Below are 110,445 nucleotides of genomic sequence, written 5' to 3' on the forward strand. Positions count from 1 at the left end.
CGACGACCGGGGCGCTGCCCCAGCCCCACTGCCCGCCCTGCGAGACACCGAGCAGCAGGCTGATCAGGCCGGCGGCGAGACCGAGGGTGCCGAGCGCGTCGAAGCGGCCCGGTGATCTGACGGGCGACTCCCGCACCGCCCACCAGGCGAGCGCGAGGCCGAGCGCGCCGAGGGCGCTGGTCGCCCAGAACATGACATGCCAGTTCGCGTACTGCACGATCAGCGCGGCCAGGGGCAGCCCGAGCGCGGCGCCGATGCCCACGGTGGAGCTCATGAGGGCGACGGCGGAGCCCGTGCGGTGCGGCGGGAGTTCGTCGCGCAGGATGCTGATGGAGAGCGGGACGACGGCCGCCGCGGCGCCCTGGAGAGCGCGGGCCGCGATCAGCACGCGGATGTCGGAGGTCAGCGCGCACAGCACGGAGCCGCAGGTCATCAGGGAGAGCGCGATCAGCAGGACCCGCCGTTTGCCGTACATGTCGCCGGCCCGGCCGAGGACGGGGGTGAGGACGGCGCCGGCCAGGAGGGTCGCGGTGACCGTCCAGGAGACGGCCGCGGGCGACGCGCCGGTGAGCCGGGGCAGGTCGGGCAGGAGCGGGACGACGACGGTCTGCATGACCGCCATGAGGATGCCGCCGAAGGCGAGCACGGGCACGGTGAGGCGCTCGCGCAGGCGCGGTGGCGCGGGTGTCGGGTCGGTGGCGGGACGCATGACGCTCCTGCTCGGGACGCGGGCGGCGGCCCGGCGCGGCGGGGGCCGGGCGCGTCGGCCCCCGGCCGGAGGACGCATCAGTATTCACCGCGTCGGGCGCCGCTGTCTGCGCCCCGGGCGCCCTTGCGGCGATACTGGCGATCATGACCTCGACTGACGCGCTCCGCTTCGGACTTGTCGGCACGGGCCCCTGGGCCCGGCGGACCCACGCCCCCACGATCGCCGCCCACCCGCACACCGTGTTCACCGGTGTCTGGGGGCGCCGCCCGCAGGCCGCCGCCGACCTCGCCGCCGAGCACGGCACGACGGCGTACGACGACGTGGACGCGCTGTTCGCGGCGTGCGACGCGGTGGCCTTCGCCGTACCGCCGGACGTGCAGGCGCCCCTCGCGGCCCGGGCCGCGGCCGCCGGCTGCCATCTGCTGCTCGACAAGCCGGTAGCCACGGAGCCGGGTGCGGCCCGCGCCGTGGTGGAGGCGGTCGACGCGGCGGGCGTCGCCTCGGCCGTCTTCTGCACGCTCCGGTACGCGCCCGCCCCCGCGGCCTGGATCGGTGAACAGGCCGCCAGGGACGACTGGTTCACCGGCCGCGCGGACTGGTACGGCTCCTTGTACACCCCCGGTGACGACGCCGCGGTGCGGGCCTCGACGCCGTGGCGTGCCGAGCGGGGCGCCCTGTGGGACGTGGGTCCGCACGCCCTGTCGGTGCTGCTGCCGATCCTCGGGGACGTGGTGGCGGTGACGGCCCGGCGCGGCGCGGGTGACACCGTGCATCTCGTGCTGCGGCACGCGTCGGGCGCCTCCAGCACGTCGGCCCTGAGCCTGACCGCCCCTCGGGCGGCGGGCGGGACGACGGTCGAACTGCGTGGCCCGGACGGGGTGGCGACCATGCCGGCGGGCGGCGCGGCGCGGGAATCGCTCGCCGTCGCCGTCGACACCCTGCTGGAGTCGGCACGTACGGGCGTGGCGGTGCCGTGCGACGCGCGGTTCGGTCTGCGGCTCACCGAGATCCTCGCGGCGGCGGAACGGTCGATGGCGTCGGGCGGCCCCGGAACCGCGCTGGGCGACTGAGCCCGCCGGGTCGCTCACGCGGGCCCTCTACGCTGGTGACCATGCCACTCGAGATCAGCGCCACCAACCCCGAGCACCCGGTGCTCCTGCTCGCCCTGCCGTGGCACATTCCGCTGGAGGAGTGGCCGGAGGAGTACCTGGTGCCGCTGCCGCGCGGTATCTCGCGGCACGTGGTGCGCTACGCGCGCGCGGGTGACGAGGTCGTCGCCGTGAAGGAGCTCGCCGAGCGTCCGGCGCTGCGCGAGTACGAACTGCTGCGCACCCTGGACCGGTTGGGGATACCCTCTGTCGACCCGCTGGCCGTCGTCACGGGCCGCGAGCAGCCGGACGGCACCCCGCTGGAGCCGGTGCTGATCACCCGGCACCTGGGCGGGTCGCAGCCCTACCGCTCCATGTTCGAGACGACGATGCGCCCGTCCACCGTGCACCGCCTGATGGACGCGCTCGCCGTGCTGCTGGTCCGGCTGCATCTCGCCGGTTTCGCCTGGGGCGACTGCTCGCTCTCCAACACGCTGTTCCGGCGCGACGCGGGCGCGTACGCCGCGTACCTCGTGGACGCGGAGACGGGCGAGCTGCATCCGACGCTGAGTGACGGGCAGCGCGCGTACGACATCGATCTGGCCCGGGTGAACATCAGCGGCGAGATGCTCGACCTGGAGGCGTCCGGGGCGCTGCACCCGTCCATCGACCCGATCGAGTTCGGCACGGAGATCGGGCAGCGCTACGCGAACCTGTGGAGCGAGCTGACCCGCACCTCGGTCTACCCGGCGGGCAAGCACCACTACATGGAGCGCCGCATCCGGCGCCTGAACGACCTGGGCTTCGACGTGGCCGAGATGCAGATCTCCCGCTCGCCGCACGGCGACACCGTCACGTTCGTGCCGAAGGTCGTCGACGCGGGCCACCATCAGCGCCAACTCCTGCGGCTGACCGGTCTGGACGCGGAGGAGAACCAGGCGCGGCGGCTGCTCGGCGACCTGGAGAGCTGGATGGCGACGCAGGAGGACGCGCCGGGCGCCCGGCCCGAGGTGCTGGCCCACCGGTGGGTGCGCGATGTTTTCCGGCCGACGGTCCGCGCGGTGCGCGACCTGATCCCGACCCCGGTGGACGCGGCCGAGCTGTACCACGAACTCCTGGAACACCGCTGGTACTTGTCCGAGCGCGCCCAGCACGACATCGGCCTCGACGCCGCGGCGGAGGACTACGTACGCAATCTCCGCAAAGAGGACTGACGCCCCGCGCCGTACCGGGCGCGGCCGATGCCGTGGCCGCTACGTAATGGCGAGTGACGGCACCGACCGCAGCCAGTGACCCTCGGACACCGCTCGCGGACGAGTACGGGACGTGCGTCGTGCAACGCATTTTCCGGCCACATCGAACGAATTGGTGGCCCGGTCCCGCCCTCTCTTCCTCGAACAGCCCGAAGGCTCGTGAGTTACCCGACGCCGGGTCGTTTCGGCCATTTTCGAGCGGCCTGGCACAGGTGCCCCATGACTGTGTCTACATGCCCACAGATGGTGAAACCGGCAGGTGGGTAACCCCGCACCAGACATCATGACGGACCGTCTGATCGTTTTCTTCGGGCAATGTTTATTACCAAAGGCGATGGGAGTATTTAGACTGCTCACGCTCAACTCGGCGTGTAAGAAGAGGGATTACCCACCATGAACAAGAAGGCGCTCCGCGCCCTGCTCCGTGAACGGCGCGCCCTCATAGCCCCCGAGTCCCACGGCTTCACCCGCCCCACGGGTCAGGGCCGGCGCGCGCCCGGTCTGTCACAGCACCAGGTCGACCAGTTGCTGCACCGGACGCTCGGGACGTACCACCGGCTGGAGTCGGGGAGTTACCCGAGCCCGCCCGCGGACCTGCTGCGCGACGTGGCCCGGCTGTTCGGCCTGAACGAGCAGGAGTGGCTGCTGCTGTGCCGCTACGCCCTGCTCCAGGATCCGCCGGGACCGCTGTACCTCTCCTCGGGCAAGGAGATCCCGGGAGTGTGGCAGGAGGCGGTGGACGGCATCAACCACATCGCCTACGTGTCCGACGCGTCCTGGGACCTGCTCGCCTGCAACCAGGCCTTCATGGAGCTGTTCCCCGGCCATCAGCCGCCGTCGAACACGATGCGGTGGATGCTGCTCGACCGGCACGCGCACCGCATGCTGACGAACTGGGCCACCGCCTGGGCCCCGCTGCTGCTCCCCCAGTTGCGGGCCGCACTGGCCGCGCGACCCGAGGACGACACGCTGCGCCAGATCGAGAAGGAGGTCCTGGCGGACCCGGAAGCGGCCCCGATCTACGAGGCGGGCGGCTCGGCCATCCACCCGGACGGCGACGAACGCCCGCTCCTGCACTCCCGGTTGGGGCCCGGCTGGGCCACGATGTGCGCGGCGCAGCCGCTGACCACCCCGGGCGCGCGCCTGATGATCCTCGTGTTCCACCCGGGCGTCCGCCGCGCGCACCCGCGTGTCCCCGCACTTCAGGCAGGCTGAGGAGCTGCTCGCGCAGTCCCGCCGACGCTTCAACTGCCGGACCCGGTGACGTACGTTGATGTGGCCCCCCACCCCCTTCTCTCCCCGTGGGAGCCACCACATGCCGCCTGTCCACGTCTCCAGACCCCGTACCGTCCTCGGTGCCCACAAGGTGGGTACCGACGAGATAGCGGACGACATACGCGCCCACCATCCGGGGCACCCCCGGCTGGCCGCGGCCGTCCGCGCGGTGCTCGGTTGCGGCGTGCGGACCCGCTACTTCACCCGTCCGCTCGCCTCGGCGGCCTCGGCGGGCGAGGGGCACGCGATCGGCGAGCGGGCCCGAGGCGCCTTCGCCGACGCGCTGGAACTCGCCCACGAGGCGGCCGAGGCCGCCCTCAGGGACGCCGGCCTGGCGGCCACGGACCTCGGCGGGATCGTCACCACGCACTCCACGGGGTGGTCGGTGCCCAACCTGGACGTGCACCTCATGACCCGCCTCGGCATGCGCCCCACCGCCCGCGCCCTCGCGCACACGACGCTCGCCTGCACCGGGGGCGTCAAGTCGCTGATCCGCGCGGCGGACATGGTCACCGCCCGGCCCGGCAGGCCGGTCCTGGTCGTCGCGGCCGAGGTGATCTCCGCCGTGTACCACCACAGTGACACCGGCATCGACGCGATGATCTACAAGGCGCTGTTCGGGGACTCGGCGGGGGCCGCCGTCGTCAGCGCCGAACCCCTCGGCCCCGGCTTCTCGTTCGACGACACCTACGAGCACGTGCTGCCGGACACCGCGGGCCATCTGAGCGGCCGGATCACCTCGGACGGGCTCCACTTCGACGCCACGAAGGAGGGGCGCGCCGCCTCTCGCCACGCGCTTCCCGCCTTCATGGAGTGGCTCGGCGACCGCAGCGCCGATTTCGCGGTCATCCACCCGGGCAGCCCGCGCATCATCGCCGACACGGTCGGGGCGCTGGGCCTCGGCGACCAGGCCGCCCGTCACTCCACCGACACCCTCACCGACGAGGGCAATCTCGGCGGGGTCAGCGTGCTCCGCGTCCTGGAGCGTACGCACGACGAGCCTCCGGCGCCGGGTTCTCGCGGTGCCATGGTCGCCTACGGCCCCGGTTTCGCCACCGCCGCCCTCTACGGCCACTGGCACGCCTGAGTGCTCACCCCGGGCGCGAAATGTCCCACCGGGACTCATGTCCCCTTGAGACATTCAGGTGTACGCTCGCCTCATGAAGGCGAACGAGACCGGCCCCGGCCGGCCCCCCGAGGACCGTCGACAGGTCAAAGCCCGCCGGACGCGTGAAGCGCTGGCGGAGGCCGCCGTCGAGCTGGTGCTCGAACGGGGGCTCGGGAACGTGACCGTCGAGGCGATCGCCGAGCGCGCGGACGTCACGCGCCGCACCTTCAGCCGGTACTTCACCGGCAAGGAGGACGCGGCGCTCGACTTCACCCGCGCGGACGGCGCCCGCATCAACGCGGCGCTGCGCGCCCGCCCCGAGGGCGAACCCCCGCTGCTCGCGTACCGCGGCGCCGTCGCGGACTGGCTGGCCGACCGGGAAGGCCCGGGCGGGCAGCACCGCCCCGCGACGCGCGAGCTGTACGCCGTCCTGGACAAGGAACCGGCGCTGTTCGCCGCGTACGAACGCATCCGGGTCGACGCCCAGGACGAGTCCGTCCGCATCATCGCCGACCGGCTCGGCACCGACCCCTCCCGGGACCTGCGTCCCGGGGTCGTCGTCGGCGCCGCGGCCGGTGTGCTGACCGCCGCGCTGCGCACCTGGGCGCGCGGCAAGGACAAGGACGCCGAAGACCTCGCCGCACTGGTGGCGCGGGCCTACGACGCTCTCATCAAGGAGGCAGGGGCCGCCCGAGCGGCGATGGCCTCCGACATCACGACCAGAGAGTGACACGCACCATGAGCACCACCCCCCTCACCGGTCAGGTCCCCGCGGACACCACCGAGTTCGCCGGGAGGACCGCGCTGGTCACCGGCGCCGCCTCCGGCATCGGTCTGGCCACTGCCCGTCGTCTGGGTCTCGGCGGCGCGCACGTCGTCCTCGCCGACCACAACGAGCAGGGCGCGAAGGAAGCCGCCGAGACATTGAAGGGCGAGGGCGTCACGGCCGCCGCCGTCGCGCTCGACGTGACGCGGCCCGCCTCCGTCGAGGCCGCCGTCCGGTTCGCCGTCGACACCTTCGGCGGGCTCGACCTGGCCGTCAACAACGCGGGCATCGGCGGCGCCTCCGCACCGACCGGCGCGTACGACATCGACGTGTACGACCGCGTCGTCCGCACCAACCTCGACGGCGTCTTCTACTCGATGCGCTACGAGCTCCCCGTCATGGAGGCCGCGGGCCGGGGCGGCGCCATCGTCAACGTCGCCTCGATCCTCGGCTCGGTCGGCTTCGCGGGCTCCCCCGCCTACGTCGCCGCGAAGCACGGTGTCGTCGGCCTGACGAAGACCGCCGGCGCCGAGTACGCGGCCAAGGGCATCCGCGTCAACGCCGTGGGACCCGGCTTCATCGAGACCCCGCTGCTGAAGGAGATGGACAAGGCGGCGCACGACGCTCTCCTCGCCCTGCACCCGGCGGGCCGGCTCGGCCACTCCGAGGAGGTCGCGGAGCTGATCGCGTTCCTGCTCTCGGACCGCGCCTCGTTCATCGCGGGCAGCTACCACCTGGTGGACGGCGCCTACACCGCCGTCTGACCCACCGGCGGCGGTCACTCCCGTCCCGTCACCGCGCTTGTGTCACGTCTTGAGTCATGGAACCGTCTGCACGGGGCAGGCGAGGGATTTGATCCGGCTCGAGGAGGGGCGCAGGCGCGCGATGGAACGGCAGGCAGCGGCGCGGGGCATATCAGGCGGGACCCGCACGACGGGCGCGCCGGGCAAGGCGCGCGAGTCCTACTTCGACAACGTGAAGTTCCTGACGATCGTGCTGGTCGCCTGCGGGCACGCGTGGGAGCCGCTGACGTACGGCAGCCGCGCGGTGACGGCGCTCTATCTCACCGTGTACGCCTTCCACATGCCGGCGTTCGCGCTGGTCTCGGGGTACTTCTCGCGCAGCTTCGACATGGCGCCCGGGCGCCTGAAGCGGCTCGTGACCGGGGTCGTCGTGCCGTACGTCGTCTTCGAGGTGGCGTACACGCTGTTCTACCGGTGGGCGCAGGACGACCCCGGGTACCCGATCAGCCTGCTGGACCCCTGGTATCTGATGTGGTTCCTGGCGGCCCTGTTCGTCTGGCGGCTCTCGACCCCGCTGTGGCTCCAGATGCGCCATCCCGTGCCCGTCTCCCTCGCGCTGGCGACGGCGGTGTCGATGATGCCGGACGCGGGCGGCGATCTGGCGCTGCAACGGGTGATCCAGTTCCTGCCCTTCTTCGTGGTGGGCCTGGTGCTGCGGCCCGAGCACTTCGCGCGGCTGCGGACCTGGCGGGTGCGCGGGGCGGCGGTGCCGGTGGCGCTCGGCGCGGTGGTGGCGGCGTACTGGGCGGCGCCGTGGTTCGACGCCGGCTGGTTCTACCACCGCGGGAGCGTGGAGGGGCGCGGGGTGTCCGCGTGGGTGGGCGTGGCGGCGACGCCCGCTCTGTTCGCCCTGGCGCTCTTGCTCACGGCCTGCTTCCTGGCGTGGGTCCCGGGCCGCGGGCTCCGGTTCACGGCGCTCGGCACCGGGACCATCTACGCGTATCTGCTGCACGGATTCGTCATCAAGTCGGCCCGCTTCTGGGACTGGTACGACCATCCCTGGCTGCACTCCCCCGCGGGCGAGCTCGCGGTGACGGCGACAGCGGTCACGGGCATCACGCTGCTGTGCGCGAACCCGGTGCGACGCGTCTTCCGGTACGTCGTCGAGCCCCGTATGGACTGGGCGTTCCGGCGGGCCGAGCCGCAGCGGGAGGCGGAGCGGACGGCCGAGCGCGCGAAGGTCACCGCCGGCGGCGGCTGAGCGTCTGCGCCGAGGCGAGCAGGCAGTGCATCCGCTCGGTGAGCGCCGTCAGGTCGTCGGCCGGGCTGTGGAAGGGGATGCGTACGTCGGCCTGACCGCGGGCCCGCTCCAGGCGCAGCGTGAGGCCGTGCCGGTCGACGGCGAGCGGCTGGACCCGGACGACGCCGTGCAGGCTGTCGGGGCTGACGAGCCGGGTGAGCTGTTCGACGGCCTCGGGATGCGCGTCGGCGAGGTGCGTCAGCAGGCGGGGCTCGGCGAGGGCCAGCGGATCGGGCGTGGCGGCGGCGAGTTCGCCGAGGTCGACGCCGAGGCGCTCGGTCCGGGTCTGGAGCACGGCGCGGCGGGGGTGCAGCAGCAGCTCGCCGTCGCCGGAGCCGTCGGGCACGAGGTCGCCCGAGAGCCAGAGCCGGGCACGGACCCGGTCGCGTACGGGGACGGGGGCCGCGTCGGCGAACTCCAGGAGTGCGGTGGGGCGGCCGTGTGGTGAGCAGAGCACGGCGGCGGCGAGCACGCTGTCCGGCGGGGGTGTGATCCGCACGGTGCCGTCGTCGGCGACGTGATGGGCGCCGACGAGGTCGTCCTGCCCCACATCGGTGGTGACGCCGCAGGTCCACGCGGCGGCGAGCACGGAGCGTGCGCGGGCCGCCGTGGCGGGCACGGCGGTAGCGATCTGACGGACACCCATCCCGAACCTCCATTAGGTAAGCCTTGCCTAACTTAGCTGAGATCATCGCCGGGGGTCCACCCCGCCCCGCCCACGAACGGGGGGTGAATATGCCGTCCGCCCCCGCGCCGCGTCCGGGGACGGCATCATGCCGCCATGGACGGACTTGCGCTCCTGCGGGAGCTCTTCACGCCCGATGAGTACGAGGCGGTGCGCGGGCACGCGGATCATCTGGGCGTGACGGTCATCGAGTACGTGCGCCGCACCGCCGCCGAACGGGCGCTGGGGCGGCGGGACCTCGCGGAGGCCATCGAGGCACGGGCCCCGGGTCTCGGGAAGACGTCGATACCGCAGGTGGACCGGGTGCGCTGCGAGGGCGGCGCGTCCTCCCCCGCCCTCGACCGGTTCCTGGACACGCTCACCCATCCCACACAAGGAAGTTGACGTACCGTCACCCCGCGTGTTCCGGCTCCGTCGGGGCATCCGGAGCCCATGACCTCGGTGACGGCACAGACCGACAAGGCGGACCGGGCCCCTTCACGGCAGCGGTGGTGGCGGCTGCTGACGCGGGCGGTGATCGCGCTCGTCGCGTTCCTCGCCCTCGTCGCGTTCTCCGCCGTACTGGCCCGGCTCACGCTCACCCCCTCCCCGGCGTCCGATCGGATCGCCGGGTCCAACCTGCGGCCGGGCGCCTCGCTGCGGCAGTACGCGCAGTCGTACACCTTCCTGGCCGCCTGCAAGCAGATCGGCGGCAACCTGCTGCTCGGGGCACCGTTCGGCCTGCTGCTGCCGGTGCTCGTGGCGCGGCGGATGCGGATGGTGCGGGTGCTGCTGGTGACCGCGATCGTCATGGTGCTCGTGGAGCTGGCGCAGGGCGCGCTCGTACGGGGCCGCGCGTTCGACGTGGACGACGTCATCCTCAACACGGCGGGCGCGCTGATCGCCTACCTCCTGGTCGGCCGGCGCATCGGCCACGGCTACCACGCGCTGGCGGGTCCCTCGCAGCGGGAGCGCTTGCCGATCACGCCGGAGGGGAAGGACTCCGGTCACCGGGACGCGACACACACAGGAGACCACGAGAGGAAGTGATCGTCATGCGTGCGCTCAGGAACGCCGAACGGCGCGCCGCACGCGTGGAGTACCTGATGCCGCGAGGCTCGGGCGCCGCCCGGCTGGCCCGGCGGCTGACCCGGTCGTTCCTCGCGGGACGGACCGACGAGGCGGCCACCGACGCCGAGTTGGTGGTGTCGGAGCTGGTCACGAACGCCAACCGGGTGTCCGACCACCGCTGCCGGATGAGTCTGCGCCTGGACGCGGGGGAACTGATCGTGGAGGTGCGCGACGACGGGCCGGGCCTGCCCCGGCTCGAACCACCGTCCCAGACGGCCGAGTCCGGCCGCGGCATCGCCCTGGTCCACGCACTCGCCCAGCACTGGAGCGTCCTGCCGGACCGGCGCGGCGGGAAGACGGTACGAGCGGTCTTCGCCGCGGCCTGACGAGCACCGCGGGCGCCCGGGGCGGGCGGCGACGCGCGGTCACCGCCCGGCCGGACGCGCGGAACGTCAGTGGCCGCGCTTGATCCACTCGTCGAGCTGCGGCGCCTCCGCCCCGATCGACGTACTGTCCCCGTGCCCGGTGCGCACGACGGTCTCGGGCGGCAGGGTCAGCAGCCGGTCGCGGATCGAGGCGACGATGGTCGGGAAGTCGCTGAAGGTCCGCCCGGTCGCGCCGGGACCGCCCTGGAACAGGGTGTCGCCGGTGAAGACGGTGCCGAGCGCGGGCGCGTACAGGCTGACCGCCCCGTGACAGTGCCCCGGCGTGTGCAGAACGGTCAACTCCACGCCCGCGACGGTGAGTTCCTGCCCGTCCGCGAGTTCCGCGTCGGGCGCCCGGTCGGGATGCGTGCGCTTCCACAGCTCCGCGTCGGCGGGGTGCAGCAGGATCGGCGCGCCCGTGCGCGCGGCGAGGGCGGGCGCGGCGTCGATGTGGTCGTCGTGCGCGTGGGTGCAGACGATCGCGACGAGGCGCCGGTCGCCGACGGCCGCGGCGATGGCGTCGGCGTCGTGCGCCGCGTCGATGACGAGGACCTCCTCGTCGTCCCCCACCAGCCATACGTTGTTGTCGACGTCCCAGGTGCCGCCGTCGAGGGAGAACGTGCCGGAGGTCACCAGGTGCTCGATGCGCGCGGAGGGCGTGGCGGCCATCAGAACATCACCACCGAGCGCAGCACGTCACCGTGGTGCATCCGCTCGAACGCCTTCTCCACGTCGTCGAGCCCGATGGTCTCGGTGACGAACGCGTCGAGGTCCAGGCGCCCCTGCAGATAGAGGTCGATGAGCATCGGGAAGTCGCGGGAGGGCAGGCAGTCGCCGTACCAGGACGACTTGAGCGCGCCACCGCGCCCGAACACGTCGAGCAGCGGCAGATCGAGCCGCATCTCCGGCGTCGGCACCCCGACGAGCACCACCGTGCCCGCCAGGTCCCGCGCATAGAAGGCCTGTTCGTACGTCTCCGGACGGCCGACCGCCTCGATGACCACGTCCGCGCCGAAGCCGCCGGTGAGCTGGCGCACGGCCTCGACGGCGTCGGTGGAGCGGGAGTTGACGGTGTGGGTGGCGCCGAGCGAGCGGGCCGTCTCCAGCTTCTTGTCGTCGATGTCGACAGCGATGATCTTCGCGGCGCCGGCCAGACGGGCGCCGACCACCGAGGCGTTCCCGACGCCGCCGCACCCGATGACGGCCACGGAGTCGCCCCGGCCGACCCCGCCTGTGTTGATGGCGGCGCCGAGCCCGGCCATCACGCCGCAGCCGAGCAGCCCGGCCGCGGCGGGCGACGCGGACGGATCGACCTTGGTGCACTGTCCGGCGGCGACCAGCGTCTTCTCGGCGAACGCGCCGATGCCGAGCGCCGCGCTCAGCTCCGTGCCGTCGGCGAGCGTCATCTTCTGCTTCGCGTTGTGGGTGCTGAAGCAGTACTCGGGCCGGCCCCGACGGCAGGCGCGGCACTGGCCGCACACCGCACGCCAGTTGAGGATCACGAAGTCGCCGGGCGCGACCTCGCTCACCCCCGCGCCCACGGACTCCACGATGCCCGCCGCCTCGTGCCCGAGCAGGAACGGGAACTCGTCGTTGATCCCGCCCTCCCGGTAGTGCAGATCGGTATGACAGACCCCGCACGCCTGGATCTTCACGACGGCCTCGCCCGGCCCCGGGTCCGGCACCGTGATCGTCGCGATCTCCACCGGCGCGCCCTTGGCCCGCGCGATCACGCCCTGCACCTGCTGTGCCATGACGGTCAGCCCTCTTTCTCTCGGCGTCGTCTGTCCACGCTCGTCTACCCATCGTTGCCCGCCCATCGTCGCGTATGCCCCGGGCGGGCGACAGCACTGGCCCCGGGCCGCGGCTCCCCGGTCGCCCAACCCCTACGCTTCGCGGATGTCCGGTCGAACGGTGGCGACGTCCGCCCTCCTGCCCGTCGACGGCGCCCTCGCGGTCGCGCTCGTCGCACTGCTGCTGGCGGCCATGGCCGTGGCGGCGGTGTTCCGGCTCGCGCCGGACGCCTCACGGCGACGCGCCGGGGACATCGCGCTGGCCGGGGTCCGGGCGACGGTGCAGCTCGCCGCGGTCTCCCTGGTGATCGGTCGGATCGTCGGGCACGGGGCCGCGGTCCTCGGGTTCGTGCTGCTCATGTTCTGTGTGGCGGCGCGTACGGCCGGCCGTCGCCTCACCCCGGGCCGCGACTGGATCTGGGCGGCGGTGCCGATCGCCGCTCCGGTGGTCCCGGTCGTCGGCGCCCTTCTCGCCACGGGGCTGCTGCCGCCGACCGGTATCACGCTGATCCCCGTCACCGGCATCCTCATCGGCGGCGCGCTCACGGCGACGGTGCTGGCGGGCCGGCGCGCCCTGGACGAACTCTCCGCACGCCACGGCGAGGTCGAGGCATGCCTGTCCCTCGGTCTCCTCCCCCACGAGGCCCGCCTGGAGATCGCCCGCCCCGCCGCGTCCGACGCCCTGCTCCCCGGCCTCGACCAGACCCGCACGGTGGGCCTGGTCACGCTGCCGGGCGCGTTCGTCGGCATGCTTCTGGGCGGGGCGTCGCCGGTGCTGGCCGGCGCGGTCCAGCTCTTCGTCCTCGTGGCACTCATGGCCGTCCAGTCGATCGCGGTGGCGACGACGGTCGAACTGGTCGCGCGGGGCCGCCTGCGCCGCCCGGCCCCCGGCCGTCAGCCGTAGCGGTCGGGACTTCGCGTCAACCTTCCTCGTAGGCGTGGGCGGGCGCGCCGCGCCACTCGATGCGCGGCGAGTCCCCGAGCACGAGATCCTCCGCGTTCTCCAGCCCGGCCCGGCGCAGGAACTCGATGACGTCCGCGTCCGAGTGCGCGAGCCCGAGCGGCACGGCCGCGACCGTGACGCTGCGTCCGCCGCCCGGGGAGGGGCGGTGGACGACTACCGCGGGGCACATGCGCCCGGGATTCGCTGCTGTGGTGTCCGTACGAGGTCGTCGGTGATGGTGTGCCGCATGACGCCAATTAGATCGCATGTTCGAATTTCGGTGCAAGCGGAGCCGCGGAGACCGGGTCGGCTACCTGCGCCCGCCTGGTTCCCAGAGGTGGACCTCGATGTCGGCGTACCGGTCGGCCGTCAGGACGGCGCGGGCCGCCTCGGGGCCTGGGGCCCGCAGGAGCGCCGCCGTGCCGAGCCACCGGGTGTCGTCGTCACTGACCAGAGGGCCGTACGCGACGAGGTCGTCCTGGCGAGGCGGTGCGAGGTCGGCGGCGGGGCCGGAGCCGAGGCCGAGCACCAGATAGCCCTCGCCCTCGTCCGCTCGTCCGGGGAACTCCCACATGGTGCGCCCCAGCAGGTCGTGCCAGCGGCGCAGCAGGACGTCCCGGTAGACGCCCGCCTGGTAGCCGGGCTCGTCGAAGGCGAACGCGCGGGCGGCGGCCGGGTCCGGCAGGTCGGCGATGTGCACGCTGCCCGTGGGTGTCTCGCCGTCGTCGGCGAACGTCGGGCCGCGAGCGATCAGCTCCCGCTCGTAGCCGTCCATGTAGGCCCAGTGGTCCTCCGTGAGGGCGAGGCGCAGCGCGAGGGATTCCGGCCGGTCGCGGTGGTGGCAGAAGAACTTCACGGCGGCCTCTCAGAGCCTGTCGTCACGCGTGCGGCGCAGCACCAGCGTGACGAAGCCGAAGGCGTCCCGGTAGCCGCGCAGCCATTCCGTGCGACGGGTGTCGGCCGTCTCCAGGGCGTACGCGCTGTCGGGGTCCGCGGGGTGGTCGAGGGCCCAGGCGGCGAGCGAGCCCCAGCAGGACCACTCGTAGGCGTCCAGTTCGCCACGGGTGCTGACGTGCCCGTCGACGGGGGTCCAGCCGTCGGCGACGACGCGGTCCACGGTGGTGGCGAGATCGTCGAAGTCGCCGAGCATGTCGACGGCCTCCGGGGTCGGCGGGCGCTCCCAGAACCCGTCGCCGACCAGGACCCGGCCGCCCGGGGCGAGGTGGGCGCGGGCTGCGGCCAGCGTCGGGAGCAGTCCGCCGAAGACGTGCGTGGCCCCGACGCTCAGTACGAGGTCGAAGGGCTTCTCCGCGACGAAGTCCTCGGCCCGCCGGTGGTGGAGGACGAGGCGTTCGTGGACGCCGAGCTCGGTGGCCGTGCGCCGGGCGTCGGCGAGGTCGCTCCCGGAGATGTCCACGCCCTCGGCATGGAGGCCCGGCCGCTCGGCCAGCGCGCGCAGGAGCCATTCCCCGCCGCCGCAGCCGAGGTCGAGGGTGCGCTCGTCGCCGCGTGGCAGAGCGCGTCGCAGGAGACGGCGCACGGAGGTGTCGTCCAGCGGTGCCTTGATGGGATGTTCGGCGTGGGCGATCCTGGAGATCTGTTCGCGGTTCACCGGCGCAGCATGGCAACGGCGAGGGCCCCGCGCATCCGGTTTTCGGCCGGGCCGCCGACCGGGCCTGCCGAGCCGCCCGGCGTGCGTGTGAGCATGTCGCCATGGACACGGGTCGCATCATCTTCCTCAACGGGACGTCCAGTTCGGGCAAGTCGAGCATTGCGCGGGAGTTGCTGGACGTCCTGGACGACGGTGTCTTCTTCCATTTGGCGGTGGACGCGTTCAACGCGATGCGTACCAAGCGGGAGCTGGGCCCGGCGGAGCTCGAGTCCGCGCTGCGCCGGACCCGGACGGGTTTCCACCGCGCGATCGCGGCCATGGCGGAGGCGGGCAACGACGTCGTCGTCGATCATGTGCTCAGCGAACCGTGGCGGCTGCGGGACTGCCTCGCGGTGCTGCCCGCGGAGAACGTGCTGTTCGTCGGTGTCCACTGCCCGCTGGACGAACTGGTCCGCCGGGAGGCCGCCCGGGGCGACCGACCGCCCGGGCTCGCCGCGCTCCAGTACGAGCTGGTGCACCGGCACGGGGTCTACGACCTGGAGTGCGACACAAGTACGGCGAGCCCGCGCGCCTGCGCCGAGCAGATCAGGGACTTCCTTCCGCACCGTCCGAGCCCGACCGCTTTCATGCGGCTGCGGGGGCTGCCCGCTCCCGCCGCGCCCCGCGAACCTGCCGGAGGGGCGCCGGCCGAACCGGGTGTCAGCTCGCCTCCCACGCGCGGTGCACGACGAACACCTTCTTGTCCGCCTCCCATCGGCGGTTGACGATCACTACCTTCTTGTCGGCTTCCCAGGCCCGGTCCACGAAGTACACCTTCTCGTCCGCCTCCCAGGCGCGGTCGACGAGATACACCTTCTCGTCCGCTTCGTAGGCGCGGTTGACGATGAACACCTTGGGCATGCTCTCCCCCTGTCGGAGCGTCCGGCGGATCTCAGTATCTCCAGCGGCGCAGAGGGCGTCACTTGGTTAATGGCGCCCCGCGCTGAGCGCCCGTACTGGTGCGCCCCGCGATCTCTCGTTGCACCATGGCTGCATGCTCTTTGCCCGACTGGCCCAGGTGTCCCAGGAGGTCGCCGCCGCCTCGGCGCGGTCCCGGAAGATCGAGCTGCTCGCGGAGCTGTTCCGGGACGCGGAACCGGACGACGTGCCGATCGTCATTCCGTATCTGGCGGGCCGTCTCCCGCAGGGGCGGCTCGGGATCGGGTGGCGGGTGCTGGGCGAGCGGGTGGCGCCGGCGGCCGAGCCCCGGCTCAGCGTGCAGGACGTCGACGCCGCGCTGACCACGCTCGGCGACGTGTCCGGCGCCGGTTCGCAGGCCGAACGGCGCCGCCTGGTCGGTGAGCTGATGGGGGCCGCGACCGAGGACGAGCAGCGGTTCCTGTTCGGCCTCGTGACCGGTGAGGTACGGCAGGGCGCCCTGGACGCGGTCGCGCTCGAAGGGCTCGCGCGGGCGACCGACGCCCCGCCGGGGGACGTACGGCGTGCGGTGATGCTGGCGGGCGGGCTCCAGCCGGTGGCGCGGGCGTTGCTGGCCCAGGGCCCGGAGGCGCTCGCGGAGTTCCGGCTGACCGTGCGCAACCCGGTGCTGCCGATGCTGGCGCACTCGGCGGGCTCGGTCGCCGAGGCGCTGGACAAGCTGGGGGCGTGTGCCGTGGAGGAGAAGCTGGACGGCATCCGCATCCAGGTGCACCGGGACGGCGAGGAGGTGCGGATCTTCACGCGCACGCTCGACGACATCACGGACCGGCTCCCTGAAGTGACGGCGGCGGCACGGGAGTTGGCGGGCGAGCGGTTCATTCTGGACGGGGAGGTCATCGCGCTGGACGACGCCGGGCGACCGCGCGCGTTCCAGGAGGTGGCCGGGCGGGTCGGGTCGCGGGTGGACGTGGCGCGGGCCGCGGAGGCGGTGCCGGTCTCGCCGGTCTTCTTCGACGTGCTGTACGTCGACGGGACGGATCTGCTGGACCTTCCGTTCGCCCAGCGGCACCAGCGGCTGGCGCGCCTCGTGCCGGAGCCGATGCGGGTGCGGCGCACGGTCGTCGAGGACAGCGCGGAGGAGGAGCAGCGCGCGGCGGCGCAGGCCTTCTTCGACGCGACGCTGGAGCGCGGCCACGAGGGGGTCGTCCTCAAGGGCCTCGAAGCTCCGTACAGCGCGGGGCGCCGGGGCGCGTCCTGGCTGAAGGTGAAGCCGGTGCACACGCTCGACCTGGTGGTGCTCGGCGCGGAGTGGGGGCACGGGCGGCGCAGCGGGAAGCTGTCCAACCTGCATCTGGGGGCGCGGCGCGAGGACGGTTCGTTCGCGATGCTCGGCAAGACGTTCAAGGGGCTCACCGACGCACTCCTCGCCTGGCAGACGGAGCGGTTGCGGGAGCTGGCGGTCGAGGACGACGGGCAGGTGGTGACGGTGCGGCCCGAGCTGGTCGTGGAGATCGCCTACGACGGGCTCCAGCGGTCGACGCGCTATCCGGCGGGCGTGACGCTGCGGTTCGCTCGGGTGGTGCGGTACCGGGACGACAAGACGGCGGAGGAGGCGGACACCGTGGAGACGGTGCTTGCCGCACATCCACACCTCCAGAGCTGACCGTTTCTTTGCCAAAACATGGGCCGTATAGGGTGACAGTCATCTTGAAAGATGCATTCGCCATGTAACAGCCGGCCCGGGACCGCACCCCGGACACGCACGGACAAGGGGAGAGACGTGCCCGCTTCACGCCTGAGCAGGACACCATTGCCGGGGATCGGATTCCGCTACGACCTCACCACGCGAGAACAGCGCCACCTGTCGGTCGTCGCCCACCGGGACGGAGGCCGCACGCTCAGCGCCTACCAGGCCGACGATCCCGACGCCTGCGCCCTGTCGCTCAAACTGACCTCGGGCGAGGCGGCGTACCTCATCGACGCGCTGATGCCCTCGCACCACAGTCCGAACCTGCTCCACACCACCGATCTCGGACTGGTCGCCGAACGCGTCGAGATCCCCGGGGTCTCCCACTGGAACGGCCGGCTGCTCGGGGAGACGCACCTGCGCACCGAGACGGGCGCGTCGATCGTCGCCGTGCTGCGCCGGGCGGAGGCGATCCCGTCTCCGACGCCGGACTTCCGGCTCGCGGGCGGTGACACGGTCATCGTCATCGGCACCCGCGAGGGCGTCGAGGCCGCCGCCGCCATCCTCGGGCGGGAGTGACCGGATGCATTCCGCTGTCTTCCTCATCGAGTTCGGGGCGATCATCCTGGCCCTCGGCCTGCTCGGCCGGCTGGCCGGGCGGCTGCGGTTCTCGCCGATCCCGCTCTACCTCCTCGCCGGGCTCGCGTTCGGCGAGGGCGGGCTGCTGCCGCTCGGCGCGAGCGAGGAGTTCGTCGCCATCGGCGCCGAGATAGGGGTGATCCTGCTGCTCCTCATGCTCGGCCTGGAGTACACCGCGAGCGACCTCGTCAGCAACCTCAAGACGCAGTACCCGGCGGGCCTCGTCGACATGACGTGCAACGCGCTGCCGGGCGCGGTGGCCGCGCTGCTGATGGGCTGGGGCCCGGTCGCGGCCGTCGTCCTCGCCGGCGTCACCTGGATCTCGTCGTCGGGCGTGATCGCCAAGGTGCTCGGGGACCTCGGGCGGCTCGGCAACCGCGAGACACCGGTCATCCTGAGCATCCTGGTCCTGGAGGACCTGGCGATGGCGGTGTACCTGCCGATCATCACCGCGCTGCTCGCCGGGGTCGGCTGGGCCGCGGGCGGTCTCACCCTGGCGATCGCGCTCGGCGCCGCCGGCCTGGTGCTGTTCGTGGCGGTGCGCTACGGACGGCACATCTCCCGGTTCGTGTCGAGCGACGACCCGGAGAAGCTGCTCCTCGTCGTCCTCGGTCTCACCATCCTGGTCGCCGGGCTCGCCCAGCAGCTTCAGGTGTCCGCCGCCGTCGGCGCGTTCCTCGTCGGCATCGCGCTGTCCGGCGAGGTCGCCGAGGGCGCGCACACGCTGCTCTCCCCGCTGCGCGACCTGTTCGCCGCGGTCTTCTTCGTCTTCTTCGGCCTGCACACCGATCCGGCCAGCATCCCTCCGGTGCTGCTTCCCGCACTGCTGCTCGCCGTGGTCACCGCCTGCACGAAGATCTTCACCGGTCACTGGGCGGCGCGCCGGGCCGGTATCTCGGCGAAGGGGCGCTGGCGGGCCGGTGGCGCCCTTGTCGCGCGCGGCGAGTTCTCCATCGTCATCGCGGGGCTCGCGGTGACCTCCGGCATCGAGCCGCGGCTCGGTCCGCTGGCGACCGCGTACGTGCTGATCCTGGTCATCGTCGGACCGCTCACCGCCCGCTACACGCAGCCGCTGGCCCAGCGGTTGTTCCCCGGGCGGACCGCCGGGTCCGCCTGTGCGACGGCCTCGGTGCCGGGGCCACGAACGGCGGATCAGGCCCAGGTGGACGAGCAGATCGGCTGAACCGCGGGGGCCCGTGGGCCGGCGGGACGGGGCGGGGAACGGCGTCGTTCCCTCCCCGGTCGCCGACCGCGGGCAGGGCGCTTAGCGTGGTGGACGAGGTTGATCAGAGGGTGCACCCCGGGGTGTCTGGAGGCCACCATGGACCGCTCGTCCGACTCCGCCGCGGCATCGTCCGGACCCGGCGCGCCGACCGATACGCCCGACGGCGGCTCGGTCGCGTACGCGGGCGGTGGGAAGCACGAGCACCGATGGCTGATCCTCGCCGTCATCGGTATCGCTCAGCTCATGGTCGTCCTCGACGCGACGATCGTGAACATCGCGCTCCCTTCCGCGCAGCAGGATCTCGGCTTCGACGACAACAACCGCCAGTGGATCGTCACCGCGTACGCGCTCGCCTTCGGCAGCCTGCTGCTGCTCGGCGGTCGCATCGCCGACCTGGTGGGCCGCAAGGCCGTCTTCATCGCCGGACTGATCGGTTTCGCGGCGGCCTCCGCGCTGGGCGGCGCCGCGACGAGTTTCGGCATGCTGGTGTTCGCGCGGGCCCTGCAAGGTGTGTTCGGCGCGCTGCTCGCACCGGCCGCGCTGTCCCTGCTCACGACGACGTTCACCGATCCGCGCGAACGGGCCAAGGCGTTCGGCATCTACGGTGCCATCGCGGGCGCCGGCGGTGCGGTCGGGCTGCTGCTCGGCGGTGTGCTGACCGAGTACCTGGACTGGCGCTGGTGCCTGTACGTGAACCTGCTGTTCGCGGTGGTCGCGATCCTCGGCGGCATGCGGCTGCTGCACGGCGGCAGGCCCACGGACCGGCCCCAACTGGACGTACCCGGCACCGCGCTGGTCTCGGTCGGCCTGTTCTGCATCGTCTACGGGTTCTCCAACGCGGAGACGCACTCCTGGGGGTCCTGGCAGACCTGGGGCTTCCTCGTCATCGGCGCGCTGCTGCTGGTCGCGTTCGCCTGGTGGGAGATGCGGGCGCCGCATCCGCTGCTGCCGCTGCGCGTCGTCCTGGACCGGGACCGCGGGGCGTCGTACCTCGCGATGTTCATCTCCGGCGCGGGCATGTTCGGTGTGTTCCTGTTCCTGACGTACTACCTGCAACAGATCCTCGGGTACTCCCCGGTGATCACGGGTGTGGCGTTCCTGCCGATGGTCGCCTGCATGGTGTTCTCCTCCGTCGTGACGACGAACTACCTGGTCCCGAGGCTGGGGCCGAAACCGATCGTGCCCCTGGGCATGGCCCTCGCGGCCGGCGGCATGGCCTGGCTGACCGCGCTCGACCTGCACAGCAGCTACGGCGCGCACGTGCTGCCGCCACTGCTCGTCGCCGGACTCGGACTCGGCCTCGTCTTCGCCACGGCGATGAACCTGGCGACGGCGGGCGTCGCCGCGCACGACGCGGGTGTCGCCTCCGCGATGGTCAACACCAGCCAGCAGGTGGGCGGTTCGATCGGTACGGCGCTGCTCAACTCGCTGGCGACCGCCGCCGCCACCGACTATCTCGTGGGCAAGAAGCCCTCACCGCTGGTCCGGGCGCAGGCGTCGATGGACAGCTACTCGACCGCGTTCTGGTGGTCGGCGCTGTTCTTCGCGATCGGCTTCGCGGTGACGCTGGTGCTGTACCGGCCCGGGGTACCCGAGTCGGCGCTGACGTCCGAGGACTCCGCGCACGCGTGACCCGGTTCGGGGCGACCGTTCACGGGGCATACCCCTTCTGCAAAGTCCGCCCGTCCGGCCGCGTGCCGGGCGGGCGACTGTGCCTGTGCGGGGCGGATGGGTGAAGGGCAAGGGGGAACAGCCATGCGTGGCGTGCCGTACGAGGCGTACCAGGTGGACAGCGAACTGCTCGCGACGGCGTTCGTGGAAGTGGCGGACGCCGCCGTGAGCGGCTCGGCCGAGGCACTGGCCGCCCTCGTCCGTAGCTGTACCTCGCTGCTCGGCGTGGGTTCGGCGGCGGCCGTGCTGAAGCCGCCGACCGGGCGGGTGGAGATGGCGGCGTCGGACAACCGGGGCCTGCGCCTGGAGCGGGCCGCGCTGTCCTGGGGCGAGGGTCCGGGCGCGGACTGCCGGGCCTCGGCGCAGCCCATCCGCGGTGTGCCGCTGGCCCATCCCTACGCCCGCGCCAACTGGCCCTCGTACACGGCGATGGCGCGTTCGCTCGGCTTCGCCTGCGTGGTGGCGGTGCCGTTGCGCGCGCGGGAGCGGACGGTCGGCTCGCTCAGTCTGCTGACCGAGCGGACCGGGCCGCCCGGCGCGCTCCCCCTGCGGCTCGGCCAGCATCTGGCGGACGCGGCGGCGCTGTGCATCCTGCCCCGGGACCGCTGCTGAACCCCGTCCGGCGGGAAATCCCCGCGGGCCGCCGCCGCGTACGCGCGCTGGGCCGGGGCCCGCACCGAGACTGGTCTCATGACCGACGAGACGAAGCGAACGAAACGCAGCGCGGGTCTGCTCCTCTTCCGCCGGGCCCCCGGCGGGCCCGAGGTGCTGCTCGGGCACATGGGCGGCCCGTTCTGGGCGCGCAAGGACGCGGGGGCGTGGAGCGTCCCGAAGGGTGAGTACGAGCCGGACGAGGCGCCCTGGGACGCGGCGCGGCGCGAGTTCCGCGAGGAGCTGGGCCTGCCCGCGCCCGAGGGGACGCCGCTGCCGCTCGGCGAGACGGTGCAGTCCGGGGGCAAGCGCGTCACGGTGTGGGCGCTGGAGGCCGACCTCGACCCGGCGGACATGGTGCCGGGCACCTTCACGATGGAGTGGCCGCGCGGCTCGGGGCGGATCGCCGAGTTCCCCGAGCTGGACCGCGTGGCGTGGTTCGGGCTCGACGCGGCGCGGGTGGCGGTCGTCAAGGCGCAGACCGTCTTCCTGGACCGGCTCGCGGAGCAGGTCTGACGGCGGCCCGGCCGGGTACGCGGAGGGACCCCCCGCGTTGCGCGGCCCCGCGCCGCGCGGGAAGGTCGAAGGAACCGCGCACAGGAGGTCGCCCCCATGCCCATCGCGACGGTCAACCCCGCGAACGGCGAGACACTGAAGACGTACGACGCCCTCTCCCCCGAGGACGTCGAGCAGAAGCTGGCCCTGGCGGCCCGGACGTTCGACACGTATCGCACGACGTCGTTCTTCGAACGGGCCCGGATGCTCCAGCAGGCCGCCGATCTGCTGGACGCGGACACCCCGGACATCGCCCGGGTCATGACGACGGAGATGGGCAAGCCGATCGGGGCGGCCCGTGCCGAGGCGGCGAAGTGCGCGAAGGCGATGCGCTGGTACGCCCAGAACGCGCAGCACCTGCTCGCCGACGAGCACCCCGACGAGGCCGACGTGCGGGACTCCGGGGCGGCCCGCGCCCACGTGAGCTACCGGCCGATGGGCGTGGTCCTCGCGGTGATGCCCTGGAACTTCCCGCTGTGGCAGGTCGTCCGGTTCGCGGCGCCCGCCCTGATGGCCGGGAACGTGGGCCTGCTCAAGCACGCGTCGAACGTCCCCCAGACGGCGCTCTACCTGGAGGACCTGTTCCGCCGGGCCGGGTTCCCCGAGGGCTGCTTCCAGACGCTCCTCGTCGGCTCCGGCGCCATCGAGGACATCCTGCGCGACGAGCGGGTGGCCGCGGCGACCCTGACCGGCAGCGAGCCCGCCGGCCGTTCCGTCGCCTCGATCGCCGGTGACGAGGTGAAGAAGACGGTCCTGGAGCTGGGCGGCAGCGACCCGTACGTGGTGATGCCGTCGGCGGACGTCGCCGCGGCGGCGAGGACGGCGGTGACGGCACGGGTGCAGAACAACGGCCAGTCGTGCATCGCGGCGAAGCGGTTCATCGTGCACGAGGACGTCTTCACTGAATTCAGGGACGCCTTCGTCGAGGGCATGCGGGCGCTGCGCGTGGGCGATCCGCTGGAGGAGTCGACGGACGTGGGGCCGCTCGCCAGCGAGCAGGGCAGGAAGGACCTGGAGGAGCTGGTGGACGAGGCCGTCGAGTCCGGCGCCACCGTGCTCTGCGGCGGCCAGCGGCCGAAGGACCTCGCGGACCGCGGCTGGTTCTACGAGCCGACGGTCCTCGCGGACGTCACACCCGAGATGCGGATTCACCGCGAGGAGACGTTCGGGCCGGTCGCGACGGTGTACCGGGTCGCGGACCTGGACGAGGCGATCGAGGTGGCCAACGACACGCCGTTCGGTCTGAGTTCCAATCTGTGGACCGGTGACGAGGAGGAGATCGAGCGGTTCGCCCGTGACAGCCAGGCGGGCGGTGTCTTCGTGAACGGCATGACGGCCTCGCACCCGGCGCTGCCCTTCGGCGGCGCGAAGCGGTCCGGATACGGGCGGGAACTCGCGGGCCACGGGATCAAGGAGTTCTGCAACATCACCACCGTGTGGGTCGCGGCCTGAGCCGCGCCGAGGGAAACGCTCAATACGATCAACTTGGTCGTTTCTCTTGAGCGTTTGAAACTCCGGGTGCTAGAAACCGCTTACTCCCAGCGGTCACTCCAGCATCCCGGAGCTTCACATGACGTCGCAGACGCCCCCTTCACCGCTCCCGTCGCTCCCCTCGTGGTCCCGGCGCGGCTTCCTCGCCTCGACCGCGGCCACCGGTGCCGCCCTGGCCGTCGGCCTCCCCCAGCAGGCGGTGGCCGCCGACGGGGGCGGTGTCGCGGCGGCGGACGACGACGCGTTCGCCGCACTGCGGGCGAAGTGGCGGTCCCTGTGTCTCGGTGAGGGCTTCAGCCCCACCGCCGAACCTTTCAAGTCGAAGCTCGCCACCCTCGGGACGCAGGCGAGGGCCTGGCGCGACGCGATGGCCCCGGCGGACGGCTCCCTGTGGCCGGACGCGGTGTTCGGCGATCCCGACCCCGACACGGACACGGAGTCGTACGGCTACTCGGAGAAGATCCAGACGAGCTACGAGCGCGTACGGACCATGGCGGAGGCGTTCTGCCAGCCCGGCACCGGAGTCACCGCCGACGCCTCCCTCAAGAGCGCCGTCCTCACCGCCCTGGACCACCTGAGCACGCAGGTCTACAACAAGTCCCGGTCGCAGTACGGCAATTGGTACAACTTCCAGATAGGCGCCCCGCAGCGGCTGCTCGACATCGCGATCCTGATGTACGAGCACCTGAGCGCCGAGCAGCTCACGGCGGCGGTCGAGGCCATCGACCACTTCGTTCCCGACACGCTGGTCGCGAAGTACACGGGCACAAGCACCGGGGCCAACCGTATCGACCTGTGCCGGGTCCTCGCGCTGCGCGGCATCCTCGACGGCACCGCCGCCAAGGTCGCGCTCGCCCGCGACGCCGTCTCGCCGGTCTTCCCCTACGTCACCTCGGGCGACGGCCTCTACGCGGACGGCTCGCTGATCCAGCACACGTACGTGCCGTACACGGGCTCGTACGGCGCCGTCCTCATCGACGGGCTGAGCAAGCTGTTCGCGCTGCTCGGCGGGTCCGCGTGGGCCATCACCGACAACAGGCGGCAGATCTTCCTCGACGCGGTGGAAGGGGCGTACGCGCCGTTCCTGCACGACGGACTGATCATGGACAACGTGTCCGGGCGGGCCATCAGCCGGGGCCTCGTCGCCACCGACCCGCTGAAGATCCAGCAGGACGACCACACGCGCGGGCACGCGATCATCGCCTCGATCCTGCTGCTCGGGCAGGGCGCGAGCGCCGAGGAGAACGCGCGCTGGCAGGCGCTCGCCAAGGGCTGGTACACGCGGGACCGCTACAGCGACGTGACGACGGGCCGCACGCTCGGGGTCGCCGCGCTGTCCCGGGTGACGGCCCTGCTCGGCGACTCCGCCGTGAAACCGGCCGCCGAATCGACCGGACACCATGTGTTCCCGTCGATGGCGCGGGCCACGCACCGCACCAAGCGGTTCACGGCGTCGGTCTCGATGTCCTCGAAGGCGATCACCTTCTACGAGAACGGCAACGGCGAGAACGTCCGTGGCTGGCACACCGGTTCGGGCCTGCTCTCCTGGTGGGCCGAGGGCGACAGCGCCGGCGGCGGCCAGTACAGCGACGGCTACTGGCCGACCGTGGACCCGTACCGGCTGCCCGGCACGACGGTCTCGCGCAAGCCGCTCGCGGACGGCGAGGGCGGTACGTGGGGTGCGGCCCGGCCCGACACGACGTGGGTGGGCGGCGCGACGGACGGCACCTGGGCGGCGCTCGCCCAGGACGTGCGGGGCCTGTCGTCGACGCTGCGGGCGAAGAAGTCGTGGTTCTTCCTCGACGACGCGGTGGTGTGCCTGGGCGCGGGCATCACCGGAGCCGACGGCGCCGGGGTGGAGAGCGTCTTCGACACCCGCAACCTCGGGGCGGCGGGCACGTCCCGGCTGACGGTCGACGGCCGCCCGCAGCCGACGCGTCACCCCTGGAACTCGGCTTTCCCCCGCGCCCGTTGGGCTCATCTGGCGGGCCACGGCGGTTACGTCTTCCCCGGCGGCGCCTCCCTGACGGCGCTGCGCGAGGAGCGTACGGGCACCTGGCGGAGCATCAACGGCGGCGGCTCGACCGACCCGGTGACCCGCCGCTACGTGAGCCTGCTCGCCGACCACGGCACCGATCCCACGGACGCCTCCTACGCGTACGTCCTGCTGCCGGGGGCGAGCGAACCGCGCACCGCGGCGCGGGCGGCGGACCGGAACTGGCTGGAGATCGACGCCAACTCCGGTACGCGGCAGGGGGTGCGCGTGCCGTCGCTCGGCTTCACCGGGGTGACGTTCTGGGAGCCGGGGACGGTCGGCCGGGTGACGGTGGACGCGCCGCTGATCGTGCAGATCCAGGAGCGGCGGGACGGTACGGCGACCGTGTCGGTGAGCGATCCCAACCGCGCGGTGAAGGCGGCCACGCTGATCTGGCGGCGCCCGGTGCGGTCGGTGATGTCGAGGCCGGGTTCGCTCACCGGGGCCGAGCCCGGCCGGGAGCTGCGGCTCACCTTCGGTGACCTGAGCGCGACCGGCGGGGTCACGCAGAAGGTGACCGTCCGGCTCGGCTGACCGGGGCGCCGCAGGAGGCGCGTACGCGCAACTCCGGTAGTACGTCGATGTGTTGGCCCGGCTCCCGGGAGCCGGGCGGCGCGGCGAGCCGGGACAGCAGCAGTTCGGCGGCGCGCCGGCCCACGGTCCGCTTGGCCGGGGCGACCGCCGTCAGCGGCAGATCGGCGAGGGCGGCGATCTCGTCGTCGTACGTGATCACGGACAGGTCCTCGGGCACGCGTACGCCGTGGGCCCGCAGCCGGGGCACCAGGACGATCGCGTCGGCGTCGCTGTGCAGGATCGCGGCGCTCACCCCGTGCTCCTCGACCGCTTCGCGCAGGAAGGCGAAGGTCCGCTCGAACCGTTCGGCCTCGTCGGCGGCGGGTCCTCGCACCGGGGCCGGTTCGGGGGCGCGCCGCAGTCCGAGCGCCTCGACGGCCGCCTCGAACCCGCGCCTCAACTGGGCGCTGGTGGGCGATTCCTGGGCCGCGAGGGCGAGGGCGCGGTGGCCGAGCGAAGCCAGGTGGCGGACGGCTTCGGCGGCGCCGTGGGCGTGGTCGGAGCGGACCCGGTCGAGAGCGGCGGCCGGGTGTCCGTGCGGGGCCGAGCGTTCGACGAGCACCGTCGGCACGGGCCGCTCGGCGATCCGCAGCCCCTCCCCTGACCCCGGCACGCCGCGCTCCCAACTGGGCGTCAGGAGCAGCCCGTCGGCCCCCGCCGCGAGCAAGCGGTCGACCTGTGCGGAGTCCTCGCCGGGCAGATAGCGCGACAGGGCGACGACGAGGCGGGCGCCGCGCTCCTCGACGGCCGCCCGGGCGCCGCGCACCACCTCGGCGTAGTAGTACTCGGTGGTCGGCACCACCATGCCGACGACGGCACCCTCGACGGATTCTGTTGCGCTGTGCGGGAGTTCGGCCGTCTCGCCGGGCCAGACCACGGCGCCGTGCAGCCGCCGGAGCCGGCCCTGCGCGGCGAGGGTCTCGACGTCGCGGCGCAGGGTGACCGGGGAGACGTCCAGCTCGCGGGCGAGGTCGGCGACGCGCACCGTGCCACGCTCCCGCAACAGTTCCAGGACGCGCGCGTGACGCCGGTCCACGTGCAGCCGCATGAGTCCGGCCCTCCCCGTTGTGCCCGTCCCCCGGTCGGTCCGCCGTCGGCGGTGACCGCGTCATCGTATCGATCACCTGCGATCCATACGATCGACCGGGGGCAGCGGGACGAAGCGGGCCGACCCTCACGAGGGGGGCTCGGGGCCTTCGGGGGGCTGTGCGCGTTGTCCCAGGTCGGCGAGGAGGCCGTCGAGGGCCTTGCCGAGGGCGTCGGAGTTGGCCTGGTCGAACCAGGTGGTGCGGATGCGTTCGTTGTTCCCCTTCGGGGTCTCGTGGTCGGCCGCCAGTCGGTGCAGGGTGCGGCTCTCGTCGCCCAGGGAGCGGCCGACGCCCTGGAAGAGGCCGCGGACGTAACGCTCCGCGTCCTCGGCGGGGATGCCGTGGTCGGCGGCCCACGCGGTGAGCGTGGCGAGGTACCGGTAATGGGTGGTCAGCGTCCCCGTCAGGGCGGAGAAGACGTCGAAGGCGGCCTCGTCCGAGGCGGGCAGCACTCCGCCCAGGTACGCGAAGAGGTCGTCCACCATCGGGTGCGCCGGGTACGTCACCGTGACGGAGCGGCGTTCGCGTGCGGAGGGCAGAGGGATGGCCCGCACGAGCGGCGCGTCGGTGGCGAGCAGTCGGCGCAGGTCGTCGTTGGCGACCCCGGCCATCACGTTGACCACCACTTTGTCGGCGGGCACCGTCAGGCCCGCCAGCGCCGTGGTGCGGTCCGCGCGGCGCACGGCGACGATCACCACGTCGGAGCGGTCCACCACCGTCTGGTTGTCGGCGCACACCTGGACACTCGGGTGGCGGCCGGACAGTTCGGCGGCCGTGCGCGCGCCCCGGGGGGACAGGAACACCTCGGGTGGTTCGTCGGCTCCGTCGCACAGGCCCGTCACCAGGGCCCGGCCGATCTCGCCCACGCCGATGACGCCGACGCGCTTCACCCGGCCTCCCCCGCGTCGAGGTGGGTCCGCAGGAACTCCATGATCTCCGCGCGGGCGGCCTCGGCCTGTGGTTCCAGGCCCGGCGTGCTGAGGAACGCGTGCGCCGCTCCCGGGTATTCGGTCAGCCGGGTCGCCGTTCCGGCCGCGCGCAGCCGTTCGGCGTAACGGCGGCCGTGGTCGGCCACGGCGTCATGGGTCGGCACCACCACGAGGGCCGGGGCCAGGCCGCCGAGGTCGTCGGCGTGCAGCGGGGAGAGCGCGCGGGCGTCTGCCCCCTCCGGCACGGCGAGCCGCCGGACAAGCTCCAGTTTCGGTATGGCCAGAGCCTGATCGTCTCCGAACCGCTCGACGGAATCGTGGTCGAACATCTTCGCGGTCACATCGACAGCGGGATTGACCAGCACCTGTGCCCGCAGCCGCAGGCCGGTGTCCCTGGCCCGGATCGCCGCCAGGGCCATGATCAGCGCACCGCAGCTCTCACCGAACACGACCGTCCGCGCCGGGTCGACGCCCCACTGCGCGGCGTCGGACACGACGTGCCGAAGCACGTCCCAGCCGTCGTCGACGGCGTCGGCCAAGGGGCTGTCGGGCGCGAGGAGCCGATGCTCGACCGAGACCACGACGGCGGGCAGCCGGGCGGCGACATGGCTGGTCACCCAGTCGCACTGCGTCGCCGTGCCGACGAAGCCGCCGCCGTGCACGTGGATCACGAGGGGGAGGTCCGTGCGGACGGCGCCTTCGCCCCGGCCCTCACGCGCCGGGCGGTGCACCCGTACCGGGAGTTCACGGCCGGGCAGCGTCACCGTCTCCCAGCGGATCGTGGCGCCGGGGTCCGGCTGCCCGGTGATGGCCCGCATCGGCTCGGACGCGCGGAACCGGTTCTCCGCCTCGCTGTAGACGGCCAGTTCCTCAGCCGTGACGGAGGTCCAGTCGGGCTCCGGCGGCCTCTGCACGGCACTCAGTTCACTCATGTCTTCTCCTCGTCCGGCTCATTACGCGACCTGAGGTATCGAAACCTAAGGTAGCGTAAAGCGGTATCGTCCGGGTATGCCTTCGACCACACCCGCCAAACCGCCCGGCCGCCCCCGCGCCGGGCTCAACGACACGGTGTTCGCCGCCACCCTGAGCACGGTCCAGAGGCTCGGTTACGCGCGCGCCACCGTCGAGCGCATCGCGGCCGAGGCCGGGGTCGCGAAATCGACGGTCTACCGGCGCTGGCCGTCCAAGGGCGAGCTGATCGTGGACTGCCTCCTCGACGCGTTCGGCCCGGCGCCGCTCACGGGCTCCGGCCGGGCCGAACTCCTGATCTCGACGATCCACTGGATCGCGGACAAGATCAGCGAGCCCGGGGTGGGCGACGCGTTCGCCGGGGTCTTCAGTGACGCCGTCAGCGACCCGGGCCTGCGCGAGATCCTGTCCACCCGGCTCCAGGACCCGTACCGGCTCGCGCTCCAGGAAGCGCTCGGCGAACCGGAGCACCGGGTCCTGTTCTTCATCGACGTCGTGGTCGGTGTCCTGCTCCACCGGATGGGCATGACGGGCGAGCCGATGGTCGACGCCGATGTCGAGGCACTGGTGGAGATGGTGTTGCCGCACTTCCTCAAGGGCCGCGAAGGCGACGCCGTGTAGGCGCGAAGGCGAAGCCGTACAGGGGCGACGCCGTACAGGCGCGAAGGCGAAGCCGCACAGGGGCGACGCCGTACAGGCGCGAAGGCGAAGCCGCACACGAAGGACGGGGCCCAGGGGCAGGGCCGGGCCGGAGGGGTGCCGTTCACCCGTTTCCTCTGCTTCACCTTGCCGTCACCGGGCGTTCGGCGCCGGGGCCGAGCGTGTGCACCGTCACCGTTCCGCGCCCCAGGAGGCTCGATGTCCCCGCACGTCCCCGGCAAGCACCGCGTCCGTCGTACCGTCGCCGTGGGGGTGCCGCTGGCCGCGATCGCCGCGATCGCCTTGGCCGGAACCGCGACGGGCGCCCCGGTCGCGTCCGGCGAGCGGGGCGCGGCGGTGGTGACGGACACGGCGACGCTCGGCGAGATCCCGCTGGGCACGTTCAGCAATGGGCTGCTGCCGGGCTCGGTGGCCGACGACCGCGGCGTCGACCTGGGCGGCATCGGGTCCGACATCTACCCGGCGGGCCGCGCCGGGGAGTTCTGGACGGTGACCGACCGCGGGCCGAACGGCCAGATCAAGGTCGACGGCGTCAAGCGCCGCACGTTTCCCGTCCCCGGCTTCGACCCGGCGATCGTGAGGATCCGCGCCATCGGCGACCGGGTGCGCGTCCTGCGGTCGATCCCGCTGACCACGACAGCGGGCGCGCCCGTCACCGGCCTGCCGAACCAGGAGAACAGGGACGAGAAGCCGTACACGTACGACGCGAAGAGCCCGCTCCCCAACGAACCGAACGGCCTGGACACCGAAGGCATCGTGCGGGCGGCGGACGGCACGTTCTGGCTCGTCGACGAGTACGGCCCCTCCCTGGTGCATGTCTCGGCGCACGGGACGGTCCTCGCGCGGCACGTGCCGAAGGGGCTGCGCCTGAAGGGCGCGGACTACCCCGTCGTCGAGTCGCTGCCCTCGGTTCTGTTGCACCGCAAGGTCAACCGGGGATTCGAAGGGCTCGCCCAACTCCCGGGTGGTGACCTTGTGTTGGCCGTACAAAGTCCCCTGTCGCTGCCCGACAAGGAGGCCGGTGACGCCTCGCGCACGACGCGACTCCTCCGGTTCTCACCGAAGAAGCAGGCGGTCACGGCCGAGTACGCGTACCGCTTCGACCCGGTCGGTGTCGTCGACCCGGGCGAGGACGACACCTCCGAGCTGAAGATCTCGTCCGTGGTCGCCATCGGCGGTGACCGGCTGCTGGTCGAGGAGCGGACGGACAAGGCGGCCCGCCTCCAGGAGGTGCGGCTCACGCGCCGCGCGAACATTCTGGGCGGCCCTTTCGACCAGGCGTCCACGTCGCCGTCGCTGGAACAGTTGGAGGACCCGGCGGTCACGGGGGTGCCGGTGCTTCCCAAGCGGCTCGTGGCGGACCTGAACACGGTCGACGGGGTTCAGGACAAGATCGAGGGCGTGGCGCTCGCCGGACGCGGAACCCTCGCGCTGATCAACGACAACGACTTCGGGATGAGCGACGGCGCGGGGGCGTTCGACGCGGCCGGGCGGCTCGTGGACAGCGGCATCGAGACGAAGGTGGCCTACGTGAAGCTGCCGGAGGGTGCTCTTCGACGCTGACGCCGACGCCGCCGGGTGGCTGGGGCGGGGGTGCCAGGTGCTCAGGGCACCAGGGATTCGACGTCGCTCGGCAGCAGGCCGCTGGGGAGTGCGCTGGGGATCTTGCTGGGCAATGTGGTCGGGATGCGCGTCGGGACCCTGGTCGGCAGCTCGGTCGGCAGCTTGGTGGGCAGGTCGCTCGGAAGATCCAGGGACGGTGACGGCCTGCCCGAGCGGCTGCTCTCACCCGGCGAGGGCTTGTCGTCGTCGTCCGAGGAGCGCGTCACCGCGAACACGACCGCGCCGACGATCACCACGACGGCGACCAGTACGGCGAGCAGGAGAAGGGGACGCCGTCCGGGAGGCCGCGCCCCCTCGGGTGGCGGATCACCGAAGGCCCCACCGTCCGGCGGCCCGAACCCCCCACCCGGAGGCGGCAGATCGCTGGGCGGCGGGGGCGGCTGCGACGGAGGCGGTGGCACAGACATGCCCCCAGACTCCCCGCCGGGAGGCCCTACGCGCGACCCCCTGGGAGGAGTTGCTTCGGGATACGTCGGAGGTGCCGGGTCCGGGGCGGAGGTGTTGAGGGGCGCGGGTGTGCTCGGGGGCGGGGGGCTCACCGAGGTGAGTGACCTGGTGGGCCCGCGCTTGGCGTCACCGAGGCGGGCGCCCGTCCCCTGTGAACCGAGAGGGATCGCCCCGGCGCGGATACGGTCGCGGTGAGTCTGACGGGCCGCCCGGCAGGGGCACCCCCGGGAGAGACCACCCTGACGCGGACGCCCCCAACGGGCTGCCTCTGCGGAAGCACCGAAATAGGCCTCGCGGAGAAGCACGTTCCGGCGAGGGCCCGACAGGCTTGTCGGCGATTCCCTCGACGCGGCGCATCCGGGGCGCTTGCTCCCCCGAGGGGCCTCACGAGCGTCCCGGCACGAGACCCAATCGACGCTCCGTGCAGCAAGCACCCCCATGCGGCTGTCCCAGCGGGCACCGCCACGGCGCCCCGGAACGGCCACCCCGGCGGAAGCCCCGGCGCAGCCGCCCCCAACAGGCGCCCGACCGGAACCTGGCGGGGGTCCGAAGCTTGGCGCGTCCGTCAGGCCCCCCAAGCCCCCCACAAGACCCCGGCTCCGCCCCGCACCGACCAGAAGCCCCGGCGCAGCCGCCCGACCGGGACCTGACGGGGGCCCAAGCTCGGGGCGTCCGTCAGGCCCCCCAGCTCCCCCCAAGACCCCAGCTCGGCCCCGCTCCGACCAAAACCCCCGGCGCAGCCGCCCGACCGGGACCTGACGGAGGCCAAGCTTGGGGCGTCCGTCAGGCCCCGCAAGCTCCCCCAAGACCCCAGCTCCGCCCCGCACCGACCAGAAGCCCCGGCGCAGCCGCCCTCAACAGGCGCCCGACCGGGACCTGACGGGGGCCCAAGCTCGGGGCATCCGTCAGGCCCCCCAAGCTCCCCCAAGACCCCAGCTCGGCCCCGCTCTGACCACCGGAAGAGACCCCCGCCCCGACCCCGGCCCGGGGCCCCGTTCAGACCCCCGACCGGCCCCCGGCAACCGCCCCCGCAGCCGAACCCCAAGGCTCAGCCGCGACCTCAGCCGCGAGCCGCCAGCAGGTGGTCCATCGCCAACTGGTCAAGACGCTCGAAGGCCATCCCGCGCTCCGCCGCGGCGTCGACGTCGAACTCCTCGAACGCGCTCTTGTCCGCGAGGAGCCCGGCCACCCCGTCGGCCGCCGTCGGCTGCGCCAGTTCGTCGAGGCGGGACGCGCGCAGCGCCTCCTGGACCTCCGGGTCGGCACGGAAGGCCGCCGCGCGGTCCTTGAGGATCAGGTAGTTGCGCATGCAGCCCGCGGCCGACGCCCAGACGCCGTCGAAGTCCTCGGTCCGCGGCGGCTTGAAGTCGAAGTGGCGCGGGCCTTCGTACCCGGCGGTCTCCAGCAGGTCGACGAGCCAGAACGCGGCGCGCAGGTCACCGGCGCCGAAGCGCAGGTCCTGGTCGTACTTGATGCCGGACTGACCGTTGAGGTCGATGTGGAACAGCTTGCCGGACCAGATCGCCTGGGCGATGCCGTGCGGGAAGTTCAGGCCCGCCATCTGCTCGTGGCCGACCTCCGGGTTGACGCCGTACATCTCCGGGCGCTCCAGGCGCTCGATGAAGGCGAGGGCGTGTCCGACGGTGGGCAGAAGGATGTCGCCGCGCGGCTCGTTCGGCTTGGGCTCGATGGCGAACTTGAGGTCGTAGCCCTGCTCGACCACGTACTCGCCGAGGAGGTCGAACGCCTCCTTCATCCGGTCGAGGGCGGCGCGCACGTCCTTGGCGCCCCCGGACTCGGCGCCTTCGCGTCCGCCCCAGGCCACGTACGTCTTGGCGCCCAGTTCGGCGGCGAGGTCGATGTTGCGGATCGTCTTGCGCAGCGCGTATCGGCGCACGTCGCGGTCGTTGGCGGTGAAGCCGCCGTCCTTGAAGACCGGGTGCGTGAAGAGGTTCGTGGTGGCCATCGGGACGACCAGGCCGGCGGTGTCGAGCGCGGCGCGGAACCGCTTGACGATCGCCTCGCGCTCGGCGTTGGAGGCGCCGAAGGGGATCAGGTCGTCGTCGTGGAACGTGACACCGTACGCGCCGAGCTCGGCCAGTCGCTGCACGGACTCGACCGGGTCGAGCGCGGGCCGGGTGGCGTCGCCGAACGGGTCGCGTCCCTGCCAGCCGACGGTCCACAGGCCGAAGCTGAACTTGTCGTCGGGGGTGGGCTGGTACGTCATCTTGCGGCTCCCTCGCCGTCGGCGGACATGGCAACGTCGTGCCACCCGCCTATTTCGTCATGGCACTTTACAAATTAGTATGCGGGCACGCCGCTGGGAAGAGCCGACCCCCATCGGACCCTTCTCGATCACGTCCCGGTCACGGGACCGCCGAAACCAGGAGAGCCGCATGTCAGTCGCCGATGGGCCCTTTGTCGTAGGGGTGGACAGCTCCACGCAGTCCACGAAAGCCCTGGTCGTCGATGTCGCCACGGGCGCGGTCGTGGCCAGTGGGCAGGCGCCGCACACCGTGACCTCGGGCGCGGGCCGCGAGAGCGACCCCGCCGAGTGGTACACCGCGCTGCGCTCGGCACTCGCCCAGTGCGGTGACGCGGCGCGCCGCGCCTCGGCCGTGTCGGTCGGTGGGCAGCAGCACGGTCTGGTGACGCTCGACACACAGGGGCGGCCGGTGCGTCCGGCGCTGCTCTGGAACGACGTGCGCTCCGCGCCGCAGGCCCGGCGCCTGGTCGAGGAGCTGGGCGGCGAGAAGGTGTGGGCGGACCGGTTCGGCAGCGTGCCCGGGGCCTCGTTCACCGTGTCGAAGTGGGCGTGGCTCGCCGAGCACGAGCCGGAGTCCGTACGGGCGACAGCGGCGGTACGCCTGCCCCACGACTATCTGACGGGGCGGCTGACGGGTGCGGGCACGACCGACCGGGGCGACGCGTCCGGCACCGGCTGGTGGGCCTCGGCGACCGAGGCGTACGACGAGGACGTCCTCGGCCGGGTCGGGCTCGATCCGGCGCTGCTGCCGAGGGTGGTGGGTCCCGGCGAGGTCGCGGGCACGGTGCGCGACGCCGACAACGAACTCCCTTTCTCCAAGGGCACGTTGGTGGCCGCCGGCACCGGGGACAACGCCGCCGCCGCGCTCGGTCTCGGCCTCCTCCCCGGCACACCCGTGCTGAGCCTCGGCACCTCCGGCACGGTGTACGCGGTGTCGCGGCGCCGGCCGACGGACGCGAGCGGCATCGTCGCCGGGTTCGCGGACGCCCGCGGCGACTGGCTGCCGCTGGCCTGCACGCTGAACTGCACGCTCGCGGTGGACCGGATCGCCGCGCTGCTCGGCCTGGACCGGGAGGCCGTCGAGGCGGGCGGCGCGGCGACGATCCTGCCCTACCTCGACGGTGAGCGGACCCCTGACCTCCCCCATGCCAGCGGCCTGTTGACGGGTCTGCGGCACGACACGACCGGCGGGCAGGTGCTCCAGGCCGCGTACGACGGGGCGGTGCACGCGCTGCTCGGCGCCCTCGACCGCGTCCTGGACGACGCGTCCGACCGGTCCGCCCCCCTGCTGCTGATCGGCGGCGGCGCGCGCGGCACAGCGTGGCAGCAGACCGTACGCCGCCTCTCGGGGCGGGCCGTGCAGGTCCCCGAGGCCCGCGAGCTCGTGGCCCTCGGCGCCGCAGCGCAGGCCGCGGGCCTCCTGACCGGCGAGGACCCGGCCGCTGTGGCCCGCCGCTGGAACACCGCACGCGGCCCGGTCCTCGACCCGGTCGAACGGGACGAGGCGACCCTGGAGCGGATCTCGGGGGTCCTGGCGGGGGCGGGTCCGCTGCTGGAGCGGCCGTGACGGGGGCGGTCCGGGCGGCGACCGCGACGTGTCCCGGGAACCCGGCCGGACACGGCTCCCCCACCGGGGTCCGGCATGTGCGACGTCTCCGCCGGCAAAGCGGCGTCCCGGTCCCGCGCGGGCGACCGGCCCCCGGTCGGATCGGTCGGCCCGACCTGCGCGCGGCGTGCGCGGCGCGCCCTGGGAGCATGACCGCATGACCGCACCAGTGCACCGGTCCCGACCGGGGACGCCCGACACCCAGCAGGGCATGCGCCGCCGCAACCTGTCCCGCGTGATGCACGCTGTCGCCGCCGAGGGGCCGTTGTCGCGGGCCTCGGTGGCGGGGCACATCGGGCTGACCCGGGCCGCCGTCTCCACGCTGGTCGACGAGTTGATCCGGGCCGGTCTCCTGGAGGAGCTGGGCCCGCAGCGCCCCGGCGGCGTGGGCCGTCCCGGCTCCGCACTCGCGGTCAGCGGCCGGGGCCCCGCCGGGCTCGGCGCCGAGGTCGGCGTCGACCATCTCGCGGTGTGCGCGGTGGATCTGCGCGGCGAGGTACGGGTCCGCGCAGAACTCCGGGTCGGCAACCGTGGCCGCGCTCCGGGCCCCGTGCTCGGTGACCTGGCGGCGCTGGTGCGGCAGGTCACCGAGGAGGCCGCGGCCGAGGGGCTGCGGCCCGCGGGGCTCGCTGTCGCCGTGCCCGGCCTGGTGGCCCGCGGCACCCCCACGGTGGTCCGCGCCCCGAACCTGGACTGGCACGACACGGACGTCGCCGCGCTGCTGCCTTGCGACATGCCGCTGCGCGTCGACAACGAGGCGAACTTCGGGGCGCTCGCCGAACTCTGGCTCGCCCCCGAGTCGCCCGCCGACTTCCTGCACGTGTCGGCGGAGATCGGCATCGGCGCCGCCCTCGTCGTCGACGGTCATCTCCTGCGCGGGACGAGGGGGTTCGCGGGCGAGCTGGGACATGTGCCGGTACGCCCCGAGGGCCCGGCCTGCCCGTGCGGCGGGCGCGGCTGCCTCGAACAGTACGCGGGTGAGGAGGCGGTGCTGCGTGCCGCGGGCGTCGCACCGGGCGCGGACCGGGTGACGCTGCTCGCCGAGCGGGCCGCGGCGGGCGACGCGGACACCCGCCGTGCGCTGCGCGGCGCCGGTACCGCGCTGGGCATCGCGCTGACCGGCGCGGTCAATCTCCTCGACCCGCGCGCGGTGGTGCTCGGCGGCGCGCTCTCCCGGTTGGCGCCGTGGCTGCTGCCCGCTCTGGAACGCGAGCTGACGCGCCGCACGGCGACTCCCGCGGACGGGGTCGCCGTCTCCCGGTTCGGCTCCGACGGCCCCTTGCTGGGGGCGGCGCACTCGGTGGTGCGGGCGGTGCTGGACGACCCCATGGGAGTGGCGCAGGCGGCGTGACGGGCACCGGCCATCGCCCGCCCGGCGCCAGTGGTTCGAACCTCTGACGTGCGGTTATCCACAAACAGTGGCGTGTCCACAGGTACGCCGCGCCTCTTTCGCCCCCACCGGCGGGGGCCGTACCGTGATGCTCGCGAGGCACCCGAACCCCTTCGGCGCCACCGACTCCCCCCGCCCACCATGCATCACCGAGGGCCGCCCCACGCCGCCGCCCGACCCATCGACTCCGCCGTCCCCGTCGCCCCCACCGTCCGATGCCATTCGTTCGAGAGGCAGGATCGTCATGGACCGAGCAAGACACCTCCCCCTTCGCCCCAGCCGCCGCCGCGTCCTCCAGGCCGGGGCCGCCCTGGCCGCCGTACCGGGCGCGCTCCTGACCACGGGCCGGGCGGGGGCGCAGGAACGGGCCGTCGACTACCCGCCGGCCGAGTCCGCCCCCGCGAGCACCTCCAACTACACGGTGTCCAGCCGCCCTTCCTCGTATCGGATCGACCGCGTGGTCATCCACGTCACGCAGGAGACGTACGCCGACACCGTCAAGATCTTCCAGAACCCCGCCAAACAGGTCTCCGCCCACTACGTCGTGCGATCGGCCGACGGCCACATCGCCCAGTGCGTACGGGAGAAGAACATTGCCTGGCACGCGGGCAACTGGGACTACAACACCCGCAGCATCGGCATCGAGCACGAGGGCTGGGTCGACAAGCCCGCGTACTTCACCGACGCGTTGTACGAGCAGTCGGCGGCCCTGACCGCCTCGATCTGTGCGCGCTACGGCATCCCCATGGACCGCGCGCACATCATCGGCCATGCCGAGGTACCGGGGGCGGACCACACCGACCCGGGCCCCTACTGGGACTGGTCGCGCTACATCAGGTTGGTCAACTTCGCCTGACGCAGCACGACTCCACACGACCGCCTGATGACGGCCCGACGCGGCCCGCTCGTGTCCGACGGCGTTCCGACGGCAATCGAACGGCCCTCCGACGGCGACCCGACGGCGGCCCGACCGCCATGCTCCGAGCCCGGCTCCTTGTCGGCGCGCGCCACCGGGGTGACGATGTCCTCACCGCGTCGCCGTCCCTGGAGGCCGAGTTGACCGATCCCTGGGTCGCCCTGGAGCCGGGTGCCGATCCCGACGAACGGGTGCGGGCGCTGCGCCGCGCCCATGACCGGTTCACCTCGGCGGGCACCGTCACCGTCCCGGTGCGTCCGGTGGTCGCCGATTCGTGGCGCCGCTCGGCGGGCGCGCAGGTCAGCCCCGACGCGTCGGCGTCGGTGGAGCTGACCGACGGCGACCTCGGTGCGTACCGCGCGGAGCATCCCCTCTCCCGGGTCATGCCGCTGTTCCGGGAACTGGTGGGCACGGTCGCGACGGACGGCGAGCATCTTCTCGCCGTGTGCGACGCGCACGGCCGACTGCTCTGGGTGGAGGGGCATCCGACCACGCGGCGGCGGGCGAGCGGCATGAACTTCGTGCCGGGCGCCCGCTGGTCGGAGTCGGCGATGGGGACGAACGCGCCGGGCACGGCGGTCGCCGTCGACCGGCCCGTGCAGGTCTTCGCCGCCGAACACTTCATCCGGCGGGTGCAGCCGTGGACGTGCGCGGCGGCCCCGGTGCACGATCCGCGCTCGGGGCGGCTGCTCGGCGCGGTCGACATCACCGGCGGGCCCGGCCTCGCCCACCCGCACAGCCTCGCGTTCGTCCAGGCGGTGGCCCGCGCCGCCGAGTCCCAGCTCGCGCTGCTCGCCCCCGCTCCGGCGACCACACCGGAGCTGCGGCTGTGCGCGCTCGGCCGCGACGAGGCGCTGCTGCGCACGGGGCACGGCCGCGAGATCCGGCTCAGCCGCCGCCACAGCGAGCTGCTCGTGCTCCTCTCCCACCACCCGGAGGGCCTGACCGGGGACGAGCTGTTGTGCTGCCTGTACGAGGACGAGTCGGTCACCCCGGTCACCCTCCGGGCCGAACTGGCCCGCCTGCGCCGGGTGTTGGGCCCCGGCGTGCTGACCTCGCGCCCCTACCGCCTCGCGGTGCCGGTCGACTCCGACCTGGCGACGGTCGAGCGGCGGCTTCGCTCGGGCGCGGTGACGGCGGCGGTGTCCGCGTACACGGGCCCGCTGCTTCCGGCCTCGCAGGCCCCGACGGTGGCGCGGGTCCGGCGCAGGCTCGCCGACGGGCTCCGGGCGGCGCTCGTCGCGCGCCGCGACCCGGACCTGCTCGCCGACTGGGCGCACGCCCCCTGGGGCGAGGACGACCTCGACGTGTGGCAGGCACTGGCGGCGGTACGGCCCTCACCGCCGGTCCTGGCCCGGCTCGCCGCGCTCGACGCTGAACAGCGGGTGCCGCGCGGCCCGCACGCAACGTAGCCGCAACGTCCGGATCCCTAGCCTCCGAAGCGAGCGCTGCCCGACGGCGGGCAGCCCGCACAGGAGGCCAGCCACGATGACCCGTTACGCAGCGCCCGGCTCCCAGGGCTCCGTCGTCTCCTACCAGGCCCGCTACGACCACTTCATCGGCGGCGCGTACGTGCCACCGGCCCGCGGCCAGTACTTCGAGAACCCGAGCCCCGTCAACGGGCAGCCGTTCACCGAGATCGCGCGCGGCACCGCCGAGGACGTCGAACGCGCCCTGGACGCCGCGCACGCCGCCGCGCCCGCCTGGGGCCGCACCTCGGCCGGTGCCCGCGCCGAGATCCTCCTGAAGATCGCCGACCGTATGGAGCAGAACCTCGAACGGCTCGCCGTCGCCGAGAGCTGGGAGAACGGCAAACCGATCCGCGAGACCCTCGCCGCCGACATCCCCCTCGCCATCGACCACTTCCGCTACTTCGCGGGTGCCGCCCGGGCCCAGGAGGGCACCCTCTCGGAGATCGACGAGGACACGGTCGCGTACCACTTCCACGAGCCGCTCGGCGTGGTCGCGCAGATCATTCCGTGGAACTTCCCGATTCTCATGGCCACCTGGAAACTGGCCCCTGCCCTCGCCGCCGGGAACGCGGTCGTCATCAAGCCTGCCGAACAGACCCCCGCCTCCCTCCACCTGTGGATGAGCCTGATCGCGGACCTGATCCCCCCGGGCGTCGTCAACATCGTCAACGGCTTCGGCGTCGAGGCGGGCAAACCGCTGGCCTCCAGCTCGCGCGTGGCGAAGGTCGCGTTCACGGGCGAGACGACGACGGGCCGGCTGATCATGCAGTACGCGTCCGAGAACATCAGGCCGGTCACCCTCGAACTCGGCGGCAAGTCACCGAACATCTTCTTCGACGACGTATGGGCCGAGGACGACGACTTCCGCGACAAGGCACTCGAGGGCTTCACGATGTTCGCCCTCAACCAGGGCGAGGTCTGCACCTGCCCGTCCCGGGCGCTCATCCAGCAGGGCCACTACAGCGAGTTCCTCGAAGCGGCGATCGCCCGCACCGAGGCCATCAAGCCCGGCCATCCGCTCGACACGGACACGATGATCGGCGCCCAGGCCTCCAACGACCAGCTCCAGAAGACCCTCTCGTACCTGGACATCGGCCAACAGGAGGGCGCGAAGGTCCTCACGGGCGGCCAACGCATCCAGTACGACGGCGAGTTGGCGGGCGGCTACTACGTCCAGCCCACCATCTTCGAGGGCTCCAACCGCATGCGGATCTTCCAGGAGGAGATCTTCGGCCCGGTCGTCTCGGTCACCTCCTTCACCGACTTCGACGACGCCGTCAAGACCGCCGACGACACCCTGTACGGCCTCGGCGCCGGAGTATGGACCCGCGACATCAACAAGGCCTACCGCGCGGGCCGCGCCATCCAGGCGGGCCGCGTCTGGACGAACTGCTACCACGCGTACCCGGCCCACGCGGCCTTCGGCGGCTACAAGCAGTCGGGGATCGGCCGGGAGAACCACAAGATGATGCTGGAGCACTACCAGCAGACGAAGAACCTTCTTGTTTCCTACAGCCCCAAGAAGCTCGGGTTCTTCTAGCGCCTCAAGGGGCAGATCGCCATGGCAGCTTCCCAGGGCGGTCGAATCCGGTCGTCGTCACGGCGGTACGGTATGCGGCAGTCGATTGCGTGTTCAGTAATCGCCGACCTACAAGGGGGTTTCATGAAGCACCGCCGCCCGCGCCACCGTCACAGAGTGATCGCCAAAGCGGTTGGTCCGGCGGGTGCGCTGGCCATCGCGCTGGCCATGGGGACGACGCCGGCGATGGCCGCCGGGAAGACGTCCGACAAGCCTACGCCCACCGGTCCCCCGGCCGACCAGCCCGACCCGGCCACGCCCTGGGCACCCGAGAACGACGAGGCGCCGCAGCACCACAAGCCCGTCCAGCCCGAAGCGCTCCGGTCCGCCCGGACGGCCGCGTCCCCGCAGCGGCTCACCATTCCCGCTCCGCGGGGACAGCACAGCGTGGGCATGGTCGGCTTGCACCTCGTCGACAAATCCCGTACGGACCCGTACATACCCGGCAACAAGGCTCGCGAGCTGATGGTCACGCTCTGGTATCCGGCCACCGCCACGTCCGGGCACTACAAGGCGCCGTGGCAGTCGTCGCTGGCCGCCGCCCACTTCCTCGCCTCGCGCGGTCTGACGACGCAGCAGGTGACTGTGCCGACGACCGCGGGTCACGTCCTCGCGCCGGTGAAGACCAGCCTCGGCAAGCTGCCCGTCCTGCTGTACTCGACCGGGCTGCACTCGGACCGTGCGATGGGCACCACCCTCGCCCAGGATCTCGCCAGCCGCGGCTACCTCGTCGTCACCGTCGACCACACCCACGACGCCAACGAGGTGCAGTTCCCCGGCAGCCGGCTGGAACTCAACAAGATGCCGGCGGGCGCCCACTCCTCGGACACGCTCAAGGTACGTGCGGCGGACATCAAGTTCGTGATCAACTCCCTCGGCACGATCAGCAGCGGGGGCAATCCGGACGCCGGTCGCGCGAAGCTCCCCTCGGGACTGTCGAAGTCGGTGGACACCACCCGTATCGGAATGTTCGGCTGGTCGCTGGGCGGCGCCGCGGTCACCGACTCCATGCAGCTCGACAAGCGGATCGACGCCGGTGCCAACCTGGACGGCCAGTACTTTGGGACCGCGCCGAGCAAGGACCTGAACCGCCCCTACATGCTGTTCAGCTCCGCCAACCACAACCGGAACAACGACAGCTCGTGGCGCACGATGTGGGCGCACCTGAAGGGTTACCGGGTCGACATCAAGCTCGCCGGCGCGGCCCACCTGTCGTTCAGCGACAACGAGTACCTGGTGCCGCAGTGGGCGCACCTGCTCGGACTCTCCAAGGCACAGGTCCAGCAGCAGTACGGCACGATCGACCCGAACCGGGCGGCGAAGGTCCAGGGTGACTACCTCGCCGCCTTCTTCGACCAGGAGCTGCGCAAGAAGCACAGCACCCTGCTCGACAAGCCCAACGCCGCGTACCCGGAGATCTCCTTCGTCCGCTGAACGGGCGCCCGAAGGGCCGGACCGAACACGGGTCCACCCTTCGGCGCGTGCGGCGGCGGTGCCGACAGGCCGCCGCCGCACAGCGATTTACGTCGCGTACGTCACTCGGGGCGCAAATGTGATGATCGCGTGATCACGAGAAGCTACGATGATGGCTTTGTCGAACAATTGAGCGCTCGGCGCCGATTCGAGGAAGGACCGCTGCCCTGTCCTCCGCACCCCGGGCGCCGCGCCGGCACCGCACCCGCCGCCGCGCCGACATGCCGATGCTCGGCGGGATACGCCCGCCGGTGGCCTCGGTCGTCGTACTCCTGCTGATGGTCGCCGCCCTGACCGTGATGGGCCTGGAAGGCATTCACACCGCGGGCGTCCCGCAGGCCGTTCTGAACGGGGAGCAGCGGATCGCCGCGGACACCGCGCTGTCCCTGCGCACCGCGATCGATGCCGAGGCGGGCGCGCTGCGCCGCAAGGCCGAGGCGTACCCGGCCACGAGCGCCTCGACGCCCACGACCGCACTCAAAGCCCTGACCTCTGCCACACAGGGCCCCTTCGGCCGCGCGCTGCTCGACGCGCGCACCGGGAGGCTGCTGGCGACCGGCGGCAAGACGGTGCCGCTGGCCGGGGTGGACATCGCCAAGACGGCGTCCGGGCACGGGAAGATCCCACCCCGGCTGGTGACGTCGGCCGGCACACGGCAACTGCTGTACTTCGCCGAGGTCACCCTGCCCGCGCAGCAGGACGAACCCGACCAGGACCCGGACGGGCCCGATCGGCAGTGGCTGCTCGTGGTCTGCGAGCCGCTCCCCGCCCTCAAGGCGTACGGCGATGGGCGCACCGTCGAGGTGCTGGACGCGAGCGGCACGTCGCTCGCCACCGCGGTCCGTGGCACGGCCTCGCCGGCCGCCGCACGCAGCGCTCTGCCCGCACAGGCGGCGCGCGCGGCGCACAGTTCGGGGCGCGGCACCGACGCCTCGGGAAGCCTGCTGGGCGCCCCCACCGGCAACCGGCGCACCGTGGCCGGCTGGGCCCAGGTCGCCTCGGCGACCGGCCCGGGCGAGACCGACGGCCTCGGTCTGGTGGTGCTCAGCTCCCACGCGGCGCCCACCACGACCACCGCCGCCGATTACTCGGACTTCGCGCTCCGGGCGGCCGGGGCGCTGGCCCTGGTCGCGCTGCTGCTCGGTCTGGCGTTGCACTTCTCCTTCCAACGGCCCCTGCTGCGGGTGTATCTGTCCGCCGGCCGGCTGGCCCGGGGCGCGACCGGTGCCGCATCGGACGCTCGGGCGGAGCTGTCCCGGCCGGTGCCGGTGCACGGTTTCGGGGAACTGGCCCGGATCGGGCGGGCACTGGAATCGCTGCGCGGGCAACTGCTCGGCGAGAGTGGCCCGCAGGAGTTCCCGGCCGGGCGCAAACCGGGCTACCGGGCGCTGGCCGCGGCCGGCGTGGTGGTGGTGGCCTGCTGGTCCGTGCCGATGATCTTCATGCTGAACAGGGCGGACACCGCGACCGCGGTTCCGGCTACGGTCCTCGCCGACCAGCAGGCGCGCACCGAGATCGCGACGAACCGCGTCCGGCAGTCCCTCGACCGGTCGTACACCGACCTGAGAGAGGCCGCAGCGAGTCTGCCGGGACGCAGCAGGGACGCCCAGGCGGAGATCCTGCGCGCCTCCCTCGCCGACCACAAGCAGTACCGCTCGCTGTATCTCCTGGACCGCTCGGGGGGCATCACACTGAGGGTGGGCGACACACCGCTGCGCACCCTCGTCCATGTGCCCGACGGTGGTGGGATCACCACGGTCAACGCCTCCGGCCCGATCCCGGCGATCGCCGCCTACGCGCAGGTCCGGGCCGGCCAGGGCCAAGCCCCGGCGGCCGGGGTGGTGCTGTTCGGCGAGATCGACGTGAAGGCGCTCAACTCCCTGCTGCCCAGGCCCAAATTGGGCAGCGTCTGGGTGACGGACCGCGACGACAGGGTCCTCGCGGCGAGCGTGGGCTACCGCGCCTTCCAGTCCCTGCCCGAGTCCGGCCTGACCCGTCTCGCGCGCGCCACCAAGGGCGCCCCGGGGACCACGGGCACCGCCACCTCCGCGGTGCACAGCACGTCCTCCGGCCCATCGGTCGACGCCGCCGCGCCGCTGGCGCAGAACGGCCCGACGGCCGGCCTCGGCTGGCACGTGGTGACCGCGGAGCCCGCGGCAGCACTGCAGATCCCCGCGGTCCAGGCCGAGCAGCGCACCATGCTCGCGGGCATACTCGGCCTCGCCGTGAGCGCGGCGGGCCTGGGCTGGCTGCACGTCGTGGTGGTCCGGCCGCTGCGCGCGGTCGCCGTGCTCGCCGAGCGGCTCGCCGGCGGAGACCGCCGCACGGTGCTGCACCCGGTCAACCACGACGAGATCGGCTCGGTCACCCGCAACCTGGAGCTGGTGCGCCAGGTCCTGGCGGAGCAAGACCGGGCGGCCAGAGCCGGCCGGCCCGCCGGGCCCGCCCGGCCCCTGCGCGAGAACACCCTCCAGCGGTAGAAGGACGGAAATCGGCGTGCTTTTCCTCTATGTCATCGTCCTGCTCTGCTGCGCCGCTCTGTGGACAGCCGGGATCCTGGAGCAGCGGCGGCACTTCGCCTCGCTGGAGCAGATACCTACGCGGGTGCTGGTCAACGGCATCCGCGGCAAGAGTTCGATCACTCGGCTGTGCGCGGGAGCGCTGCGCGGCGGCGACCTGGTCACGGTGGCCAAGACCACCGGCACCGCGGCGCGGTTCATCCATCCGGACGCCACCGAGGAGCCGGTGTACCGCAAGTTCGGCATCGCCAACGTCGTCGAGCAGATCGGCATCGTACGGCGGGCGGCGACCTACCGGCCGGACGCGCTGGTGATCGAGTGCATGGCGGTGATGCCCGCCTTGCAGGAGATCAACCAGGAGAAACTGATCCGCTCCACGATCGGCGTGCTGTGCAACGTCCGCGAGGACCATCTGGAGGAGATGGGGCCGACGCTGGACGATGTCGCGCGCTCGCTCTCCCGCTCGATGCCGGTGGGCGGGGTGTGTGTGACGGCGGAGAAGGACCGGCTGCACATCCTCCAGGAAGAGGCCGACAAGCGGAACTGCCGGCTGATCGCGGTCGATCCGGAGTCGGTGACCGACGCCGAACTGCGCGGCTTCAGTTGGTACACCTTCAAGGAGAACGTGGCGATCGCGCTCGCCATCGCCGAACTGCTGGGCGTGGACCGGCAGACGGCGATGCAGGGAATGTGGGACGCGCCGCCCGATCCGGGCGTGCTGTCCGTGGAGCGCTACATCACCCACGAGGGCAAGCGGCTGCGGTTCGCCAACGTCTTCGCGGCCAACGACCCCGAGTCGACGCTCATGAACGTCAAGCAACTGGAGGACCTGGGCGCGATCAGGCAGCCGATCGGCGTCGTCATCAACTGCCGCCCGGACCGGGTGGAGCGCAACGGCCAGATGGGCGCGATCGTCCCGGACCTCGGCGCGCGGACGGTGTTCCTGATCGGTCACCCGACCAAGAGCGCCCGCGACGCGATCCCGGCCGACTTCACCGGGCGAGTGGTGGATCTCGGTGGCGACCGCCGGGACCCCGGGGAGGTGACCGAGGCGATCCTCGCGGAACTCGGCCCGGACTCCTCACTGGTGGCGATCGGCAACATCCACGGCCAGGGCGAGCTGTTCCTGGAGCGCCTCGCCGAACTGCCCGTGGACGAATCCGAGGACCTGTTCGACGTCGTTCCCGACGGCGACGGTCTGGACCAGGAGACGATGCAGATCGCCATACCCCGGCAGCGGCTCTCGGTGGCCCGACCGCCCGAGCCGGAGCCGTACAGCTGGGTGGCGCCGCTGGAGACACCGACGTTCACCTTCCGCATCCCGGAGCAGCGCGACCTCGCCAACCGGGCCGCCGGCCGCCAGAACCGTCCCGACGACCGAAGCACCGCGGACACGGCAGACACCGCGAACAACGCAGACACCGCGTACCAGTCCTACGATCCTTCCCAGTTCACGAGGAACCCGTGATCCCCGCCAATCTCAACGCACAGACCGCCGCACTGGGGATCGCCCTCGGGCTGGTCTTCTCGCTCGTCTGCTACCTGACCACCAACCTCAGCCCGGGGGGGATGATCACTCCGGGCTGGATCGCCCTCACCCTCGTCACCGATGTGCGGATGGCGGGGCTGATGGTCGTCGTGGCGGTAGGAACGTACTTCCTGATGAAGCTGGTGCAGCGCACGGTGATCCTCTACGGCAAACGGCTGTTCGCCGCCGTCGTACTGTGCGCGGTGTTGATGCAGACCACCGTGATGCTCGCCCTCAACCACCAGTTCCCGCTGCTGTACACGTCACAGACCCTTGGTTTCATCGTCCCGGGCCTGGTCTCCTACCAGATGGCCCGCCAGCCGCTGGCGGCCACTGTCATCTCGACCACCGCGGTGACCCTGGCCACCTACGTGGTGCTCGTCGCCGGTCTGTTGATCGGCGCCCTGCCCACCGGCTGACCTGTTCACCCCTCTCACCTCACAGTCCAGGAGGATCGGCCATGCATTCCGCATCAGGCGGCAGGCGAACCGGCCCCACTCGCCGTACCGTCATCCGGACGATCGCGGGCGTGGCGGCCGCCGGAGCGGCGGGCGGTTATGCCTGGGAACGCCTCGGGTCCGACAGCGACGGTTCGGCAGACGCGAAGTCCGGCCCGAACGCCGGGCCCGCCGGAACCCACACCTTCGAGCGGCTGTCCGACCCCGGCCGCACCGTGGTCCGCGCCGGCGACGGCGGCACGCTCGCCACGTTCACCGACGGCGCCCGTACGGCCGTACTCACCGGCCCCAGCCGCACCTTCAGCGAGCCGCGCACCACCGAGGCCACGGTGACCACCGACGCCTGGGTCCGGGTGCTGCCGCACGCGTGGCAGCGGGGCATGGAGAAGTCCGCCTGGTTCAAGAGCTGGTTCCGCAAGACACTCGGCGACAGCAGCCCGGACGTCTTCGCCGTGGCGTTCCAGTACAGCAGCGCCGGAGCACCCGACAAGCGCAACGCCGACGGCCTGCGTATCGCCGGCACCGCGCACTTCGGCCCACGCAATTCCGAGGTCGACAACCCGCTGGACTTCGCCTACCACGACGAGAAATCCGACTTCTACGACTATCTGGGGACGGAGTGGACCTTCCCGGACGGCACGCGTGTGCAGCCCGAGAAGGCACGCTACGGGGATGTCGACTGCTCCGGCTTCCAGCGTCTGGTGTGGGGTTACCGCATGGGCATCCCCCTGCACAACACCAACACCCGGGGCGCCGGCCTGCCGCGCCGCGCCTTCGCCATCGCCGCCTACGGTCCCGGCCGTATGGTGATTCCCCACACCGGACGGGACCAAGCCACCGATTTCGGTGTCCTGCAACCCGGCGACCTGGTCTTCTTCGCCATCATCAAGGACCGGCCGGACTTCATCGACCACTGCGGCATGTACATGGGCCTGGACGACCAGGGCCGGCACCGCTTCTACTCCAGTCGCTCCGCTGCCAACGGTCCGACGCTGGGTGACCTGTCGGGCCGCTCACTGCTGGACGGCACCGACTTCTACGCCCGCGGGTTCCGGGCGGCGCGCCGCCTGTGACCCCGGCGCGTCCGTTCGACGCCGCCGCGCTGCCCTGACCGCGCGTGTGACCCGACCGCGCGTGTGCTGCCGCCGCCTCACCTGACCCGACCTGCTGACCGAGGACCACTGCCATGACCGCCATACCCGCCGTCCAGCCCACCGGAGCCCGGCGCGGCCGTCGGGCGGCGGCCCACCGCTCCGCACGCCCGGTGGACGCCCCGCGCTGGGAGCGCCCGGCGCTCGCCGCGGTACTGGCCGTCGCCACGGCGCTGTACTCCTGGGGCCTGGGCCATGCCGCGCTCCACCCCTTCTACGGCGCGGCGATACGCTCGATGGCCGGCAGCCCGCGAGCGTTCTTCTTCGGTGGGCTCGACTCCTCCGGTTCGATCAGCCTCGACAAGCTGCCCGGCGCCTTCTGGCCCGACGCCGTCTCCGTCTGGGTGTTCGGCCCGCACACCTGGGCGGCCGCGCTTCCGCAGGTCGTCGAGGGCGTGCTCACCGTATGGCTGCTGCACCGGATCGTACGGGCCTGGGCCGGCCCGTTCGCCGCCCTGACCGCCGCGCTGGCGCTCACCCTCACCCCGGTCACCGTTGCCCTCAACCGCGCCACCATTCCGGACACCGCGCTCACTCTGCTCCTGGTGGCGGCCGCCGGAGCCCTGCAGAAGGCGGTGCGCACCGAGCGGCTGCTGCCGCTGATCACCTGCGGAGTCTGGGTGGGTCTCGCCTTCCAGGCGAAGATGCTGCAGGCGTGGGTGGTGCTGCCGGTCTTCGCCGTCGTGTACCAATTCGTCGCGCCCGGCACGGCGTCGAGGCGGGCGGTGCGCGTCCTGCTGGCCGGCGCGGTCGCGCTCGCGGTCTCCTGCTCCTGGATGCTGATCGCCTGGGTGACCCCGGCGGCCGACCACCCATACTTCGACGGAACGTCCGGCAACGATCCGTTCGCCCTGGTCTTCGGCTACAACGGCTTGAGCCGATTCGGCAGCGACCCCACCGCGTTCGGCGCCGTCCCGGGCACCGCCGCAAGCCGCACCAGCGGCAACACCGGCTGGGACATGATCATCAACCACACGATCGGACCGCAGATCGCCTGGTTGCTGCCGCTCGCCGTGACCGCCGCGGTCCTGGGCATCAGGCGGTGCGCCCGACAACCGCGAACCGACCTGTCGCGCGCGGGATTCCTGCTGTGGGGCGGCTGGCTGGCCGTGCACATCGTGGTGTTCAGCGTCTCCAACGGCAACCACGCCTACTACACAGCCGTCATCGCCCCGGCGATCGCCGCGCTGACCGGTGGCGGACTCGCGCTCTTCCGGTCGGAGTACGAGGCGAGGTACGACACGGAGCAGAAGGCGCAGCACCCCGCGGCCGACCGGCGGCACCTGGTGCTGCCGGCGGTGATCGCGCTGACGGCGGCGTGGGCGCTGGTCCTGGACTGGCCGACCCGGTTCCTCCCCTGGTTGCTGCCGGTCGCCGTGATGCTCGCACTGTGCGGCGTGGTGGGCCTGTGCAGCCGCGGACCGCGCACCTCCCCGCGGATGATCCATGCCGCCCTCGCCGCCGGGGTCGCGGCCATCCTGGTCGTACCGGCGGGCTGGGCCGTCTCCAGCCTCGACCCGCTCTACGCGGGCGCCGCCACCTCGCCGATGGCCGGTCCGGTCGGCAAGTCGTACGAGCAGCATCCCCGTCGCGCTCCGCGCAGGAAAGGGCTCGACCGGCCCAGCCCCCGCGACACCGCCCTGCTCGACTACCTCACCGCGCACCGTCACGGCGAGAAGTACCTGCTCGCCACGCAGGCCGCCTACACCGCCGAGCCCTTGCTGCGCGCCCAGTCCGAACCCGTCCTCGTCATGGGCGGCTTCACCGGCCTCACCCCTTTCCCGAGCGCGCAGCAGCTCGGCGACCTCGTCACCACCCACCAACTGCGTTATGCGCTGCTCACCACCCGGCGCGCCACCACATCCGCCACCACCTGGGTCAAGTCTCACTGCTCCCGCGTCCGGCCCACCGCCTATGGGCTCCGCACCGACGGCAGCTTCACCCTCTACGATTGCGCGTCGCAGAGGTGAGGCGACGCCCGCCCGGTCTCGTCTCCCTGATCCCATAACCGGGCGGCGGGGTCTACAGCCGCGTTCGGACGGCAGCCCCTGCTGGTCGGCAGCCGGTACCGGATGCGGCACCGGCTGGGGTCGGGCGGTACGGCTGGCGTGCTCGCCGCTGCCGATACGGTTCTACGCCCTGGGTCCGGTCCTGCTTGAGGCGCTCACCGGCAAACATCTCGCGCCGCACCACACCGCTCGACGTCGGCATCGGCCACCTTCCGCAGGCGCCCATCGCGGCCAGGCCCCCGACAGCCTGACTCGCCTGCTCGAAGCATCGCCGCCGACCCGACCCTCAGCCGTCCCGGACCTCAGGGTCCTGACTCGTCGAGCTGAGGCCACCGGCCCGCTGTGTAGCCTGGCGCTCTGTTCGAGCGGGATGAGGGTGGGACGTGGAGACGTTGGTGGAGGAGGCCGTCGCGAAGGCGCTTCGTGACGGGGACGACGCGGCGATTCGCCTCTATGTCTGCGCCTGCACCGAACGCATGGCGCCACTGTTCGTGGGCCTGCGGGCGGGCGCGCCGGGGCGGGAAGGCGACCTGGACTTCTTTGCGGAGTCCGTGCGCGATCTCTGGTATGTCGACCGGCCGCTCGCCGACGCCGCCGAGCGCGTACGCCTGCTGGAGCGGTTCCCGGAGCTTCAGCCGAACGAGGAGGGGATCACTGATGTCGCCGACACCTACGCCTTCTTCGCTGTCCTCTGCCTGCGGTACGCCCTGCTGTCCCACGGGCCCGGGAGCGCTGATCACGCGGTGTCCTGCGGTCATGCGGCGCTCACCGCGATGGGGATGCTGGACCGGAACCTGACGGGTGCCGGCCTTCTCGCCGAGGAACAACGGCTCCAGTCCCATTCGGTGAGCGGTGACGCCTCAGGCGTGTGGGACGCGAGCGTCACGGCGGGGCGGGAGAGGTTCCGTGCAGCGGTGAGCCGCCTGCCCCGCCGGGCATTCCGCTGATCACAGCCGGTGAGAGCGTCGCCGCCACTGCGCAAGGTGACGTCACGCAGTGCCAGGAGCACTCCCTCGGCCTCGTCGGCCGCAGGTCCACGCCGGGTTCAGAGGGCGACGGTGTTGAATAGGTCCATGGGCCAGACGCACGAGGCAAAAGACATCCGTGACTGAACTGCCCCACGCCGTCACCCAGCACGCGTTCATCGCCCTCGCGCCGCCCGACGATGCGAAGAACGAGCTGGCGCACGCGCTGGGACCGGCCTACGCCGCCTATCCCGACCTGCGCTGGAACCGCATCGAGGACTGGCACATCACCCTGGCCTTCCTGGGCGAGTTGCCGGTGCGGACCGTCCAGCGGCTTCGTTCGCCCCTCGCCGGTCTGGCGGCTGCCCGGCCTTCTCTCGAACTGGCCCTCGCCGGTGGCGGACACTTCGACGACCGGGTGCTGTGGAGCGGCATCGAGGGCGATCTCGATGGTCTGCACAAGCTCGCCGAAGCAGTACGGGCACGGGTCAGGGCCTGCGACGTCGCCTTCACCGAACGTCCGCTGCGTCCCCATCTCACGCTGGCTCGCGGTCGCCGCCACGACAGCGCGTCCATAACTGCCGCGGCTTCCTGCCTCGAAGGCTTCTCCGGGCGTCCCTGGCGGGCCGAACGCCTCCACCTGGTCGGCAGCACGGTCAGGGGCCACCCCGGCCCGCGGCGCTATCAGGACGTCGCTTCATGGGCCCTGGTCCCTGGGCGAGGACATCCCGATCCGTCCGCCCGGGGCACCACCGGTCAGGCGCTCTGACCTTTTGGGCAGAGGTGAGCAGGGAAGGAGCCGGGTTCGGGCCTGTTCTTGGGCACCGGTGAGTACGCCGTCCGGTCCGTCACCGAGAGCCCCGCCGTACGCGCGGCCCACCCCCGACCGACGGCCGGCGCCGATCATCCGACCTCACCACCCACCGCACGCGTCACCGGGACCCGCGTCGCGCGAACACCGGGGCCGAGTGCGGCGAGCACGCCGATGACGCCCGCGCCCGTGAACACCGCCAGCAGGAACATCCACGGCACACTGACCACGGCGCCGGTTCCGGCCGCCGCCGCCATGCCCGCCGCGGTGCCCGCGAGGACGCCCAACCCGGCGCCCAGCACCGACACCACCACCGACTCCACCCGCAGCATCGACCGTACGTCGGCGCGTTGCAGGCCGACCGCGCGCAGCAGGCCGATCTCCCGTCCGCGTTCGAAGACGGCCATGCTCATGGTGTTGGCCACGCCAAGGGCCGCCACGACCACGGTGACGCTGAGCAGCGCGTACAGCACGGACAACAGGGAGCCGACGCCGTGCCGGGCCGCCCGCCCGGCGTCCGCGCGGTCCTCGACGAGCAGCATCGGGTTGCGCAGCGCTCGCTGGATCTCCGTCTTGGCGGCGCCGGTCCGGCCCGGCTCCGCCCGTACCAGTACCGCGCTCACCTCGCCCACCGGGCTCCCGCCCTCGGTCACCGCCTGTTCCGGCAGCAGAGCGGGGCCCAGGGCGTCGGGGCCGTCGTACACCGCGACGATCTCCCGGTCCAGCGGCGGGCCGTCGGGGGCGCCGGGGTCCGACAGTCGCCGGCCGGTGACACGGTCGCCCACCCGCCAGCCCTCTTCGGTGGCCAGTGCCTGCGTCACCGCGATTCCGCGGGGCAAGTCGGCGAGATCGCCGGAGCGCACGCGGAGGCCGACCAGGCGGCCCTCGTTCACGGCGTGCGGATCGACGACGGTCGTCCACAGGCGGGATCCGCCGGGCAGGGCGAAGCCCGCCTCGCGCACCGAGCTGGCCGCCGCCACGTGGGGCAGCCGCGCCACCTGCGCCGCCGTCGTGGCACCGATCTCGGCGAAGTCGACCGCGGTGACGCGCAGATCGCTGGGTACCGCCGTCACGGCCTCCCGTTCCGCCGTGGCGCTGAGCGAGGACACCGCGACGGTGACCGCGCCGACGAGTGCCACGCACACGGTGAGGGCGCCGGAGGTGGCTGCCGTACGCCGCGGATCGCGGCGCGCGTTGGCGAGGGCCAGGGTGCCGCGTACGCCGGTCAGTCGGCGTACCGGGGCTCGCAGCACGCGGGTGGCGCCCCGGGCGAACAGGGGGGTCAGCAGGATGAGTCCGGCCAGCAGCACGACGGTTGCCAGAGACAGGGCACTGAGGTCCTCACCGGTCGTGGCCAGCGCGAAGGCGCCCAACGCCGTGCAGGCGGCGCCCGCCCGGGAGCGGCGCCGCGAGACGCCCGCCGCGACCGGCAGGCCGCTGCGGAGCGCCGCCACGGGGGCGGTGGCGGCGGCCCGCCGCGCCGGGAGGTAGGCGGAGACGGCGGTGCAGCCCACACCGAGGCAGAGGGCGGCCACCAGGGGCAGCGGGGCGAGGACGGCGGGCCGGACCGCGCCCGCGGACCCGGCCGATGGACCGAACAGGGTCCCCAACAGGTATGCCACACCGATGCCGAGGGCGTATCCGATCACGGCCGCGACGATGCCGACCAGAGCCGCTTCCGCGAGCACCTGTGCCAGTACCCGGCCCCGGCCCGCGCCGACCGCGCGCAGCAGGGCGTGTTCGCGGGACCGTAGCGCGCTGAGCATCGAGAAGGTGTTGCCCACCAGGAACACGGAGATGAACAGGACGATGGCGGCGAACAGCAGCAGGATCGTGCCGAGTTTCTTGCGGTCGGGGGACTGTGCCGCTTCCGCGTCGAGTTCCGCGCGGGTGACCACGTCCAGGCCGCGCGGCAGGACCTCGGCCACGCGCTTGGCCAGGGCCGTCTCGGAGGTGCCGGTGGCGGCGGTCAGGGTCACGGACTCGTAGCGGCCGGGACCCGGCGCGAACAGGGTGCGCGCGGTGGCCGCGTCGAACGCGGTGATCGTGCCGCCCGCCACGGTGGCGGGGTCGTGGACGGTGAAGACACCGGTCAGCCGGGCGGTGCGGACCTCTCCCGCGACGACCACCCGTACCCGGTCGCCGACCCGGTACCCGGCCCGGCCCGCCGCCCACCGGTCCACGGCGACCTCGTCGGGGCCGTGCGGGCCACGGCCGTCGGTCATCGGGTAGCGGGGGTCGGTGCCGCGTACGCCCGGTACGTGGTCCACACCCACGTCCGAGGCAGGCTCCCCGACCAGGGTGCCGTCCGGTGCCACCAGGAAGGCCCGGCCGCGCAGAGTGCCACGGGCCGCCGCCACCCCGGGCAGCCCGGAGAGCCGGCGTCGCAGAGCCTCGTCCGTCGTCACCCGCTCCCCGGTGGCGCGCACCTCGACCGACACGTCGGGGCGGGAGGCCCGCTGGAGGCGGTCCGCGTCCCGGGCCAGCGACCCGGTGTACAGCAGGGAGCCACTGACGCAGGCGACACCGATCAGTACGGCGAGAGCCGGCAGGGCGAAGCGGTGCCGGTCGCGGAGCACGGAGCGTAGGACAAGACGGAACATGGGGCCTTCCGGAGCCGGGCAGGGGACGTCGGCGCCGGAGAGCCGGCGGACGGTCCGATCCTGGACCGGGCGGGTGGGCGCGCGGATCGGCCGCAGGACCGAACATCGGACGCTCACGCCGTCCCACCTCGGCCGTTCGGCCGAGGTGGGACGGCGGCGGGCCCCGTAGGCTCCATCGGCATGAACCAGTTCTTCGACCTCCCGGACGGGGGCCGGCGGATCACGGCGCTCTGTGCGGCGCTGGTGCTGCCGGTCGTGGTGGCGGCCGAGGGCGCGCAGACCGGGTCCGTGCCACTGGCCGCGGCGTGGACGGTGTCCGGCTGTCTCGTCCTCGTGTCCCTCGTCGCGCGCCCCGGACGTTTCGTGGCGGTGGCAGGCTCGGGTGTCCTCGTCTCCTGCCTGGTGACCCTGATCAGCAGTCAGGCCGATGCCCGGGCCGAGACCACCTTCGGCATCATCGAGTCGGCGGCTCTGCTGCTGGTCGTGGCCCGCGCCGTACGGCTGCTGCGGCCTCGGAGCGCGGTGCTGCTGGCGGGCGGCGCGTTCACCGCGCTCAGCGCGCAGTTCCTGCGCTGCCCCGCGTCCGAGTACCCGATGCTGGTGTCGCTCGTGGTGCCCGCCCTCTGGTCCGGCGCCGTGCTCGTCACCGTACTGGGTCTCTATCTGCGGCTCCTCGATCGTTACCGGACGCGGGAGCGCGCGGCCGAACTCCAGGAGCAGCGGCTCGAGTACGCCCGTGACCTGCATGACTTCGTCGGTCACCACGTCACCGCGATCATCGCCCAGACCAAGGCGGTGCGGTACACGACGGCGGCGGGCCGACCGCCTTCGCCCGAGGAGCTGGACGGCATGCTGGCCGCGATCGAGGACGCCGGGTCCCAGGCGATGCGCTCGATGCGGTCCATGGTCACCGTTCTGCGGGCCCCCGCGGATCACGGGCCGCAGCCGGACCCGGGCGGCGCGCTCGACGAACTGCGCGCGCTGACCGCCCGGTTCTCCGAAACCGGTCCGCCGACCACGCTAGCGCTGGAGCCGCGGCTCGCCACGGGCGCCCTGCCTCCCGGCATCGCCACCACCGTGCGCGACATCGTGCGTGAGGCCCTGACGAACGTACGCAAGCACGCGAGCCGGGCCACGAAGGTCACCGTCGATGTACGGCTGGAGGAGGGTGGCGCGGAAGGTCCCACCGTCCTCGTGGCGGTGACCGACGACGGGCCGGACACCGGCCACAACTCCCCGCCGTCCGGGGCGTCCCGGACCGGCTTCGGCCTGACGGGGCTGTCGGAACGGGCCGCCATGGTCGGCGGCACGGTCACCGCGGGCCCGCGCGCGGGAGCCGGCTGGGTCGTCGAGGCACGTATGCCCTTCCCTGGTCCGCTGCTCGATCGCGACCGCGCGAGCGACGACCGTACGTCCATGACATCGTTCATGTCCGTCACGACTGGGACGTCTGGGACGTCCGGCACGGAGGCGGAGGCCGGGACGCGCCGCACGCCTGCCACCCTGGACACATGACGACCAGCATCCTGATCGCTGACGACCAGCCGATGATCCGCTCCGCCTACGGCATGATCCTCGGCGCTCAGCCCGACATGAAGGTCGTCGCCTCCGTGGCCGACGGTGCGTCCGCGGTGCGCGAGGCCCGGCGGCTCCGCCCGGACGTGTGTCTGCTGGACATCCGGATGCCGGGACTGGACGGCCTGGAGGCGACGCGTCTGCTGGCCGGCCCGGAGGCGTCCGATCCGCTACGTGTGCTCATCGCCACCACGTTCGATCTGGACGAGTACGTGTATCGGGCGCTGCGCCACGGCGCCTGCGGGTTCCTCCTGAAGGACGGGTCGCCCGCGCTGCTGGTGGAGGCCGTGCGCGCGGTGGCCGCTGACACCGCGTTGATCTCCCCAGCCGTCACGGTCCGGCTCCTCAAGCACATGACCGACGCCGCCGACCGCGCCGATGACGGGCGGTGGGGTCCGGCTGACACCGGCCCCGGCACGCCGGGACACCCCCTCACCGCGCGCGAGTTGGACGTCGTACGCCTGGTCGCCCGCGGCCGTACCAACGAGGAGGTCGCGGCCGAACTGTACGTCTCCCTGTCCACCGTCAAGACCCACCTCGCCAGCGTCCAGCGCAAGCTAGCCGCCCGGAACCGGGTGGAGATCGCCGCCTGGGCGTGGGAGAACGGCGTGTGCGCGGGCCGGGACGAGACGAACGGAAACCGTCCGGGGCAGGCGAGTTGAGGCCGGCTCCCGGCCATCGGGGGGAGGGGTGGTGTCAGAAGCACGACAAGAGGGAGATCCGTGAGCAGCACCGGAACGCCGCACTGACCGTCGTCACCATCTGAGAGGGGGCCTCATGGTCACCGCCGTCGTCATGCCCGAGCCCGTCGCGAAGCTGGAGCTGCGGGACATCGATCCGCCTCCGCTCGAACCGGGCGGCATCCTCCTGCACACCCTGGGAAGCGAGGTCTGCGGGACCGACACACATCTGTGGAAGGGACAACTCGCGGGTGTCCCCTACCCCATCATCCCGGGCCACGTCAGCGTCGGCCGTGTCGCCGCCGTCGACGCGCGCGCGGGCACACCACGGGACGTGTCCGGAGCGCCCGTCACCGTCGGCCAGGTGGTCACCTTCCTCGACGTGTGGGGGACGTGCGGTCGCTGCTGGTACTGCACCGTGGGCCACGCCACCACCCGATGCCCCGAACGCAAGGTGTACGGCGTGACGTTGTCGGCGGACGACGGACTGTTCGGCGGCTGGGCCGAGCAGATCCACCTGAGGCCCGGGGTCCATGTGATCCCGCTCCCGAAGGAGTTGGACTGGCGGGCGTTCCTGGCCGGCGGCTGCGGTATGCCCACCGCCCTGCACGCGGTCACCCTCGCGGACATCGCCTTCGGAGACACCGTGGTGGTGCAGGGTGCCGGTCCGGTGGGCCTGTGTGCCGCCGTGCTCGCCCAGTTGCGGGGCGCGGGGCGGGTCGTGGTGGTGGGCGGGCCCGAGGTCCGGCTGCGCACGGCGTCCCGGTTCGGGGCCGACGCCGTCATCGACATCACCCGTACCACGGCCGACGAACGCCGGGAGCAGGTCCTGGAGTTGACGGGAGGGCGGGGCGCCGACGTCACGATCGAGGCGACGGGCGTCGCCGACGCGGTACCCGAGGGCATGCGTCTGACCCGGGACGCCGGACGGTACGTCGTGGTCGGACAGTACACGGACGCGGGCCCCGCCTCCTTCAACCCGCATCTCGACCTGAACCAGAAGCACCTCGACATCCGGGGCTGCTGGGGAAGCGACGCCGGTCACCTCTACCGGGCCGTCCAGGTGATGGCCCGCTACCGCGACCGATTCCCCTGGACCGAACTCATCAGCCGGGAGTACACCCTGGCGGAAGCGCAGAACGCGCTCGAGGACGTGGCCCGGCAACACGTCGTCAAGGCACTCATCGTGCCCTGAGCCGTGCGGCGCGCGAGGCGACGGGTCGCACGTGGCTCGCTGCTCGTCGCCTTGCTCGGGGAAGTGTCCGCAGGTCCGGCACGCGACCACAACCTGCTGTGGCGGCATTTCACCGGTGTCCCGTCGCGCGTCGTCGCCACGGCCGAGCAGGACGCCGCTTTCGAGTCCGCGGCCACCGCCGACCTGCGTGCCGCCGTCGGACGCCATCCGGACGATCCGCTGCTGCGCGGGCTCATCGCCGATCTGCGGCGAGCGAGTCCCCGGTTCGAGTCCCTGTGGCAGGAACGTGCCGTGGCCCGCCACGCCTCCAGCCGCAAGACGATCCGCCACCCCCAGGTCGGCCCGTTGACCCTCGATTGCGATGTGCTCACCGTCGAGGGCAGCGATCTGCGCACCGTCCTGTACACGGCTGTTCCGGGGGCGCCGGACGAGGACGCACGCGCGCTGCTGCGAACCATCGGAACCCAGTTCTCGGGAAGCCCGTCCTAGGGGGCGTAGAGCGGTCGACCGCCGACCACATCCGCCATGAGGCACAAGAAAGAGGAGACTTCATATGGACGCCCTCACGGCTCTGCTCGTGATTCTCGTGGGTCTTACGGCGATGGCGACGCTGGAAAGCCGCGCACGTCGACTGGACCGGCGCATGGTGCGCCTTGAACAGAAGATCGACCTGCTCCTGAAGCAGGCGGACATCTCGGATCGCGAACTCGTGCCGGCGGAGGTCACCGCCCTCGCCCGGGCCGGAGAAGAGATCTCCGCGATCAAGAAGTACCGCGAGGTCACGGGGGCCGGTCTGCTGGAGGCCAAGGAAGTGGTGGACCGCCTGAAGGGCTGAGTACACAGCAAATGAGCCCGCCGGCAGAAGGGTTGAAGTGACGCCCCGGCCAGGAAAGGCGCGCGAGCCGCGATCGGCCGGTGTCCACCGACCGTCCCGAAACCGCCCACCTGCTGTTCATCCTCCGCCGGCAGCCATGTGTCACGGATAACGTGAGTCCCGGGCCGCGGTCCTGACCGCTTTCCGCTTCGCGGAGCGCCGTGCCGCGCCGTGCCGCGCCGCGCCGCGCCCGATCGCAATGCACCCCAGCACTCCGGGACACCCATGTCTGCCTTCTTCCGCCCTGCCTGCGCATCACCGTTCACGCGGCAGGGCCTGTGATGGGCGGCTCCACGACAGCGCTGCCTCGCACGGCCGCCCAGGACATGTTCGCCGACCCTGCCGAAACACGCGCCGGGCGGTTGCCGGACGGGGCCGCGACCTGGACACGGCTCGCCGACGCGGATGATCTGTCCGCTGTCAACGCCCTGCACTCCCGCTGCTCCCGTCAGAGCCTCACGTCCCGCTATCTCACCGGCAGAGGTCGTCTCTCCGCGAGGGAGTGGCGCGCGCTGATCTCCCCGTCGGCGGGCTTCAGTTGGGTCACCCACCCGGCCGACGATCCGGGCCGGATCATCGCCGTCACACATGTCCTGCGCACCGAGGGAACACCTGGCCTGCGCCCGGCCCGCGAGCCCGGTACAGGCGCCGTCGAACTCGCCCTCCTGATCGACGACGCCTGGCAATCCCGAGGGCTCGGCTCCGCGCTGGCGAGACAGGCCGTGGCCGTGGCCCGGCAATGTGGCCACAGTGCAGTGCACGCCCTGCTGATGGCGGACAACCGACCTGCCCTGGCGCTCGCCCATGCGCTCGGCGCTGTCGTCACTCCCCAAGGGAGCCAGTGCACGGTGGAGTTGTCGCTGACGCGGCATGCCCGGACCACAACGCGGCTGCCTTCCACTGCCACTGCCGGTGCCGGTGTCGGTGTCGGTGTCGGTGTCCGTGTGACGAGCGTCGGCTGAACACCCGCGGACCTGAGCAGTCGTGAACAGTTACTGAACCCTCAACCGAGCACGTGTCACCGGCATGACGAGTGTGCCGGGTACGGGACGGCCGACCTGCCGTCGCCGCCCAGACCGACCATGGAGTCGCAGCACGTTCGACACCCACGACGGGGCATCCCTCTACGTCCAGTACTACGGGCTCATCGAGATGACGGAAGGGATCAAGAAGGTCCTCGCGGGCGGGAACGAACCGACGCTCTTCGGCGAGGGCCGGCTCCTGCCCGGGCTGCGCATCGAGTTCCGGGTGTACAGGGTCGCCGTTTCCTGACACGGGCCGTCTCCTGACACGGCGACACGTAGGCCCGGGCTCGGGCCCAGGCCTACGGCGCCTCTCGTGGGCCTAGGCGGCTCGCTCACCGCCCAGGGACCCGGCCGGTGTCGTCAGCACGACGTTGTCCAGCTCCTCGCCCCGCGCGTAGCGGCGCAGTTGCTCACCGAGGAACTGCGCGGACATCGCGGGGAAGGCGTCGGTGAACGCCGCTACGTGCGGGGTGATCAGCGCGCCCGGCAGGTTCCAGAGGGGGTGGCCGACGGGCAGCGGTTCGGGGTCCGTGACGTCGAGCGCGACACGGAGTCGGCCGCCGCGCACCTCGCGCACGACGGCGCCGGTGTCGAGGAGTTCCCCGCGGGCGACATTCACCAGGAGGGCTCCGTCCTTTAGGAGCGCCAGCGCCTCCGCGTCGAACATGCCGCGCGTCCACTCCGTCAGCGGTGCGCACAGCACCACCGCGTCCACCGTGGGCAGCAACGCGGACAGTTGCGCCGCCCCGTGCACGTGCCCCGCCGGAGTGGTGCGTTCGCTGCGGGCCACGATGACCGGCTCGCACCGGAACGCGTCGAGCCGGGCCGCGACGGCCTGGCCCACGGCGCCGTACCCGATGATCAGGACGCGCTTGCCGACCAGTGTGGTGCGCGGTTCGGGGCTCCAGTGTTCCTCGGCCTGCCTTGTGACGAACCGGTCGATCCCGCGGCACAAAGCCAGCAGGAGGGTGACGGCCAGTTCGGCGGTGGCGTCCCGGTGCACTCCGCGCGCCGTCACCAACCTCGTACCGGGAGGCACGTCGTTGAGCAGAGGCATCGCGTAGTCGTATCCCGAGCTGAGAAGTTGCAGGACCTCCAGCCGACCCATGTGCGGCAGCACACCGCCCAGCAGGCCTCCGGCGGCCGGTGTCGGCGGGCCGACGAGGAAGCGGACCTCACCAGGATCGCCGGGCAGCGGGCCGGAGCCGTCCCAGTGGCCGTAGGTGAAGCCGTCCGGCAGACCGGGGATCAGCTCGCTGGGGTACGGGAGCCACACGGTCGCGCCGTTCTTCATGGTGCATCAGCTTCTTCCGGTTCTTCTGCCACGCGGGCGGGTGCCGACGCCGATGTGTCACCGCGGCGGCCTACCTCTGGTCATGTCAGTGCGTGAACGGGCCCGTCGGGCAGAGTGGTTCACGTGAAGAGCGTCACAGCGCTTTGTCCGTCAGGACGGCGACGAGGAGCGGGTGTCTCGTCCGGAGGTGACGATGCGGTCGCCGGGCACCGTGGGAACCGGTGGGCGAAACATGTGCGCGGAGAGGTGACAATGGTGTCGGGCGCCGCGACAGTCACGTTTCTCGTTCGAGCTCCGGCCCCCCTCCCACCCACGCTCCCTGAGGAAGCCTCCACATGCGCTGTTCGAGCGTCACCCTGCGTCGTTCGGCACGTCGGCTCGCGGTCGCGGCCGCCGTGCTCGGCCTGCTGACCGCCTGTTCGTCCCCCAAGGATTCGGCGGCAAGCCACGAGAGCCCGGGAGACTCCGGCGACTGGCGGTTGACGTGGTCGGACGAGTTCTCGGGGGCGAAGGGCACGCCTCCCGATCCGCGCTCATGGGTGCACGACCTCGGTGGCGAACCGCAGTGGGGCAACGACGAGTGGCAGTACTACACCGACCGGGAGGCCAACGCGGCTGCCGACGGCAAGGGCCGGCTGGTCATCACCGCGCGCCGGGAAACCCTGCCGGGCATGGACGACTGCCCCGTCGGTACGTGTGACATCACCTCGGCCAGGCTGACCACGAAGGGCACCTTCGACCAGACGTACGGCAGATTCGAGGCCCGCATCAAGGTTCCCGACGGCGGGGCGACCCTGCCGGCCTTCTGGATGATGGGCGCCGACGATGACACCACTTCCTGGCCGGGCAACGGTGAGATCGACGTCATGGAGGTCGTGGGTGACGAACCCGGCACGGTCTACGGCACCGTTCACGGTCCCGGCTACGGCGACGAGGGAGTAGGGGGCAGCCATGTGCTTCCGAACGGCGAACACCTCGCGCGGACCTTCCACACCTATGGCGTCGAGTGGACCGAGGACCAGGTCACGTGGACGCTGGACGGCCGGACCTACCACGTCGAGCGCCGCAGCGCCGACCACCGCTGGGTCTTCGACCACGACTTCTACCTGCTGCTCGATCTGGCGGTCGGCGGTGTGTGGCCGGGGCCGGTCACGGAGGACACCTCCCTGCCGACCAGCATGCTGGTCGACTGGGTGCGGGTGTACTCCAGGTCGTAGTCTCGCGCCGAGCCCGGCAGGCGTGGACTGACACGGGCGGGGGTGGGGGCGCGGGCGGGCCGGGCCTACGAGACACGTACCCTCCCCCGCGCCGACGCCTCCACCGACGTCCTCGCACAGTGCCCGGTCGACGAGATGCGAAGTGTGCCTTCTGCGCGTGCGGCCACACAGTACTGCTCAGATGCTGGCCACCCAGTGCTCATTCGCCCCTTCACGCCGATCACCCTCGGTAACGTCACGTTCCGAAGTTTCGGGGTGCGCGAAAGGAGGCCAGGGTGTTGACGTCACGTGTTCGGTCCAGGACTGATGATGTGGCATGCGATGCCGTACCGTCCGACACCTTGGTCGACATATACCAGCAACACGGCGCGGCACTACGGCGCTTCGCGCACCACAAACTGGGCGGCGACTGGCATCGCGCCGAGGACCTGTTGCAGGAGGCGATGCTGCGGGCCTGGCTCCAGATGCGGGACAAGCCGGAAAGGGAATTGCGCGTCAGACCGTGGCTGAAGACGGTGATCAAGAACCTGGCCGTGGACGAGTTCCGCTCGCACGGAAGCCGCTTCGAAACCCTGACCGACGTCGAGGCCGACGACAAGGCGGTCGCCGACCACACCCGCTCTGTGCTGGTCGACCTCATCGTGCGTGAGGCGATGGGAGATCTGACCGAGAATCACCGGCAGATCTTGCAGCACGTGTATCTCCTCGACCGCAGCACCCGCGCTGTGGCGGAGGAGTTGGGTATTCCCAGCGGAACGGTCAAGTCACGCTCCCACCTCGCGGTGAAGGCGCTGAGATCCGCATTGATGACTCGAGGCGTCACGCGGGACATGGCTCTTCTTTGACACCGACCCCGTGCATCCAGAGCGCAAAAGGCGCCTGACCGGAATTCTTCACCCGGTCAGGCGCCTCAAGTGTGGGGCTACGCGGCGTCGAACACCGCCTTCTGGACTTCGTCCGGTCCGTCGAACTGGTCCGGTGACGCGTCGCCGAGCTTCGTCACCAGCGACTCGTCCGCGCCGTTGTTCTGGGCCAGCGAGACCAAGTCGTCCTTGCTCGCGGGGTACTCGGCGCCTTTGAGCGCCTTCTGGAGGTCGATGGGGCTGATGTCCGCCATGATGGACTCCTTGCCGGATCTACGGGTTCGGTTCGGGTGGGTTCCGACGGGTCGAGCGGGCCGGGGCGCGCCGGTGCTCACTGTGCCTGGCTCGGGCCCCGCTCGATGGCATCGACGAGTTCGGTGACATTCGCGTAGCTGCTGCCGTCCGGGAGGCCTCGCGCCGCGTCCAGGACGGGGTCCGGCGCATGGTGCGCCTGGAGGGTGTCCAGTACGGTCTGCCGATCCGCGGGGAAGACCGTACGTTCCAGGTGACGGGCCAGTTCCAGGCGGAGCGACTCCGTGTCCTCGGCCGCCCTGGCCTGCTCGCGTGCACCACCGGGCGGGGGCACCGGTCCGCCGGGGCCGACCCGGAGGTCGTCGTCGGCGGGGGGTTCGGGGTCATTGCCCTCTTCCACGTGTGTGTGCTGGCCGGACCGGAGGTAGCCCTCCAGTTCGTGCTTCATCTCGTCGTCCTTGCGGGGACCGACCTGATTGCTGCCTCGCTCCATCACGTGCACACCTCGCTTGTGTGAATCGTCGTCGCCCGTGCCCTCTGAGGGGACCGGACGAGCTAGTACGTCCAGCGCAGCAGGGCGCCGATGCCACCGGTCGGGATGTCCGTGTCCGGCGTGCCCGCAGGGCCGTTCGTGCTGTTCGTGCTGTTCGTGCTGCTCGTGCTGTTCGTGGCTTCCCGGTCCGTGTCGTCGTCGGACAAAGAGGGTTCGTCGTCCGGGAGAGGGACGAGGAGTACGTCCGCTCCCGTGACGGCGGCCGAGCGCAGCAACGCGTCCTCGGCCGATACCGAGAACGGTTCGCCCTCTCCCAAAGTCTGCGCATCGCCGCGCTTGACCGCCACTTGGTCGGGCTCGCCGCCCACCCAGGTCTCGCGGCCCAGGTCCGAGCCACCGGGGCGCAGCAGCAGCGTGTCGATGCGGTGTTCCCGGGCGGCCTCCACCACGGCCGGGACGCCCTCGACCGCGTCCGGCTGCCGGTCGTCGGTGCTCACCCGGCCGGCGCGGAAGCGGTCGAGGGCCGCCTCGACGCGGCGGTCGACGCACGCGCGGCGGGCGCGCTGGATGGCCTCTTCGAGGACCGAGGAGTCGGAGCCCGCGGCCCGGCCGCCGTGTTCGGTCTCGACCGTGACCTCGCGGAGGGCTTCGGGAAGTTTCCCGTGCACGGCGGGCCGCTCGCGCTGGTCGCCCACGAGCACCAGCAGTTCGGCGCCGGACTCCTCGTAGGCGGCGGCGAGTGCTTCGGCGATCTCGGCGGCGTTCTGCTCCCAGGTGTTCTCCACCTTGAGCTGGAAGTGCCGCTCGGACCAGTCGGCCGTGGAGGTGCGGTGGACCGGCCACTGCCGGCCCTCGACCCCGCCGGCGTCCTGCGGTCCGGCCGCTCCTCGCAGTTCGAAGTCCGCGCCGGTGCGGTCGATGTACGCCACGAGGCAGACGGGGTCCTGGCCGCACGTCTCCAGCAGGGGCATCAGCCGCGGCAACCGGCCCCAGGAGGCGATCTGCCCTTGCGGCGCGCGGGCGAGACGGTGGCTGAGCACCACGTCGCCGTCGGTGGCGAAAAGGGCCCGGCCCGCCGGGTACTCCGCGACGGCCGTGCCGCTCAGGGCCTCACCGACCGCCTTCGTGGTCGCGGCGTCGGCACCCTGTTCCTCCAGGGTGCGGCACACCTCGCGGACGGACAGCTCGCGCCGCTTGGCGCCGGACTCGTCGTTCTGGCCGACGTCGAAGTAGACGCTGGCCCAGGGGCCGGGGCGTTCGAAGAGCGGGCCCAAAAATGACAGTTGCATGCTTCCTCCTCTGTCGTCCCGGTTCACTCGGGTTCATCCCCGTCCCGCACTTGGGTACCCGGAGTGCCGCGAGGAAATCGTCGAGTTTTTCGCTTTCGGGAACGACGCGGCATGCGGTTCTCACCGGGCCGGACAGAGGCCGGCGGGACCCGGTTGCGGTTGCGGCGTGTCAGGGCGTGGCGGCGGCCAGCAGCGCCGTCACCGCGTCGCGCAGCCCCTGCGGCCAGGTGGCGCCCTCGACCTGGGCGCCGCGCCAGCCGGGTCCCGCGAGCTGGACGAGGGCGCGCTGGCGGGCGCCGTTCGGCCCCCAGGCGCTCTGCACGAGGTGGTGTGCCAGGGCGTTGCTGGCCGATGAGCGGGTCTGCGACCAGAGCACGACGGCGGCGGGTCCGGTGCGCCGCACGGCCTCGGTCAGCGCGTCGGCCGGTACGGCGGCGCCCAGCATCCGCACCGGCAGTCCGGCCAGGGTCAGCACCGCGTGCACGGCTTCGAGCGGCAAGGTGTGCTGCTCCCCCGGTGTGCAGGCCAGCAGCACCGGTCGGCCGCCGCCGCGGGGAGCGGGCCGGCCGAGCAGCAGGGGCGCGGTGCGCAGGGCGGTCGACACGTGCCAGGACAGGAAGTGCTCGACCTCGACGTAGCGGTCGCCGGAGGTCTCCCATTTGCGGCCGACGGCGTGCAGGGTCGGCATCATGACCTCTTCCCAGGCGGTCACGATGTCGTACGCGCGCAGGAACGCGGTCAGTTGGTCCTGTACGGCGTAGGAGTCCAGGCGTACGGCGGCCCGGGCGAGGCCGCGGCACTCGGCGCGGGCGGGGCCGAGAGGCAGCCCGGAGCCGCCGGTGGCTGTCGTGCGCTCGTCGTCGGGAGGGAGGACGGCGACGGGCTCCGTGGTGTCGCGGGCCGGGGGTGCGGGGCTTCGTTCCCTGCTGACGCGCGCCGCCTCGGCCGGGGCCATCCCCGTCGCTGTCAGGCGGCACATCTCCTCGATCATGGCGACGTCGTCCGGTGACCAACGGCGGTGGCGGCCCCGGTCGCGCGCGGCCGGGCCGAGCCCGTACCGCTTGTCCCAGGAGCGCAGGGTCGTGGGCGAGATGCCGAGGCGCCGCGCGAGGACGCCGGAGGAGATGCCGCCGCTCGGCGGCGGAGGCGTCGGCCCCTGCGGCTTCTCGCCGACGCTTGGCGTTCCCATGCGGCCAATATATCCGCAAAAACGTTGCACCCCTGATCGGACGGTGTCAGTGGCGTCGTGCGTGCCACCTTCGGGGCCGACCTGTCGGGCGCCGCATCCACCTGGCCCGTACCAGGCGAAGGGAGGGCGAAGCGTCCTGCTCGACGCCCCGGGAACCACCCGCTGCCAGGTCTTGCCCTACGAGGTGACCGATGTCCGCGCCGCCCGACGAACAGCACCCCTCAGCGGGGGATCTGGCCCTCATGGCCCTGAACGACGACGAGACCTCACCGGGCACGACGTCGCACGTCCACGGCTGCCCCGCCTGCACCGCCACCCTCGACCTGTTCGTGCGCGTGCTGGACGCGGGACGCGGCGGCGCCGTCCCGGAGGTGATACCGCCGGAGTCCGTGTGGGAGGCGATCCGCCGCCGACTGTGATGCCCCGCTCCTTCACGGCCGGTGCCCGTCGGCCTTCCGGACGCCGAACCGTTGCAGTTTCGATGCGTCTCGCGTGCGGTGCCTCGCCTCGGAAGAGTGAACGCACCAAGCGGCGGCCGGAAGGTGGGATGGCAGTGACCACACGAAGGGCCGGCGGGGCGACCGCGGACACCCTGTGGGTGCCCGTGGAGGAGTCCCTCGCCGACGAGGAGCTCGCCGACGGGCTGGCGCGCGGCGAGGAAGCATGTCTGGAGGCCGCGTTCCGGCGGTGGGGGACGCTGGTGCACACCCTGGCGCTGCGTTCGCTCGGGGATTTCCGGGAGGCGGAGGACGTGACGCAGCAGGTCTTCCTGGCGGCCTGGCGCGGGCGCGGCACCTTCGACCCCCGGCGCGGCGCCCTCGGGGCGTGGCTGGTCGGCATCACCCGGCGAAAGGTGGCGGACGCGCTGAGCGCCCGGACACGTCGGACGGATCTGGCGGTGCTGCTCGGGGCGGACGCGTCTCCCGCGCCCGCCCCGCTCACGGACGACATGGCGTGCCGTGTCCTGGACCAGGTGGTCGTCGCCCGTGAACTGGCTCAACTCCCCGCCGCCCAGCGGACGGTGCTCCGCCTCGCGTTCTACGACGACCTGACGCACTCCCAGATCGCCGAGCGGACGGGGTGGCCGCTCGGCACGGTGAAAAGCCATGCGCGCAGGGGGATGAACCGGCTGCGTACCCGGCTCGACGCCACGGAGCCGGACACCGCGTGACCCCGGTCCGGGACCGGCCCCGGTTCTGGGGCCTGTCTTCACACTCCCTCCCCCAGAGCACGCACCAGACGCCGCGCGGCTGGGGGCACCTCCCGGCCGGAGGCTGGGGGGAGGGAGTGTGCAGACAGGCCCTAGCCGTGCCCCGATCCGTGCAGGTCGTGCAGTACTTCCCGTGCGGCGCGGGCGCCCGAGGCCATGGCTCCCTGGACCGAGCCCGTGGCGCGGTGGTCACCGCACACGTGGACGCCCGGGGTCACCCGGCTGGTTCCGCTGAGCGGGTGTCGCGGTCGCATCGCCGGGAGGGCCTGGGCGATCGTGCGGGTCACAAGCAGGTGCCAGGCCGCGGTGTCCGTCCCGTAGACCTCGGACAGCGCGGCGCGGACGGCCCGTTCGTGGCCCTCCTCGTCGGCGCCGAGGACCGACGTGGCCACCAGCGCGGCGTCGCCGGGGGCGTAGGACGGCACCACCTCGCTGAGCACACACGTGTTCAGGAAACGTCGGCGCTCGTCGAGCAGCAGCGTGGGTTCGTTCAGGGGTGACCTCGGGGCTACGTGGTAGTACGTCGTCACCGTGCGGTAGGGCGGCACGGGCATGCCCGGCAGCAGGCTTCGGGTCGCCGAGGGGCCGGTGGCCACGACCACGGCGTCCGCCGCGCACCGCTCCCCCGCGTCCGTGACGACCGTGGCGCCCCTGGTGCCCGCGACGGCTCCGGTGTCCGTCAGCTCCTTCGCTCCGCATTGCAGTCGCACCGTTCCCTCGGGGAGTTCGGCGGCCATGGCCCGTGGCACCGCCTCGATCCCCTCGGTGGGCAGGCACAACGTGCCGCGGAGCATGCTCCGCCACACCAGGTGGAAGAAGCGCGAGGACGTCTCCAGGTCGTCCTCCAGGAAGATCCCGGAGAGGAACGGCCGGAAGAAGCGCTCGGTGAACTCCGCGGAGAAGCCCGCCCTGCGCAGGGCGGCTCGTGTCGTGCGGTCGCCGCCTCCCTTGAGCCAGGAGGCCGGTGCCAGCATGTCGCGCGCGCTGAGCCCGCCGAGTGCCATCAGGTCCCGAGGGCTCACCAGTCCACCGGTCAGCAGGGCCGGGACCGCCGAGGGGCGTCGTGTCGGATCGAAGAGTTCCAGCCGCCCCGCACCCGTGTGGACCGCCGCGCCGGGGGAGAACGGCCGCAGGCGCAGGCGCTTCAGCTCCAGGCGGCGGCGTACCTGCGGGTAGGCGGTGTTGAAGACCTGGAAGCCCCGGTCCACGAGGAACCCGTCGACCCGGTCCGAGCGCATGCGTCCGCCCACCTGGTCGGCGGCCTCCAGCACCCGTACCCGGAGCCCCGCCGCGTGCAGGTCCGCCGCGCAGGCGAGCCCGGCGACGCCGGCTCCGATCACGATCACGTCGGCCCGCTGGTCAGCCCTGCGCATGTGCCGTCCTCCTCGTCCTCGTACGTTCTCGTGCTTCAGCGTGCTCCGTCGTGCTTCAGCGTGCTTCGTCGTGCGGGTGTGTGTCGCTCAGCCGGGTCGGCCGATGGTCCGCCGTGCCGTCACTTCGGCTCGGCGGCGTCGAGTGCCCCGGGCGTCCCGGCGCTCGGGAGGCTCCCGGCGACGGTCAGGTGCGCGGCCTCGTCGGCGTGGCGGCGCCGCCAGTACGGGTTGTCGTGCGGCAGTCGGCTGCTGACCCGGCCGTACATCCCGAAGGTGAGGATGAGCAGCCCCATCACGAAGCTGAAGAGGACGTTGGTCATGCCGAAGTCGAGGAAGTTCGCGCTTCTGTCGAGGATGAAGAGGTGAGCGAAACCGCTCACCAGGAACAGTGCCCCGATCACCATGTTGAGTGTGGAGGCGATGTTCCCGCCGACGATGCCGCCGCCGATGAGGAGCAGTCCGACGACCACGGACGTCAGACTGAGGACGCCGTTGGTGCTGAGCCCGGCGATGCGGTCGCCGTCCGTGCCGAAGGGGCTCAGCCGGTCGGCGAAGCCGAGGCAGCCGAAGACCAGCAGGACGAGCCCGCAGAACGCGGCGCCCCATCGGTAGACCTGGGCCAGTCTGTGGTCGGCGGGAAGTTCGTCTCTGAGCTTCATGGCACTCACCTTTCCGCCCGCATGGTGCGGGTTTGTACCCCCTCGACCTCACTTCCCCTCCGGCACGGCGATCGGTTGCACCTCAAGGGCAGGTCTCAGGACGCGGCCGATCCCCGGGGAAGCAGGGCCGCCGCCACGAACCCGCCGAGTCCGATGACGGCCAGCACGATCAGGGCCGCGGAATAGGCGCCGACGGCCGGGTCCGCGACGATGACGGTGCCGGCGACCGCCGTGCCGAGCGCCGAACCGAGGTTGGAGACGCTGCGGGACAGGCCCGAGATCTCGCTCTGCTGGTCCTCGGGGAAGCTCGACTGCACGACGTTGACCGAGGGAGTCAGCATGCCGCCGATGCCCAGGCCGAGGAGGAACAGGCCGGGCAGCATGGCCCAGGCGTTCGGGCTGCTGCTCGCCAGGCCGAGGAGGACGCCCATGCCGGCGAGGGTGGCGGTGAAGCCCACCATGATGAGGGTCCGCTGTGCGTAGCGCTTGGCGAAGCGCCCGGCCGCGAGCGACGTCACGAGGAGTCCGAGCGTGGCCGCCGTGAAGATGACCCCGGTGTGGATCGCGTCGAAGCCGCGCACCACTTGCAGGTAGGCGGAGACGACGAAGGACACCCCCATGAGCACCAGCCACTGGATGTGCTGGGTGATCAGGCCGAGGTTGGATTTGCGGTCCCGGAACATGTCGTTCGACAGCAGGGGCTCACCGCCCCGCCGTTTCTTGGCGCCCGTCCACCGGAAGAACCCGAACAGGATCAGCGCGCCGGCCAGCAGCAGGCCGATCATGAGCCAGACGTTGTCGTCGGCGGTGAGGATGCCCATGACGAGGCAGACGAGGCCGACGGCCGAGAGGATCGCGCCGCCCGTGTCGAAGGAGCGGGTCGGGTCGGCGGGCAGCGGGTCCTCGATGCGGCGGGTCAGCAGGATGATCACCACGATGACGAGTGCCTGGAAGACGAAGGCCGCGCGCCAACTGAGCGCCGAACTGATGAGGCCACCGATCAGCGGCCCTGCCGCGGCGCCGAGCCCGCCGAGCGCCATGATGGCGCCGAACGCCCGGGCGCGGGAGGTGACCTCGGTGAACAGCACCGTGGCGAGGATGTAGACGGGCGGGATGAGCAGGGCCGTGCCGATACCTTCCAGGATCGAGTTGCCGAGGATGAGGACACCGAGCCCGGGCGCGGCGGCGCTGAGCAGGGCGCCGACGCCGTACACGACGAGGCCCGTCATGAGGCACCGCTTGCGGCCGTAGCGGTCGGTCAGTTTGCCGCCGGGGATCATCAGCGCCGCCATCACGAGCAGGAAGATGGTGATGGCGAGCTGCACCCCCTGCACGGTGGTGTCGAGGTCCTCGCTGATGTCGTTGATCATCACGTTCATGTTGGAACCGGCGAAGCTGCAGATGAACTGCGCGAGCGCGAGCGGCGCGAGCACCTGCCGGGCCGTGCTCGACGCACGCTCCGAGCCGCTGGCCCCGGTGGACGTGGCCGGCACGGCCATCACCTCGCTCCGCTCGTGGTCGTCAGGGCGTCGGACACCGGCCCATGACGACGTACGCGGCACACGGGCGGGCCGTACGCCGTTCATCGTCGTGAAGCGCCGGACGTACGTCGTCACCCTCCGCGGGTGACGACGGCGGCCCTCGCCCGGAGGCAGGATCCTCGGACGCCGGAGCGCAGCAGGGCGCCCGCACGGAGACGGAGGCTCTGCCATGGCCACCACCCCGCGCGGGACGCCGCCCGGTCTGCGGACGCTCGCGGGCTACCGGCGGTCCTGGCTCGTCAAGGACGTCGTCGCGGGGGTCGTCCTCACCACGCTGCTGGTGCCGCAGGGCATGGCGTACGCGGAACTGGCGGGTCTGCCGGCGATCACCGGCCTGTACACCTCCGTCCTGTGCCTGCTGGCCTACGCCGTTCTCGGCCCGTCGCGGATCTTGGTGCTCGGCCCCGACTCCTCGCTCGGGCCGATGATCGCGGCGACGGTGCTGCCGCTGATCGCGGCCGACGGGGACCCCGAGCGGGCGGTGGCGCTCGCGTCGGTGCTCGCGTTGATGGTCGGGGCGATCACGCTGCTCGCCGGGGTGGCCAGGCTGGGTTTCATCGCCGATCTGATCTCCAAGCCCACCATGATCGGATACATGAACGGTCTGGCGCTGACCATCCTGGTCGGTCAGTTGCCCAAACTGTTCGGCTTCAGTACGGACGCCGAGGGCCTGCGCGACGAGGTGGCCGACTTCGTGTCCGGCGTGGCCGACGGGCGGGCCGTGCCCGCCGCCCTGGCGGTCGGTGTGGGCGGGATCGTCCTGGTGCTGGCGGTGCAGCGCTGGCTGGCCAAGGTGCCGGCGGTCCTCGTGATGGTGGTCCTCGCGATGGCCGTGTCCTCGCTCTTCGACCTGGGCGAGCACGACGTGCGGCTCGTGGGCGAACTGCCCGAGGGGCTGCCCCCGTTGACGCTGCCCGACGTCCGCCTCGACGACCTCGGTCCGCTGTTCGCCGGGGCGGTCGGCATCGCCCTGGTCTCGCTCGCCGACACCATCTCCAACGCGTCGGCGTTCGCCGCCCGCACGGGACAGGAGGTGCGCGGCAGCGACGAGATGGTGGCGATCGGCTCCGCGAACCTGGCGGCGGGACTGTTCCAGGGCTTCCCCGTCAGCACCAGCGGTTCACGGACGGCGGTCGCCGAGCGGGCGGGCGCCAGAACCCAACTGACCGGTGTGGTCGGGGCGTCGCTGATCGTCCTCATGCTGGTCCTGGTGCCCGGCCTCTTCAGCACCTTGCCGCAGCCCGCGCTCGCCGCCGTGGTCATCACGGCGTCGCTGTCGCTGGCCGACATCGCGGGATCGCGGCGGCTGTGGCACCAGCGCAAGGCGGAGTTCCTGCTGTCCGTCGCGGCCTTCCTCGGTGTGGCCCTGCTCGGTGTGCTGCCCGGGATCGCGGTGGCGGTCGCCCTGTCCATCCTCAACGTCTTCCGGCGGGCCTGGTGGCCCTACAACGCCGTGCTCGGGCGGGTGCCGGGCCTCGCCGGGTACCACGACGTCCGCTCCTACCCGGGGGCCGAGCACCTGCCCGGCCTGGTGATCCTGCGCTTCGACGCCCCGCTGTTCTTCGCCAACGCCAAGTCCTTCCGCGGCGAGGTGCTGCGGCTCGCCCGGGCCGAGCCGCCGCCGCGCTGGATCCTGATCGCGGCCGAGCCCGTGACCGACGTCGACACCACGGCCGCCGACGTCCTGGAGGAACTCGACCGGACCCTCAACGACCTGGGCATCAGCCTCGTCTTCGCCGAGATGAAGGACCCGGTACGGCACAAGGTCGAGCGCTACGAGCTGACCCGCACCATCGACCCCGGCCACTTCTTCCCGACCGTCGAGGCGGCCGTCGCGGCGTTCCGTGCGGACGGCGACGCGGACGCGCACTGGACCCCCGGACATTCATCCGCTGGGGGTGAGCCGGAGGGTCCGTCGTGACGGGATGCTCTCATCCCATCCAGGCGGCACTCAGGAGGAGGCCAGGACATGGCCGATCAGCGCATCACCCCGGGACAGACCACAGCCGGCGCGCCGGAGCCGACACCGCACGTCAGCATGGTCGGCCTCGGCGGTGTCGTCTTCGCCGTGTGCATCATGACCGTCATCGGCGGCTACCACATCATCGTCGGTCTCTCCTCGATCCTCGACAGCAACTACACCCCTGAACAGGGCGACTACACCTTCGACTTCGACGTCAACGTGCGCGGCTGGATACAACTGATCTCCGGTGCCGTCGTGCTGGCCGCGGCGTTCCTCGTCTTCAGCGGCCGGACCTGGGCGCGCGCCGTGGGCATCACCATCGCGACGCTCAGCGCGCTGGAGAACTTCTTCTTCGTCCCCTACCACCCGGCGTGGTCGGCGATCATCATTGTCCTGGACGTCCTGGTCATCTGGTCCCTGTCGGTGTACGGGCACCGGGAGGCCCACAAGGTCTACGGGGCCCCTCTGTAGGCGAGGCGGCCGAGCAGCCGCCAGTCGAGCGGTGGCCGGGTCCGGCGCACGCCCGGCCGGTGCCGGGGCACGAGCACCCGCAGCGCCAGCGGCCGGATCTCGCACCGCACGGGCACGCGCAGGCGGAGCGCCTCCCCGTCGATTCCGACGGGGATCCACTCCTGGTCGGCGTCGACCACCACGTCCGTCGCGGTCGTCCGCGTCGTGCCGGTGGAGCGGCGGCCCCGCAGCAGTCCCGCGGCCTGGGCGGCGCCGGTGATGTGCACGCCGACGCAGCCCAGTTCACCGCTGTCCAGGCGTGCTCGGCGTCCCAGCCCGGCGAAGTCACCGGTGCCGTACGGGTTGTTGCTCACCAGCAGGGCCTGCGGCGCGGTGAAGGTGTGCGCTCCGGCGCGGGCGGTGAGAGCGGCGCCCTCGTGGCCCGTCAGCAGGTCGGGCAGCAGGTCCAAGGTGGTGCGGGTCTTGCCGTCGCGGTAGGCGGGGCTCTGCACCACGGCGGCGTACGCGCCGAAGGAGACGTTGTTGACGAAGGGGCGGCCTGCCGCGCGGCCGAGGTCGACATGGAGCTCGACGCCGTCGCGCAGCGCGTCGAGGGCCGTGGCGGGGTCGTCGCGGTCGAGGCCGAGGTCGAGCGCGAAGTGGTTGCGGGTGCCGGCCGGGATCACGAGGAAGGGAAGCCCGAGCGAGGCGGCGACGTCGGCGACGAGCGCCTGGGTGCCGTCGCCGCCCGCCACTCCGAGCAGGTCCGCTCCCTGGGCCGCGGCCTTGCGGGCGGCCTCGGCCACGTCGGTCTCCTGGGGCCCGTCGAGGAGCAGCACGTCGGCGCCCAGGGCCTCGGCCTTCTCGCGCAGGGCGAACCGCTCGACCTTCCCGCCGCCCGAACGGGGGTTCATGATCAAGTAGGGGTGGCGGACCTCGGCCGCGGGGCGCTCCGCCATCGCCGCCGCGGGGCCCGGCGCGGCGGCGCCGGAGTGCCGGGTGAGGGCGGTGCGTCCGGCGCCGGCGGCGAGCAGCCACAGGGCGCCCGAGGCGGCGACGACCCAGGCCAGGTGGGCCCGGGTGTACGCCACGACGACCCAGACCGGCGCGGCGAGCGCCAGTGCCATGGACAGGGCGCGCAGCACGCCGCGGCGGGTGAGGATCCACCAGACCGCGGCGATCGTGGCCCCCATGCCGACGAGTCCGACGAGCAGCAGGCCGAAGGTCCGCGGTCCCGCGACGACGACCGGGAGCAGGACGGCTGCCGCGGCGCCCGCCAGGGACGCGCGCGCCGGCCATGCTCCTGCCCGGGGGCCGCCGTGCTCAGCCACGGCCCGCCTCGAAGGCGAAGAGGTGGCTCCCCCAGGGTTCGAGGTCGGCGTAGAGCCCGGGGGCGAGCAGTGCGTCGCCGTCGCGCTCGTACCGCTTCTCGTCCATGAGGTCGGTCAACTTCCAACTGGACCCGGCCAGTTCGGGCCAGGGCAGCCGGATCGTGGCCTGAGCCCGCCGGTCGGACAGGTTGACGACGATCACGTGCCGGCCCGCCTCTCCCGTCCAGCACCAGGCGAGCAGTGAGCGGTGCGTCGGGTTGTCGGGCCAGCCGTCGCAGTCGAGGAGTCGCCAGTCGCCGGTGCGCATCCGGCTCTCGTGGACGCGGGCGAGGAGTTGTTCGTGGAAGACCCGCTGGGCGTCGTCCGGCGGCTCGTCGGGGCGCCGGGTCAGGAAGACGGGCAGGTGGGTGCGGCGTCCGGTGAACTGGCCCTCGTGCCACAGAGTGGCGCCGGGCAGGGTGGCGATGAGGGTGGCCGCGGCGCGTTCCCTGGCGGGGCCGAGCGTCCGGGCGGCGCGGGGTTCGTCGTGGTTCTCCAGGAAGCGGACGAGGTGGCGCTGGTAGTCGAGGTCCGCCTGGAGGTGGCCGCGCACCGACTCGGGGGTCTCGTGGACGAGCCGGTCGTAGAGGCGTTTGTCGTAGGCGAAGTCGAAGCCCTGCTCCGTGAGCTCCCATTCGAGGTCCCAGTAGGCCTCGGCGACGAAGGTCATGCCGGGGCGCCGCTCGCGGACGGCGGCCAGGACCGTCGGCCAGAAGTCTTGCGGCGGTGTCGGCCCGGCCCGCTCCCCCCAGGTCCTGCCGAATACGTCGTTCATCATCAGCATCGCCATGTCGCAGCGGACGCCGTCGCACATCCCGCCGATGCGCCGCAGCACGTCGGTGGTGGCCGCGCGCAACGCCTCGCTGTAGGCGTTGAGTTGGACGACGTCGGGCCAGGGCGCGAAGTAGGGGTCGCGGCCGCGCGCGTACACGCCGCCACTCGTCTCGTAGTACGCGGCCGGGTCGCGCTCCAGGTCCTCGCGGGTGCCGCGCACGAAGTACTCGGGGTGGTCGATGAGCCAGGGGCTGTCCGGGGCCACATGGTTGGGGACGTAGTCGAGGAGAAGGCCGACGCCGCGCCGGTCGAGTTCGGCCCGGGCCACGGCGAGGCCGCCGGGGCCGCCGATGCGCTCGTCGACCTCGTAGCGGCGGACGCAGTACGGGGAACCGGCGATGTCGTCCTCGCCGGCGTCGGGGAGCGCGTCGGTGAACGCGGTGCGCAGGGCCGGGTCGCGCAGGGCGATGCGGAGCCCTTCGGCGCTGCGTTCCCACACGCCCATCAGCCAGACGGCGTCGACGCCGTGCGGGGTGATCTCGTCCCAGGCGTCCTTGGAGACGTCGCCGAGGCCCACGGGGCGGCCGGTGCGGCGCGCCAGTTCACGGAGCCACACCCAGGTGTTGACCTCGTGGACGACGGGTTGTGACGGCAGTGCGCTCATGCTGACCGGCCTCCGCGGAGATAGTCCTCGGGCGACAGCCGTCCGAAGACGACCATCAGGGTGGCGACCAGGCCGGTCCAGCCGGTCTGGTGGGCGGCGCCGATGCCCGCGCCGTTGTCGCCGTGGAAGTACTCGTGGAAGGTGATCAGGTCCCGCCAGTGCGGGTCGCTCTGGAACTTCTCCTGGCCGCCGTAGACCGGGCGGCGCCCGTCCGCGTCGCGCAGGAAGATGCGGGCCAGCCGGTCGGAGATCTCCCTGGCGACCTCGAAGAGGGTCATCCGGGTACCGGACCCTGTGGGGCATTCCACGGTGAAGTCGTCGCCGTAGAAGACGTAGAGGTTGAGCAGGGCGCGGACGACCAGGGCGTTCATCGGGAACCAGACGGGACCCCGCCAGTTGGAGTTGCCGCCGAACATGCCGGAGTCGGACTCCGCCGGGAGGTAGCCGACGCGCAGTTCCTCGCCGTGGACGAAGAAGCTGTAGGGGTGCTCCGCGTGGTGGCGGGAGAGCGCCCTGACGCCGTACGGGCTGAGGAACTCGTCCTCGTCGAGCAGGTGGCCGAGGACGCGGATCAGCTTCTTCTCGTCGACGACCGACAGGAGGCGCGCGCCGCCCGCCCTGCCGGACTGTGCCGCGGCGAGGGTCGCGTTCAGGGACGGGTGGCGGCGGCCGAACTCCTTGAGCCGCTCGGTGACTTGCGGGATCCCGGCGAGTTGTTCGGGGCGGAAGACGGTCGACGCGCACAGGGGCAGCAGGCCGACCATGGAGCGGACCTTGAGGCGGGAGGCGGAGCCGTCGGGCAGCCGCAGCACGTCGTAGAAGAAGCCGTCCTCCTCGTCCCAGAGTTCGTCGCCGCGTTCGCCGATGCGGTCCATGGACGCGGAGATCCACAGGAAGTGCTCGGCGAACTTGACGATGAGTTCTTCGTAGGCGGGCTTCTCCAGGGCGAGCCGGGCCGCGATCTGGAGCATGGTCTGGCAGTAGAGCGCCATCCAGGCGGTGCCGTCGGCCTGTTCGAGCTGCCCGCCCGTGGGCAGGGCCGCGCTGCGGTCGAAGACACCGATGTTGTCGAGGCCGAGGAAGCCGCCCTGGAAGACGTTGTGGCCGTTCGGGTCCTTGCGGTTGACCCACCAGGTGAAGTTGGTGAGCAGCTTCTGGAAGACGCGCTCCAGGAAGTCGTCGTCGGCCTCGCCGGTCAGGCGCTCCTCGATGGTGTGGACGAAGTAGGCGGCCCAGGCGTGGACGGGCGGGTTGACGTCGCCGAAGTTCCACTCGTAGGCGGGGATCTGCCCGTTGGGGTGCAAGTAGGCGTCGTTGAGGAGCAGTTCGAGCTGCTGCTTGGCGAAGCCCGTGTCCACGACGGCGAGCGCCACCGTGTGGAACGCGAGGTCCCAGGCGGCGAACCAGGGGTACTCCCACTTGTCGGGCATGGACAGGATGGAGTCACTGACCATGTGGAACCATTCGCGGTTGCGGACGCCGTGCGCCTCGGGGCTCCACGGGTCGAGGCCGTGTTCGGCCAGCCACTGCTCCAGGTCGAAGTAGTAGTACTGCTTGCTCCAGAGCATGCCGGCGAGGGCCTGGCGCAGGACGCGGGCCTCGTCCTCGCCGAGGGAGGGCGGGGTCAGGTCGGCGTAGAAGGCGTCGGCCTCCTTGCGGCGGTCCCGCAGGACGGTGTCGAAGGCGCGGCCGAGCGGGGCGGGCGCCCCCTCGGGGGCGAGCCGCAGGCGGACGGTGGCCGAGCCGCCGGCGGGGACGGTCAGGCTGTGGTGGGCGGCGGCCTTGGTGCCCGTGCGCTCGGGGTTCACCGCGCCGCTCTCGCCGTCGACGACGTGGCGCCCGATGCCGTCCTTGACGTACGGCGAGGCGTTGGCGGTGCCGAAGATCCGCTCGTTGTTGGTCTCGTTCTCCGTGAACAGGAGAGGCACGTCACCTTCGACGTGCAGGGCGCGGACGCCGAGTTCGGGGTGGGTCGCGCGGATGACCGAGGTGCCCGCGGCCCCGTCGACGGCGGTCAGTCCGGGCCTTCGCGCGTCCTCGGTCCAGGACCAGGTGTTGCGGAACCAGAGCGTCGGCAGCAGGTGCAGCGTGGCGTCCTCGGGTCCGCGGTTCTCGGCGGTGATCCGCATGAGTACGTCGTCGGGGGACGCCTTGGCGTACTCGACGGTGACGTCGAAGTAGCGGTCGTCCTCGAAGATCCCGGTGTCGAGCAGTTCGTACTCGAACTCCTGGCGGCTGCGGCCCTGGTTGGTGGCGAGGAGGTCGTGGTACGGGAACTCGGCCTGCGGATACTTGTACTGGTACTTCATGTACGAGTGGGTGGGCGTGCTGTCGACGTAGAAGTAGTACTCCTTGACGTCCTCGCCGTGGTTGCCCTCGCTATTGGTGAGACCGAACGCGCGCTCCTTGAGGATCGGGTCGCGTCCGTTCCACAGCGTCAGGGCCAGGCAGAGCCGCTGCTTGTCGTCGCTGACGGCGCCCATGCCGTCCTCGCCCCAGCGATAGGCGCGGGAGCGCGCGTGGTCGTGCGGGAACGAGGACCAGGCGTCGCCGTTGTCGCTGTAGTCCTCGCGGACGGTGCCCCACTGGCGCTCACTGACGTAGGGGCCCCAGCGTCGCCACGCCGCGCCGTCCTCGCCGGTCAGTGCGGTGCGCTGCTGTTCCGTCCGGTCCTTGCGGTGCGCGTTCATTCGGCGTCCTCCCTGCCGGTCGTCTGCGCCGCCCGTCGCGTGTGCACGGCCCTCTGCGGCGCAGCCTTCCGCCGCGCCCGGGGCCCTGCCTCACCTCCCGGGGGTGATTCGGGCGCGGGCCGTCGCGGCGCGTCTCAACCGTGGGTCAGGGACTTGAAGTTGGCCAGGCCCACGCCGAACGCGCCCACGACGAAACCGGTCAGCACGGCGTTCGTCCGCGTACGCCCGGACAGACCGCGCGCCGCGCAGCAGTACAGGAAGAGCAGGATCAGCGTGGCCGAGCGGGACAGGGTGAAGGCGAGGCGTTCGGCGAAGAGACCGAAGCCGGCGAGGACGAAGAAGAGGGCCGGCAGGATGACGGCCGAGAAGGCGAGGAACTGTTCGGCGGCCGTCCGCCGCCGCTCGGACCACGTGGGCGGACGGCCGCGCTCCGCCTCCTGCCCGATCAGCGAGGCGAACGTCTCCGCGGCCACGATGCCGGTGAGGGTCGCCACGAGGGTCAGGGCCGTCTCGAAAGGGGGCGGCGGGTGGTCCTCGACGGCCAGCAGCAGCGACAGGACGACGATGCAGCCGTACACGCCGCGCGCGGCGAGCAGTCCGGCCGTCGCCACGGCGATCCTGCCGCGCCGCAACCGCCGCGTCACTCGTGGGCCGCCGCGGGGCGGGACGGCGGGTCGGCGGGCGGCTCCGGCGCCGCGGCCTCGTCGGGTCCTGCCGGGCGTGCCAGGACGGTGACGAGGAGGACGTACCCCGCGAGCAGTACCGCCATGACCAGCAGGGCGGTCCACGAGGAGAACAGCAGGGCCACGACGGCGGCCACCACGACCCCCGCGACGCGGAGCACGTCGACGTGCCGGTGGACCCAGGCCCTCAAGCCGGCGAAACCGCCTGCCTGTCGGGGCGTGCGGGCAGCGAACTCGTTCGCGGCCCTGGCTCCTTGGACCGCGTACCGGCGCAGTGCCTTCGGCAGGCGCCCCGGGCCGACGAGGTAGGCGACGACGGCGAGGACGATGCCGAGCCACAGGAGTTGGTCGCCCCGTTCGCGCAGGGTGGTGAACAGGGTGTACAGGGCGGCCCGCACACCGTCGTGGTAGACGCCGTCCGGCAGCGCAGCGAGGATCTGGTCCCGCACCGCACGCAGCACGCCGCTCAGCACCGTGACGGAGACGACGAGCCACAGACCGAGCTGGAGCACGGTGCGCCGCCGGTCGGGCGAGACCCACACCGCGACGCCGAGCAGCAGGAGCGTGCCGATGACCAGGCCCGCGACGCCCCGCTTGAAGAGGAGTACGGCGTCCTGGAGGGGGCCGAGCTTGTCCCGGTCGTAGAGGGTGATCTGGCCGAAGTCGGCGGGCAGGGAGACCCCGAGCGCCTTCTCGATCTTGTCGTGCAGTCCTGGCGGTATCTCGCCGCTGCCGATGGCCGGGAGGTCGAGCTCCTTGCCGAAGAGCGTGGGCAGTTGCTGCTCGACGGCGTTCAGGACGTCGTTCATGAGCGGCAGCAGGTTCAGCGTCACCGTGGTGCCGTTCACCGACACGCCTTCGGCGCGGTCCTCCAGGACGGCGACGATGCGCGAGTGCGCGGTGCGGTTCACGCCCTCCCACAGCGACCGGAACGTGTCCGTGCCGAGGAGTTCGGAGACCTTGTCGCGTACGAAGTCACGGACGGCGCCGTTGACGGGGGCGGCCAGGAACGACGCCTTGGGCGGCAGCGCCTCGGACAGCCGCGTCTCGACGTCGAGCTTGCCGTAGATCTCGTCGGTGAGGTACTTCGTGACGGCCGCGTTCACGTCGTGGTCCTGGGGCAGCGGCCCGACCGTGGCGACCCAGCGGTCCGTGTTCAGCGTCGTGCGCGCGCCCCAGACCCCGATCACCGAGGCGACCGCGCAGAAGCCGACGAGGGCGATCAGCACGGCGGCGATCGTCCTGCGCACGGTGTACCCGTGGCCCCGCCGCCGGGTGCGCGCCGCCGCGTCCGCGCGCAGCGCCGCGACCTCCGCGCGCAGCCGCTCCACCTCACCGCGGTCGCCGTCCGGGTCCGGCGGGACGTCCGGCCCCACGGGTGCGGGATCTGTCATGGCTCCCCCTCGGCAAACACGCCGGGCGACGTCGCGCCGTCGGCCGTGCGGTCACCCTGACGGCTTTGCCGCGGCGGCCCATCACCCCTTGCGGGTGACGCGCGGACGCGGGCGCTGCGACTGGATGGAGGCGGTACCGACCGGAGGGAGAACACATCATGGTCACGATCGGACCGGTGCAGATGCTGGCCGTCGAGTTCGGACCGGACGCCAAGTTCGCCGGGAAAATCATCGACGAGCTGGAGAGCCTGGAACGCTTCGGCTTCATCCGCGTCCTCGACCTGCTGTTCGTGCGCAAGGAACGGGACGGCACCCTTGTCGGCCGCGACGAGCAGGCCGAGGGCCTGGGCACGACGGTCGCGTCCCTGCTCGGTCTGGACACCCGCATCCTGCGGGAGGTCGAGGCGATGGAGGAGATGGCGGACGAGGGGTATCCGTTCGGCCTCTCGCAGGACGAGATCAGGGAGATGACGGCGGCCCTGGACCCGGGGACGTCCGCGGGGTTCGTCCTGCTCGAGCACGTGTGGGCGAGGACGCTGCGGCGCGTGATCCGCGAGGCCGGCGGCGTACCCGTGGCGGAGGGGTTCCTCACGCCCGAGGCGCTCGGGCCGGTGGCCGCCCAGATCGCCGAGACGGTACGGGCCCTGGAGGCGGCGGCGGCCGCCGACACATCGAAGCGTGACGCCAACAGGCGTCTGGGGAGGCTGTGATGACCGATCTCGTCGTGCTCGGGTTCTCCGACCGGGAGAAGGCCGAAGCGGTGCTCCGCCTCAGCACGGAGCTGTCGCGTCAGGAACTGCTCGACCTGGAGGACGCCGCGCTCGCGTGGCGGACCCCGGACGGGAAGGTCCACGTCAGGCAGTCGCACAGCACCACAGGGAAGGGGGCCGCGACCGGCGCCCTGTGGGGGACGCTGTTCGGCATGCTGTTCCTGATGCCGGTGTTCGGTGCGGCGGCCGGCGCTGCGGCGGGCGCGACCGCCGGGCGCCTCAACGACGTGGGCATCGACGACGCGTTCATCAAGGAGGTCGCCGCGAGCCTGGAGCCCGACCGGGCCGCCGTGTTCGCGCTCGTCCGCAAGTCCACGCCCGACCGGGTGCGGGAGGCGCTGCGTCCGTTCAACCCGACGGTGATCCGTACGTCGTTGACGAAGGAGCGCGAGGAGGAGCTCATCACGGCGCTGCACGGGTTCTGAACCTCACCCGGGTGAGACGGCGGCCACGGATGATGCCGTCTCACCCCGCCCGCGCCCATACTGGCGCCTTCGCACGACGGCCTGAGCAGCGGAGGCGGTGTCGCGATGGGCGACCGGTCGCGGGAAGCGTTCCCGGCACTCCTGCCGGAGCGGTGTCCGGCGCTCCACTCGAAGATCGACACACCGCCGTTGCCGGCCTGGGCGATCGCCCGGCCCCGACAGACGGAGCGTCTCTCCCGGGGGGCGCTGGGTCCACTGACGGTGGTGGCCGGGCCCGCGGGTTCCGGCAAGTCGGTCCTCGTCCTGCTCTGGGCGCACACGGGCAGGGTGCCGGGACCGCTCGCCTGGGTCTCCTGCGACAGCGGTGACGAACTGCCGGGCGTCTTCTGGCCCTGCGTCCTGGAAGCGCTGCGCCACGCCGGGGTCGACGTCGCGGCGGCCGGGGAGGCCCCGGTACGGGTGGACGCCCTCGACTACGTGTTCATCGCCCGCCTCGCCGCCGGACTCGCCGCACGCGGCACACCGGTCGTCCTGGTGCTGGACGACTTCCGCCCGCCGACGGGCTCCGTCCTCGCCGAGGGAGTGACCTATCTGCTCAAACGGGCGGGCAGCGCCTTGCGGCTGATCGTCGTCGGCCGCCGCGACCCGCCGCTGCCCCTGCACCGCTTCCGGCTGGCCGGTGAACTGTCCGAGATCCGCATGGACGACCTGGCCTTCACCGACCGGGAGACGGCTGTACTCCTCGACCAGCACGGTGTCGCGCTGACGAAGTCGTCCGTCCACGCGCTGCGGGAACGTACCGAGGGGTGGGCGGCCGGTCTGCGTCTGGCGGCCATGTCGATGACCGGGCACAGCGACCAGGAGGGCTTCGTCCGCCAGTTCACGGGCGACGACCAGGCCGTGGCGAGCTACCTCCTCGAAGAGGTCCTCGACACCCAGGACGCGGACATGCGGCGCCTCATGCTGGCGACGAGCGTCCCGGAACGCGTCAACGCCGACCTGGCCACGGCGCTCGTCGGCCGCACCGCGGGCCGCCTCTTCTCCACGATGGTCGAACAGAACGCGTTCTTCCGGCCGTTGGGGCACGGCTGGTACCGCGGCCATCAGATGCTCACCACCTTCCTGCGGCTGCGACTGCGCCACGAGACGCCCGGCCTGACCGGGGATCTCCAGCGGAAGGCCGCCGCGTGGTTCAGCACCCACGGTCTCCTGCCCGAGGCCGTGCGCAGTGCGGCCGAGGCCGGGGACTGGCCCTACGCGAGTCGCCTCGTCGTCCACCACCTGGCGATCGGACGGCCGCTGGGCCTGACCGGCGACCGCTTCACCGCCGAACTGTTTTGGCGGATGCCCCACGACGTGGTGGCCAGATCCGCGGCCCGCCACGAACCCGAACCCGCCCTGCTCCGCGCTGCCACGGCCCTGTCCCGCGGCGACACCGCGGCCTGCGACGAAGCCCTCGGCCACGCCGCGGGCGTCCTCGGCCGCGCCGCGGACGGGGAGGACGAGCACGGGGCGAGAATCCGCCTCGCCCACGCGGTGATCACGCTCCAGCGCGCGCGGACCGGTGACGTCTCCCGTGCCGTGCGCGCGGCGGCCGGGGCGCAGGCCCTCTTCGGGAAGGTCTCGCCCGACGTGCTCGCCGACCGGCCCGAACTGAAGGCGCTCGTCCTGTCGACCCGCGGCGGCGACGAGTTGCGCGGCGGCCGGCTCAAGGCGGCCGAGACCACCCTCCTGGCGGCCCTCGCCGCGGCGACCACGGTCGGCAACGCCTCCCTGCGGCGCTGCTGTCTGGAGGACCTCGCGCTGCTCCAGGCGCTGCGGGGGCGGTTCCGCGCGGCGGCCGAGTTCGCGGCGCGGGCGGAACACCCCACCCTCGCCACCCGGTCCCGCCCCGACCGCTCAGGGGCGGCCGTCCTGGTCGCCAAGGGCTGGGTGGACCTGGCCGGCGACCGGCTCGCCGCCGCGGAGCGGGAACTGAGCCGGGCCGAGACCGCGCTCCAGGCCTCCCCCGACCCGTTCGTGCGGACCCTGCACGCGCTGGTCCTGGGTCTGACGCACATCGCGGAGGGGCGCGGCGACCGGGCGCTGCGCACCCTGGGGGGCGTCCGCGTGCCCGCGCCCGATCCCTGGCTCGCCCAGCGTCTCGACGCCGCGGAACGCGAGGCACGCCTCGCCCGACCGCGCCCCGCGGGCGCGTTCCACCCGGAGCCCGACCGGCCGCACGGGACCGGTCCGGCGGCCGTCCAGCTCCTGGGCACGCTCAGCGCGCGCGAACTCGACGTCCTCGTCCACCTCGCGCGCATGATGACCACCGAGGAGATCGCCGCGGAGCTGTACTTGTCCGTCAACACGGTCAAGACCCATCTCAAGAGCGTCTACCGCAAGTTGGCCGTGACGCGGCGGACGGCCGCCGTACGGCGGGCACGGGAGTTGCATCTCCTGTGACCGGGTCTTTGTGGCAGCCGGTGTGGTCAGCCCGGCCGTGGCGTCACAGGAGGCGGAGTCCGCGGGCGCGGCTGACCGCCTCGTCGCGCGAGGTGACGTCGAACTTCCGGTAGATGGACCGCACATGGCTCTTGACGGTGTTCACCGAGACGTACAGATCGACGCCGATCTCCCGCAGCGACTGTGCGCCCTGGAGCCGCCGCAGCACGACCGCCTCACGTGCGGTGAGCCGCGGTGGGCACTCCGGTCCGCCGTCCGCCCCGGCGGGCAGCGGCCCCCGCTCCACCGGCCTCCTCGTGGGCGGCCTGACCGGGCGTACGGCGGCGAGGACCGCCGCCGCCTCCCCCAGCAACGCGTCGGCGACCGGCGGGTTCTGCTGGGCGTGGGCGACGTCCGCGAGGACGTCGGCGGCCCAGGACACGGAGAGGGAGACCGCGCTCTCCGTGGTGAAGCGGTCCCAGCCGAGCGCCCGGAGCTCCCTGCGCAGCGCGGCGACGCGCACCGCGCCGATCTGTCCGCGGCCGAGCACCGCGGGTGTCGTCGTCGTCCGTCGGCATAGCGTGGGCATGTCCTCACCCCTCGAGAGGAACACCTGCGTGTGCCCACATCCTCGGGCCGCCGCCGCCGGGCCGCCAGTGCTTAACGCGCCTCGGCTCCGCCTCCGGGAAGTCTGCGCACCTCGACGAGTTCGAGGCCGAGCGACTGGATCCGGTCCAGGATCCCGTAGAGCGCGGCCTGGTCGAGCGGTGTGCCCCGCAGCACGGTCTCCGCGGGGTGCACCGAGATCGTCAGCTCGCTGAACGCCTCGCGCAACGACGTTCCCGCCCGCCCCCTGATCCGGATCTCATATCCGTCGGCCGCCGGGGCCATGGCGTCACCTCCGTCCGCAGCGGGCGGTACGCATCACATCGTCGTCCCGGGACCGGGAACCGGACATCACCCCGCGTGGGTGAGTACGGCTCCCGGCGCCACGCGGGATGCTCTGCCCCCATCTCAGGGGAGGAGCCAGTGATGACTCAGCGAACTCTGTCGCACCGACACCCGGCGGCCGTCGGGTTCTCGGTGCTCGCCGGCTGTCTGATGCTGCTGGTCGGCTCGTACCACGTGATCACGGGGATCGTCGGGATCGTCGACGACGAGTTCTTCGTGGTCACGCGCAACTACACCTACGAGTTCGACACCACGGCGTGGGGATGGATCCACCTGCTCTCGGGCCTCATCGTGGTGGCCGCGGCCCTGGGCGTGTTCGCGGGCAGCACCTGGGCGCGCGTCGTCGGCATGATCCTCGCCGGGGCGAGCGCCGTGGAGAGCTTCTTCTTCATCCCGTACTACCCCGTCTGGTCGATCATCATCATCGCCCTGGACGTCGTGGTGATCTGGGCTCTCGCGGTGTACGGCAAGGAGCCCGGGCAGGCCTGACGGGCGTGGGGCGCCGCGTTCAGGAGGCGAGATAGCGGGTCTTGGCCCGCTCGTACTCCTGATCCGTCAGGTCCCCCGCCCGCCGGAGCTCGGCGAGCTGCGCCAGCCGGTCCGTCCCGCCGTTCGCCGAGCCTCCGGCCGATTCGCGTACGTACGAACGGAACGCCGCGTCCCGTGCCTGCGCCTCGTGCCGATCCCTCTCGCCCATCGACTTGCCCCGCACGATGAGGTACACGAACACACCGATGAACGGGAGCACGAGGACACAGATCAGCCAGCCCGCCTTCGCCCAGCCGCTGAGGTCGTGGCTGCGGAAGATGTCGGTGATCAGCCGGAACAGGAGCATGAGCCAGGCCACCCAGAGGAAGAACCAGAGCATGGTCAGGAACAGGTTCATCAGCGGATAGTCGTCCATCGTGTGCCTCCTCGGCAGTAGGTGAGAGGAACCGTCGTCCTCCGCTCCGCGCGCCGCGTCACCCCCACCGGGTGATGCTCCGGGGCCCCGCCGCGACGAGAGTCGGGGCACGGACCCGAAAGAGCGGGTGAGTCGAGAGAAGGGGGCCTCGCCATGGCCGGGACCACGTATCCCACCGCGCAGGAGCGGGCCGCCCGCGGCAAAGCGCTGCGTGGCCTCGTGCCGCGCTCGGCCCACGCGGAGTTCACACCGCGTCAGGGCCGTACGGATCCCGTGACCGTGCTCGACGCGCAGTCGGCGACGCGGCTGTCGGAGCTGGTGCCGCTGCGGTACGCGCGGATGCTGGAGTCACCCTTCCGGTTCTATCGCGGGGCCGCCGCGCTCATGGCCGGCGACCTGGCGAACACCCCGAGCACAGGGATCGACGTGCAGTTGTGCGGGGACGCCCATCTGCTCAACTTCCGGCTGCTCGGCTCCCCCGAGCGCCATCTGATGTTCGACATCAACGACTTCGACGAGACGCATCCCGGGCCCTGGGAGTGGGACGTCAAGCGACTGGCGGCGAGCCTGGCCATCGCCGGCCGCAGCAACGGTTTCAGCGACGCGCAGCGCTCCGCCGTGGTGCGGGGGGCGGTGGGCACCTACCGCGCGTGGATGCGCCGCTTCGCGGAGATGCGTCATCTCGACGTCTGGTACGCGAAGGTCGAGGCGGACGACCTCTACCGGCTGCTGAGCGACAGGGGGAACGCGGTCATCCGCAAGAGGGCGGGGCTCGCCCTGGCCAAGGCCCGCACCCGCGACCATCTGCACGCCTTCGAGAAGCTCACGCACATGGTCAAGGGCGAGCGCAGGATCACCGCCGATCCGCCGCTGGTCGTGCCCGTCGACGACCTCATGCCCGGGGTGGAACGCGATCAGGTCGAGGAGCAGATCAGGGGGCTGATCGAGCGGTACGGCCGGAGTCTGCCCTCGGACCGGCGGGCCCTGCTGGAGCAGTTCCACCTCGTGGACATGGCCCGCAAGGTCGTCGGGGTCGGCAGCGTGGGCACCCGCTGCTGGATCATCCTCATGCTCGGCCGCGACGAACAGGACCCGCTGCTCCTCCAGGCCAAGGAGGCAGGTCCCTCCGTCCTCGCGGAGCACACTGACGCGAGCCGGTACGAGAACCAGGGGGAGCGGGTCGTCGCGGGCCAGCGGCTGATGCAGGCCACCAGCGACATCATGCTCGGCTGGGAGCGGGCCGAGGGCATCGACGGCCGTCAACGGGACTTCTACGTACGCCAGTTGCACGACTGGAAGGGCATCGCCGTCACCGACACGATGCGACCGCGCGGCATGCGCCTCTTCGCCCAGTTGTGCGGCGCCACCCTGGCCAGGGCCCACGCCCGCTCGGGGGACCGCATCGCCATCGCCGGCTATCTCGGTGGCGGTGACGCCTTCGACCGCGCCGTCGCCCGTTTCGCCGAGACGTACGCGGACCAGAACGAGGCCGACTTCCGCGCCCTCGGTGAGGCGTCCCGCGCCGGCCGGGTCCGCGCGGACGCCTCCTGACGCGGCGCCGCCCAGCGGTCGAAGGGCGGCCGTCCGGCCAACAGGTACCCGAGGGCGATGCCCAGCGTGACCACGACGAAGAGGGCGATGAGCCAGGAGAGCATGGTGAACACCGAGCCGATGGGGCCGTAGCGGCGGATGCTCTCGTTCAGGGCGTGCGGCAGGTAGAGCCGGGACACCGCGTCGCAGACGGCGATACCGCCTCCGGTGAGCAGGGCTCCGGGGAGCAGCGGCCCCCACGGCACGCGTTTGCGCAGCAGAAGGTGCTGGGTCCACCACCACATGAGGACGGTCGCGGCCAGCGAGAGGGGGTAGCCGAGCAGCGGCCCCGCCCCGAAGCCGTCCCGGCAGGCACCGTGGAAGAGCAGTGAGGCGAGCCAGCCGAACAGCCAGACCAGCCACCGCCACACGGCGGGCCCGCCGAGCGCGGGCGGCAGGTGCCAGGCGCGTTCGCACAGGCGCTGGAGGCTGCGGCTGACGGCGGTGGCCGAGACCAGCGTCATGAGGATGCTGAACGCTCCCCACGACTCGTGCGGTGGCTGCTCACCGGTCGTGAACTGCCGTGTCTGGTCCGCCGAGACACCCGAGAGGCCGAAGATCGCCCGCAGTGAGGAGAACAGTTCCTCGCGCACGACCGGCGGCCCGAAGGACACCATGACGAACAGCACGGGCAGAGCGGCCAGGAAGACCTGGGCGGCGAGCCGCGTCGCCGTGTCGAGGACGTTGACCCGCATGAGCTGCGCCGCCACCTGACGCACCCCGCCGGACCGCCGCGCCACCGAGGCCCGCAGCTCCGCCGTCGCGGCCCGGATCCGCGCGCGTGTCCCCTCCGCCGCGGGCTCCGGTTCGCCGTCCGGCAGCCTCTCCGTCACCTCGTGCCCCAGTCGTAGAGCACGGCGGTGCGCACGACCAGGTCCTGGAGCGAGGCGTTCCGTCGGCTCAGGACCACCCAGCAGAGCCCGATCGGCAGGAGCACGCACAGCACGGCGCGCAGCAGTGCCCGTCCGGTGGTCAGGGGGTCCCCGGAGGCGCGGACCACGCGCAGGCCGGCGCACTGCTTGCCCGGTGTCCGGCCCGCCACCGTCCAGCATCCGGTGAGATATCCGACGGCGATCAGGGGTGCCGCGGCGGCGCCGACCGGCCGCGGCGGGCTCGGGAGCGTGAACGGGGCGCCGGTGAGCACGTAGTCGCCCACCGCGTACAGGAGGAGGGCGGCCCCGCAGAACGCGCTGACGAGCCCGAGGTCGATCACGTCGGCGACGGTCCGGGAGACGATCCCCGCTCGCCGGCCCTGGGCGGTGAGCGCCCGGCTCACGGCTCCTCCGGCCGCCGGGGCGGTCCCGTCGTGTCCCGTGCGGTGGACCGGAACATGACCCGGTCGGCGATCCGGCTGACGAACCGGTCCGCGCCGACGCCCCGGTCCCGGAACGCGTCCACGGTCTCGACCGCCATGGTGCCGCTGGACTCCCGGACGATCCCGGCGAAGTCGATCTCGTCGAGGACGCGCCGCACCAGATCGGCGAGGTCGAGGCGGGCGATGACCGCTTCGAGGTCGGCGCGCGCCACCACCGCGTTCACGTCGAGGCGGGCGGCGACCCGGTCGAGGTCGATGCGTTCGGCGACGCGTCCGACATCCACGCGCCGCGCGATCCGGTCGACATCGATGCGATCGGCCGCGCCGTCCAGGTCGATCTGGTCCAGTACGCCCGCCGCCACTTCCCGGACGGTGGCCCTGAGGAGCCGCGTGGCCAGTTCCCGGTTGTACTCCTGCTCCGCCGCCCCTTGCTCGGCCCAGCCCTCCAGCAGGCGCCGCGCGGAGAGGAACGGTTCGAGCCGTGTCACGGGGCGCGCGGCGAACGCGACGAGCGTGCCCGCCGTGGAGCCGGCGCGCCGGGCGGCGAGGCTGAGCGCCACCGTGGCGCCGGACAGCAGGCGGAGCGACGAGGAGGGCCGCTCGGGCACCGCGCCGGCGGTGGCGTCCGGCGGGTCGAGCAGGCGTCGCAGACCGGACCCGGTCAGTCCCAGGAGGCCGAGCACCGCCCGCAGCGCCCGCTCCGACAGGTCGTCCGTCTCTTGCGCTCCGAGTGCACCCATCCGCGAACCCGCCTCCTCCGGCCATCACACCGTGGAGCAGATTCCGGCCGGGTGCCCTCACCCGTGGGAGGTGATCCTGCGGGGGCGGTGCCCGGTGGTCACACGCCGCGGCGGGTGCGGCGTACGCATTCGTTGACCACGTCCCGCAGGGAGCCCGCACGGGCCAGGGTCTCGCGCTGGATGCGGGCGCCGGTGCCGTCGCGCAGCAGCCGCGACAGGCGGTCGCGGGCCTCGTCGTAGTCGCCGGCGTCCTCCAGGGCGGGCCGGACGTGCGCGAAGAGGGACTCCACGGCTTCCTGGGCCGGGACGGGGCGCAGGTGGACGGGGCTCACGAGCTGCTCCTCCAGGCCGGAGCGGCCCGCGCGCCAACCGGCGAGACGGAGCAGGGCCACGGGGACCTCGGCGGGGGGTTCGCCGGCCCGCCACTGCCGGGCCGCCGTCTCGACCAGGCCGCGTACCAGCATGGCGAGGAGCACCGTCATGGACGGCTCCAGGCAGACGTCGGCGACCCGTACCTCGACGGTCGGGTGGTTGGCGGAGAGCCGGGCGTCGAAGTAGATCATGCCGTCGTCCCGCAGGGCGCCCGTCGCGACCATGGCGCGGACCTGCTCGTGGTACGCGTCGGCGTCGTCGAAGACCTCCACCGGTCCGGCGGACGGCCAGCGCCCCCAGACCCGGCTGCGGTAGCTGTTGTAGGCGGAGTCCTTGCCCTGCCAGAACGGCGAGTTGGCGCTCAGGGCGAGCAGGACCGACAGCCAGGGCCGGATGCGGTTGAGCACGGCCACGCCTTCTTCGTCGGACTCGACGTGGACGTGTACGTGGCAGCCGCAGGTGAGCTGTTCGAGCGTGGTGAGACCGAAGTTCTCCTCCAGCCACTGATAGCGGGCTCCGGTGCCCACGGTGGGGCTCACCGGGAGCGGGGAGGTGGCCAGTGCGGCGATCGCGGCGCCGAGCGTCTCGGCGTGCCGGGCCGCCTCCTCGCGCCATTGGACGATCTCCTGGGCGAGCTTCGACATGTCCTTGTGCGGGCTGGTGGCGAACTCCAGTTGCTGACGGTGGAGCTCCGCCTCGAAGGCGTCGTCCTCGTCCTTGTCCTCACGCGCGGCCATCGCCAGCACAGCGTGGGACAGTGCCCGCGCCTCGCCGCTCTCGTTGTCGACGAGAAGCAGTTCCTCTTCCACTCCCACACTGCGCATGCGTACCGTCCTGATGAAGTAGAGGGCTTGGTCCGCTGGGCCGCGTACCCACTTGCGAGCCGTTGTAGCAGGTGAGTGGGGACGCGCCGGTCAGGAGGCGGCCGACACCGGTGAGTCGGTGCGGTCGGCGACCGAGCCCCGCGTCGCGCTCCTCGGGACGGGCTCGTCCTTGCGCAGCGCTGTCCAGACCTTGTGCGACGCCTTGTCGAGCGGCAGGACCCGGCCCGAGTCCTCGGCGTCGTAGGTGACGGGCAGGGTGAGCATGTCGGTGTGGGCGGGGCTGATGCCCTTGAGGTCCTTGCCCAGGCCGAGGAGCTTGTCGGTGGAGGCCAGGCCCGAGTCCGCGCTGATGGTCCTGGTGGCGGTGTCGGCCAGGTCGTAGGCCTTGGCGGGGTGGCTGAGCGGGTCCACGGTGTCGGCCCGGTGGATCAGCGCCTTGACGAAGGCCTGCTGGAGCTGGATGCGGCCGAGGTCACTGCCGTCGGCCACGCCGTGCCGGGTGCGGACGAGCTCCAGAGCCTGCTTGCCGCCCAGCGTGTGCCGGCCCTTGGTGAGGGAGAGGCCGCTGGCCGGATCGTCGATGCTCTCGCGGGTGGTGATGTCCACGCCGCCGAGTTCGTCGATGAGCTTCTGGAAGCCCTTGAAGTCGACCTCGAGGTAGTGGTCCATCCGCAGGCCGGACATCTGCTCGACCGTCTTGACGGTGCAGGCCGGTCCGCCGACCTCGTAGGAGGAGTTGAACATGGCCTGGTGCGCGGCCGGCGCGGTGGTGCCGTGGTCCGTCGCGCACCGGGGTCGTTCGACCATCGTGTCGCGCGGGATGCTGACGACCGACGCCTTCTTGTGGGTCTTGTCGACGTGCAGCACCATCGCCGTGTCGGCGCGGGCGCCCGCGACGCCGGTGCCGTACTGTCCGTGGGTTCCCGCCCGGGAGTCGGACCCGAGCAGGAGGATGTTCATCGAGCCGTCGTGCTGGTGGCCGGGCCGGTCGTCGCCGAGTGCGGCGTCCACGTCCGTGCCCCGGATGTTGCCGTCGAGGTGCTGCCAGGCGTACGCCGTGGAGCCCGCGCCGACCAGGGCCAGGCCCAGGGCGCCCCATGCGGCGTACCGGAGGGCCCTGCTCCGCGGTGTGCGCCGCGCGCGGCGCACTCGTGCCGGTCCGTAGGGGGGCACCGCCGAGCCGTCGGCGGGGTGTGCCCGGTGCTCGTCTCCGCTCTCGTGCGGCATGCGTCGCCCTTCGTCGTCGGCCGGTGGCTCAGTACGCCGAGTTCACGTTGTCGATCGAGCCGTAGCGGTGGGCGGCGTAGTTGGCGGCCGCGGTGATGTTGGCGACCGGGTCCGTGAGGCTGTCGGCGGTGCCCGCGACGTGGAAGCGGTCGAAGGTCGGCTGGATGACCTGGAGCAGACCCTTGGAGGGGATGCCGTTGCGGGCGTTGATGTCCCAGTTGTTCTGGGCGTTCGGGTTACCGGAGGACTCCCGCATGATGTTGCGGTGCAGGCCCTCGTAGGAACCGGGGATGCCCTTGGCCTTCATGATGGCGAGGGACTCGCGGATCCAGCCGTCGAGGTTGTCGGGGTAGCTCGGGGCGGTCTTGGTGCTCTTGGCGGGCTTGACGCTCTTGACGTCCTTCGCGGCCGGGGCGGAGACCGTCTTGGTCTGGGTGGTCGCCGCGGCCGGCTCGGTCGCCTGGGCCGTCGTGGGGACCAGCGTGAGCGCCGCGGCCACGGCACCGGCGGTGGCTATGCCGGAGAGGGAGACCTTGCGGAGGGCGGTGCGGGCGGGGCTGGTCTGCGCGAGGGCGATCGACATGCGGGGTTTCTCCAATGGGGACGGGGAGTCGGTCGGCACGGGCTCGGCGACCGGAACGTCTGCAACAGTGAGCGACGCCAGGACAGACTGGCAAGAATGTGACGTACTACCGCATTACGGAGATACGCCCGGACAAAGCGGGCATAAGTGGCCCCGATCCGCGTCCCGTCCCGCACCGGGACGGCCCCGGCACTACTAAAGGCATTCGCATGTGACGTGGCTCCTATGGGTGGGCTCACTGCCACGGGCGTTTTTCGGGCATCCCGGACACCTTCCGGGCGCCTCTCGGAGACCCCCCGGACACCCCCGGGCACAGCGGAAGGCCCGGTCCACATGGACCGGGCCTTCCGAGGGGGTGCGCTGTGGGTGTGTCGTCGGGGTCAACCGGTGAAGCGGTCGGGGTCGGGGCCGGTCCGCTCGTCGCGGTTCAGCGCGGAGATCTGGCCCATGGCGCCCTCGTCGAGCGCGAAGTCGAAGACGTCGAAGTTCTGCTCGATCCGCTTCCGGGTCGCCGATTTGGGGAAGACGATGTCGCCGCGCTGGAGGTGCCAGCGCAGCACCACCTGGGCCGGTGTCCTGCCCGCCGCCCGCGCGACGCGCTCGACGGCCGGGTCGTCGAGCACCTTGCCCCGGGCGATGGGCGACCAGGCCTCGGTGGCGATACCGCGCTCGGTGCCGAAGGCCCTGACGTCGTCCTGGGTGAGATAGGGGTGCACCTCGATCTGGTTGACCGCGGGCACCACGTCGCTGCCCTGCGACAACCGGCGCAGGTGGTGGGGCTGGAAGTTGGAGACGCCGATGGCCTTCACCCGGCCGGAGCGGTAGATCTCCTCCAGGGCCTTCCACGTCTCCACGAAGTCGCCCCTGCCGGGCAGCGGCCAGTGGATGAGGAAGAGGTCCAGGTAGTCGAGGCCCAGCTCCCGCATGGTGGTGTCGAACGCCCGGAGGGCGTCGTCGCGGGCATGCGCATGGTTGTCGAGCTTGCTCGTCACGAAGAGGTCGGCGCGGTCGATACCGCAGTCGCGGACCGCCTGGCCGACCCCCTTCTCGTTGCCGTACATCTCGGCCGTGTCGATGTGCCGGTAGCCGGTCTCCAGCGCCACGAGCGTCGTCTCGCGGGTCTCCTCCGGCGGGATCTGATAGGTGCCGAAGCCGAGCTGCGGGATGCGCACTCCGTTGTTGAGGGTCAGGGCGGGGACTGCGGTCACAGGGGGTCTCCTCCTTCGATGGGTGCGGTCAGCGGTGGGTGCGGGCTCAGATGTCGCCGTCCCGCACCCAGCCCGACGGGTCGGCGAGGACGTCGTCCGAGATCTTCGGCAGCGAGCGTTCCGTGCCGAAGGCGCGGGCGCGCAGCCGTGACAGCGCCTCTTCGGCCGTGATGTCCAGCTCCACGACGAGCGCGCCGACGGCCGCGTGGGTCGGGCCCCAGTAGGAGTCCAGGATGTCCTCGGGCTCCCACAACGGCAGGCCGCCCTGTTCGACCGTCGCCTGGTAGGTGTTCAGCAGGGCCCGGCCGGCGGCGCGGGTGGCGATGACGCCCTTCTGGATGAGGTCGGGGTCCGGCGCCATCGCCTCGTGACGGAGCACGTCGATCGCGCCGAGCGTGCGTCCCTCGTCGATGCGCAGTGGGAAGGCGTAGACGGCGCCCACGTCGGCGAGCTGTTCCTGTGCGCAGGACCCGAAGACGGGCCATTGCGTCACGTCCGCGTGCAGGTCGTTCACGATCACCTTGTCGCCCGTCCGCGCGGCCGTGACGCAGGGGCCCTCACCCACTCCGAATTGCAGCCTCTCCAGGCGCAGGGCCGCGTCACTGGTCGCCCACAGGAGCTGACGGTGCGGGGTGTCGGTGAACAGGGAGAGCGTGGCGGCATCCATGGACACGCTCTTTCGAACCGCTTCGCACAGCCGCCGGGGCAGCCGGGCCGCGTCGCCCTCGGCGGCCCTCAGCACGGACTGCTCGATGGCGAAACGATCCACCATGGATTCCCACCGGCCTCTCTCATGTCGTTCGGACCCGCCGGGTGTCCCTTCGGACGCCGGGCAAACCGGGCACGACCACGAGCGACCTGTGTCTTTCCACCGCGGGGCGGCCGGGCCCGGACGCGGGCAAGAGGGCCCCGGATCGGCGCATCGCCGGTCCGGGGCCCTCGCCCGCGTGGTTCTCCGTGTACGACTTTCTACGCGTACGGCCCTCTGCGTGTACGGCCTTCTCCGTGTACGGCCTTCTGCGTGTACGGCCTTTTCAGCTCCGGCCGAACGGGCTGTGCTCAAGTTCTCGCAGGAGTTCGGCCGTGTCCGCGTAGACCACCTCCGCGCCCGCCTTCTCCAGTTCCGCCCGGCTCACGCCGCCGCTGAGGACGCCGACGGGGACGACGCCCGCGCGCCGGGCCGCCCGCATGTCCCAGACCGAGTCACCGACGAAGACGCTGTCCTTCGACTCCGCGCCGACGAGCTCCAGCGCGTGCAGCACCGGCTCGGCGGCCGGTTTCCCCTCGTCGACGTCGTCGGAGCTGGCGGTGGCGTCGATCGCGTCGTCCGCGTCGACGGCCGCGCGCAGCGCCGTCAGCTCGGAGCCCTCCGCCGAGGTCGCGAGGACCACCTTCCACCCGTCGCCGTGCAGCCGTCTCAGCAGGTCGGCAGCGCCCTCGACGGGAACGAGGCGTTCGAAATAGGTGGCGTAGAGCGCCTTGTGCGCGGCGCTGAGAGACGCGTCCTGCTCGCGGTCCCGTTCCTTGCCGAGCAGATGTTCCAGCAGGTCGGACGAGCCGAGGCCGATGGCGCCCAGGACCGACACCATCGGTACCCGGTGTCCTGCCTGCCGCAACGCCTCCCACCAGCACACGGTGTGCAGATGATTGGTGTCGACGAGTGTGCCGTCCACGTCGAGGACGGCTGCGCGTGCGCTCATGGCGGCTCCTTCCAGGGTGGGGCGGGGCGGGGGGTCAGGCGCTGAGCGCCTTGCCGATCTCTCCCACGAAGTCGTCGAGGTCCTTGGGCGTACGCGACGTGATGAGCGTGTAGCCGGCCGCGGGGCAGGTCTTCACCGATTCGTCCACCCACGTGGCCCCGGCGTTGCGGATGTCGGTTCGCAGGGACGTGTAGGAGGTCAGGGTCTTGTCCTTCACCACGTCCGCCTCCACGAGGAGCCAGGGGCCGTGGCAGATGGCGGCCACCGTGCGGCCGGAGGCGGCGAACGCCTTGGCGGTCGCGACCGCCTTCTCGTCGAGCCGCAGCGTGTCCGCGTTGAGGGTGCCGCCGGGGAGCAGGAGCAGGTCGTACGCGTCCGCGTCCACCGCGTCGATCGTGGTGTCGACCTGCACCGTCTCGCCGGGGTCCTTGTCCCCCACCAGGGTCTGCACCGGGTCCGTGGACTGGGCGGCGACGGTCACCTCGGCGCCCCGCTCCCGCAGCTTCTTGAGCGGGACAAGGAGTTCGTCCTGCTCCACGCCGTAGTTCGTGACGAGTGCCAGGACACGACGACCGTCGAGCTGGGTGTCAGCCATGATGATGCGCCTTTCTCTCGTTCTTCTCTGGCTTGCCCACTGGACTGGGTGCTCCGTACAGCGTGGGTCATTCCTACTGATTTCGCCCGGGTGGGAGCGGCAGCCGCAGCGCGCTCCTGCCCTGGCGCCACCGCGACAGCAGCCGCTCGGCCAGGCGGTCCTCCAGGAACCCGGTCGCGGTGACGCCGAAGGCCACGTCGGCGTCGAGATCGGGTTCGGCGCTCAGCAGGCCGCCGACCACCTCCCGGCGCACGATCTGCTCGTGCACGGCGTCGGCCTCGACGTGCTCGTCGTAGAACCGCTGGGCCGCCTTTCCCGCGCCGAGGCGTCGCAGCGCCTCCGCGAGGCGGCGGGAGCCGGGCGAGGAGGTGATCTCGACGGCGGCGAAGTGTCCGACGAGGGCGCCGCGCAGGCTGCGGTGCAGACCGAACAACGACATCAGGTTGACCGTGGCGAGCGCCTGCGCGGGGGCGGCGTCGAGGTAGTGGCCGTACGCCGTCTCGAGGCCGAGGTCCTCCATCAGCTCCGCGAACAGCCCGGCGTGGATGTCCTCGGTGCGGCCCGCGCCGAACTCGTCGTACTCGATGGCCACCATGGCCGCCTTCGCCCGGCCGTGCAGCCGGGGGATGACCCAGGCGTGCGGGTCCGCCTCCTTGAGGTGGTACAGCGAGCGCAGCGCGGCGTACTCGCGGAACTGCCACAGCTCGCCGTCGCGTCGCAGATGGTGGCTGACGCCGGTGGCGTCGAACCCGGCGGGCTCCACCAGGAGGCCCGCCAGTGTCTGCTCCGCGTCGGCCTCCGGTGCCGCGTCGGCGCGCAGGGCGTCGAGGAAGCGCCGCTCCAGGGTGCGCCGCAGGTGCAGCAGCCGCGGCTCCCACTCCCACTCCTCGTCGACGTCGCGGAAGCCCTGGTAGTGCAGTTCGTAGAGCACGTACAGCGCCAGTTGCAGGTCGCGGCCGTACGGGTCGGCGGACTCGGCGCCCTCCTGCGCGGGCACGAACACCTCGTCCGGCAGTGCGTCGCGCCGCAGCGCGCCGACGACCGAACCCGACAGGCGCCCGCAGGGCGCGGGCAGGTCGGGCCGCAGGCGCCGCGGCTCCGTCGTCACGGTCACGTGTCACCCCTTTCCTTCTCGCGGCTGCGTTTTCGGTGGCTCGTGTCGCACCAGGGGAACGTTCGGCTGCGGCGGCATGTGCAGATGGCCACTTGGAAGCGCCGGGACACGTGTGTCGTGCCGTCGCCGTCGGTCACCTCGACCGGTCCCTCGATGAGCAGGGGTCCTTCGCGGTCGACCGTGACGCGGCGCGGGCGTCCGGCGGGGTCAGTCGAGTTCGGCACGGATGACCACCAGCTCTTCATGCGTCGCGTCGATGTCGAGGAGTCCCTGGTCGCACAGCCAACCGCGGCGTGCCCGCAGCACGGGCCCGAACGGCACGTACGCCTTGTCGATGACGGCCGCGCTCATGCCGAGGTCGGTGAGCCGGCGCAGGCTCGCGGACGCGTCGCACAGGGCGGAGTGCACCATCAGCAGGGTGCCGCCTGGCCGCAGCGCCCGCGGTGCGGCGTCGCAGACGCGGTCGACCACGGTGCGGCCGTCGAGCCCGCCGTCCCAGGCCCGGGCGGGCCCGCGGCGCGGGAGGCAGGGGGACGGGGCGGGCACGTAGGGCGGGTTGCTGACGACCAGGTCGAAGGAGCCGGGCGGGAATGCCGAGCCCAGGTCGCCGTGGCGGACGGTGACCGGCGCCCCGTTGATGCGGGCATTGAGGCGGGCCGTCCACACGGCCCGCCACGACAGGTCCACGGCCGTCACGCGGGCGCCGAGCCGCGCGGCGGAGACGGCCAGCGCCCCCGTGCCCGTACCCAGATCCAGTACGTCGGTCCGCTCGTCCAAGCGCTCCTCGCTCAGCGCCCGGAGCAGCAGATCGGTGTCGTGCTGCGGCGCGTACACGCCGGGCGGGGCCAGGAGTCGCGGGCCTCGCTGCGGCTGATGAGGCTGTCTGGGCCGGGCGTGTGTCGTCATGCGGGCCTCACCCTGCTGTAGTTCCGGTTCGGGACGGGAACGCCTGCCCTTCCACCCTCCGCCGGGCCGCCGGCGCCGACCACTTGGGGCATCACGCATCGTGAGCGGCGGGCGAGCAGGGGGTGACAGGAGTTCGCTCCCGGGACGAAGTGCCCGCGAAGGCCGCTCGTACACCCGCCGAGGCGGGGAGGCGGCCCCCGGCCCGCTCGCGGTCACGGCTTCAGGAGCGTCTTCACCATGCCGTCCTTCTTGGCCTGGAAGGTCGCGTAGGCCGCCGGGCCCTCGGACAGCGGCAGGTGGTGCGTGGCGAATCCGTCGACGCCCAGCGGGTCGTCGTCGGTGAGGTGCGGGAGGATGTCGTTCACCCAGCGCCACACGTTGGCCTGTCCCATGCGCACCTGGAGCTGCTTGTCGAACATGGTGAGCAGCGGCATCGGGCTGGCCGCGCCGCCGTAGACGCCGCTGATGGACAGGGTGCCGCCGCGGCGCACCACGTCGATCCCGGCGAGGAGGGCGCCGAGCCGGTCGACGCCCGCCTTCTCCATCAGCGTCCGCCCGAGCTTGTCGGGGAGGAGGCCGGTGGCCCACTGGGCGGCCTGCGCGACCGGTGCTCCGTGCGCTTCGAGGCCGACCGCGTCGATCACGGCGTCCGTGCCGCGGCCCTGGGTGAGGTCGCGCACGGCGTCGCCGAGGTCCTTGCTGTGCTCACGCAGGTCGAGGGTGGTGAAGCCGTTCCGCCTGGCGCGCTCCAGGCGGTCGTCGACGAGGTCCACACCGATGACCAGTTCCGCGCCGCGCAGCCGGGCGATCCGCGCCGCCATGTCACCGATGGGGCCGAGGCCGAGGACGGTGACGCTGCCGCCCGGGGGGATGTCGGCGTACTCCACCGCCTGCCAGGCGGTGGGCAGCACGTCGGAGAGGTAGACGAAGCGGTCGTCCGACGGGCCGTGGGGCACCTTGATGGGCAGCGTGTTGCCGAAGGGGACCCGCAGGAACTCGGCCTGCCCGCCGGGCACCTGCCCGTACAGCTTGGTGTAGCCGAACAGGGAGCCTCCGCTGCCCATGGACCGCACCTGCGTGGTCTCGCACTGCGAGTGCAGGCCGCGGCTGCACATCCAGCAGGTGTTGCAGGAGACGTTGAACGGGATGACCACGCGGTCGCCGACGGCCACGTCGGTGACCTCGGGGCCGATCTCCGCGACGACGCCCATCGTCTCGTGGCCGAGGATGTCGCCCGGGTCGAGGAACGGGCCGAGGACCTCGTACAGGTGCAGGTCGGAGCCGCAGATACCGGTCGACGTAACCTGGACGACGATGTCGTCGGGCTTCTCGATACGGGGGTCGGGGACCTCCTCGATCCGTACGTCGCGCTTTCCTTGCCATGTCAGTGCGCGCATGCCGCGCCTCCCAGCGTTCGTTGCGTGCGAGTCGGTTTTCTCGGGGCGGTCCGCTTGTGCGGGGCCCCTTCCAGGGGCTCACACTGTGCGGCGCCTCGCCATGTGACCGCCGACGGCGGAGACCGACCCGCGTACCCGGGGCAGGGAGGGTTGATGCGCGCCCGCGCAGGTCGGGGCGGAGGACATCTGGGTGCGGGGGCGGTCGGGGTGGGTCACGCTGGGAGGAGAGCGCGGGGCCGGCGCCCGCGTTCCGCGTCCGTGGGGACCCGCGGGCCGACCGACCCGGACGAGGACCAGGAGACCCGCATGACCGACACCTCCGGCGACCACCCGGTCACCGTGACCCTCAGCGACTGCTCGGACGACGACGCCCGCCGCGTGCTGGCGTATCTCACCGAGGGGTTCCCCGACCGCTCCCCCGCCCAGGACACGCCCGGCGCCGACAGCACCCGCGTCACGGTCTGGACGGCCGAGCTCGACGTGGCCGCCGGTGCGGGGTCCGCGTCCCGGCCGGACGGTGCCCGGGGCCGCGACGGTATCGACGGCCCGGTGTCCCTGACGGCCCAGGGCGCGCCGCACGACGTGACGACGGTGCGGGCGGCGCTCGCGGAGGCGTACGGCGTGCGGGACGTCGGCTCGGTCTCCGGGGACCAGGAGCGGGAGAGCCAGTTCCTGCTCACGCCGCGCTGACCTCAGGCGTCGGCGGTGTCCCGCAGGACGTCGCAGGTGTGCTGGAACTCCTCCATCAGCCGGGTGGCCTCGACGACGAGGACGCCGTACGGGCGGGAGGCGTCCGCCAGGGGCAGCCGGTGTTCCCGGGCGGCGTCCAGGACCGCCTGGAGCGCCTTCTGCGCCACGGCGGCCTGCTCACTCATCTCCTCGGCCTGCGCGGTGAGGGTGTCGCTGTCGATCTCCGCGACGACATGGGCGATGTCCCGCAGCCGCAGGGCGAAGTCGCTGTACGCCTCGAAGGCCGGGGCGTAGGTGTAGGTGTTCTCCGTCTCGCGCCACCGGCCGAGACTGCGGGTCAGTGAGGCGAGCTGGTAGACCGCGCGTTCCAGGGCACCGAGGACCTGGCGGTAGCGGTCGAAGGCCAGGTGGTGGCGGTGGGCGGGGAGCAGGCGCCGGGGGTTGAACGGCAGGCTGTTCTCCGCGGTGCGCAGTCCGATCCTGGCCTGGTCGACCGCGGCCTGTCCTCGTTCGCCCGCCGCGCGCCACCGTTCGGCGCGCTCGTCGCCGACGTCGCCGCTGCGCAGGCCGTCCGCCATGTCGTCCAGCAGCGTCTCCATCTCGGCGGCGAGGACCCGCAGGCCCTCTTCGGCGCTGCGGTAGCGCAGCGGGGGCGCGACGACCAGGTTCACCAGCAGTCCGATGCCGCAGCCGATGAGGACGAGGAGCACGATCTGCCCCAGTTGCATGGCTCTGTCGACGTTGGTGGTGGCCGTCGAGTAGACGGAGAAGGCGAAGAACGCCGCTGTGGCGACCTGGGGGCCCTGGTCGCCGAGCGCGGGTGACTGGCTCAGGGTCAGGGCGATGAGGGCGACGACGACGAAGGCGAACAGATCGGGGCCCGCGGCGAAGCCGATCGCCGCCTGCACGGCCACGCCGACGACGACGGCGGCGACGTAGCGGAGGGTCTGCCACAGCGATCTGTGGATGGTGACGTTCATCGTGAGCACCGCGGAGAACGGTGCGAACGCCGGTGAACCGGCGTGGACGAGATCGTGGGCGACCCACCAGGAGAGGGTCGCCGCCAGTCCGCTCTTGCCGATCCGGAGGACTGTCTGGCGCTCATGTCCTGACGTGTGCCAGGCCCGGGCCACCCATTCCCTGCCGTTCTCCAACCGACCTGCCACGCGCGTTCTCTGTCCTCTCCGTGCTCCGGTCCCGGATCAGGGAGGTCATGGACCGGAGCACAACACGTAACCACAACAAGTGGGTTGAAACAGAGAGGAATCGCATAGCGGGGTGGATGCGAAGGGGGGTGGGACGGGGGCGATCAGTCGGTGGCCATCAGGCCGGCGCGGAGCTTGCCCACGACCCGGCTGATCAGCCGGGAGACGTGCATCTGGGAGCAGCCCAGCTCGTCGGCGATCTGCTGCTGGGTCCGCTCCTCGACGAAGCGCAGGTGCAGGAGCCTGCGGTCCCGCTCGTCGAGGTCCGCGATCAGCGGGGCGAGCGAGTGGAAGTTCTCGACCAGTTCGAAGGAGTGCTCGTCGACGCCGATGAAGTCGGCGAGCATCGTGTCGGAGTCCTCGTCCTGGCCGTTGACCGCCGCGTCGAGGGAGACGGCGTTGTAGCCGTTGGACGCCATCTGCGCCTGGGCGACCTCGGCGGGTTCGAGCTGCATCAGCTCGGCCAGCTCCGCCGTGGAGGGCGAACGTCCGAGCCGGGACCGCAGCTCCTCGGTGGCCCTGGACAGTTCGAGGCGGGCCTCCTGGAGGCGGCGCGGCACGTGCACGGCCCAGGAGGTGTCACGGAAGAAGCGCTTGATCTCGCCCGTGATGTAGGGGACGGCGAAGGAGGTGAACTCGACCTCGCGCGTCAGCTCGAACCGGTCGATCGCCTTGATCAGGCCGATGGTTCCGACCTGGACGATGTCCTCCATTTCCTGCTGACCGCGGTGCTTGAAGCGGGACGCGGCGTACTGCACGAGGGAGAGATTCATCTCGATCAGCACATTGCGCACGTAGCTGTACTCGGGCGTGCCCTCCTCCAACTGCGTGAGCCGGTCGAAGAAGTGCCGGCCGACCTCGCGCGCGTCCTTCGGCGCGATGGACGACGGGTCCGTGTATGCGCGCTCGACCAGGTCCTCCGTGCCGCGGGTGGCCTGGGTCCGTTCCTGCGTCGCCGTCACGGTGATCATTGAGTCCCGCTCCTCGTGTTTCGAGCTTCGCCTGCATTCCCCGTCGTGCGGCGCCTACCCGGGAACCGGCCACGCACACCTGACCGAGCGGTGAGCGCGCTCGCCCCGCGGCCCCCTCGGGGTGGGGCTGGCGACCGACAGCGTCTGCTGACCGCCGACGGGAAGGCGCGCACACGATCGTCGTGTGCGCGCCGGTGGGGTCGGGTCAGGGGTGTCAGCTCAGCGGCGTCACCCGGATGTCGCGGAACCGCACCTTGTTGCCGTGGTCCTGGAGCCGGATCGCCCCGGCCGCCGGTCCTTCGGGCGCGCCCGCGCCGGTGGGACCGTCGATCGCGACGTCGTCATGCACCTTCTTGCCGTTCCACACCACGCTCACCCGCGCGTCGGCGGTCTTCTTGCCGCTCTCGTCGAAGCGCGCCGCGCGGAAGGTGATGTCGTACGTCTGCCAGGTCTCCGGCGCCGTCGACGCGTTGCTGTCCGGTGCCTTCTTCAGGTAGATCGCCCCGGCCTCGTTCGTGTCGGGGGTCAGGTCGCCGTACGAGTCGAGGATCTGCAGTTCGTAGCGGTCCTGGAGGTAGATCCCGCTGTTGCCGCGGTCCTGTCCTGTCACGTCGTCCGGGAGGAGCGGCACGCGGAACTCCGCGTGCAGCGTGAAGTCCTGGTAGGCGTCCTTGGTGCGGATGTCGCCGCAGCACACCTCCATCGACCGTTCCGCGGTCAGCGGCCATCCCACGCCGCGCCCGTCCGTGTGCTGCCACTGCGCCTGGGAGGCGGCCGTGCCGTCGAAGAGCGTGGCCGGAGCGCCGTGCGGCCGGACGGTGATGAGGTCGAGGTTGACGTGGCCCGCGTCGCCGGTGTCGAAGCGGTAGGCGAGCGTGTTCCTCCCCGCGCGCAGGGTGACGCGTTCGGTCTTCGTCGACCAGGTGTCCCAGGTGCCGGTCGAGGCGAGCGAGGTCTGTCTCAGCTTCTGTCCATTGGCGTACAGGGAGAGGGACTTGGTGCCCTCGTAGGGGTTGGGGCCGTTGGAGTAGCGCAGGTTCACGTCGTAGTCGCCCGCTTCGGGGACCGTCACGTCGAAGGTCGTGGCGGCTTTGCCCTCGGTGGCGTAGCGGTCGACGAAGCCGCTTCCCGAGTAGCCGGTGTGGTCGCGGTTGATGCCGGCCGTGCCGGTCAGGCGCGCCTCCTCGGCCTCGTACAGCGTGGCGGCCGGGGGTTGCGCGCCGGGCAGTTCGTTGAGGGTGTACCAGGCCTCCGTGGACCAGAGCGTCTCACCGGACGCCGAGGCGAAGGGGCGCGGCGAGCGGAGGTGCACGACACGGCCCGGCTTGAGGCCGTCGAGCCGCAGCTTCACCGTGCGTCCGCCGTCGGCGAGGGTCGCCGAGCGCACGGCGAGCCGTTCCTCGGCGATCTTCGGACCGCCGTAGTCGCTGGTCGGCGTGTAACGCCACTGCTCGGCGGTGTAGCGCTCGGCCAGGTCAGCGGCCGTCTCCGGCGACAGCGGCTGGGTGTACTCCAGGTCGAAACCGCCGGGGACGGCGCGCATCTCCTTGATGTCGAAGGTGTTGCCGCCGTTCGGCGTCAGTTTCTGGAGGCCGAAGCGGAGCTTGCCTTCCTGGCCCCAGTTGCCGTCGGCGCCGAGCCCGCCCGCGTAGATCGCGCCGTCGGGGCCCATGGTGATCCGGTTGACCCCGGCTTCGAGTCCCTGCGTGTAGCGGAAGACAGCGCCCTGGTACTGGCCCTTCACCTTCTCCAGGTAGCCGCGCTGGAGTCCGCCGTAGGTGACGTCGCCGAAGAGCACCTGGCCCGCGAACCGCCCCTCGGTCAGGTACAGGGGCGTGCTCGGGGAGTTGGCTATCTCGTTCTGCGGCAGCCAGAGCACCGGCTGGGTGACGGGCTTGTCGTCGAAGGGGCCGGACGGCTCGGTGTAATGGTTGAAGAAGCGGTCCTGTCTGATCTGGACGAGCTTGGAGGCGGGCAGCCAGCCGCCCTGGTTGTCGGTGGTGAGGAGGGAGCCCTCCGGGCCCCAGCCGATCCCGTTCGGGGTGCGCAGGCCGCCCGCGACGGCCTGGATCTTCCCCGTCTTCCTGTTGATCTTGTACGTGGTGCCGCGGCCCGGCGCGGGCTGCGGGGTGGTGGTCGCGCCGCCGTAGTTGATGGCGACGGACAGGTTCACGTAGAAGAAGCCGTCGCGGTGGAGGAGCCCGAAGGCGAACTCGTGGAAGTTGCCGCCGTACGGCCAGGTGGCGACGGTGCGGTAGGTGTCGGTCACGAAGTCCTTGTTCGTGTCGACGAGTTGGGTCAGTTCGTGCTTCTGCGAGACGTAGAGGGACCCGTCGACGTACTTGATGCCCATGGGTTCGCGCAGACCGCTCGCGATCTTCGTGACGCCGACCTTGGTGCGGTCGGTGTTCCCGGTGACGTGGTCGAGGAGGTACACCTCGCCCGCCACGTTCTCGGAGCCGCCCCACGTGCTGAGCGCGAGGCGTCCGTCGGGCAGCCAGTCCATGCCGGTGACCTGCGGCTCGAAGCCGTCGGGGCGCAGGTCGGTCAGGTCGAGGTCGGGGCGTACGCCGGTCAGCGGCAGTCCGTCGCCGGGGCTGTCCGTGCCCGCCTCGCACTCCTTGCGGCCGGGCGCCGTGACACGGACGACCCCGGCGTCGGTGGTCAGCGACTCGCGCGGTACGACGCCGAAGTCGGCGGCGCCCGGCGGCTTCCAGGCGAGTGTGAGCTGCTGACCGCCGCCCGCCTCGAAGTAGTCGACGCGGAACGGGTGGGAACCGGCGGTGAGCTGGATGGCGCCGTCCTTCGGTTCGGCGCCGTGCAGCCCGTCGTGGTCGATGACCTCGCGGTCGTCGATGGTGAGCCGGGAGCCGTCGTCGCTGGTGAGGCGGAAGGTGTACGTGCCCTCGCTCGGGACGACGAGGTAGCCGGAGGCCTGGGCCGTGAAGTTGTCGGCGAACCCGCCGAAGTCGTCGGTCGTGGACCAGTCCACGGTCCGCATCAGCTTGTCGTGGTTGGGCGTCTGGCCGGGTTTGAGCGTGCACAGCTTGCTGAGCGGGACCTGGGTGTCGAAGACGCGCAGGGTGACACCGGGTTCCTGGGGCGGGATGTCGTCGGGGGCGGCGACGGTCGGGGGCGCGATCCAGACGCCTCCGGCGAGGAAGCCTCCGACGAGCAGGGTGGTGAGGCGTCTTCGGGCGTGGCGGAACAGCCGTGGATGCATCGGTCCTCCAGGACGGGACCGGAGGCCGCCGGATCGCACTCCGGTCGAGCGATACGTCCGCGCGGGTGCGCGGAACGCGGGACTCCTACGGTTGCGCCGTCACGCTAGGGGACTTCTGCTGAGCCCGTCCACACTTTGTCATCGACGAGTTCAAAGTCCGTCACCGCATGCCGGGCGCGAGCGGGGGAAGTTGTCGTCCCTGCGCCGGACCACGGGCGCGCCGAGCATGAGGAGGACCAGGTGAAGGCGATCAAGGGCAGGGCCAACGCCCGTAGGGCGGCGAACAGTTCGGTCGTCGACACCGGGGCGCGCTGGGGCCTGGCCGCGCGCGGGGTGCTCTATCTGTTGATCGGGTTGCTGGCGCTGCGCGTCGCGTTCAGCAGCGAGGACAAGGAAGCCGACAGCAGCGGCGCCATACGTGAACTGGCGCAGCAGCCGTTCGGCAAGATCCTGGTGTGGGCCGTCGGGATCGGCCTGGTGGGCATGGCGTTGTGGCGGCTCACCGAGGCCCTGTTCGGCTCCGCGGGCCCCGACGGCGACAAGCCGGGCAAGCGAGTGCTGTCGGCCGGGCGGTGCGTCTTCTACGGGTTCATGGCCTACTCCGTGCTGTCGTTCGCCGCCTCCGCCCGCAAGAGTCAGGGCAGCGACGCCAAGTCGCAGGACGTCACCGCCCGGGTCCTCGATCTCCCGGCGGGCCGCTGGCTGCTCGGGATCGCGGGCCTGGTCGTCATAGGCATCGGCATCGGGGTCGGCGTGCGGGCGGCGATGCGCAAGTACCACAAGCACCTCAAGAAGGCGCAGATGTCGCGGCAGGTGCGCCGGACGGTCGACGTGCTGGGCGTCAGCGGTGGCGTGGCGCGCGGGCTGATCTACGCGGGCGCCGGGGTGTTCGTGCTCATCGCCGCCGCGCAGTACGACGCCGACGAGGCCAAGGGGGTGGACGGCACCCTGCGCGCCTTCGCCGGTACTCCGGCGGGGCCGTGGCTGCTCGCGTCGATCGCGCTCGGGCTGGTGCTCTTCGGCCTGTTCTCGTTCGCGCTCGCCCGGTACCGCCGGGTCTGAGCACCGCGCCGGCTCCCTCGCGGACCGGGGCGGACGGGCGCGAGGGGCCGCTCTCGACATTGGTACTTACCGGTCAGTACGATCGCGCGGCAGTCGTCCCCGCACCCGCCCCACGGAGGCCCTTTTGCCCCGCGTCCGTTCCCCCCACCTCCTCGCCGGGCTGCTCGCCGGTGCCGGGGTCGCTCATTTCCTGGCGCCGAAGCAGTTCGACGCGATCGTGCCGCGCGCGCTGCCCGGCTCACCGCGCGCCTGGACGTACGCCAGTGGCGCGATGGAGCTGGCACTGGCGGCCGGGGTCGCCCTGCCGCACACGCGGGAGCGGGCGGCGACGGTCACCGCCGCGTTCTTCGTCGCCGTCGCACCGGCCAACGTGAAGATGGCCCTGGACTGGCGCGATCGTCCGGCTCCGCTGCGGCGCGCGGCCAGGGCCCGGGTCCCGCTCCAGGTGCCGCTGGTGCTGTGGGCGCGGAAGGTGGCCCGCGACGCGGGGTGAGCACGGCCCCTCAGGCCCCGTCGTCCGCGAGTTCCTTCCCCGGCAGTGGCACGAACTCCCGCAGCAGGTCGGTCAGCGCGCGGGCCGCGGCGCTCGGCGCGCGGCCCGCCGGTGCCGCCAGGGAGAGCGGCCAGTGCAGGTCGGCGCCGGTCACCGGGAGCACGGCGAGCCCGTGGGTGGTCGGGGCGAGGAAGCGGGGCAGCAGCGCGACCCCGAGGCCCGCGCGCACATAGTCCGCACTGGTGGCGATGTCGGTGATCTCGATGGTGACGTGGCGCGCCACCCCGGCCGCCGCGAAGGCCCGGTCGGCGACGGCCCGGTTGCCGTAGCCGACCGGGCAGTCGATGAAACGCAGCCCGGACAGTTCGCCGATCCCCACGTCGGCGCGCCCCGCGAACGGATGGTCCGGCGGCACGACCAGGTACAGCGTGGAGCCGGTCAGCGGCAGCAGCTCGACCCCGGCCGGGCGCGGCCCCGGCAGCGACACGAAGGCGAGGTCGAGGCGGCCCTCGGTGAGCGCCGCGAGATGTCCCCGCGAGCCGGTGGGCGCGACGCCGATCTGTACCTGCACCCCGGGGTGGCGGCGGTGGAACTCACCGAGCAGCGCGGGCAGGTCGATCAGCCGGATCGAGGTCAGTGTGCCCAGGCGCAGGGTGCCGCGCAATGCGCCGCGCACCTCGGCGACCGCGTCCGCCGCGTCCCGGGCCGCGTCCAGGGCGATCCGCGCCTTGGGCAGCAGCGCGCGGCCCGCGTCGGTCAGCAGCACCCGCTTGGAGTTGCGGTCGAGCAGCCGCGCGTCCAGCTCGCGCTCCAGCGCCTTCACGGCCGCGGAGACCGCGGACTGGACGATGTGCAGGCGGGCCGCCGCGCGCGTGAAGTTCTGTTCCTCGGCGACGGCGACGAAGTACTCGAGATGCCGGAGTTCCACCGCTGAACTATCGCATGTACAGATGGTTGCCAGCTCGAAGATTCGTTGGACGCGATCGTCATGGCGGCGCACAGTGGGGTTCCGTCGGGCCACCGAACAGGAGCGATGCCATGATCACGTCGATGCCCTCACCCACCCGTCCCACCGCACCGGACGACCTGTCGCCCGTGGCCCACGGCTCCGCCCGCCACGGCGTCGGCTTCTGGGCGGTCGCCTCCGCGTTCCTGGTCGCCATGGCCTTCTCGACCGTGCCCACCCCGCTCTACCCGCTGTACGAGGCCCGGGACAGCTTCTCCACGTTCATGGTCACGGTGGTCTTCGCCGTCTACGCCGTGGGCGTCATGGTCAGTCTCGTGCTCGCCGGACACGTCTCCGACTGGGTGGGACGCCGGAGGATCCTCGTGGCCGCGCTCGCCCTGGAACTCGTCGCGGCCGTGCTCTTCCTGACCACCGCGGCGCTGCCCATGCTGCTCGTGGCCCGCCTCGTCACCGGCCTCGGGGTCGGCATGCTGACCGCGACGGCCACCGCGCACCTGCACGAACTGCACGCCGCGCACCGGCCCGGCGCCTCGGCGCAGCGGTTCGAGGTGGTCTCGACCGCGGCCAACATCGGGGGCCTCGGGCTCGGCCCGCTGGTCGCGGGGTTCCTCGCCCAGTACGCCGGGGCACCGCTGCGCATCCCCTACGCCGTCTTCGCGGTGCTGCTCGTGACGGTCATGGCGGCCCTCGCTTTCGCCCCGGAGACGGTGGCGGAGCAGCCGGTCCGGCCGCGGTACCGGCCGCAGCGGGTCAGCGCCGACCACGGGGACCGTGCCGGGTACATCGCCGCCGCCGCGGCGGCCTTCGCCTCCTTCGCCGTGTTCGGTCTGTTCACGTCGATCGCCGCCGGTTTCGTCGGGCGCACCCTCGGCCACCCCTCCCGGGCCCTCGCGGGCGTCATCGTGTTCGCGGTGTTCGGCGGCGCGGCGCTCGCCCAGACGCTGACGCGGCGGCTGACGACCCGCGCCAGGGCGACCGCGGGCCTGCTCGCGGAGGGCGCCGGTTTCCTCACCCTCGTGGTCGGCATGCACACCACGAACCTCGCCGCGTTCCTCTCCGGCGGTGTCGTCGCGGGCGTCGGGGCGGGCCTGCTGTTCAAGGCGGCGGTGGGCGGCGTCGTCGCGATGGCGGCGCCCGCGCGCCGCAGCGAGGCCCTCGCGAGCCTGTTCCTCATCGCCTACCTGGGGCTGAGCGTTCCGGCGGTCGCCATCGGTGTGGCCACCCTGTCGGTCTCCGCCACCACCGCGATGACCTGGTTCGCGGGGCTGCTCCTGCTGCTCCTCTCCCTCGTGGCCGTGCTGGACCGCCGCTCCAAGCACGGTCGTTGAGGGCTCTCCCCCGCAGCAGGGCGAGCGCTCAGGTGGACGCGCGGATCACGAGTTCGGGCTCGAAGATCAGGGAGGTCGGTTCCGTGC

105 protein-coding genes and 1 pseudogene (2 of these 106 running past the window's edge) are annotated in these 110,445 nt (G+C 72.1%); 57 read left to right on the forward strand and 49 right to left on the reverse strand.

Annotation, left to right across the window (positions count from 1 at the left end; translation table 11 throughout):
- On the reverse strand, positions 1–709 hold the beginning of the coding sequence (locus ACIRF8_RS11240) for an MFS transporter (RefSeq protein WP_404213334.1). It extends 761 nt beyond the left edge of the window; the window shows 709 of its 1,470 coding nt (coding positions 1–709); the start codon lies at positions 707–709; its stop codon lies off the left edge, out of view.
- Between the two features lie 143 nt (positions 710–852).
- On the opposite strand from ACIRF8_RS11240, the gene ACIRF8_RS11245 reads away from it, so the two are divergent.
- The 7 genes from ACIRF8_RS11245 (at position 853) to ACIRF8_RS11275 (ending at position 8,203) form a co-directional block, all read left to right on the forward strand.
- On the forward strand, positions 853–1,779 hold the full coding sequence (locus tag ACIRF8_RS11245; protein ID WP_404213336.1) for a Gfo/Idh/MocA family protein: 927 nt from the start codon (positions 853–855) through the stop codon (positions 1,777–1,779).
- Between the two features lie 41 nt (positions 1,780–1,820).
- Positions 1,821–3,011 carry a DUF4032 domain-containing protein gene (locus ACIRF8_RS11250; protein WP_404213338.1) on the forward strand — a complete coding sequence of 397 codons (1,191 nt, stop codon included), beginning with the start codon at positions 1,821–1,823 and terminating at the stop codon, positions 3,009–3,011.
- Between the two features lie 432 nt (positions 3,012–3,443).
- The gene (locus tag ACIRF8_RS11255; protein WP_404213340.1) at positions 3,444–4,265 is read left to right on the forward strand and encodes a helix-turn-helix domain-containing protein; all 822 of its coding nucleotides are present in this window, start codon (positions 3,444–3,446) and stop codon (positions 4,263–4,265) included.
- Between the two features lie 100 nt (positions 4,266–4,365).
- Positions 4,366–5,412: a PhlD gene (locus tag ACIRF8_RS11260; RefSeq protein ID WP_404213342.1), complete on the forward strand. Its 1,047-nt coding sequence runs from the start codon at positions 4,366–4,368 to the stop codon at positions 5,410–5,412.
- A gap of 73 nt (positions 5,413–5,485) precedes the next feature.
- Positions 5,486–6,163 carry a TetR family transcriptional regulator gene (locus ACIRF8_RS11265; protein ID WP_404213344.1) on the forward strand — a complete coding sequence of 226 codons (678 nt, stop codon included), beginning with the start codon at positions 5,486–5,488 and terminating at the stop codon, positions 6,161–6,163.
- A gap of 8 nt (positions 6,164–6,171) precedes the next feature.
- Entirely contained in the window at positions 6,172–6,963 is a 792-nt protein-coding gene (locus ACIRF8_RS11270) for an SDR family NAD(P)-dependent oxidoreductase (RefSeq protein ID WP_404213346.1), read from the forward strand.
- Between the two features lie 121 nt (positions 6,964–7,084).
- A complete protein-coding gene (locus ACIRF8_RS11275) occupies positions 7,085–8,203 on the forward strand; it encodes an acyltransferase family protein (RefSeq protein ID WP_404213348.1) in 1,119 nt (372 codons plus the stop codon).
- On the opposite strand, the gene ACIRF8_RS11280 is transcribed toward ACIRF8_RS11275, so the two are convergent.
- Positions 8,184–8,888 carry a DUF2470 domain-containing protein gene (locus ACIRF8_RS11280; protein WP_404213350.1) on the reverse strand — a complete coding sequence of 235 codons (705 nt, stop codon included), beginning with the start codon at positions 8,886–8,888 and terminating at the stop codon, positions 8,184–8,186. The two genes, ACIRF8_RS11275 and ACIRF8_RS11280, sit on opposite strands and share 20 nt — an antisense overlap.
- A gap of 135 nt (positions 8,889–9,023) precedes the next feature.
- Between ACIRF8_RS11280 and ACIRF8_RS11285 the strand changes: the two genes are divergently transcribed.
- Genes ACIRF8_RS11285 through ACIRF8_RS11295 form a run of 3 tightly spaced genes read left to right on the forward strand, consistent with a single transcriptional unit; the run spans position 9,024 to position 10,363 of the window.
- A complete protein-coding gene (locus ACIRF8_RS11285; RefSeq protein WP_404213352.1) occupies positions 9,024–9,311 on the forward strand; it encodes a hypothetical protein in 288 nt (95 codons plus the stop codon).
- Positions 9,312–9,359: 48 nt separating this feature from the next.
- On the forward strand, positions 9,360–9,956 hold the full coding sequence (locus tag ACIRF8_RS11290; protein WP_404213354.1) for a VanZ family protein: 597 nt from the start codon (positions 9,360–9,362) through the stop codon (positions 9,954–9,956).
- Between the two features lie 5 nt (positions 9,957–9,961).
- Positions 9,962–10,363, forward strand: a complete 402-nt coding sequence (locus ACIRF8_RS11295) for an ATP-binding protein (protein ID WP_404213356.1) — start codon at positions 9,962–9,964, stop codon at positions 10,361–10,363.
- 66 nt (positions 10,364–10,429) lie between these two features.
- Here the strand turns inward: ACIRF8_RS11295 and ACIRF8_RS11300 are convergent, their stop codons facing one another.
- Complete coding sequence (locus ACIRF8_RS11300; protein WP_404213358.1) at positions 10,430–11,071, reverse strand: MBL fold metallo-hydrolase; 642 nt, start codon at positions 11,069–11,071, stop codon at positions 10,430–10,432.
- On the reverse strand, positions 11,071–12,156 hold the full coding sequence (locus ACIRF8_RS11305; protein WP_404213360.1) for an S-(hydroxymethyl)mycothiol dehydrogenase: 1,086 nt from the start codon (positions 12,154–12,156) through the stop codon (positions 11,071–11,073). Before ACIRF8_RS11305 ends, ACIRF8_RS11300 begins: the two co-directional genes overlap by 1 nt.
- A 145-nt stretch (positions 12,157–12,301) precedes the next feature.
- Here ACIRF8_RS11305 and ACIRF8_RS11310 point away from each other — a divergent pair, with 145 nt between their 5' ends.
- Positions 12,302–13,099, forward strand: coding sequence for an ABC transporter permease (locus tag ACIRF8_RS11310; protein ID WP_404213362.1), 798 nt, complete (start codon positions 12,302–12,304; stop codon positions 13,097–13,099).
- A 16-nt stretch (positions 13,100–13,115) separates the two neighbouring features.
- Here ACIRF8_RS11310 and ACIRF8_RS11315 read toward each other — a convergent pair whose 3' ends face one another.
- From ACIRF8_RS11315 to ACIRF8_RS11325, 3 genes are all read right to left on the reverse strand, one after another.
- Complete coding sequence (locus ACIRF8_RS11315) at positions 13,116–13,328, reverse strand: hypothetical protein (protein ID WP_404213364.1); 213 nt, start codon at positions 13,326–13,328, stop codon at positions 13,116–13,118.
- A gap of 120 nt (positions 13,329–13,448) precedes the next feature.
- Entirely contained in the window at positions 13,449–13,994 is a 546-nt protein-coding gene (locus tag ACIRF8_RS11320; RefSeq protein WP_404213366.1) for a YciI family protein, read from the reverse strand.
- A 9-nt stretch (positions 13,995–14,003) separates the two neighbouring features.
- Positions 14,004–14,750, reverse strand: coding sequence for an SAM-dependent methyltransferase (locus tag ACIRF8_RS11325; RefSeq protein WP_404213368.1), 747 nt, complete (start codon positions 14,748–14,750; stop codon positions 14,004–14,006).
- A 101-nt stretch (positions 14,751–14,851) separates the two neighbouring features.
- Between ACIRF8_RS11325 and ACIRF8_RS11330 the strand changes: the two genes are divergently transcribed.
- Positions 14,852–15,514: a chloramphenicol phosphotransferase CPT family protein gene (locus ACIRF8_RS11330; protein WP_404213370.1), complete on the forward strand. Its 663-nt coding sequence runs from the start codon at positions 14,852–14,854 to the stop codon at positions 15,512–15,514.
- On the opposite strand, the gene ACIRF8_RS11335 is transcribed toward ACIRF8_RS11330, so the two are convergent.
- On the reverse strand, positions 15,450–15,650 hold the full coding sequence (locus tag ACIRF8_RS11335; protein WP_404213372.1) for a DUF6150 family protein: 201 nt from the start codon (positions 15,648–15,650) through the stop codon (positions 15,450–15,452). The two genes, ACIRF8_RS11330 and ACIRF8_RS11335, sit on opposite strands and share 65 nt — an antisense overlap.
- Before the next feature lie 133 nt (positions 15,651–15,783).
- Between ACIRF8_RS11335 and ACIRF8_RS11340 the strand changes: the two genes are divergently transcribed.
- The 8 genes from ACIRF8_RS11340 (at position 15,784) to ACIRF8_RS11375 (ending at position 26,156) form a co-directional block, all read left to right on the forward strand.
- A complete protein-coding gene (locus ACIRF8_RS11340; RefSeq protein ID WP_404213374.1) occupies positions 15,784–17,331 on the forward strand; it encodes an ATP-dependent DNA ligase in 1,548 nt (515 codons plus the stop codon).
- Between the two features lie 117 nt (positions 17,332–17,448).
- Complete coding sequence (locus ACIRF8_RS11345) at positions 17,449–17,934, forward strand: cation:proton antiporter regulatory subunit (protein WP_404213376.1); 486 nt, start codon at positions 17,449–17,451, stop codon at positions 17,932–17,934.
- 4 nt (positions 17,935–17,938) lie between these two features.
- Complete coding sequence (locus tag ACIRF8_RS11350; protein WP_404213378.1) at positions 17,939–19,177, forward strand: cation:proton antiporter; 1,239 nt, start codon at positions 17,939–17,941, stop codon at positions 19,175–19,177.
- Positions 19,178–19,315: 138 nt separating this feature from the next.
- Positions 19,316–20,851, forward strand: coding sequence for an MFS transporter (locus ACIRF8_RS11355; RefSeq protein WP_404213380.1), 1,536 nt, complete (start codon positions 19,316–19,318; stop codon positions 20,849–20,851).
- Positions 20,852–20,974: 123 nt separating this feature from the next.
- On the forward strand, positions 20,975–21,502 hold the full coding sequence (locus ACIRF8_RS11360) for a GAF domain-containing protein (protein ID WP_404213382.1): 528 nt from the start codon (positions 20,975–20,977) through the stop codon (positions 21,500–21,502).
- 78 nt (positions 21,503–21,580) lie between these two features.
- Complete coding sequence (locus tag ACIRF8_RS11365) at positions 21,581–22,057, forward strand: NUDIX domain-containing protein (RefSeq protein ID WP_404213384.1); 477 nt, start codon at positions 21,581–21,583, stop codon at positions 22,055–22,057.
- A 96-nt stretch (positions 22,058–22,153) separates the two neighbouring features.
- Positions 22,154–23,548 (forward strand): NADP-dependent succinic semialdehyde dehydrogenase, encoded by a 1,395-nt coding sequence (locus tag ACIRF8_RS11370; protein WP_404213386.1) that lies wholly within the window; start codon positions 22,154–22,156, stop codon positions 23,546–23,548.
- 118 nt (positions 23,549–23,666) lie between these two features.
- On the forward strand, positions 23,667–26,156 hold the full coding sequence (locus ACIRF8_RS11375) for a polysaccharide lyase 8 family protein (protein WP_404213388.1): 2,490 nt from the start codon (positions 23,667–23,669) through the stop codon (positions 26,154–26,156).
- Here ACIRF8_RS11375 and ACIRF8_RS11380 read toward each other — a convergent pair.
- The 3 genes from ACIRF8_RS11380 to ACIRF8_RS11390 all read right to left on the reverse strand — a co-directional run bounded on the left by ACIRF8_RS11380 (position 26,125) and on the right by ACIRF8_RS11390 (position 29,144).
- The gene (locus ACIRF8_RS11380; RefSeq protein ID WP_404213390.1) at positions 26,125–27,243 is read right to left on the reverse strand and encodes a substrate-binding domain-containing protein; all 1,119 of its coding nucleotides are present in this window, start codon (positions 27,241–27,243) and stop codon (positions 26,125–26,127) included. The two genes, ACIRF8_RS11375 and ACIRF8_RS11380, sit on opposite strands and share 32 nt — an antisense overlap.
- 126 nt (positions 27,244–27,369) lie before the next feature.
- Positions 27,370–28,173 (reverse strand): NAD(P)-binding domain-containing protein, encoded by an 804-nt coding sequence (locus tag ACIRF8_RS11385; RefSeq protein WP_404213392.1) that lies wholly within the window; start codon positions 28,171–28,173, stop codon positions 27,370–27,372.
- A complete protein-coding gene (locus tag ACIRF8_RS11390) occupies positions 28,170–29,144 on the reverse strand; it encodes an alpha/beta hydrolase (RefSeq protein ID WP_404213394.1) in 975 nt (324 codons plus the stop codon). The genes ACIRF8_RS11385 and ACIRF8_RS11390 overlap by 4 nt, the downstream gene beginning before the upstream one ends.
- 76 nt (positions 29,145–29,220) lie before the next feature.
- Here ACIRF8_RS11390 and ACIRF8_RS11395 point away from each other — a divergent pair, with 76 nt between their 5' ends.
- A complete protein-coding gene (locus ACIRF8_RS11395) occupies positions 29,221–29,802 on the forward strand; it encodes a TetR/AcrR family transcriptional regulator (protein ID WP_404213396.1) in 582 nt (193 codons plus the stop codon).
- A 237-nt stretch (positions 29,803–30,039) separates the two neighbouring features.
- The gene (locus ACIRF8_RS11400; protein ID WP_404213398.1) at positions 30,040–31,404 is read left to right on the forward strand and encodes an esterase-like activity of phytase family protein; all 1,365 of its coding nucleotides are present in this window, start codon (positions 30,040–30,042) and stop codon (positions 31,402–31,404) included.
- A 41-nt stretch (positions 31,405–31,445) separates the two neighbouring features.
- On the opposite strand, the gene ACIRF8_RS11405 is transcribed toward ACIRF8_RS11400, so the two are convergent.
- Positions 31,446–31,871, reverse strand: a complete 426-nt coding sequence (locus ACIRF8_RS11405) for a hypothetical protein (protein WP_404213400.1) — start codon at positions 31,869–31,871, stop codon at positions 31,446–31,448.
- A gap of 1,100 nt (positions 31,872–32,971) precedes the next feature.
- The gene (gene xylA, locus ACIRF8_RS11410; RefSeq protein WP_404213402.1) at positions 32,972–34,138 is read right to left on the reverse strand and encodes a xylose isomerase; all 1,167 of its coding nucleotides are present in this window, start codon (positions 34,136–34,138) and stop codon (positions 32,972–32,974) included.
- 169 nt (positions 34,139–34,307) lie between these two features.
- Here xylA and xylB point away from each other — a divergent pair, with 169 nt between their 5' ends.
- The 13 genes from xylB to thpR all read left to right on the forward strand — a co-directional run bounded on the left by xylB (position 34,308) and on the right by thpR (position 52,012).
- The gene (gene xylB, locus ACIRF8_RS11415) at positions 34,308–35,744 is read left to right on the forward strand and encodes a xylulokinase (RefSeq protein WP_404213404.1); all 1,437 of its coding nucleotides are present in this window, start codon (positions 34,308–34,310) and stop codon (positions 35,742–35,744) included.
- A gap of 196 nt (positions 35,745–35,940) precedes the next feature.
- A complete protein-coding gene (locus ACIRF8_RS11420) occupies positions 35,941–37,134 on the forward strand; it encodes an ROK family protein (RefSeq protein WP_404213406.1) in 1,194 nt (397 codons plus the stop codon).
- Between the two features lie 283 nt (positions 37,135–37,417).
- The gene (locus tag ACIRF8_RS11425; protein WP_404213408.1) at positions 37,418–38,029 is read left to right on the forward strand and encodes an N-acetylmuramoyl-L-alanine amidase; all 612 of its coding nucleotides are present in this window, start codon (positions 37,418–37,420) and stop codon (positions 38,027–38,029) included.
- Positions 38,030–38,229: 200 nt separating this feature from the next.
- The gene (locus ACIRF8_RS11430) at positions 38,230–39,501 is read left to right on the forward strand and encodes a GAF domain-containing protein (protein ID WP_404214258.1); all 1,272 of its coding nucleotides are present in this window, start codon (positions 38,230–38,232) and stop codon (positions 39,499–39,501) included.
- Positions 39,502–39,577: 76 nt separating this feature from the next.
- On the forward strand, positions 39,578–41,101 hold the full coding sequence (locus tag ACIRF8_RS11435) for an aldehyde dehydrogenase family protein (protein WP_404213410.1): 1,524 nt from the start codon (positions 39,578–39,580) through the stop codon (positions 41,099–41,101).
- Between the two features lie 156 nt (positions 41,102–41,257).
- Positions 41,258–42,574 (forward strand): alpha/beta hydrolase family protein, encoded by a 1,317-nt coding sequence (locus tag ACIRF8_RS11440; protein ID WP_404213412.1) that lies wholly within the window; start codon positions 41,258–41,260, stop codon positions 42,572–42,574.
- 260 nt (positions 42,575–42,834) lie between these two features.
- Entirely contained in the window at positions 42,835–45,093 is a 2,259-nt protein-coding gene (locus ACIRF8_RS11445; protein ID WP_404213414.1) for a HAMP domain-containing protein, read from the forward strand.
- Between the two features lie 16 nt (positions 45,094–45,109).
- Positions 45,110–46,600 carry a poly-gamma-glutamate synthase PgsB gene (pgsB, locus tag ACIRF8_RS11450; RefSeq protein WP_404213416.1) on the forward strand — a complete coding sequence of 497 codons (1,491 nt, stop codon included), beginning with the start codon at positions 45,110–45,112 and terminating at the stop codon, positions 46,598–46,600.
- Positions 46,597–47,079 (forward strand): poly-gamma-glutamate biosynthesis protein PgsC/CapC, encoded by a 483-nt coding sequence (locus ACIRF8_RS11455; RefSeq protein ID WP_404213418.1) that lies wholly within the window; start codon positions 46,597–46,599, stop codon positions 47,077–47,079. The genes pgsB and ACIRF8_RS11455 overlap by 4 nt, the downstream gene beginning before the upstream one ends.
- Before the next feature lie 41 nt (positions 47,080–47,120).
- The gene (locus ACIRF8_RS11460; RefSeq protein WP_404213420.1) at positions 47,121–48,191 is read left to right on the forward strand and encodes an NlpC/P60 family protein; all 1,071 of its coding nucleotides are present in this window, start codon (positions 47,121–47,123) and stop codon (positions 48,189–48,191) included.
- Positions 48,192–48,304: 113 nt separating this feature from the next.
- Complete coding sequence (locus tag ACIRF8_RS11465; protein WP_404213422.1) at positions 48,305–50,239, forward strand: ArnT family glycosyltransferase; 1,935 nt, start codon at positions 48,305–48,307, stop codon at positions 50,237–50,239.
- A 422-nt stretch (positions 50,240–50,661) separates the two neighbouring features.
- Positions 50,662–51,225, forward strand: a complete 564-nt coding sequence (locus ACIRF8_RS11470; RefSeq protein ID WP_404213424.1) for a hypothetical protein — start codon at positions 50,662–50,664, stop codon at positions 51,223–51,225.
- 157 nt (positions 51,226–51,382) lie between these two features.
- A complete protein-coding gene (gene thpR, locus ACIRF8_RS11475) occupies positions 51,383–52,012 on the forward strand; it encodes an RNA 2',3'-cyclic phosphodiesterase (RefSeq protein ID WP_404213426.1) in 630 nt (209 codons plus the stop codon).
- A gap of 134 nt (positions 52,013–52,146) precedes the next feature.
- Here thpR and ACIRF8_RS11480 read toward each other — a convergent pair whose 3' ends face one another.
- Positions 52,147–54,657 (reverse strand): FtsX-like permease family protein, encoded by a 2,511-nt coding sequence (locus ACIRF8_RS11480; RefSeq protein ID WP_404213428.1) that lies wholly within the window; start codon positions 54,655–54,657, stop codon positions 52,147–52,149.
- A 180-nt stretch (positions 54,658–54,837) separates the two neighbouring features.
- On the opposite strand from ACIRF8_RS11480, the gene ACIRF8_RS11485 reads away from it, so the two are divergent.
- The 7 genes from ACIRF8_RS11485 (at position 54,838) to ACIRF8_RS11515 (ending at position 60,253) form a co-directional block, all read left to right on the forward strand.
- On the forward strand, positions 54,838–56,172 hold the full coding sequence (locus ACIRF8_RS11485; RefSeq protein ID WP_404213430.1) for a histidine kinase: 1,335 nt from the start codon (positions 54,838–54,840) through the stop codon (positions 56,170–56,172).
- Positions 56,169–56,894: a response regulator gene (locus ACIRF8_RS11490; RefSeq protein ID WP_404213432.1), complete on the forward strand. Its 726-nt coding sequence runs from the start codon at positions 56,169–56,171 to the stop codon at positions 56,892–56,894. The genes ACIRF8_RS11485 and ACIRF8_RS11490 overlap by 4 nt, the downstream gene beginning before the upstream one ends.
- Before the next feature lie 115 nt (positions 56,895–57,009).
- Positions 57,010–58,107: a zinc-binding dehydrogenase gene (locus tag ACIRF8_RS11495; protein WP_404213434.1), complete on the forward strand. Its 1,098-nt coding sequence runs from the start codon at positions 57,010–57,012 to the stop codon at positions 58,105–58,107.
- Between the two features lie 3 nt (positions 58,108–58,110).
- A complete protein-coding gene (locus ACIRF8_RS11500) occupies positions 58,111–58,596 on the forward strand; it encodes a hypothetical protein (RefSeq protein WP_404213436.1) in 486 nt (161 codons plus the stop codon).
- 64 nt (positions 58,597–58,660) lie between these two features.
- Positions 58,661–58,942 carry a hypothetical protein gene (locus tag ACIRF8_RS11505; RefSeq protein WP_404213438.1) on the forward strand — a complete coding sequence of 94 codons (282 nt, stop codon included), beginning with the start codon at positions 58,661–58,663 and terminating at the stop codon, positions 58,940–58,942.
- A gap of 320 nt (positions 58,943–59,262) precedes the next feature.
- On the forward strand, positions 59,263–59,943 hold the full coding sequence (locus ACIRF8_RS11510) for a GNAT family N-acetyltransferase (RefSeq protein WP_404213440.1): 681 nt from the start codon (positions 59,263–59,265) through the stop codon (positions 59,941–59,943).
- A gap of 64 nt (positions 59,944–60,007) precedes the next feature.
- Complete coding sequence (locus ACIRF8_RS11515) at positions 60,008–60,253, forward strand: DUF3237 family protein (protein ID WP_404213442.1); 246 nt, start codon at positions 60,008–60,010, stop codon at positions 60,251–60,253.
- Between the two features lie 72 nt (positions 60,254–60,325).
- Here the strand turns inward: ACIRF8_RS11515 and ACIRF8_RS11520 are convergent, their stop codons facing one another.
- Positions 60,326–61,300: a 2-hydroxyacid dehydrogenase gene (locus ACIRF8_RS11520; protein ID WP_404213444.1), complete on the reverse strand. Its 975-nt coding sequence runs from the start codon at positions 61,298–61,300 to the stop codon at positions 60,326–60,328.
- Between the two features lie 335 nt (positions 61,301–61,635).
- Here ACIRF8_RS11520 and ACIRF8_RS11525 point away from each other — a divergent pair, with 335 nt between their 5' ends.
- Together ACIRF8_RS11525 and ACIRF8_RS11530 are read left to right on the forward strand one after the other, a co-directional pair.
- On the forward strand, positions 61,636–62,517 hold the full coding sequence (locus tag ACIRF8_RS11525) for a family 16 glycosylhydrolase (protein ID WP_404213446.1): 882 nt from the start codon (positions 61,636–61,638) through the stop codon (positions 62,515–62,517).
- A 341-nt stretch (positions 62,518–62,858) separates the two neighbouring features.
- The gene (locus ACIRF8_RS11530) at positions 62,859–63,362 is read left to right on the forward strand and encodes a sigma-70 family RNA polymerase sigma factor (protein WP_404213448.1); all 504 of its coding nucleotides are present in this window, start codon (positions 62,859–62,861) and stop codon (positions 63,360–63,362) included.
- Positions 63,363–63,439: 77 nt separating this feature from the next.
- On the opposite strand, the gene ACIRF8_RS11535 is transcribed toward ACIRF8_RS11530, so the two are convergent.
- The 4 genes from ACIRF8_RS11535 to ACIRF8_RS11550 all read right to left on the reverse strand — a co-directional run bounded on the left by ACIRF8_RS11535 (position 63,440) and on the right by ACIRF8_RS11550 (position 66,603).
- Positions 63,440–63,634, reverse strand: a complete 195-nt coding sequence (locus tag ACIRF8_RS11535; protein WP_404213450.1) for a DUF2795 domain-containing protein — start codon at positions 63,632–63,634, stop codon at positions 63,440–63,442.
- A 77-nt stretch (positions 63,635–63,711) separates the two neighbouring features.
- On the reverse strand, positions 63,712–64,125 hold the full coding sequence (locus ACIRF8_RS11540; RefSeq protein WP_404213452.1) for a DUF2795 domain-containing protein: 414 nt from the start codon (positions 64,123–64,125) through the stop codon (positions 63,712–63,714).
- A gap of 62 nt (positions 64,126–64,187) precedes the next feature.
- The gene (locus ACIRF8_RS11545; protein ID WP_404213454.1) at positions 64,188–65,414 is read right to left on the reverse strand and encodes a Vms1/Ankzf1 family peptidyl-tRNA hydrolase; all 1,227 of its coding nucleotides are present in this window, start codon (positions 65,412–65,414) and stop codon (positions 64,188–64,190) included.
- A gap of 169 nt (positions 65,415–65,583) precedes the next feature.
- A complete protein-coding gene (locus tag ACIRF8_RS11550) occupies positions 65,584–66,603 on the reverse strand; it encodes a MerR family transcriptional regulator (protein ID WP_404213456.1) in 1,020 nt (339 codons plus the stop codon).
- Positions 66,604–66,794: 191 nt separating this feature from the next.
- On the opposite strand from ACIRF8_RS11550, the gene ACIRF8_RS11555 reads away from it, so the two are divergent.
- Both ACIRF8_RS11555 and ACIRF8_RS11560 read left to right on the forward strand, forming a co-directional pair.
- Positions 66,795–67,022, forward strand: a complete 228-nt coding sequence (locus tag ACIRF8_RS11555; protein ID WP_404213458.1) for a hypothetical protein — start codon at positions 66,795–66,797, stop codon at positions 67,020–67,022.
- 128 nt (positions 67,023–67,150) lie between these two features.
- On the forward strand, positions 67,151–67,774 hold the full coding sequence (locus tag ACIRF8_RS11560; protein WP_404213460.1) for a sigma-70 family RNA polymerase sigma factor: 624 nt from the start codon (positions 67,151–67,153) through the stop codon (positions 67,772–67,774).
- A gap of 131 nt (positions 67,775–67,905) precedes the next feature.
- On the opposite strand, the gene ACIRF8_RS11565 is transcribed toward ACIRF8_RS11560, so the two are convergent.
- The 3 genes from ACIRF8_RS11565 to ACIRF8_RS11575 all read right to left on the reverse strand — a co-directional run bounded on the left by ACIRF8_RS11565 (position 67,906) and on the right by ACIRF8_RS11575 (position 71,344).
- On the reverse strand, positions 67,906–69,186 hold the full coding sequence (locus tag ACIRF8_RS11565) for an NAD(P)/FAD-dependent oxidoreductase (protein ID WP_404213462.1): 1,281 nt from the start codon (positions 69,184–69,186) through the stop codon (positions 67,906–67,908).
- 119 nt (positions 69,187–69,305) lie between these two features.
- Positions 69,306–69,845 (reverse strand): DUF4383 domain-containing protein, encoded by a 540-nt coding sequence (locus ACIRF8_RS11570; protein ID WP_404213464.1) that lies wholly within the window; start codon positions 69,843–69,845, stop codon positions 69,306–69,308.
- A gap of 95 nt (positions 69,846–69,940) precedes the next feature.
- Complete coding sequence (locus ACIRF8_RS11575; RefSeq protein ID WP_404214260.1) at positions 69,941–71,344, reverse strand: MFS transporter; 1,404 nt, start codon at positions 71,342–71,344, stop codon at positions 69,941–69,943.
- Positions 71,345–71,555: 211 nt separating this feature from the next.
- On the opposite strand from ACIRF8_RS11575, the gene ACIRF8_RS11580 reads away from it, so the two are divergent.
- Both ACIRF8_RS11580 and ACIRF8_RS11585 read left to right on the forward strand, forming a co-directional pair.
- Positions 71,556–73,307, forward strand: coding sequence for a SulP family inorganic anion transporter (locus ACIRF8_RS11580; RefSeq protein ID WP_404213466.1), 1,752 nt, complete (start codon positions 71,556–71,558; stop codon positions 73,305–73,307).
- A gap of 48 nt (positions 73,308–73,355) precedes the next feature.
- Positions 73,356–73,820, forward strand: coding sequence for a hypothetical protein (locus ACIRF8_RS11585; protein WP_404213468.1), 465 nt, complete (start codon positions 73,356–73,358; stop codon positions 73,818–73,820).
- Here the strand turns inward: ACIRF8_RS11585 and ACIRF8_RS11590 are convergent.
- The 5 genes from ACIRF8_RS11590 to ACIRF8_RS11610 all read right to left on the reverse strand — a co-directional run bounded on the left by ACIRF8_RS11590 (position 73,802) and on the right by ACIRF8_RS11610 (position 81,374).
- A complete protein-coding gene (locus tag ACIRF8_RS11590) occupies positions 73,802–75,130 on the reverse strand; it encodes a diacylglycerol/lipid kinase family protein (protein WP_404213470.1) in 1,329 nt (442 codons plus the stop codon). The two genes, ACIRF8_RS11585 and ACIRF8_RS11590, sit on opposite strands and share 19 nt — an antisense overlap.
- Entirely contained in the window at positions 75,123–76,607 is a 1,485-nt protein-coding gene (locus tag ACIRF8_RS11595; RefSeq protein WP_404213472.1) for an alpha-amylase, read from the reverse strand. Before ACIRF8_RS11595 ends, ACIRF8_RS11590 begins: the two co-directional genes overlap by 8 nt.
- Positions 76,604–79,297: an MGH1-like glycoside hydrolase domain-containing protein gene (locus ACIRF8_RS11600; RefSeq protein WP_404213474.1), complete on the reverse strand. Its 2,694-nt coding sequence runs from the start codon at positions 79,295–79,297 to the stop codon at positions 76,604–76,606. Before ACIRF8_RS11600 ends, ACIRF8_RS11595 begins: the two co-directional genes overlap by 4 nt.
- Before the next feature lie 134 nt (positions 79,298–79,431).
- Complete coding sequence (locus ACIRF8_RS11605; protein ID WP_404213476.1) at positions 79,432–79,908, reverse strand: hypothetical protein; 477 nt, start codon at positions 79,906–79,908, stop codon at positions 79,432–79,434.
- A gap of 29 nt (positions 79,909–79,937) precedes the next feature.
- Complete coding sequence (locus ACIRF8_RS11610) at positions 79,938–81,374, reverse strand: hypothetical protein (RefSeq protein ID WP_404213478.1); 1,437 nt, start codon at positions 81,372–81,374, stop codon at positions 79,938–79,940.
- Positions 81,375–81,532: 158 nt separating this feature from the next.
- Here ACIRF8_RS11610 and ACIRF8_RS11615 point away from each other — a divergent pair, with 158 nt between their 5' ends.
- The 3 genes from ACIRF8_RS11615 to ACIRF8_RS11625 all read left to right on the forward strand — a co-directional run bounded on the left by ACIRF8_RS11615 (position 81,533) and on the right by ACIRF8_RS11625 (position 85,014).
- Positions 81,533–82,084 (forward strand): DUF1269 domain-containing protein, encoded by a 552-nt coding sequence (locus tag ACIRF8_RS11615; protein ID WP_404213480.1) that lies wholly within the window; start codon positions 81,533–81,535, stop codon positions 82,082–82,084.
- The gene (locus ACIRF8_RS11620) at positions 82,084–82,569 is read left to right on the forward strand and encodes a DUF1269 domain-containing protein (protein ID WP_404213482.1); all 486 of its coding nucleotides are present in this window, start codon (positions 82,084–82,086) and stop codon (positions 82,567–82,569) included. The genes ACIRF8_RS11615 and ACIRF8_RS11620 overlap by 1 nt, the downstream gene beginning before the upstream one ends.
- Positions 82,570–82,674: 105 nt before the next feature.
- A complete protein-coding gene (locus tag ACIRF8_RS11625; protein WP_404213484.1) occupies positions 82,675–85,014 on the forward strand; it encodes a LuxR C-terminal-related transcriptional regulator in 2,340 nt (779 codons plus the stop codon).
- Between the two features lie 43 nt (positions 85,015–85,057).
- Here the strand turns inward: ACIRF8_RS11625 and ACIRF8_RS11630 are convergent, their stop codons facing one another.
- Complete coding sequence (locus ACIRF8_RS11630; RefSeq protein WP_404213486.1) at positions 85,058–85,582, reverse strand: LuxR C-terminal-related transcriptional regulator; 525 nt, start codon at positions 85,580–85,582, stop codon at positions 85,058–85,060.
- Positions 85,583–85,653: 71 nt separating this feature from the next.
- A complete protein-coding gene (locus tag ACIRF8_RS11635) occupies positions 85,654–85,884 on the reverse strand; it encodes a hypothetical protein (protein ID WP_404213488.1) in 231 nt (76 codons plus the stop codon).
- A 141-nt stretch (positions 85,885–86,025) separates the two neighbouring features.
- Here ACIRF8_RS11635 and ACIRF8_RS11640 point away from each other — a divergent pair, with 141 nt between their 5' ends.
- Positions 86,026–86,433, forward strand: a complete 408-nt coding sequence (locus tag ACIRF8_RS11640) for a hypothetical protein (protein WP_404213490.1) — start codon at positions 86,026–86,028, stop codon at positions 86,431–86,433.
- Positions 86,434–86,452: 19 nt separating this feature from the next.
- Here ACIRF8_RS11640 and ACIRF8_RS11645 read toward each other — a convergent pair whose 3' ends face one another.
- Positions 86,453–86,848: a PLD nuclease N-terminal domain-containing protein gene (locus ACIRF8_RS11645; RefSeq protein ID WP_404213492.1), complete on the reverse strand. Its 396-nt coding sequence runs from the start codon at positions 86,846–86,848 to the stop codon at positions 86,453–86,455.
- Positions 86,849–87,001: 153 nt separating this feature from the next.
- On the opposite strand from ACIRF8_RS11645, the gene ACIRF8_RS11650 reads away from it, so the two are divergent.
- Positions 87,002–88,399: a DUF2252 domain-containing protein gene (locus ACIRF8_RS11650; protein WP_404213494.1), complete on the forward strand. Its 1,398-nt coding sequence runs from the start codon at positions 87,002–87,004 to the stop codon at positions 88,397–88,399.
- Between the two features lie 50 nt (positions 88,400–88,449).
- Here ACIRF8_RS11650 and ACIRF8_RS11655 read toward each other — a convergent pair.
- The 14 genes and pseudogenes from ACIRF8_RS11655 to ACIRF8_RS11720 all read right to left on the reverse strand — a co-directional run.
- Positions 88,450–89,133: pseudogene (locus ACIRF8_RS11655) on the reverse strand (YhjD/YihY/BrkB family envelope integrity protein); the annotation flags it as partial.
- Between the two features lie 134 nt (positions 89,134–89,267).
- Positions 89,268–89,714: an RDD family protein gene (locus ACIRF8_RS11660; RefSeq protein WP_404213496.1), complete on the reverse strand. Its 447-nt coding sequence runs from the start codon at positions 89,712–89,714 to the stop codon at positions 89,268–89,270.
- Positions 89,711–90,493 (reverse strand): hypothetical protein, encoded by a 783-nt coding sequence (locus tag ACIRF8_RS11665; RefSeq protein ID WP_404213498.1) that lies wholly within the window; start codon positions 90,491–90,493, stop codon positions 89,711–89,713. Before ACIRF8_RS11665 ends, ACIRF8_RS11660 begins: the two co-directional genes overlap by 4 nt.
- Positions 90,494–90,591: 98 nt before the next feature.
- A complete protein-coding gene (locus tag ACIRF8_RS11670) occupies positions 90,592–91,689 on the reverse strand; it encodes a glutamate--cysteine ligase (protein ID WP_404213500.1) in 1,098 nt (365 codons plus the stop codon).
- 90 nt (positions 91,690–91,779) lie between these two features.
- Positions 91,780–92,916 (reverse strand): LCP family protein, encoded by a 1,137-nt coding sequence (locus tag ACIRF8_RS11675; RefSeq protein WP_404213503.1) that lies wholly within the window; start codon positions 92,914–92,916, stop codon positions 91,780–91,782.
- A gap of 28 nt (positions 92,917–92,944) precedes the next feature.
- Complete coding sequence (locus tag ACIRF8_RS11680) at positions 92,945–93,499, reverse strand: transglycosylase SLT domain-containing protein (RefSeq protein WP_404213505.1); 555 nt, start codon at positions 93,497–93,499, stop codon at positions 92,945–92,947.
- A gap of 380 nt (positions 93,500–93,879) precedes the next feature.
- Entirely contained in the window at positions 93,880–94,707 is an 828-nt protein-coding gene (locus tag ACIRF8_RS11685; RefSeq protein ID WP_404213507.1) for an aldo/keto reductase, read from the reverse strand.
- Positions 94,708–94,753: 46 nt separating this feature from the next.
- The gene (locus tag ACIRF8_RS11690; protein WP_404213509.1) at positions 94,754–95,479 is read right to left on the reverse strand and encodes a GAF domain-containing protein; all 726 of its coding nucleotides are present in this window, start codon (positions 95,477–95,479) and stop codon (positions 94,754–94,756) included.
- Between the two features lie 262 nt (positions 95,480–95,741).
- A complete protein-coding gene (locus ACIRF8_RS11695) occupies positions 95,742–96,407 on the reverse strand; it encodes an HAD family hydrolase (protein ID WP_404213511.1) in 666 nt (221 codons plus the stop codon).
- A 34-nt stretch (positions 96,408–96,441) separates the two neighbouring features.
- Positions 96,442–97,002 carry a type 1 glutamine amidotransferase domain-containing protein gene (locus ACIRF8_RS11700; protein WP_404213513.1) on the reverse strand — a complete coding sequence of 187 codons (561 nt, stop codon included), beginning with the start codon at positions 97,000–97,002 and terminating at the stop codon, positions 96,442–96,444.
- A gap of 73 nt (positions 97,003–97,075) precedes the next feature.
- Positions 97,076–98,116: an iron-containing redox enzyme family protein gene (locus ACIRF8_RS11705; RefSeq protein ID WP_404213515.1), complete on the reverse strand. Its 1,041-nt coding sequence runs from the start codon at positions 98,114–98,116 to the stop codon at positions 97,076–97,078.
- Positions 98,113–98,361, reverse strand: a complete 249-nt coding sequence (locus ACIRF8_RS11710; RefSeq protein WP_404213517.1) for a CDGSH iron-sulfur domain-containing protein — start codon at positions 98,359–98,361, stop codon at positions 98,113–98,115. The genes ACIRF8_RS11705 and ACIRF8_RS11710 overlap by 4 nt, the downstream gene beginning before the upstream one ends.
- The gene (locus ACIRF8_RS11715) at positions 98,324–99,022 is read right to left on the reverse strand and encodes a HemK2/MTQ2 family protein methyltransferase (RefSeq protein WP_404213519.1); all 699 of its coding nucleotides are present in this window, start codon (positions 99,020–99,022) and stop codon (positions 98,324–98,326) included. The genes ACIRF8_RS11710 and ACIRF8_RS11715 overlap by 38 nt, the downstream gene beginning before the upstream one ends.
- A gap of 212 nt (positions 99,023–99,234) precedes the next feature.
- Positions 99,235–100,419: an alcohol dehydrogenase catalytic domain-containing protein gene (locus ACIRF8_RS11720; RefSeq protein WP_404213521.1), complete on the reverse strand. Its 1,185-nt coding sequence runs from the start codon at positions 100,417–100,419 to the stop codon at positions 99,235–99,237.
- A 306-nt stretch (positions 100,420–100,725) separates the two neighbouring features.
- Here ACIRF8_RS11720 and ACIRF8_RS11725 point away from each other — a divergent pair, with 306 nt between their 5' ends.
- On the forward strand, positions 100,726–101,109 hold the full coding sequence (locus ACIRF8_RS11725) for a hypothetical protein (RefSeq protein ID WP_404213523.1): 384 nt from the start codon (positions 100,726–100,728) through the stop codon (positions 101,107–101,109).
- 2 nt (positions 101,110–101,111) lie between these two features.
- On the opposite strand, the gene ACIRF8_RS11730 is transcribed toward ACIRF8_RS11725, so the two are convergent.
- The 3 genes from ACIRF8_RS11730 to ACIRF8_RS11740 form a co-directional block, all read right to left on the reverse strand.
- Complete coding sequence (locus ACIRF8_RS11730; RefSeq protein WP_404213525.1) at positions 101,112–102,275, reverse strand: aromatic acid exporter family protein; 1,164 nt, start codon at positions 102,273–102,275, stop codon at positions 101,112–101,114.
- 143 nt (positions 102,276–102,418) lie between these two features.
- Complete coding sequence (locus ACIRF8_RS11735) at positions 102,419–103,285, reverse strand: SigB/SigF/SigG family RNA polymerase sigma factor (RefSeq protein WP_404213527.1); 867 nt, start codon at positions 103,283–103,285, stop codon at positions 102,419–102,421.
- Between the two features lie 214 nt (positions 103,286–103,499).
- Positions 103,500–106,508 (reverse strand): family 16 glycoside hydrolase, encoded by a 3,009-nt coding sequence (locus ACIRF8_RS11740; protein WP_404213529.1) that lies wholly within the window; start codon positions 106,506–106,508, stop codon positions 103,500–103,502.
- 240 nt (positions 106,509–106,748) lie between these two features.
- On the opposite strand from ACIRF8_RS11740, the gene ACIRF8_RS11745 reads away from it, so the two are divergent.
- On the forward strand, positions 106,749–107,570 hold the full coding sequence (locus ACIRF8_RS11745; protein ID WP_404213531.1) for a DUF1206 domain-containing protein: 822 nt from the start codon (positions 106,749–106,751) through the stop codon (positions 107,568–107,570).
- A 124-nt stretch (positions 107,571–107,694) separates the two neighbouring features.
- Complete coding sequence (locus tag ACIRF8_RS11750; RefSeq protein ID WP_404213533.1) at positions 107,695–108,063, forward strand: hypothetical protein; 369 nt, start codon at positions 107,695–107,697, stop codon at positions 108,061–108,063.
- Between the two features lie 10 nt (positions 108,064–108,073).
- On the opposite strand, the gene ACIRF8_RS11755 is transcribed toward ACIRF8_RS11750, so the two are convergent.
- On the reverse strand, positions 108,074–108,991 hold the full coding sequence (locus tag ACIRF8_RS11755) for a LysR family transcriptional regulator (protein ID WP_404213535.1): 918 nt from the start codon (positions 108,989–108,991) through the stop codon (positions 108,074–108,076).
- Positions 108,992–109,101: 110 nt separating this feature from the next.
- Here ACIRF8_RS11755 and ACIRF8_RS11760 point away from each other — a divergent pair, with 110 nt between their 5' ends.
- Positions 109,102–110,358, forward strand: coding sequence for an MFS transporter (locus ACIRF8_RS11760; RefSeq protein ID WP_404213536.1), 1,257 nt, complete (start codon positions 109,102–109,104; stop codon positions 110,356–110,358).
- Between the two features lie 28 nt (positions 110,359–110,386).
- On the opposite strand, the gene ACIRF8_RS11765 is transcribed toward ACIRF8_RS11760, so the two are convergent.
- Positions 110,387–110,445 carry the end of a LacI family DNA-binding transcriptional regulator gene (locus ACIRF8_RS11765; protein ID WP_404213538.1) on the reverse strand. Its footprint extends 982 nt past the window's final position, so the window shows 59 of its 1,041 coding nt (coding positions 983–1,041); the start codon falls outside the window, past its right edge; its stop codon occupies positions 110,387–110,389.

Origin of the sequence: Streptomyces sp. NPDC102406, assembly GCF_044765725.1 — a bacterium.
GTDB lineage: Bacteria > Actinomycetota > Actinomycetes > Streptomycetales > Streptomycetaceae > Streptomyces.

What these genes read in the sequence shown, in the direction of transcription:
- ACIRF8_RS11245 (WP_404213336.1), top strand. Translation starts at nt 853, where the DNA reads ATGACCTCGACTGACGCGCTCCGCTTCGGACTTGTCGGCACGGGCCCC.
- ACIRF8_RS11250 (WP_404213338.1), top strand. Translation starts at nt 1,821, where the DNA reads ATGCCACTCGAGATCAGCGCCACCAACCCCGAGCACCCGGTGCTCCTG.
- ACIRF8_RS11255 (WP_404213340.1), top strand. Translation starts at nt 3,444, where the DNA reads ATGAACAAGAAGGCGCTCCGCGCCCTGCTCCGTGAACGGCGCGCCCTC.
- ACIRF8_RS11260 (WP_404213342.1), top strand. Translation starts at nt 4,366, where the DNA reads ATGCCGCCTGTCCACGTCTCCAGACCCCGTACCGTCCTCGGTGCCCAC.
- ACIRF8_RS11265 (WP_404213344.1), top strand. Translation starts at nt 5,486, where the DNA reads ATGAAGGCGAACGAGACCGGCCCCGGCCGGCCCCCCGAGGACCGTCGA.
- ACIRF8_RS11270 (WP_404213346.1), top strand. Translation starts at nt 6,172, where the DNA reads ATGAGCACCACCCCCCTCACCGGTCAGGTCCCCGCGGACACCACCGAG.
- ACIRF8_RS11275 (WP_404213348.1), top strand. Translation starts at nt 7,085, where the DNA reads ATGGAACGGCAGGCAGCGGCGCGGGGCATATCAGGCGGGACCCGCACG.
- ACIRF8_RS11280 (WP_404213350.1), bottom strand. Translation starts at nt 8,888, where the DNA reads ATGGGTGTCCGTCAGATCGCTACCGCCGTGCCCGCCACGGCGGCCCGC.
- ACIRF8_RS11285 (WP_404213352.1), top strand. Translation starts at nt 9,024, where the DNA reads ATGGACGGACTTGCGCTCCTGCGGGAGCTCTTCACGCCCGATGAGTAC.
- ACIRF8_RS11290 (WP_404213354.1), top strand. Translation starts at nt 9,360, where the DNA reads ATGACCTCGGTGACGGCACAGACCGACAAGGCGGACCGGGCCCCTTCA.
- ACIRF8_RS11295 (WP_404213356.1), top strand. Translation starts at nt 9,962, where the DNA reads ATGCGTGCGCTCAGGAACGCCGAACGGCGCGCCGCACGCGTGGAGTAC.
- ACIRF8_RS11300 (WP_404213358.1), bottom strand. Translation starts at nt 11,071, where the DNA reads ATGGCCGCCACGCCCTCCGCGCGCATCGAGCACCTGGTGACCTCCGGC.
- ACIRF8_RS11305 (WP_404213360.1), bottom strand. Translation starts at nt 12,156, where the DNA reads ATGGCACAGCAGGTGCAGGGCGTGATCGCGCGGGCCAAGGGCGCGCCG.
- ACIRF8_RS11310 (WP_404213362.1), top strand. Translation starts at nt 12,302, where the DNA reads ATGTCCGGTCGAACGGTGGCGACGTCCGCCCTCCTGCCCGTCGACGGC.
- ACIRF8_RS11315 (WP_404213364.1), bottom strand. Translation starts at nt 13,328, where the DNA reads ATGTGCCCCGCGGTAGTCGTCCACCGCCCCTCCCCGGGCGGCGGACGC.
- ACIRF8_RS11330 (WP_404213370.1), top strand. Translation starts at nt 14,852, where the DNA reads ATGGACACGGGTCGCATCATCTTCCTCAACGGGACGTCCAGTTCGGGC.
- ACIRF8_RS11335 (WP_404213372.1), bottom strand. Translation starts at nt 15,650, where the DNA reads ATGCCCAAGGTGTTCATCGTCAACCGCGCCTACGAAGCGGACGAGAAG.
- ACIRF8_RS11340 (WP_404213374.1), top strand. Translation starts at nt 15,784, where the DNA reads ATGCTCTTTGCCCGACTGGCCCAGGTGTCCCAGGAGGTCGCCGCCGCC.
- ACIRF8_RS11350 (WP_404213378.1), top strand. Translation starts at nt 17,939, where the DNA reads ATGCATTCCGCTGTCTTCCTCATCGAGTTCGGGGCGATCATCCTGGCC.
- ACIRF8_RS11355 (WP_404213380.1), top strand. Translation starts at nt 19,316, where the DNA reads ATGGACCGCTCGTCCGACTCCGCCGCGGCATCGTCCGGACCCGGCGCG.
- ACIRF8_RS11360 (WP_404213382.1), top strand. Translation starts at nt 20,975, where the DNA reads ATGCGTGGCGTGCCGTACGAGGCGTACCAGGTGGACAGCGAACTGCTC.
- ACIRF8_RS11365 (WP_404213384.1), top strand. Translation starts at nt 21,581, where the DNA reads ATGACCGACGAGACGAAGCGAACGAAACGCAGCGCGGGTCTGCTCCTC.
- ACIRF8_RS11370 (WP_404213386.1), top strand. Translation starts at nt 22,154, where the DNA reads ATGCCCATCGCGACGGTCAACCCCGCGAACGGCGAGACACTGAAGACG.
- ACIRF8_RS11375 (WP_404213388.1), top strand. Translation starts at nt 23,667, where the DNA reads ATGACGTCGCAGACGCCCCCTTCACCGCTCCCGTCGCTCCCCTCGTGG.
- ACIRF8_RS11380 (WP_404213390.1), bottom strand. Translation starts at nt 27,243, where the DNA reads ATGCGGCTGCACGTGGACCGGCGTCACGCGCGCGTCCTGGAACTGTTG.
- ACIRF8_RS11390 (WP_404213394.1), bottom strand. Translation starts at nt 29,144, where the DNA reads ATGAGTGAACTGAGTGCCGTGCAGAGGCCGCCGGAGCCCGACTGGACC.
- ACIRF8_RS11395 (WP_404213396.1), top strand. Translation starts at nt 29,221, where the DNA reads ATGCCTTCGACCACACCCGCCAAACCGCCCGGCCGCCCCCGCGCCGGG.
- ACIRF8_RS11400 (WP_404213398.1), top strand. Translation starts at nt 30,040, where the DNA reads ATGTCCCCGCACGTCCCCGGCAAGCACCGCGTCCGTCGTACCGTCGCC.
- ACIRF8_RS11405 (WP_404213400.1), bottom strand. Translation starts at nt 31,871, where the DNA reads ATGTCTGTGCCACCGCCTCCGTCGCAGCCGCCCCCGCCGCCCAGCGAT.
- xylA (WP_404213402.1), bottom strand. Translation starts at nt 34,138, where the DNA reads ATGACGTACCAGCCCACCCCCGACGACAAGTTCAGCTTCGGCCTGTGG.
- xylB (WP_404213404.1), top strand. Translation starts at nt 34,308, where the DNA reads ATGTCAGTCGCCGATGGGCCCTTTGTCGTAGGGGTGGACAGCTCCACG.
- ACIRF8_RS11420 (WP_404213406.1), top strand. Translation starts at nt 35,941, where the DNA reads ATGACCGCACCAGTGCACCGGTCCCGACCGGGGACGCCCGACACCCAG.
- ACIRF8_RS11425 (WP_404213408.1), top strand. Translation starts at nt 37,418, where the DNA reads ATGGACCGAGCAAGACACCTCCCCCTTCGCCCCAGCCGCCGCCGCGTC.
- ACIRF8_RS11435 (WP_404213410.1), top strand. Translation starts at nt 39,578, where the DNA reads ATGACCCGTTACGCAGCGCCCGGCTCCCAGGGCTCCGTCGTCTCCTAC.
- ACIRF8_RS11445 (WP_404213414.1), top strand. Translation starts at nt 42,835, where the DNA reads ATGCCGATGCTCGGCGGGATACGCCCGCCGGTGGCCTCGGTCGTCGTA.
- ACIRF8_RS11460 (WP_404213420.1), top strand. Translation starts at nt 47,121, where the DNA reads ATGCATTCCGCATCAGGCGGCAGGCGAACCGGCCCCACTCGCCGTACC.
- ACIRF8_RS11465 (WP_404213422.1), top strand. Translation starts at nt 48,305, where the DNA reads ATGACCGCCATACCCGCCGTCCAGCCCACCGGAGCCCGGCGCGGCCGT.
- ACIRF8_RS11480 (WP_404213428.1), bottom strand. Translation starts at nt 54,657, where the DNA reads ATGTTCCGTCTTGTCCTACGCTCCGTGCTCCGCGACCGGCACCGCTTC.
- ACIRF8_RS11485 (WP_404213430.1), top strand. Translation starts at nt 54,838, where the DNA reads ATGAACCAGTTCTTCGACCTCCCGGACGGGGGCCGGCGGATCACGGCG.
- ACIRF8_RS11490 (WP_404213432.1), top strand. Translation starts at nt 56,169, where the DNA reads ATGACGACCAGCATCCTGATCGCTGACGACCAGCCGATGATCCGCTCC.
- ACIRF8_RS11495 (WP_404213434.1), top strand. Translation starts at nt 57,010, where the DNA reads ATGGTCACCGCCGTCGTCATGCCCGAGCCCGTCGCGAAGCTGGAGCTG.
- ACIRF8_RS11505 (WP_404213438.1), top strand. Translation starts at nt 58,661, where the DNA reads ATGGACGCCCTCACGGCTCTGCTCGTGATTCTCGTGGGTCTTACGGCG.
- ACIRF8_RS11510 (WP_404213440.1), top strand. Translation starts at nt 59,263, where the DNA reads ATGGGCGGCTCCACGACAGCGCTGCCTCGCACGGCCGCCCAGGACATG.
- ACIRF8_RS11515 (WP_404213442.1), top strand. Translation starts at nt 60,008, where the DNA reads ATGACGAGTGTGCCGGGTACGGGACGGCCGACCTGCCGTCGCCGCCCA.
- ACIRF8_RS11520 (WP_404213444.1), bottom strand. Translation starts at nt 61,300, where the DNA reads ATGAAGAACGGCGCGACCGTGTGGCTCCCGTACCCCAGCGAGCTGATC.
- ACIRF8_RS11525 (WP_404213446.1), top strand. Translation starts at nt 61,636, where the DNA reads ATGCGCTGTTCGAGCGTCACCCTGCGTCGTTCGGCACGTCGGCTCGCG.
- ACIRF8_RS11535 (WP_404213450.1), bottom strand. Translation starts at nt 63,634, where the DNA reads ATGGCGGACATCAGCCCCATCGACCTCCAGAAGGCGCTCAAAGGCGCC.
- ACIRF8_RS11540 (WP_404213452.1), bottom strand. Translation starts at nt 64,125, where the DNA reads ATGGAGCGAGGCAGCAATCAGGTCGGTCCCCGCAAGGACGACGAGATG.
- ACIRF8_RS11545 (WP_404213454.1), bottom strand. Translation starts at nt 65,414, where the DNA reads ATGCAACTGTCATTTTTGGGCCCGCTCTTCGAACGCCCCGGCCCCTGG.
- ACIRF8_RS11550 (WP_404213456.1), bottom strand. Translation starts at nt 66,603, where the DNA reads ATGGGAACGCCAAGCGTCGGCGAGAAGCCGCAGGGGCCGACGCCTCCG.
- ACIRF8_RS11555 (WP_404213458.1), top strand. Translation starts at nt 66,795, where the DNA reads ATGTCCGCGCCGCCCGACGAACAGCACCCCTCAGCGGGGGATCTGGCC.
- ACIRF8_RS11560 (WP_404213460.1), top strand. Translation starts at nt 67,151, where the DNA reads ATGGCAGTGACCACACGAAGGGCCGGCGGGGCGACCGCGGACACCCTG.
- ACIRF8_RS11565 (WP_404213462.1), bottom strand. Translation starts at nt 69,186, where the DNA reads ATGCGCAGGGCTGACCAGCGGGCCGACGTGATCGTGATCGGAGCCGGC.
- ACIRF8_RS11570 (WP_404213464.1), bottom strand. Translation starts at nt 69,845, where the DNA reads ATGAAGCTCAGAGACGAACTTCCCGCCGACCACAGACTGGCCCAGGTC.
- ACIRF8_RS11575 (WP_404214260.1), bottom strand. Translation starts at nt 71,344, where the DNA reads ATGGCCGTGCCGGCCACGTCCACCGGGGCCAGCGGCTCGGAGCGTGCG.
- ACIRF8_RS11580 (WP_404213466.1), top strand. Translation starts at nt 71,556, where the DNA reads ATGGCCACCACCCCGCGCGGGACGCCGCCCGGTCTGCGGACGCTCGCG.
- ACIRF8_RS11585 (WP_404213468.1), top strand. Translation starts at nt 73,356, where the DNA reads ATGGCCGATCAGCGCATCACCCCGGGACAGACCACAGCCGGCGCGCCG.
- ACIRF8_RS11595 (WP_404213472.1), bottom strand. Translation starts at nt 76,607, where the DNA reads ATGAGCGCACTGCCGTCACAACCCGTCGTCCACGAGGTCAACACCTGG.
- ACIRF8_RS11600 (WP_404213474.1), bottom strand. Translation starts at nt 79,297, where the DNA reads ATGAACGCGCACCGCAAGGACCGGACGGAACAGCAGCGCACCGCACTG.
- ACIRF8_RS11610 (WP_404213478.1), bottom strand. Translation starts at nt 81,374, where the DNA reads ATGACAGATCCCGCACCCGTGGGGCCGGACGTCCCGCCGGACCCGGAC.
- ACIRF8_RS11615 (WP_404213480.1), top strand. Translation starts at nt 81,533, where the DNA reads ATGGTCACGATCGGACCGGTGCAGATGCTGGCCGTCGAGTTCGGACCG.
- ACIRF8_RS11620 (WP_404213482.1), top strand. Translation starts at nt 82,084, where the DNA reads ATGACCGATCTCGTCGTGCTCGGGTTCTCCGACCGGGAGAAGGCCGAA.
- ACIRF8_RS11625 (WP_404213484.1), top strand. Translation starts at nt 82,675, where the DNA reads ATGGGCGACCGGTCGCGGGAAGCGTTCCCGGCACTCCTGCCGGAGCGG.
- ACIRF8_RS11630 (WP_404213486.1), bottom strand. Translation starts at nt 85,582, where the DNA reads ATGCCCACGCTATGCCGACGGACGACGACGACACCCGCGGTGCTCGGC.
- ACIRF8_RS11635 (WP_404213488.1), bottom strand. Translation starts at nt 85,884, where the DNA reads ATGGCCCCGGCGGCCGACGGATATGAGATCCGGATCAGGGGGCGGGCG.
- ACIRF8_RS11640 (WP_404213490.1), top strand. Translation starts at nt 86,026, where the DNA reads ATGACTCAGCGAACTCTGTCGCACCGACACCCGGCGGCCGTCGGGTTC.
- ACIRF8_RS11645 (WP_404213492.1), bottom strand. Translation starts at nt 86,848, where the DNA reads ATGGACGACTATCCGCTGATGAACCTGTTCCTGACCATGCTCTGGTTC.
- ACIRF8_RS11650 (WP_404213494.1), top strand. Translation starts at nt 87,002, where the DNA reads ATGGCCGGGACCACGTATCCCACCGCGCAGGAGCGGGCCGCCCGCGGC.
- ACIRF8_RS11665 (WP_404213498.1), bottom strand. Translation starts at nt 90,493, where the DNA reads ATGGGTGCACTCGGAGCGCAAGAGACGGACGACCTGTCGGAGCGGGCG.
- ACIRF8_RS11670 (WP_404213500.1), bottom strand. Translation starts at nt 91,689, where the DNA reads ATGCGCAGTGTGGGAGTGGAAGAGGAACTGCTTCTCGTCGACAACGAG.
- ACIRF8_RS11675 (WP_404213503.1), bottom strand. Translation starts at nt 92,916, where the DNA reads ATGCCGCACGAGAGCGGAGACGAGCACCGGGCACACCCCGCCGACGGC.
- ACIRF8_RS11680 (WP_404213505.1), bottom strand. Translation starts at nt 93,499, where the DNA reads ATGTCGATCGCCCTCGCGCAGACCAGCCCCGCCCGCACCGCCCTCCGC.
- ACIRF8_RS11690 (WP_404213509.1), bottom strand. Translation starts at nt 95,479, where the DNA reads ATGGTGGATCGTTTCGCCATCGAGCAGTCCGTGCTGAGGGCCGCCGAG.
- ACIRF8_RS11695 (WP_404213511.1), bottom strand. Translation starts at nt 96,407, where the DNA reads ATGAGCGCACGCGCAGCCGTCCTCGACGTGGACGGCACACTCGTCGAC.
- ACIRF8_RS11700 (WP_404213513.1), bottom strand. Translation starts at nt 97,002, where the DNA reads ATGGCTGACACCCAGCTCGACGGTCGTCGTGTCCTGGCACTCGTCACG.
- ACIRF8_RS11710 (WP_404213517.1), bottom strand. Translation starts at nt 98,361, where the DNA reads ATGAAGAGCTGGTGGTCATCCGTGCCGAACTCGACTGACCCCGCCGGA.
- ACIRF8_RS11715 (WP_404213519.1), bottom strand. Translation starts at nt 99,022, where the DNA reads ATGACGACACACGCCCGGCCCAGACAGCCTCATCAGCCGCAGCGAGGC.
- ACIRF8_RS11720 (WP_404213521.1), bottom strand. Translation starts at nt 100,419, where the DNA reads ATGCGCGCACTGACATGGCAAGGAAAGCGCGACGTACGGATCGAGGAG.
- ACIRF8_RS11725 (WP_404213523.1), top strand. Translation starts at nt 100,726, where the DNA reads ATGACCGACACCTCCGGCGACCACCCGGTCACCGTGACCCTCAGCGAC.
- ACIRF8_RS11735 (WP_404213527.1), bottom strand. Translation starts at nt 103,285, where the DNA reads ATGATCACCGTGACGGCGACGCAGGAACGGACCCAGGCCACCCGCGGC.
- ACIRF8_RS11740 (WP_404213529.1), bottom strand. Translation starts at nt 106,508, where the DNA reads ATGCATCCACGGCTGTTCCGCCACGCCCGAAGACGCCTCACCACCCTG.
- ACIRF8_RS11760 (WP_404213536.1), top strand. Translation starts at nt 109,102, where the DNA reads ATGATCACGTCGATGCCCTCACCCACCCGTCCCACCGCACCGGACGAC.